Origin of the sequence: Gemmata obscuriglobus, from assembly GCF_008065095.1 — a bacterium.
In the GTDB taxonomy this organism is placed as follows: Bacteria; Planctomycetota; Planctomycetia; order Gemmatales; family Gemmataceae; genus Gemmata; species Gemmata obscuriglobus.
This window is the reverse complement of the sequence record NZ_CP042911.1, coordinates 8,853,998-8,969,340: the sequence shown is the minus strand read 5'-3', so window position 1 is coordinate 8,969,340 and position 115,343 is coordinate 8,853,998. Positions and strand designations below refer to the sequence as shown.

At 66.7% G+C, this 115,343-nt stretch carries 96 protein-coding genes, 1 tRNA gene and 4 pseudogenes (2 of these 101 running past the window's edge); 72 read left to right on the top strand and 29 right to left on the bottom strand.

What is annotated here, in order from left to right; all coding sequences use genetic code 11:
* Positions 1 to 493, top strand: the 3' portion of a protein-coding gene (locus tag GobsT_RS40330; RefSeq protein WP_010050031.1) for an FKBP-type peptidyl-prolyl cis-trans isomerase. It extends 410 nt beyond the left edge of the window; only the last 493 of its 903 coding nucleotides appear in the window; its start codon lies off the left edge, out of view; it ends in the stop codon at positions 491 to 493.
* Between the two features lie 60 nt (positions 494 to 553).
* On the opposite strand, the gene GobsT_RS37245 is transcribed toward GobsT_RS40330, so the two are convergent.
* On the bottom strand, positions 554 to 1,639 hold the full coding sequence (locus tag GobsT_RS37245) for a sugar kinase (RefSeq protein ID WP_010050030.1): 1,086 nt from the start codon (positions 1,637 to 1,639) through the stop codon (positions 554 to 556).
* A 353-nt stretch (positions 1,640 to 1,992) separates the two neighbouring features.
* On the opposite strand from GobsT_RS37245, the gene GobsT_RS37240 reads away from it, so the two are divergent.
* The 6 genes from GobsT_RS37240 to GobsT_RS37215 all read left to right on the top strand — a co-directional run bounded on the left by GobsT_RS37240 (position 1,993) and on the right by GobsT_RS37215 (position 5,830).
* A complete protein-coding gene (locus GobsT_RS37240; RefSeq protein ID WP_010050028.1) occupies positions 1,993 to 2,241 on the top strand; it encodes a hypothetical protein in 249 nt (82 codons plus the stop codon).
* The gene (locus GobsT_RS37235; RefSeq protein ID WP_010050026.1) at positions 2,238 to 2,498 is read left to right on the top strand and encodes a hypothetical protein; all 261 of its coding nucleotides are present in this window, start codon (positions 2,238 to 2,240) and stop codon (positions 2,496 to 2,498) included. Before GobsT_RS37240 ends, GobsT_RS37235 begins: the two co-directional genes overlap by 4 nt.
* Positions 2,499 to 2,575: 77 nt before the next feature.
* A complete protein-coding gene (gene rimO / locus GobsT_RS37230; RefSeq protein ID WP_010050024.1) occupies positions 2,576 to 3,979 on the top strand; it encodes a 30S ribosomal protein S12 methylthiotransferase RimO in 1,404 nt (467 codons plus the stop codon).
* A gap of 308 nt (positions 3,980 to 4,287) precedes the next feature.
* The gene (locus tag GobsT_RS37225) at positions 4,288 to 5,055 is read left to right on the top strand and encodes a hypothetical protein (protein ID WP_010044348.1); all 768 of its coding nucleotides are present in this window, start codon (positions 4,288 to 4,290) and stop codon (positions 5,053 to 5,055) included.
* Positions 5,052 to 5,480, top strand: coding sequence for a hypothetical protein (locus GobsT_RS37220; protein ID WP_010044349.1), 429 nt, complete (start codon positions 5,052 to 5,054; stop codon positions 5,478 to 5,480). Before GobsT_RS37225 ends, GobsT_RS37220 begins: the two co-directional genes overlap by 4 nt.
* A 2-nt stretch (positions 5,481 to 5,482) precedes the next feature.
* Entirely contained in the window at positions 5,483 to 5,830 is a 348-nt protein-coding gene (locus tag GobsT_RS37215; protein ID WP_033198966.1) for a DUF6915 family protein, read from the top strand.
* A 22-nt stretch (positions 5,831 to 5,852) separates the two neighbouring features.
* On the opposite strand, the gene GobsT_RS37210 is transcribed toward GobsT_RS37215, so the two are convergent.
* A complete protein-coding gene (locus tag GobsT_RS37210) occupies positions 5,853 to 7,160 on the bottom strand; it encodes a tetratricopeptide repeat protein (protein ID WP_010044352.1) in 1,308 nt (435 codons plus the stop codon).
* Positions 7,161 to 7,215: 55 nt separating this feature from the next.
* On the opposite strand from GobsT_RS37210, the gene GobsT_RS37205 reads away from it, so the two are divergent.
* The 3 genes from GobsT_RS37205 (at position 7,216) to GobsT_RS37195 (ending at position 11,145) form a co-directional block, all read left to right on the top strand.
* The gene (locus GobsT_RS37205) at positions 7,216 to 8,226 is read left to right on the top strand and encodes an NAD-dependent epimerase/dehydratase family protein (RefSeq protein ID WP_029601079.1); all 1,011 of its coding nucleotides are present in this window, start codon (positions 7,216 to 7,218) and stop codon (positions 8,224 to 8,226) included.
* A gap of 473 nt (positions 8,227 to 8,699) precedes the next feature.
* On the top strand, positions 8,700 to 10,280 hold the full coding sequence (locus GobsT_RS37200; RefSeq protein ID WP_010044357.1) for a MutS-related protein: 1,581 nt from the start codon (positions 8,700 to 8,702) through the stop codon (positions 10,278 to 10,280).
* Positions 10,281 to 10,368: 88 nt separating this feature from the next.
* Entirely contained in the window at positions 10,369 to 11,145 is a 777-nt protein-coding gene (locus GobsT_RS37195; RefSeq protein WP_010044359.1) for a MerR family transcriptional regulator, read from the top strand.
* Positions 11,146 to 11,286: 141 nt separating this feature from the next.
* Here the strand turns inward: GobsT_RS37195 and GobsT_RS41415 are convergent.
* The 4 genes and pseudogenes from GobsT_RS41415 to GobsT_RS37180 form a co-directional block, all read right to left on the bottom strand.
* A pseudogene (locus tag GobsT_RS41415) lies at positions 11,287 to 11,508 on the bottom strand (DUF5615 family PIN-like protein); the annotation flags it as partial.
* Positions 11,509 to 11,520: 12 nt separating this feature from the next.
* Positions 11,521 to 11,655: a DUF5615 family PIN-like protein gene (locus GobsT_RS41410; protein WP_010044360.1), complete on the bottom strand. Its 135-nt coding sequence runs from the start codon at positions 11,653 to 11,655 to the stop codon at positions 11,521 to 11,523.
* Positions 11,656 to 11,847: 192 nt separating this feature from the next.
* Positions 11,848 to 12,117 (bottom strand): DUF433 domain-containing protein, encoded by a 270-nt coding sequence (locus tag GobsT_RS37185; RefSeq protein WP_010044363.1) that lies wholly within the window; start codon positions 12,115 to 12,117, stop codon positions 11,848 to 11,850.
* A gap of 90 nt (positions 12,118 to 12,207) precedes the next feature.
* Positions 12,208 to 13,497 carry a DUF1501 domain-containing protein gene (locus GobsT_RS37180; RefSeq protein ID WP_010044364.1) on the bottom strand — a complete coding sequence of 430 codons (1,290 nt, stop codon included), beginning with the start codon at positions 13,495 to 13,497 and terminating at the stop codon, positions 12,208 to 12,210.
* A 591-nt stretch (positions 13,498 to 14,088) separates the two neighbouring features.
* On the opposite strand from GobsT_RS37180, the gene GobsT_RS37175 reads away from it, so the two are divergent.
* From GobsT_RS37175 to GobsT_RS37155, 3 genes are all read left to right on the top strand, one after another.
* The gene (locus GobsT_RS37175) at positions 14,089 to 21,765 is read left to right on the top strand and encodes an Ig-like domain repeat protein (protein WP_010044366.1); all 7,677 of its coding nucleotides are present in this window, start codon (positions 14,089 to 14,091) and stop codon (positions 21,763 to 21,765) included.
* Positions 21,766 to 22,452: 687 nt separating this feature from the next.
* On the top strand, positions 22,453 to 22,935 hold the full coding sequence (locus tag GobsT_RS40880; RefSeq protein WP_238323577.1) for an FAD-dependent oxidoreductase: 483 nt from the start codon (positions 22,453 to 22,455) through the stop codon (positions 22,933 to 22,935).
* A gap of 108 nt (positions 22,936 to 23,043) precedes the next feature.
* Positions 23,044 to 24,282 (top strand): BaiN/RdsA family NAD(P)/FAD-dependent oxidoreductase, encoded by a 1,239-nt coding sequence (locus GobsT_RS37155; RefSeq protein ID WP_109571371.1) that lies wholly within the window; start codon positions 23,044 to 23,046, stop codon positions 24,280 to 24,282.
* Between the two features lie 131 nt (positions 24,283 to 24,413).
* On the opposite strand, the gene GobsT_RS37150 is transcribed toward GobsT_RS37155, so the two are convergent.
* Positions 24,414 to 25,532 carry a cysteine desulfurase family protein gene (locus GobsT_RS37150; RefSeq protein ID WP_010047723.1) on the bottom strand — a complete coding sequence of 373 codons (1,119 nt, stop codon included), beginning with the start codon at positions 25,530 to 25,532 and terminating at the stop codon, positions 24,414 to 24,416.
* 23 nt (positions 25,533 to 25,555) lie between these two features.
* Complete coding sequence (locus GobsT_RS37145) at positions 25,556 to 26,479, bottom strand: alpha/beta hydrolase (RefSeq protein WP_063744633.1); 924 nt, start codon at positions 26,477 to 26,479, stop codon at positions 25,556 to 25,558.
* Between the two features lie 36 nt (positions 26,480 to 26,515).
* Between GobsT_RS37145 and GobsT_RS37140 the strand changes: the two genes are divergently transcribed.
* Positions 26,516 to 26,899 (top strand): HTTM domain-containing protein, encoded by a 384-nt coding sequence (locus tag GobsT_RS37140; RefSeq protein WP_010047727.1) that lies wholly within the window; start codon positions 26,516 to 26,518, stop codon positions 26,897 to 26,899.
* On the opposite strand, the gene selA is transcribed toward GobsT_RS37140, so the two are convergent.
* From selA to GobsT_RS37125, 3 genes are all read right to left on the bottom strand, one after another.
* Positions 26,865 to 28,262 (bottom strand): L-seryl-tRNA(Sec) selenium transferase, encoded by a 1,398-nt coding sequence (selA, locus tag GobsT_RS37135; protein WP_010047728.1) that lies wholly within the window; start codon positions 28,260 to 28,262, stop codon positions 26,865 to 26,867. The two genes, GobsT_RS37140 and selA, sit on opposite strands and share 35 nt — an antisense overlap.
* Before the next feature lie 96 nt (positions 28,263 to 28,358).
* Positions 28,359 to 29,210 (bottom strand): DUF1559 family PulG-like putative transporter, encoded by an 852-nt coding sequence (locus GobsT_RS37130; RefSeq protein WP_010047729.1) that lies wholly within the window; start codon positions 29,208 to 29,210, stop codon positions 28,359 to 28,361.
* 281 nt (positions 29,211 to 29,491) lie between these two features.
* A complete protein-coding gene (locus GobsT_RS37125; protein ID WP_010047731.1) occupies positions 29,492 to 29,719 on the bottom strand; it encodes a hypothetical protein in 228 nt (75 codons plus the stop codon).
* A 167-nt stretch (positions 29,720 to 29,886) separates the two neighbouring features.
* On the opposite strand from GobsT_RS37125, the gene GobsT_RS37120 reads away from it, so the two are divergent.
* The gene (locus tag GobsT_RS37120; RefSeq protein WP_010047734.1) at positions 29,887 to 30,762 is read left to right on the top strand and encodes a LysR family transcriptional regulator; all 876 of its coding nucleotides are present in this window, start codon (positions 29,887 to 29,889) and stop codon (positions 30,760 to 30,762) included.
* Positions 30,763 to 30,975: 213 nt separating this feature from the next.
* Here the strand turns inward: GobsT_RS37120 and GobsT_RS37115 are convergent, their stop codons facing one another.
* A complete protein-coding gene (locus tag GobsT_RS37115) occupies positions 30,976 to 31,869 on the bottom strand; it encodes a glycosyltransferase family 2 protein (RefSeq protein ID WP_010047735.1) in 894 nt (297 codons plus the stop codon).
* Positions 31,870 to 32,003: 134 nt separating this feature from the next.
* Here GobsT_RS37115 and GobsT_RS37110 point away from each other — a divergent pair, with 134 nt between their 5' ends.
* Positions 32,004 to 33,176: a DegT/DnrJ/EryC1/StrS family aminotransferase gene (locus tag GobsT_RS37110; protein WP_010047740.1), complete on the top strand. Its 1,173-nt coding sequence runs from the start codon at positions 32,004 to 32,006 to the stop codon at positions 33,174 to 33,176.
* A gap of 812 nt (positions 33,177 to 33,988) precedes the next feature.
* Here the strand turns inward: GobsT_RS37110 and GobsT_RS37105 are convergent.
* The gene (locus tag GobsT_RS37105; RefSeq protein WP_010051472.1) at positions 33,989 to 34,327 is read right to left on the bottom strand and encodes a PEP-CTERM sorting domain-containing protein; all 339 of its coding nucleotides are present in this window, start codon (positions 34,325 to 34,327) and stop codon (positions 33,989 to 33,991) included.
* 694 nt (positions 34,328 to 35,021) lie between these two features.
* Here GobsT_RS37105 and GobsT_RS37100 point away from each other — a divergent pair.
* Positions 35,022 to 36,455, top strand: coding sequence for a BBP7 family outer membrane beta-barrel protein (locus tag GobsT_RS37100; RefSeq protein ID WP_157507101.1), 1,434 nt, complete (start codon positions 35,022 to 35,024; stop codon positions 36,453 to 36,455).
* 150 nt (positions 36,456 to 36,605) lie between these two features.
* On the opposite strand, the gene GobsT_RS37095 is transcribed toward GobsT_RS37100, so the two are convergent.
* Complete coding sequence (locus GobsT_RS37095; protein ID WP_029600604.1) at positions 36,606 to 38,048, bottom strand: IS66-like element ISGob4 family transposase; 1,443 nt, start codon at positions 38,046 to 38,048, stop codon at positions 36,606 to 36,608.
* 260 nt (positions 38,049 to 38,308) lie between these two features.
* Between GobsT_RS37095 and GobsT_RS37085 the strand changes: the two genes are divergently transcribed.
* Positions 38,309 to 40,756, top strand: coding sequence for a YXWGXW repeat-containing protein (locus tag GobsT_RS37085; RefSeq protein WP_010049463.1), 2,448 nt, complete (start codon positions 38,309 to 38,311; stop codon positions 40,754 to 40,756).
* A gap of 77 nt (positions 40,757 to 40,833) precedes the next feature.
* Here GobsT_RS37085 and GobsT_RS37080 read toward each other — a convergent pair whose 3' ends face one another.
* Positions 40,834 to 42,900, bottom strand: coding sequence for a PPC domain-containing protein (locus GobsT_RS37080; protein ID WP_010049466.1), 2,067 nt, complete (start codon positions 42,898 to 42,900; stop codon positions 40,834 to 40,836).
* Positions 42,901 to 43,019: 119 nt separating this feature from the next.
* Between GobsT_RS37080 and GobsT_RS40775 the strand changes: the two genes are divergently transcribed.
* From GobsT_RS40775 to GobsT_RS37060, 5 genes are all read left to right on the top strand, one after another.
* Positions 43,020 to 43,148, top strand: a complete 129-nt coding sequence (locus GobsT_RS40775; RefSeq protein ID WP_010049468.1) for a hypothetical protein — start codon at positions 43,020 to 43,022, stop codon at positions 43,146 to 43,148.
* Positions 43,149 to 43,352, top strand: coding sequence for a hypothetical protein (locus GobsT_RS37075; RefSeq protein ID WP_010049469.1), 204 nt, complete (start codon positions 43,149 to 43,151; stop codon positions 43,350 to 43,352).
* A gap of 205 nt (positions 43,353 to 43,557) precedes the next feature.
* The gene (locus GobsT_RS37070; RefSeq protein ID WP_109571373.1) at positions 43,558 to 44,532 is read left to right on the top strand and encodes a CPBP family intramembrane glutamic endopeptidase; all 975 of its coding nucleotides are present in this window, start codon (positions 43,558 to 43,560) and stop codon (positions 44,530 to 44,532) included.
* A gap of 145 nt (positions 44,533 to 44,677) precedes the next feature.
* Positions 44,678 to 47,194: a U32 family peptidase gene (locus GobsT_RS37065; protein ID WP_029601236.1), complete on the top strand. Its 2,517-nt coding sequence runs from the start codon at positions 44,678 to 44,680 to the stop codon at positions 47,192 to 47,194.
* Positions 47,195 to 47,653: 459 nt separating this feature from the next.
* Complete coding sequence (locus tag GobsT_RS37060) at positions 47,654 to 47,941, top strand: hypothetical protein (protein WP_081471938.1); 288 nt, start codon at positions 47,654 to 47,656, stop codon at positions 47,939 to 47,941.
* A gap of 226 nt (positions 47,942 to 48,167) precedes the next feature.
* On the opposite strand, the gene GobsT_RS40320 is transcribed toward GobsT_RS37060, so the two are convergent.
* Together GobsT_RS40320 and GobsT_RS37050 are read right to left on the bottom strand one after the other, a co-directional pair.
* Positions 48,168 to 49,919: a methyl-accepting chemotaxis protein gene (locus GobsT_RS40320; RefSeq protein ID WP_010048396.1), complete on the bottom strand. Its 1,752-nt coding sequence runs from the start codon at positions 49,917 to 49,919 to the stop codon at positions 48,168 to 48,170.
* A 21-nt stretch (positions 49,920 to 49,940) separates the two neighbouring features.
* Positions 49,941 to 50,480, bottom strand: a complete 540-nt coding sequence (locus GobsT_RS37050; protein WP_071529345.1) for a thioredoxin domain-containing protein — start codon at positions 50,478 to 50,480, stop codon at positions 49,941 to 49,943.
* A 285-nt stretch (positions 50,481 to 50,765) separates the two neighbouring features.
* Between GobsT_RS37050 and GobsT_RS37045 the strand changes: the two genes are divergently transcribed.
* On the top strand, positions 50,766 to 53,954 hold the full coding sequence (locus GobsT_RS37045; RefSeq protein ID WP_010048400.1) for a YCF48-related protein: 3,189 nt from the start codon (positions 50,766 to 50,768) through the stop codon (positions 53,952 to 53,954).
* 168 nt (positions 53,955 to 54,122) lie between these two features.
* On the opposite strand, the gene GobsT_RS37040 is transcribed toward GobsT_RS37045, so the two are convergent.
* Positions 54,123 to 54,599 carry a DinB family protein gene (locus GobsT_RS37040; protein ID WP_010045641.1) on the bottom strand — a complete coding sequence of 159 codons (477 nt, stop codon included), beginning with the start codon at positions 54,597 to 54,599 and terminating at the stop codon, positions 54,123 to 54,125.
* 90 nt (positions 54,600 to 54,689) lie between these two features.
* On the opposite strand from GobsT_RS37040, the pseudogene GobsT_RS41405 reads away from it, so the two are divergent.
* The 4 genes and pseudogenes from GobsT_RS41405 (at position 54,690) to GobsT_RS37020 (ending at position 58,439) form a co-directional block, all read left to right on the top strand.
* A pseudogene (locus GobsT_RS41405) lies at positions 54,690 to 55,934 on the top strand (polysaccharide pyruvyl transferase family protein).
* A 63-nt stretch (positions 55,935 to 55,997) separates the two neighbouring features.
* Positions 55,998 to 56,765 carry a PPC domain-containing protein gene (locus GobsT_RS37030; RefSeq protein ID WP_148088003.1) on the top strand — a complete coding sequence of 256 codons (768 nt, stop codon included), beginning with the start codon at positions 55,998 to 56,000 and terminating at the stop codon, positions 56,763 to 56,765.
* A 135-nt stretch (positions 56,766 to 56,900) separates the two neighbouring features.
* Positions 56,901 to 57,332, top strand: coding sequence for a TPR end-of-group domain-containing protein (locus GobsT_RS37025; protein ID WP_010045651.1), 432 nt, complete (start codon positions 56,901 to 56,903; stop codon positions 57,330 to 57,332).
* 120 nt (positions 57,333 to 57,452) lie between these two features.
* Positions 57,453 to 58,439 (top strand): CoA transferase subunit A, encoded by a 987-nt coding sequence (locus tag GobsT_RS37020; RefSeq protein WP_010045654.1) that lies wholly within the window; start codon positions 57,453 to 57,455, stop codon positions 58,437 to 58,439.
* A 26-nt stretch (positions 58,440 to 58,465) separates the two neighbouring features.
* On the opposite strand, the gene GobsT_RS37015 is transcribed toward GobsT_RS37020, so the two are convergent.
* The 6 genes from GobsT_RS37015 to GobsT_RS36990 all read right to left on the bottom strand — a co-directional run bounded on the left by GobsT_RS37015 (position 58,466) and on the right by GobsT_RS36990 (position 64,420).
* On the bottom strand, positions 58,466 to 59,707 hold the full coding sequence (locus tag GobsT_RS37015) for an esterase-like activity of phytase family protein (RefSeq protein ID WP_010045657.1): 1,242 nt from the start codon (positions 59,705 to 59,707) through the stop codon (positions 58,466 to 58,468).
* A 71-nt stretch (positions 59,708 to 59,778) separates the two neighbouring features.
* A complete protein-coding gene (locus tag GobsT_RS37010; protein WP_010045658.1) occupies positions 59,779 to 60,687 on the bottom strand; it encodes a DUF1559 domain-containing protein in 909 nt (302 codons plus the stop codon).
* Between the two features lie 309 nt (positions 60,688 to 60,996).
* Entirely contained in the window at positions 60,997 to 61,593 is a 597-nt protein-coding gene (locus tag GobsT_RS37005) for a peroxiredoxin (RefSeq protein ID WP_010045659.1), read from the bottom strand.
* A gap of 194 nt (positions 61,594 to 61,787) precedes the next feature.
* Positions 61,788 to 62,591 (bottom strand): PEP-CTERM sorting domain-containing protein, encoded by an 804-nt coding sequence (locus tag GobsT_RS39190; RefSeq protein WP_010045663.1) that lies wholly within the window; start codon positions 62,589 to 62,591, stop codon positions 61,788 to 61,790.
* 166 nt (positions 62,592 to 62,757) lie between these two features.
* Positions 62,758 to 62,994 carry a hypothetical protein gene (locus GobsT_RS36995; RefSeq protein ID WP_081471828.1) on the bottom strand — a complete coding sequence of 79 codons (237 nt, stop codon included), beginning with the start codon at positions 62,992 to 62,994 and terminating at the stop codon, positions 62,758 to 62,760.
* 25 nt (positions 62,995 to 63,019) lie between these two features.
* Positions 63,020 to 64,420 (bottom strand): serine/threonine protein kinase, encoded by a 1,401-nt coding sequence (locus GobsT_RS36990; protein WP_010045666.1) that lies wholly within the window; start codon positions 64,418 to 64,420, stop codon positions 63,020 to 63,022.
* A gap of 385 nt (positions 64,421 to 64,805) precedes the next feature.
* Between GobsT_RS36990 and GobsT_RS36985 the strand changes: the two genes are divergently transcribed.
* The 4 genes from GobsT_RS36985 (at position 64,806) to GobsT_RS36970 (ending at position 68,299) form a co-directional block, all read left to right on the top strand.
* Positions 64,806 to 66,047, top strand: a complete 1,242-nt coding sequence (locus GobsT_RS36985) for a hypothetical protein (RefSeq protein WP_010045669.1) — start codon at positions 64,806 to 64,808, stop codon at positions 66,045 to 66,047.
* 108 nt (positions 66,048 to 66,155) lie between these two features.
* Positions 66,156 to 66,926, top strand: a complete 771-nt coding sequence (locus GobsT_RS36980; protein ID WP_010045671.1) for a hypothetical protein — start codon at positions 66,156 to 66,158, stop codon at positions 66,924 to 66,926.
* 142 nt (positions 66,927 to 67,068) lie between these two features.
* Complete coding sequence (locus GobsT_RS36975) at positions 67,069 to 67,980, top strand: hypothetical protein (RefSeq protein WP_010045673.1); 912 nt, start codon at positions 67,069 to 67,071, stop codon at positions 67,978 to 67,980.
* A 34-nt stretch (positions 67,981 to 68,014) separates the two neighbouring features.
* On the top strand, positions 68,015 to 68,299 hold the full coding sequence (locus GobsT_RS36970; RefSeq protein WP_010045675.1) for a hypothetical protein: 285 nt from the start codon (positions 68,015 to 68,017) through the stop codon (positions 68,297 to 68,299).
* 74 nt (positions 68,300 to 68,373) lie between these two features.
* On the opposite strand, the gene GobsT_RS36965 is transcribed toward GobsT_RS36970, so the two are convergent.
* Positions 68,374 to 68,856, bottom strand: a complete 483-nt coding sequence (locus tag GobsT_RS36965) for a GNAT family N-acetyltransferase (protein ID WP_010045677.1) — start codon at positions 68,854 to 68,856, stop codon at positions 68,374 to 68,376.
* 170 nt (positions 68,857 to 69,026) lie between these two features.
* Here GobsT_RS36965 and GobsT_RS36960 point away from each other — a divergent pair, with 170 nt between their 5' ends.
* Positions 69,027 to 69,917 (top strand): sugar phosphate isomerase/epimerase family protein, encoded by an 891-nt coding sequence (locus tag GobsT_RS36960; RefSeq protein WP_010045679.1) that lies wholly within the window; start codon positions 69,027 to 69,029, stop codon positions 69,915 to 69,917.
* Between the two features lie 183 nt (positions 69,918 to 70,100).
* Here the strand turns inward: GobsT_RS36960 and GobsT_RS36955 are convergent, their stop codons facing one another.
* Positions 70,101 to 71,480: an alkaline phosphatase family protein gene (locus GobsT_RS36955; RefSeq protein ID WP_010049954.1), complete on the bottom strand. Its 1,380-nt coding sequence runs from the start codon at positions 71,478 to 71,480 to the stop codon at positions 70,101 to 70,103.
* A 78-nt stretch (positions 71,481 to 71,558) separates the two neighbouring features.
* Here GobsT_RS36955 and GobsT_RS36950 point away from each other — a divergent pair, with 78 nt between their 5' ends.
* The 5 genes from GobsT_RS36950 to GobsT_RS36930 are packed head-to-tail and all read left to right on the top strand — an operon-like array spanning position 71,559 to position 75,891.
* Positions 71,559 to 72,521, top strand: coding sequence for an aldo/keto reductase (locus GobsT_RS36950; RefSeq protein ID WP_010049953.1), 963 nt, complete (start codon positions 71,559 to 71,561; stop codon positions 72,519 to 72,521).
* Between the two features lie 15 nt (positions 72,522 to 72,536).
* Entirely contained in the window at positions 72,537 to 72,815 is a 279-nt protein-coding gene (locus GobsT_RS36945; protein ID WP_010049952.1) for a type II toxin-antitoxin system Phd/YefM family antitoxin, read from the top strand.
* Entirely contained in the window at positions 72,812 to 73,264 is a 453-nt protein-coding gene (locus GobsT_RS36940; RefSeq protein ID WP_010049950.1) for a PIN domain-containing protein, read from the top strand. The genes GobsT_RS36945 and GobsT_RS36940 overlap by 4 nt, the downstream gene beginning before the upstream one ends.
* Positions 73,265 to 73,282: 18 nt before the next feature.
* Positions 73,283 to 75,184 (top strand): CocE/NonD family hydrolase, encoded by a 1,902-nt coding sequence (locus GobsT_RS36935; protein ID WP_010049948.1) that lies wholly within the window; start codon positions 73,283 to 73,285, stop codon positions 75,182 to 75,184.
* A 41-nt stretch (positions 75,185 to 75,225) separates the two neighbouring features.
* Positions 75,226 to 75,891 carry a hypothetical protein gene (locus tag GobsT_RS36930; protein ID WP_010049947.1) on the top strand — a complete coding sequence of 222 codons (666 nt, stop codon included), beginning with the start codon at positions 75,226 to 75,228 and terminating at the stop codon, positions 75,889 to 75,891.
* A gap of 192 nt (positions 75,892 to 76,083) precedes the next feature.
* Here GobsT_RS36930 and GobsT_RS36925 read toward each other — a convergent pair whose 3' ends face one another.
* The 3 genes from GobsT_RS36925 to GobsT_RS36915 form a co-directional block, all read right to left on the bottom strand.
* On the bottom strand, positions 76,084 to 77,469 hold the full coding sequence (locus GobsT_RS36925; protein WP_109571375.1) for a DUF1501 domain-containing protein: 1,386 nt from the start codon (positions 77,467 to 77,469) through the stop codon (positions 76,084 to 76,086).
* A gap of 78 nt (positions 77,470 to 77,547) precedes the next feature.
* The gene (locus GobsT_RS36920; RefSeq protein WP_010043977.1) at positions 77,548 to 80,520 is read right to left on the bottom strand and encodes a DUF1553 domain-containing protein; all 2,973 of its coding nucleotides are present in this window, start codon (positions 80,518 to 80,520) and stop codon (positions 77,548 to 77,550) included.
* 52 nt (positions 80,521 to 80,572) lie between these two features.
* Positions 80,573 to 81,442 carry a hypothetical protein gene (locus GobsT_RS36915; RefSeq protein WP_010043975.1) on the bottom strand — a complete coding sequence of 290 codons (870 nt, stop codon included), beginning with the start codon at positions 81,440 to 81,442 and terminating at the stop codon, positions 80,573 to 80,575.
* 323 nt (positions 81,443 to 81,765) lie between these two features.
* On the opposite strand from GobsT_RS36915, the gene GobsT_RS36910 reads away from it, so the two are divergent.
* The 34 genes and pseudogenes from GobsT_RS36910 to GobsT_RS36745 form a co-directional block, all read left to right on the top strand.
* Complete coding sequence (locus GobsT_RS36910) at positions 81,766 to 84,261, top strand: zinc-dependent metalloprotease (RefSeq protein WP_010043973.1); 2,496 nt, start codon at positions 81,766 to 81,768, stop codon at positions 84,259 to 84,261.
* Between the two features lie 223 nt (positions 84,262 to 84,484).
* Entirely contained in the window at positions 84,485 to 84,817 is a 333-nt protein-coding gene (rpsJ, locus tag GobsT_RS36905; RefSeq protein WP_010043970.1) for a 30S ribosomal protein S10, read from the top strand.
* Between the two features lie 230 nt (positions 84,818 to 85,047).
* Positions 85,048 to 85,815 (top strand): 50S ribosomal protein L4, encoded by a 768-nt coding sequence (gene rplD / locus GobsT_RS36900; protein ID WP_081471775.1) that lies wholly within the window; start codon positions 85,048 to 85,050, stop codon positions 85,813 to 85,815.
* Between the two features lie 73 nt (positions 85,816 to 85,888).
* Positions 85,889 to 86,254 (top strand): 50S ribosomal protein L23, encoded by a 366-nt coding sequence (gene rplW / locus GobsT_RS36895; RefSeq protein ID WP_010043966.1) that lies wholly within the window; start codon positions 85,889 to 85,891, stop codon positions 86,252 to 86,254.
* A 101-nt stretch (positions 86,255 to 86,355) separates the two neighbouring features.
* Positions 86,356 to 87,234, top strand: coding sequence for a 50S ribosomal protein L2 (rplB, locus tag GobsT_RS36890; protein ID WP_010043965.1), 879 nt, complete (start codon positions 86,356 to 86,358; stop codon positions 87,232 to 87,234).
* Between the two features lie 159 nt (positions 87,235 to 87,393).
* Positions 87,394 to 87,666, top strand: coding sequence for a 30S ribosomal protein S19 (gene rpsS / locus GobsT_RS36885; RefSeq protein ID WP_010043963.1), 273 nt, complete (start codon positions 87,394 to 87,396; stop codon positions 87,664 to 87,666).
* An 80-nt stretch (positions 87,667 to 87,746) separates the two neighbouring features.
* Entirely contained in the window at positions 87,747 to 88,193 is a 447-nt protein-coding gene (gene rplV / locus GobsT_RS36880) for a 50S ribosomal protein L22 (protein WP_238323571.1), read from the top strand.
* Between the two features lie 108 nt (positions 88,194 to 88,301).
* On the top strand, positions 88,302 to 89,075 hold the full coding sequence (gene rpsC, locus GobsT_RS36875; RefSeq protein ID WP_010043958.1) for a 30S ribosomal protein S3: 774 nt from the start codon (positions 88,302 to 88,304) through the stop codon (positions 89,073 to 89,075).
* Between the two features lie 146 nt (positions 89,076 to 89,221).
* The gene (gene rplP, locus GobsT_RS36870) at positions 89,222 to 89,680 is read left to right on the top strand and encodes a 50S ribosomal protein L16 (RefSeq protein ID WP_010043955.1); all 459 of its coding nucleotides are present in this window, start codon (positions 89,222 to 89,224) and stop codon (positions 89,678 to 89,680) included.
* A 110-nt stretch (positions 89,681 to 89,790) separates the two neighbouring features.
* Positions 89,791 to 90,258 carry a 50S ribosomal protein L29 gene (gene rpmC, locus GobsT_RS36865; RefSeq protein WP_010043953.1) on the top strand — a complete coding sequence of 156 codons (468 nt, stop codon included), beginning with the start codon at positions 89,791 to 89,793 and terminating at the stop codon, positions 90,256 to 90,258.
* On the top strand, positions 90,258 to 90,629 hold the full coding sequence (rpsQ, locus tag GobsT_RS36860) for a 30S ribosomal protein S17 (protein ID WP_010043951.1): 372 nt from the start codon (positions 90,258 to 90,260) through the stop codon (positions 90,627 to 90,629). The genes rpmC and rpsQ overlap by 1 nt, the downstream gene beginning before the upstream one ends.
* 93 nt (positions 90,630 to 90,722) lie before the next feature.
* The gene (rplN, locus tag GobsT_RS36855) at positions 90,723 to 91,088 is read left to right on the top strand and encodes a 50S ribosomal protein L14 (protein WP_010043947.1); all 366 of its coding nucleotides are present in this window, start codon (positions 90,723 to 90,725) and stop codon (positions 91,086 to 91,088) included.
* Between the two features lie 106 nt (positions 91,089 to 91,194).
* On the top strand, positions 91,195 to 91,542 hold the full coding sequence (rplX, locus tag GobsT_RS36850; protein ID WP_010043945.1) for a 50S ribosomal protein L24: 348 nt from the start codon (positions 91,195 to 91,197) through the stop codon (positions 91,540 to 91,542).
* Between the two features lie 147 nt (positions 91,543 to 91,689).
* Positions 91,690 to 92,265, top strand: a complete 576-nt coding sequence (gene rplE, locus GobsT_RS36845; protein WP_033198904.1) for a 50S ribosomal protein L5 — start codon at positions 91,690 to 91,692, stop codon at positions 92,263 to 92,265.
* A 297-nt stretch (positions 92,266 to 92,562) separates the two neighbouring features.
* Positions 92,563 to 92,688: pseudogene (locus GobsT_RS41400) on the top strand (30S ribosomal protein S14); the annotation flags it as partial.
* A 24-nt stretch (positions 92,689 to 92,712) separates the two neighbouring features.
* Positions 92,713 to 93,171: a 30S ribosomal protein S8 gene (gene rpsH / locus GobsT_RS36835; protein WP_010043939.1), complete on the top strand. Its 459-nt coding sequence runs from the start codon at positions 92,713 to 92,715 to the stop codon at positions 93,169 to 93,171.
* Between the two features lie 144 nt (positions 93,172 to 93,315).
* Positions 93,316 to 93,861 (top strand): 50S ribosomal protein L6, encoded by a 546-nt coding sequence (gene rplF / locus GobsT_RS36830; protein WP_010043937.1) that lies wholly within the window; start codon positions 93,316 to 93,318, stop codon positions 93,859 to 93,861.
* A 110-nt stretch (positions 93,862 to 93,971) separates the two neighbouring features.
* Positions 93,972 to 94,325 (top strand): annotated as a pseudogene (gene rplR / locus GobsT_RS36825) (50S ribosomal protein L18); the annotation flags it as partial.
* A 279-nt stretch (positions 94,326 to 94,604) separates the two neighbouring features.
* Positions 94,605 to 95,120 (top strand): 30S ribosomal protein S5, encoded by a 516-nt coding sequence (rpsE, locus tag GobsT_RS36820; protein WP_010043935.1) that lies wholly within the window; start codon positions 94,605 to 94,607, stop codon positions 95,118 to 95,120.
* Entirely contained in the window at positions 95,120 to 95,662 is a 543-nt protein-coding gene (gene rplO, locus GobsT_RS36815; protein WP_010043934.1) for a 50S ribosomal protein L15, read from the top strand. The genes rpsE and rplO overlap by 1 nt, the downstream gene beginning before the upstream one ends.
* 258 nt (positions 95,663 to 95,920) lie before the next feature.
* Positions 95,921 to 97,324: a preprotein translocase subunit SecY gene (gene secY, locus GobsT_RS36810; RefSeq protein WP_029601281.1), complete on the top strand. Its 1,404-nt coding sequence runs from the start codon at positions 95,921 to 95,923 to the stop codon at positions 97,322 to 97,324.
* Between the two features lie 1,033 nt (positions 97,325 to 98,357).
* Positions 98,358 to 99,062 (top strand): adenylate kinase family protein, encoded by a 705-nt coding sequence (locus GobsT_RS36805; protein ID WP_010049770.1) that lies wholly within the window; start codon positions 98,358 to 98,360, stop codon positions 99,060 to 99,062.
* 33 nt (positions 99,063 to 99,095) lie between these two features.
* Positions 99,096 to 99,167, top strand: a tRNA-Ile gene (locus tag GobsT_RS36800).
* Positions 99,168 to 99,268: 101 nt separating this feature from the next.
* Positions 99,269 to 100,114 carry a type I methionyl aminopeptidase gene (map, locus tag GobsT_RS36795; protein ID WP_010049773.1) on the top strand — a complete coding sequence of 282 codons (846 nt, stop codon included), beginning with the start codon at positions 99,269 to 99,271 and terminating at the stop codon, positions 100,112 to 100,114.
* A gap of 136 nt (positions 100,115 to 100,250) precedes the next feature.
* Positions 100,251 to 100,364, top strand: coding sequence for a 50S ribosomal protein L36 (gene rpmJ, locus GobsT_RS36790; protein WP_010049776.1), 114 nt, complete (start codon positions 100,251 to 100,253; stop codon positions 100,362 to 100,364).
* 97 nt (positions 100,365 to 100,461) lie between these two features.
* Complete coding sequence (gene rpsM, locus GobsT_RS36785; RefSeq protein ID WP_010049778.1) at positions 100,462 to 100,845, top strand: 30S ribosomal protein S13; 384 nt, start codon at positions 100,462 to 100,464, stop codon at positions 100,843 to 100,845.
* 115 nt (positions 100,846 to 100,960) lie between these two features.
* Entirely contained in the window at positions 100,961 to 101,341 is a 381-nt protein-coding gene (rpsK, locus tag GobsT_RS36780; RefSeq protein ID WP_010049780.1) for a 30S ribosomal protein S11, read from the top strand.
* Between the two features lie 208 nt (positions 101,342 to 101,549).
* Positions 101,550 to 102,188, top strand: a complete 639-nt coding sequence (gene rpsD / locus GobsT_RS36775; RefSeq protein ID WP_029601282.1) for a 30S ribosomal protein S4 — start codon at positions 101,550 to 101,552, stop codon at positions 102,186 to 102,188.
* A 221-nt stretch (positions 102,189 to 102,409) separates the two neighbouring features.
* Complete coding sequence (locus GobsT_RS36770; protein ID WP_010041904.1) at positions 102,410 to 103,420, top strand: DNA-directed RNA polymerase subunit alpha; 1,011 nt, start codon at positions 102,410 to 102,412, stop codon at positions 103,418 to 103,420.
* Positions 103,421 to 103,578: 158 nt separating this feature from the next.
* On the top strand, positions 103,579 to 104,145 hold the full coding sequence (rplQ, locus tag GobsT_RS36765) for a 50S ribosomal protein L17 (RefSeq protein ID WP_010041906.1): 567 nt from the start codon (positions 103,579 to 103,581) through the stop codon (positions 104,143 to 104,145).
* Between the two features lie 192 nt (positions 104,146 to 104,337).
* Complete coding sequence (locus tag GobsT_RS36760) at positions 104,338 to 106,689, top strand: tetratricopeptide repeat protein (protein WP_010041907.1); 2,352 nt, start codon at positions 104,338 to 104,340, stop codon at positions 106,687 to 106,689.
* Positions 106,686 to 107,525 (top strand): TIGR02996 domain-containing protein, encoded by an 840-nt coding sequence (locus GobsT_RS36755; protein ID WP_010041908.1) that lies wholly within the window; start codon positions 106,686 to 106,688, stop codon positions 107,523 to 107,525. The genes GobsT_RS36760 and GobsT_RS36755 overlap by 4 nt, the downstream gene beginning before the upstream one ends.
* Positions 107,526 to 107,799: 274 nt before the next feature.
* Positions 107,800 to 109,458 (top strand): PfaD family polyunsaturated fatty acid/polyketide biosynthesis protein, encoded by a 1,659-nt coding sequence (locus GobsT_RS36750; RefSeq protein WP_010041909.1) that lies wholly within the window; start codon positions 107,800 to 107,802, stop codon positions 109,456 to 109,458.
* A gap of 78 nt (positions 109,459 to 109,536) precedes the next feature.
* Positions 109,537 to 115,343, top strand: partial view of a type I polyketide synthase gene (locus tag GobsT_RS36745; RefSeq protein WP_010041911.1) — the 5' portion only. 910 nt of this gene lie beyond the right edge of the window; only the first 5,807 of its 6,717 coding nucleotides appear in the window; it begins with the start codon at positions 109,537 to 109,539; its stop codon lies beyond the right edge, outside the window.

Sequence of the window (115,343 nt, the reverse complement as noted above, 5' to 3'; positions counted from 1 at the left end):
GATCGCGCCCGACAAGGGTTACGGGTCGACGAGCAAGGGCAAGATCCCGGCCAACAGTACCCTCATCTTCGAGGTCGAGCTGATCGAGGTGATGTCGCAAAAGAACGTGACCACCGGTCCCGGGAAGCCGATGTCGGACGGGTCGAACGGCGGCACCGACGATCCCGGCCTGAAGGACATCGGCGAGGGGCTGAAGGTCCGCGACCTGAAGGAAGGCACCGGCGAACCGGCCGCGCCGGGCGCGACGGTCACGATCCACTACACCGGGTGGCTGGTGGACGGGACGCAGTTCGACAGCAACAAGGGCAAGGCGCCGAACACGTGGCCGCTGACCAGTCTGGTGCAGGGCTGGCAGAAGGGCATTCCGGGCATGAAACCCGGCGGCATCCGCAAACTGGTTGTGCCCTCTGATCTGGGGTACGGCGAGCGCGGCAGCGAGCCGAGCATCCCGGGCGGCGCCACCCTGATCTTCGAGGTGGAGTTGGTCAAGTAGCGACTGAGCGGTCGGGCCGCCTCCGGTCCCCTGACACGGGTCCGGGGCGGCCGATCTGACTTACCGTTGCACCCGCGCCCCGGTGCCGGCGGCGAACGCATCGACCTCGGCGAGCGTCGCCATCGTGGTGTCGCCGTGGTAGGTGGTGAGCAGCGCGCCGTGCGCCCAGCCCAGGTTCAGCGCCTCCTGCGGCTGGCGCCCGGCGAGCAGGCCGTAAATGGTGCCCGCGGCGAACCCGTCGCCGCCGCCGATGCGGTCTATCACGTCGAGCTGGGCGGTCGGGCTGATGTACCGCTGCCCGTCCATCCACAGCACCGCGGCCCAGTCGTGCCGGTTCGCCGAGTGCGTCTCGCGCAGCGTGGTGGCGACCAGTTTGATGTTCGGGAACTCCTTCACGGTGTTCTCGATCATCCCGAAGAACACGTCGGGGTTCAGCTTCGACTCTTCCTTCTTGGTCACCTCGGGGCCTTTCACGCCGAGCCCCTTCTGCATGTCCTCTTCGTTGCCGATGAGGCAGTCCACGTTGGCCACGATCTTGCGCAGCACCTCAACGGCCCGCTTGTCGCCGCCGACCGTCTTCCACAGCTTGCCGCGGTAGTTCAGGTCGAACGACACGACCGCGCCTTGCGCCTTCGCGGCCTTCATCCCGTCGATGATGAGGTCCGGGTTGGCTTCGGAGAGCGACGCGAAGATGCCGCCGGAGTGGAACCACCGGCACCCGCCGGTCATGATCGCCTTCCAGTCGAAGTCGCCGACCTTCAGGAGCGCAGCGGCCTCGTTGGCCCGGTTGTAGAACACGACCGGGGCGCGCACGCCCTGGCCGCGGTCGCTGTACACCGTGGCGATGTTCGGCCCGCGCACGCCGTCGTGCTCGAAGTGCTTGTAGAACGCGGCCACGCCCATCTCGCGGACGCGCGCCTGGACGAGGTCGCCCACCGGGTTGTTCACCATCGCGGTGGCGACGCCGGTCTTCAGCCCGAAGCAGTCGGACAGGTTCGCGGCGACGTTGTACTCGCCGCCGGACACGTGGATGTCGAAGTTACGGGCCTTGCGGAACGGGACGACGCCCGGGTCGAGCCGGTGGACCAGCGCGCCGAGGGAAAGGAAGTCGAGGGCGCAGGCGTCGGTGCGGATGGCGAGAGGCATCGGAAGGAAGCTCCGTACAGCGGGACGAGTCACCCGCTGTTGTACGGAGGACGGGACGCGCGAGGAGCGGAGCGCGGTGAAGCCGCGGCGGCGGTAAACCCGGTACTGTTTTCTTGCGCCAAGGGAACGGCAGGCGGTGCTGTTCAAGCCGACGACGGGCGTGACTTGGTTCGCGCTCGGTGCCCGCGGTCCACTCCTTCGGCTCAAAGAAGTCGAGCCGGCGCCTTTTGCCCGGGCGCCCTTCCTGACGACGAACCGCGCCCCATCGACAGCCCTTGCTGTGCCGCTTTCGCGCGTTGTTGAGCGCCGGGCAGACGTGTTACAATACAGACTGATCTCATCGGAGGCGTGTGATGGTTACGCTGCACATCGGCGGTCGGGCCGTGAGCTGGGCCGACGCCGAAAAGCTGTTCGTCGAAGCCGCCCGCACCCAGCGCATCGAGTTCCGCGACCCGGCGGGCGTGCTCCTCGCGGCGACCGACCCCGCGGGCGCGATCGAGCCCGACTGGGTCCGGGGGATCACTCCCGAGGAGACCGCCCGCCGGCTTACCGAGCCGGGATTCACCTTCGAAGAAATGAAACAACGGCTGGGCTGGCAATGACGTTCACTGTCACGTGGCGGTTGACTGCCACGCTTGAGGTGTCCCGCATTGAAGCGGCCGCCGATGACCCGGCGGCCGTACGTGCGGCCGCAGCTCGCATCGACTGGGTCCTACGGCGTACCCCGCGCGACATGGGCGAGTCCCGCGATCAAGGGTACCGGCTGTGGTACGAGGATGTCCTCGGCGTCTACTATCGCGTTGACGATAACAACCTTCGGGTCGAGGTGCTGTACGCGGGGCCGAGCCGCCGGCGCTGAGCCCCGCTTGTTACCCTACAATAAGCGCCCTACAATACCGGTTCGACCTTCGCCACACACCGCCGGGCCGCAATCGAATGTCCGTCAAGAGTCTCCCGCTCAGCGCTGATAAGTCGCCCGCCGCGGGCGCCGCGACCAAAGGGAACTACGCCTTCATCTCGCTGGGCTGCCCCAAGAACACCGTGGACAGCGAGCGGATGCTGGGCAAACTCGCCCAGGACGGGTACTCGCTCCAGCCCGACGCCGCCGGCGCCGACGTGGTCATCGTGAACACCTGCGGGTTCATCGAGCCGGCGCGGCAGGAGTCGCTCGCGGTCATCCGCGAGATGCTCGAACTGAAGAAGGCCGGCAAGGTCGGGTCCGTCGTCGTCGCCGGGTGCATGGCCGAGCGGCAGAAAGACGTGCTGCTCGAGCAGGTGCCCGAAGTCGATCAGATTGTCGGCGTGTTCGGCCGCGAGGAGATCGCTGCCGTCGTGGACCGTGCGGTGTCGCAGCGCGACGAGCAGCGGTCGCTGTTCCGGCCGGCGCCGGTGCGGGCGCTCGAGGACACGGCCCGCCTCCGAATCACCCCGCGGCACTTCGCGTACCTGAAGGTCAGCGAGGGCTGCGACCGGCTCTGCACCTACTGCGCGATTCCCAAGATGCGCGGGAAGCACGTCACGAAGCCGATCGAGGAAGTCATTCGCGAGGCCCGCGAGCTGGCCGCCGACGGCGTCCGCGAACTCATCATCGTCGCGCAGGACACGACCTATTACGGGATGGATCTGTACGGCCGCACCCGGCTCGCCGAACTGCTGCGCGAACTCGACAAGGTCGAGAACATCGAGTGGATTCGCACTCTGTATGCCTACCCGGAACACATCTCGGACGAGCTGATCGAGACGTTCGCGGGCTCGAAGAAGATCATCCCGTACCTGGATATGCCGCTCCAGCACATCAGCGACCGCGTGCTGAAGCGGATGATCCGCCGGGTCGATCGCGCCGCGACCGAGAAGCTGCTGTACCGGCTCCGCGAGAAGTGGCCGGACCTCGCGATCCGCACCACGTTCATCACCGGGTTCCCCGGCGAAACCGACGCCGAGTTCGAGGAACTGCGCGACTTCGTTGCGCAGTTCAAGTTCGAGCGGGTGGGGGTGTTCCCGTACTCGCTCGAACCGGGCACGCCTGCCGAGAAGCTCGACGGGCACCTGCCTGAGGACGTGAAGCAGGCCCGCGTGAACGCGATCATGGAAGTGCAACAGGGCGTTGCGTTCGGCTGGGCCGAGGCGCAAGTCGGCCGGGAGCATCCCGTTGTGATCGACGGGCCGGACCCCGAGTTCGCCAACCACTTCCGGGGCCGCACTTACGCCGACGCACCCGAGATCGATTGCGCGGTGCGGGTGAAGGGGAAGAACCTGCGCCCGGGCGATTTCGTCCGGGCGAAGATCACGGCGTCCGACGGGTACGACCTCGTGGCCCGGGCGATTGGCCAGCCGTGGTGATCGTTCCTAAAATGCCGCTTTCGCACGAACGCTAACCGAGGGACGTCGAAATGGGCATTCAACACGCGCCGAAGAGCCAGCGGAACGCCTCGAAGAAGCGCCGCAAGGCCCGCAAGCATAAGCTCCGCAGCAGCAAGAAGTACAAGGGCGGCGTGCGCTAAGGCTTAACGCACCGTTCGGTTTCACCGGCGGGCCGGGTACCTCGCGATCAACTGCGAGGTGCCCGGCCCGCCGGTGCTTTTTTGTTGCGCACCTCGACCACATTTCCCGCACGCGTTATGCTGCTTTCGGTTTCTCCGGAGGCAGTCATGGCGAAGCCCGCAACGCGGTTCGTACTCAAACGGCTCAACTGGGCCGAGTCCTACGACGGCACAATGGAGCGGCAACCGGGGGCGCGGAACGTGGCGTCGTTCGACACGTTCGATGCCGCGGACGCCGAGCGCGTTACGCGCGAGAACGCGTGCCGCGAGGTGGTGAACCCGTTCGCCTGCGGTGCCGGCGTGTACTTCTGGACGCACCTCGACGAGCCGCGGCTCCGCGACTGGCTCATGGATCACGGCGTCGATCCGCCGAATCCGAAGAAGGGCGGTGCCACCGACTGGGCCGGGTGGTGGAAGAAGGGGCACGCAAAGCTGTCCGCGGAGAAGCGGCACGCGGTATGGGAAGCGCTCGACAAGGTGCGGTTTTACGCGGTCGTCGAGGAACCGGTACGCCCGGTCGGCTACGCGGTGGTCCACATCAACTGGCAGTACAACGACGAAACCTACGACGCACACCCGGACCAGAGCGAGGTGATGCAGGTGTTCCGCACCCGCGAGCGCGCCGAGAAGGAGTGCGCGGACAGTAACGACATCGCTCGCGATCTGTGGGCTGACATCGTTGACGAGTCCGACGAGTTCGCGGGGGATTACGAGACCGAGGACGAGTACGCCATGTTCGACATGCGGGACCGCGTCCGGCGGCAGCGCGGACTGCTCGGCAGCCAGAAGCTGAATAAGGGCGAAGGCGTTTTTCGGCTGGTGAAGGACACCCCGTTCTACGAGGTCATTGAGGTCCCGCTGGAGGGGCTGGAATGAGCCGCAAGCCGGCCGCGAAGAAGGCCAAGCGACCCCGAAAGGCGAAACCGCTCAAGGCGTACATCGTGGTGCGCGAGGTGTCGGCGGTGAACACGAGTTACACCGAACCGGACCTTGTATTCGCGTCGAAGAAGGCGGCGCAGGAGCACGCGGAGCGCCTCAACCGCGAGCTGCGTGCGGTCACGAACCCGTTTGCGCACGACACCGACCCGGGCTTCCTGATGTCCGACGAGGACGAGCTTTTCAAGCTCCTCAAGACGTTCGGCGTTCCTGAACCCAAGGCGCCGAAGGTGGGGTACGTGCAGTGGGACCAATGGTGGGCGCGGGTGGTGGGCGAGTTGACCGAGGGGCAGCGGGACGCGGTGTGGGCTGCGTTCGACGAGTTCGAATGGTACGAGGTGCGCGAAACCACGTTGGAGGATTGACCGTGTCGAAGGCCTGGGTTCACGCGCAATCGTCCGCGAAGCGCTGGGGCGGTAAGCCCGAGGACTACATCGACATCCACGAGCGCATGGACAGCACCAAGAGCGCCCACGCCGAGGTGACGCACCGGTGCGTGTTTCACTCCGCGTTCGGGATCTACATCATCGAAGAGATCTTTGGCCGGTTCGTGACCAATTCGGACGGCCGGGAGGTGTTCGTGCGCGACATCGCCGAACAGCACGTTCTCGAAGATCTCGGCTTCATTCCCAGCCTGAGTGACTGGCTCAAGGAAATGCCGGCCCAACCGTGGATGGCCGGGCAGCGCAAACTACCGGTGAAAATCGTCGATTGATCCAGTGTGAAACGCGCCGGGATCAGTCCACTTCGCCGACGCGGGCGTCCTTCAGTGAGAACAGGTAACTCTCCGGGTCCGTTCGGTTCAGTACCAGCGTTCCCGTTACCTTGATGAGCCCCTTGCGCAGCTCCGCGGTTTTACCGGCCTTGAGTTCCACGTTGAGCATCGCGGTCGGGTCGGGCACTTCGCAGAACCAGCAGCCCACCGGGTATTCGAGGAGCAGAAAGCCCGTCACGGCAAGCTCGTCTTTGACGGGCTGCATGAAGCCGGTGAGCGTGACCGTTTTGCCGTCGAGCTTTTCGAGGTGTTTCGCGAACGACGGTTTCCCCTTCGCGGTAATCGTGGTCGCTCCCAGAACGGGCCACGGGAGCACGTTCACTCCCGCATCGTCGATCGCGGACAGCAGGGCCTCATCGAACGCCTTGATGAGTGGGCGCGTTGACTTCACCTTGATGGGGCTGCGGTGCGGGTCGTGGCCGGGCTTTTTCGCCAGTTCGTCGGCCGCGGCGCGGTACAGCAGTCGGCGCTTGCGGAGGTCCGGGGCCGCGAGCGCGAACTCGGTTACGCACCCGTCGAGGGCCGCGGCCGCGGCGCGTGGGTCGCCGAGCGCGTTACAGACTTCGCCGATCTGCCAGAGCAACCGGCCGTCGGCCGGGAGCCACAGCGCCAGTTGCTGGACGGTGACCAGAGCGTCGGCGGGGAGCTTCTTGCGCTCGGCTTCGGCCAGCACGCCCGGCTCCGGGGCTCCCGACGGTCCGATGTACTTGACCCCGAACAGGTCATCGACGGCGCTGGGGCTGGCGGCGGCTTTTCCTTCCTTCCGCCGGAGCGTAACGAGTTTGAGATGCGCGTGTTCGAACGGCTTGAGCTTCGCAGGAGCAAGCCTCACGGCCTCTTCGAGTTGCGCGGCGGCGCGTTCTAGATTGCCGGTCAGTTGGAACGCGGTGCCGAGGTTCGCGGCGATGCGGAAATGGTCGGGAAACTTGCGCACCGCGGGAGCGAGAACGTTGAGCGCCTGGTCGGGCTTACCGAGCCGGAGGTGGACGGCGCCGAGGTCGGCGATTTCGTCGGCGGTCAGCGCGCGGATCTTGTTCAGCTTTTCCAGGCGGTCGGCGGCGGCGCGGTAATCGTCGCGCAGGGGCGACGGGAGGCCGTCCGGGCGCTCGTAGCCTGCGGCGCGGAGCGCGCGGTGGTCCGTCAGGAACCCGGACGGGCGACTCGGCAGCTCCGCGAACTGCTCGCCCGAGTAGTGCAGCCCGGCACGCGCCAGGGCTGGCAGAGCGAGCGCCACCAGAACGCTTGCGAGCACGCGGAGGGGTGTCGCCACGGTCGGCCCTTGTGAGGAGTCTTGCCGTTTGGACGCTGTTCCCGACAACAGCGCGATGCCACACACGATTCTACTCACCGGGGCCACCGGGTTCGTCGGCTCGCACGTCGCCGAGGCGCTCGTTCGCGCCGGGCACACGGTCCGCGCGCTCGCCCGGTCGGGTAGCGACACCGCGTTCCTGACCGCCCTCGGGGTCACCCTCGTTCCGGGCGACGTGACCGACGCCGACGCCCTCAAGCGGGCCGCCGCGGGGTGCGACGCCGTGGTGAACAGCGCAGCGAAGGTCGGCGACTGGGGCCACGTGGACGGTTACCGCGCGGTGAACGTCGAGGGGCTGCGCAACCTGTTCGATGCGACCCTCGGGCAACCGCTGCACCGGTTCGTCCACATTAGCTCGCTGGGCGTGTACGAGGCCCGGCACCATTACGGCACTGATGAGACCGAGCCGCTCCCGAACGACCACATCGACGGCTACACGCAGTCGAAGGTGGAGGCGGAGCGGATCGCGCTCCAGTACCACCGCAAGCAGAAGGTCCCGGTCGTAATTCTGCGCCCCGGGTTCGTGTACGGCCCGCGCGACCGGACGGTTTTGCCGCGCCTGGCAGAGCGGCTCCGCGAGCGGAGCGTGATCTACATCGCCCGCGGCCGGTACGCGCTCAACACGACCTATGTGGGCAACATCGCGGACGCGGTGCTGCTCGCGCTCGGGGCGCCGGCGGAAGGCGTCGTGGGCGAGGTGTTCAACATCACCGACGGCGAGTTCGTGAGCAAGCGCCGGTTCTTCGAGACGGTGGCCGACGGGTTGGGGCTGAAGCGGCCGCGGGGCTTCCCCCCCGTGCCGGTGTGGCTGGCGCGGGCGATGGCGAACTGGCGCGAGAGCACGTTCCGCAAACTGAACAAGCCGCACCCGCCGCGGATCACGCAGGCGCAGCTCAAATTCGCCGGGCTGAACCTCGACTTTTCCATCGCGAAGGCGCGCACGAAGCTGGGCTACACCCCGCGCGTTCTGTTCGACGAGGGCATGGGGCGCGCGCTGGCCTGGCACAAGGGCGAGCGGGGGGCGTGACTTTCCTGGCGCACGGTCCAGTTGCGGGTGTCCGTTTTGGGTTTACGTCTTTGTGGTACAGACATTCCTGTCTGTGCGGGGCCTGGAGGTCGCACAGACAGGAATGTCTGTGCCACAAGAAACGGGCACAATCAGCCGAATCGTGAGTGATCTATTGTCGCCGAACTGATTCGCTGTGCCGGCGCTATTGCGTTTTGTCTTTATTTCGGTTACTCGGGAGGCTCGCGCCTCCGTTCTTCAGATCTACTTGAGGCCGCACTCCCCTGTCACCGCACACACCCTCGGCCGTTTACACCGACCGCCTGGCGGCACGAACGGCCTCCGTCGCCGAACTTACGGCGCGCCTCGATGCGCTCAGCTACGCCCGGCTCGGGGCCTTCGCTGTCGTCCTGCTCGCTGCGGCCCTGAGCTTCGGCGCGGGGCTTTTTTCGGCGTGGTTCACGCTGGTCCCGCTGCTGGGGTTCGTGTTCCTTGTGGCGAAGTTCGAGGCGGCCCGCGGGCGCAAGGCGTGGGCCGAGCGCGCCGCCCGGTTCTATTCGGGCGGGCTCGAACGGCTCGCCGGGCGGCCGTCCGGTAACGGCGACGGAACACGCTTTGCCGACGACGCGCACCCCTACTCGGACGACCTCGACCTGTTCGGCCCCGGGTCGCTGTTCGAGTTGCTCACCGTGTGCCGCACGCGGACCGGTGAGGACACCCTCGCGGCGTGGCTGCTCGCGCCCGCCGGTCCCGGGGAGGTGAAGGCCCGCCAGGAGGCCGTTGCGGATCTGGCGCCCCGCCTCGATTTGCGCGAGGCGGTCGCGGTGGCCGGGGCGGAAGCGCCCGCCGCCGATTACCGGCCGCTGGTGCAATGGGGCGCTGCGCCGGCGGACGCGCCGCCGGCGTGGAAGTGGTGGGCCGTCGAGGTATTGGGCTGGCTGAACGTGTTCGCCTGGGCCGGGTGGCTCTTCGCGGAGACGACCGCGCTGCCCGTTCTGGCGTTCGGGCTGCTGTCGCTCGGGCTCGCGGCGCCGCTGATGTCGTGGGCCGGCCGGGTGCTGAAGCCGCTCGACCGCGCGGCCGAGAACCTGTCCCTCTTTGAAGCCGTCTTGATCCGGCTCGAGCGCGAGCCGTTCAGCGCCCCGCGCCTGAAGGAACTTCAGGGTTCCATGCGCGCCGGCGGGCTGTTGCCGTCGGAACAGATCCGGCAGCTCCGACTGCTTCTCGACGGTTACAACGCCCGGCGCAACGCGTTCTTCATTCCGGTGGCCGTGCTGCGGATGTGGCCCGTGCGGTTCGCGTTCAAGCTCGAAGCGTGGCGGACGCGGTCCGGTTTGGCGGTCGGGCGGTGGCTGCGGGCCGTCGGCGAATTTGAAGCGCTGTCGTCGCTCGCCGGGCACGCCTACGAGAACCCCGCGGACGTGGTTCCGACGGTCGAGCCCGGCCCCGTGCGGCTCGCGGCGGTCGGCGTGGGGCACCCGCTGATTCCGGCCGCGAAGTGCGTTCGTAACGACGTGGCGCTTGGCGACGGCGCGAACCGCGTGCTGATCGTGAGCGGCTCGAACATGTCCGGTAAGAGCACCCTTCTTCGCGCGGTGGGTGTGAACGCGGTGCTGGCGCTGGCGGGCGGGGTGGTGCGGGCAAAGAGCTTCGCCCTGACGCCCGTTTCGGTCGGGGCAACGATGCGCGTGCAGGACTCGCTCCAGGCCGGGCGGTCGCGGTTCTTTGCGGAAGTCACGAAGGTGCGCCTGCTGCTCGACATCGCGGGTCGCGCGGACGGGCCGCCCCTGCTCTTCTTGCTCGACGAACTGTTCGCCGGCACCAACTCGGCGGACCGCGTTGCGGGTGCGGAAGGGGTCACACGTGCGCTCGTGGCGCTGGGCGCGGTCGGGTTCGTTACGACGCACGATTTGAGCCTGACCGCGGTGACGGACAGCATTCCGGGCGCGGCGAACCATCACTTCTGCGACGGGCTGGCGGGCGGCGAACTGCACTTCGATTACACCATGCACCCCGGCGTGGTGCCGCACGGCAACGGACTGGCACTCATGCGGGCCGTCGGCCTGAAGGTGTGAACCGGCGGGATTCGCCAGAATTGTGCTTGAACCTCACGTTACGTCAGGCCGTACCATGCCCGCGTCGATCAACCGGGAGGGCGGCCCCATGTCGGAACGGCAGCGGTGGAAGGTCGGTGAGCTGGCCGCGCGGACGGCGCTCACCGTGCGCACGTTACACCACTACGACGCGATCGGGCTGCTCGTGCCATCGGATCGTAGTGGGTCCGCGCACGGCTCCGGGCACCGGCTGTACACCGCCGCCGACGTTACGAGGCTGCACCAGATCCTGTGCCTGAAGCAACTCGGGTTCAGCCTCGAACAGGTGCGCGAGTACATGACCGGCGATGCCTACGACCCCCGCGAGGTCGTGCGGCTGCACCTCGCGAACGTGCGCCGGCGGGCCGCGGAACTGGACCGCCTCGGCGACCGGTTGCAGTCCCTGTCGGAAATGCTCGACGCGGCGGACGCGCCGTCCGCCGACACGTTCCTCGAAACGATTGAGGTGATGAGCATGATCGAGAAGTACTACACCCCCGAGCAACTGAAACAGATCGAGGACCGCCGCAACTCCGCCGGCCCCGAGCTGCAAGCGGCCATCGCGACGGGACCGCAAATGTGGGCCGACCTGTTCGCGGACGTTCGGGCGGCGATGGAAGCGGGCGTTGGACCCGGTGACGAGAAGGCGCGCCCGCTGGGGGAACGGTGGCTCGCGCTCGTGACGGGCTTCACCGGCGGCGACCCGGGGCTGTTCGCCTCGCTTCGCGCGATGTACCAGAACGAGGACAACGTGCGGGGGATGGATGTGAAGGCCATGCGCCCGCTCAACGAGTACCTCGAAAAGGTGCGCGCCGCCCACGGCGTCCGGCACCCCGGCGAGTTGTAGGTTGGGGTGAGCGCGGGGCGTGGGTTCAGGTCGGCGAGTGGCTCCTGACGTGTGGCGCTGTAACTGGGGTTACAGTGCGGCAATGGAAGACAGGGCCTTAACCTTGTGTTTGGAGAGCGGGAAGTGAGGCGTTGCCGGGAATCAAATTGGCAAAATTCGCACACGCGCTCGCCGCACATCGACGCTGAGAAGGGCGCCGGCAGCCAGTTCCGTGCTGTGCTGCTGGAAGGCCGCAAGAACCTGGGCGCCGATCGATGTCGGGCTCGGATCAGAATCTCGGATAATGACAACACTCGGCCGCGAGGCTCGCGTCTGTGCCAGAATTGTTCCGAAGTCAAGGTCGTGGGTCAGAATGATATGATCATGGTCTCGTGCCTACTCCACAAGTTCCGAGTCGAGAGCGTGCGGATCGCCCACCGCTGACCAGTGGACTGCGGCGTGCCCGTCCGCGTTCAACACCGGCACCCAATCCGGTGACAGGTTCAGGTCGATGAGGATCGAGAAGTTCATAATCCCTCAGTTGGGGTGGGAAGACTGGTATTCGTGCCAGCTTTTCCCTTTGCTGCACTTCATTTTAAGCACTTGTGATAGCGTCGAAAGGTGGGCTGCTATTGTGGCAGCTAATGCACATGATTGATCCGAAGTGTTCTTCAGGTAGACAGTTGCGACTACTGCCATCCTGTGGAAAACTTGCGCTGGCTGTTAGTCCATTGCGCGGATGGAAGCTTGTTTGGAGACGGGCAAAGTGGCTCCCAGCGGCTGTTCGCGCTCCTCAAGCCTCCAGGCGGCGTAGGCGAGTGCCTGTGTGATGTCTTCTCCTTCGAGGTAGGGGTACGCTTTCAGAATTTCTTCATGAGAACGACCCGCGGCAAGCATTCCGACGATTAGCCCGACAGTGATCCGCATCCCGCGGATGCACGGCCGCCCGCCCATTTGGAGGGGGTTGTGTGTGATGCGGTCGAACGCTTCCATCGTGAACCTCCGGTGCATGTTCTGATTGTACCAAATGCCAACGGGGAGCCGTCTGGCTCCCCGCTATCACGATGTTGCTCTCGGGCTCGATCAGAGCAACTCCTCGACCGTGTTGCGGTCGTCGAGGATGTACATCGGGCGGCCGGCGCCGTTCGGGAACGTGTACGCCGGGTCGATGCCCATCGCCCGATACAGCGTCGCGAGCAGGTGCGGCACCTTGTATGGGCGCTCCTTCGGGTACTCGCCCTTCGCGGACGTGCTCCCGACCGCCTGGCCCATCTTCAGCCCGCCGCCGGCCACCAGGGCGCTCATGACGGGCGACCAGTGGTCGCGGCCGGCGTCCGAGCTGTTGATCTTCGGGGTGCGGCCGAACTCGCCCCACACCACCGTCACCACGTCGTCCTGCATCCCGCGGTCGTGCAGGTCCTGGATCAGGTTCGCGACCCCGCGGTCGAGCTGCGGGAGCTGCCGCTTCAGCTCCTTGAAGTTGCCGGTGTGCGTGTCCCAGCCGCCGTAGCTGAGGGTCACGCAGCCCACGCCGGCCTCGACCAGCCGCCGGGCGGTGAGGAACTGTTCGACGCCCTTGTACCGGTCGCGGGTCTTCGGGTCCTCGTGCTTCAGGTCGAGCGCCTTGCGGACCACCCCGGACGCGATCATGTCGAACGCGCGGCCGGCGTAGGCGTCCATTCCCTTCATCGTGCCGCTGGCGTCGATCTCGCGGCGGGCGGTGTCGAACTTGCCGAGGAGGTCCTTGCGGTCGCCCAGCCGGTCGCCGGTGACTCCGCCGGCGAGCCTCAGGTTCTCCACCCCGGCGCCGCTCGGGGTGAACGGGCGGTGGGCCGGCCCGAGGTAGCCCGGTTCGGTGCCCGGGCTGCCGCCGCCGCGAAGGCTCACGAAGGGGGGCACGTCGTTGCCGCCGTCCGCACGCAGCTTGGCCACCACCGAGCCGAACGCCGGGTGCGCCGCGACGCGGTTCACCTGCTCGCTGAACCCGGTGCTCACCAGCGAGTCGGAATGTTCATCGACCGATACGAGCGAGCGGACGACCGCCAGCTTGTCCCACATCCGCGCCTGGAGCGGCATGTGCTCGCAGATCGAGACGCCGCTGACGTTCGTTTTGATCGGTTTGAACTCGCCGCGGAACTCGGCCGGTGCGTCGGGTTTAAGGTCATACATGTCCAGGTGCGACGGACCGCCCGGCAGGTAGATCATGATGGCCGCTTTTTGCGACGTGCCGGCCCGCGCGGCCGGATTCTGGGCGGCCCGCGCCCGGAGTACGTCCGCCAGCGTCAGCCCGGCCCCGAACGCCCCGAGTTGTAAGAAATTCCGGCGGCTCACGTTGTCGCAGTACCGTTGGGCGGCGCCCCAGAAGGTCAGCATCGGATGTGCTCCACTTTTTGGAGAAAGGTCGGTGGGGAAGCGGACATCTGGCTGGTAGGCAAAAGTACAACTGGGCGGTGTGGACGGGTGGCGCCGCGCAGTCGCAAACACTTACTGAGACTAGCTTGAACGCCCCTGGGTCGCAATTGGAAAGTGCCGAATCTTTTCGGGCCGCGAAACCGTCAGTTGAGTAGGCGCGAATTCCGACGGACCCGGGCTGGCACAACTTGCGTTTATTTGCTCAGAATCGGCGCGAACCGGTGGTCCCGTGCCGCACATGCCCCACTTGCCACAGACCTGACGGATTGCGCACGCGGTGCGCAACGCCGAGATCTGTTTTTTGCGGCGGTTTACATGGGGTTAATTCGCCCGCGTAGGATGCATTCCCGTTGCTCGTTTGCGGTTTTCAGACATGCTGGATCAAGGACGTTGTTTTCTGCCCCGGCATTGATGAGAGCTGCCCCGCGGCGGTTCGGCCCGGACCAGAACTCGCGGGTCCGCGGAATGGTGTTGTTCGGAGCGGTTTGCTTTTACGTTTTTGATTGACCGACACGGAACTAGTAGTCCCTCCCACCACGCAGGTATTCATCGATGTTGCCTTCTTGGCTCCGCCAACTGTTCCGCAATAAGTTCACGGGCCACGGCACGGTCGCCCCGTTCCAAAACGCGCTCACGCTTGAGGCGCTAGAAAACCGCGCCATGCCGGCCATCATCACGTGGACCGGCGGCGCGGTGCCGGACTTCGACTTCAACGGGAGCGGGACCACCAACGTCGGCCCTGTGGACGCAAACGGTGCGCCCGTCAACCCCAACGACGTCGGCGAGAGCGGTGATCTTAGCTGGTCGAACCCGCTCAACTGGGACCTCGGCGTCCCCACGAGCGGGGACGACGTGGTGTTCGAGACCGCGGCGTTCTATGGCGGTACTCTGCCGCGCAGTGCGAACTATTTCAAATATTATACGACTGACAGGTTTGTACCCACTCCCAACTCGGTGATGGACCTCACCCAAACGGTCCGCTCCATTACCATCAAGGACGCGGGCTGGCTCATCGTCGATCAGGTCGTGGATGAGCCACTTTTCCCCCAGGGCAACGCTCCCACGAACCTCGGGACGCTGACCGTCACGGACGGGATCACGTACTTGGGTGCCGGCAGTAGTACGCTCTACTTCCGGATGCAACTGAGCAACGAGGCGCAGAACTTCACGGCCACCAACGCGGCCGGGACGCTGAACATCATCGGCAACATCGGCACCTCACCGGCCGCCGCGAACCCGTCACAGGTGGGCTTTATCAAACTCGGTGACGGAACGATCTCGCTCGGCGGGAGGAACCCGGTAACGGGGGCCGCCGGCGGGAACAACACGTTCGCCGGCCTCGTCGAGGTGCAACAAGGCGTCCTCCTCGCCAACAGCAACAACGCCCTCGGCCTGACCGCCGTCGGCACGAACGTGCTGAACGGGGCGACGCTCAGGGTGAACGTGTCGAACTTCCGCGAGTCGCTCACGATTCAGGGGACCGGCGTCGGGGGCCAGGGCGCTCTTTTCGGCGGCGACGGCGTCGACCCGCTCACCGGCGGTACGGTTTTGAACGGGGTGACCCTGAACCCGTCGGCGACGGTCGGCGGCCGGCTGACGATCAGCGGGGTGGTCTCTGGGTCTGGAAACCTGACGACTATAGGCACGATCACGCTGACGACGGCGAACACCTACGGCGGTGTCACGTTCGTTAACGCCGGGTCCCTCGCGATCAGCAACGACGACGCCCTGTCGCCGGGCTCCTACACGGTGGTCAGCAGCGGCGCGACGCTCGCGCTGTTGAGCAACCCGGTGTCGGGCGCCCGCGTGATCGACGACGAACTGCTCATCCTGAACGGCACCGGGCTCGCGGACACGGGCAACAACAATCAGCCGCTCGGCGCCCTGTTCGCGCAAGGGGCCAACCGCACGACGCCCGCGGAGTGGCGGAGCGCGATCTTCTTGGAGGGCAACGCCACCATCGGGGTGTTTGACGGTGGGGCCTTGTTGGTCAGCGGTCACCTCGCCAACCTGCCGGCGAGCGCGGCGGCCACGGCCCTCCTGACGCCGACCGAGGCCCTCTCCCTCCAGGCGTACCGGGCGCTCAACCGGCCGGTCGTCGCGAACGCCAGCCTGTCGAAATGGGGCAAGGGCACGGTGATCTTCCCGAACCCGAACCTCGAGTTCAGCGGCAACACGTTCGTCAACAACGGCGTCCTCGTCATGCAGGGGCCGAACGTGCTCGGCCCCGCGACCCGCACCACCGCCCCGCGTGGTGGCGCGATCACCGTGAACTCCGACATCACGAACCAGTCGTTCGGCACCCTCGAGCTTCAGGGCCAGTACACGCTGCAGAAGAACCTCACCCTCAACGGGCCGGGGTACACCGGGGGCGCGCTGTCGATCACCGACAACGCGGCCACCCCGGCGGTCCACACCGTGATCGATGTGGCCGGGACCGTGACGATCGCCTCGACAACGACGATCTCGAACGACCCGAACACCGACCTGACCATCAGCGGGGTCATCGGCGGCGCGGCCGGGCAGAACCTGACGAAGGTCGGAACCGGCACGGTCAGCATCACCAACACCAACACCTTCCTCGGGGCGCTGACGCTGCGCAACGGCGTCACGACGGTCACGAGGGGCGGCGGGTTCGGCGGCACCGGCGGCGCCGGCACCACGGTCGCCTCCGGCGCCGCCCTGGTGCTCGCGAGCGGCATCACCGTCCAGAACGAGGCGCTCACCCTCACCAGCGCGGCCGGCTCCTCCGCGGCGCTCCAGGTGAGTTCCGGCACCAACGTGTGGACCGGGACCGTGAGCGTGATCGGGAACAACCAGATCGGCCCCGGCGACGAGGCCATCATCAACGTCACCGGCGCGACCGGGTCGCTCGAGTTCAGCAACGTCGTCAGCGGTGACGCCAAGATCCGGAAGCTCGGCGCCGGTGAGCTGAAGCTCACCGGCACCGCCTCCAACACCTTCGTCGATACGCTCCAGATCGAACAGGGTACGGTGTCGCTCAAGAAGATCGCCCCCGTCGGCACCACGGTCAACGCCGTCGCCGGGGCGATCATCGTCGGCGACGGGCAGGGCGGCAACAACGCGGACGTGTTGCGCCTGGACGCCCCGAACCAGATCCCCGACACCAGGGCCATTACGGTCAACTCGTCCGGGCTGTTCGACCTGAACGGCTCCAACGAAACGGTCGGGCCGCTGGCGCTCCAGGGCGGCGAGGTGACAACGGGTGCGGGCTCGCTGATCCTCACGACCAACGTAGCGACCTTCGGCTCGTCCGAGATGTCGAGGATCACCGGGAACGTGTTCCTCGGGTCCACCACGCGGACCTTCACCTTCCTCCCGGGGGCGGCCACCACGTTCTCGGCGAACCGGAACCCGGCCCAGGCCGGCGGGACCGTGACGCTCACCTTCACGGTGACCGGGAACCCCGGGGACCCCGTGCCGACCGGGACGGTGTCGTTCTTCGACGGCAACATTTTCCTCGGCACGGCGACCGTGCTCGCCGGCACGGCGACCTTCACGGTGCAGGCGAACGTGTTGACGGTCGGCGCGCACACCATCACCGCCGTGTACACCGGCGACGCGAACTACGCCCCCTCGACCGTGCCCCTGGATCAGAGCCTGGTGATCGTGAACCCGAGCGAGCGGGCCGTGCTCACGTCGAGCGCCTCGCCGGCGCTGGCCGGGCAGGTCATCACGTTCACGTTCAACCTGCCGCCCCGGGCGGGTGAAGCGGTGCCGACCGGGACCGTGCAGTTCTTCGACGGGCCGAACCCCATCGGCGCGCCGGTGGCGCTGTCGGCCCTCGGAACGGCGACGTACATGACGACCCTGCCGGTCGGGTCGCACCAGATCACGGCCGCGTACAGCGGCGACGGCACCTACTCCCCGGTTCAGGTGACCCTCGCGAACCAGCAGGTGGGTACGCCGGCCCAGCTCGTGCTCCGGTCGAGCGGCAACCCGGTCGCGCCGGGCAGCCCCGTGACGTTCACGTTCATCGCCAGCGGGGACTCGTCCGCCCCGACGCCGGGCGGGAGCGTTCAGTTCTTCGACAACGGCGTCGCGATCGGGGCACCGGTCGCGCTCGACGCCAACGGGGTGGCGACGCTGACCACCAGCGCGCTGACGGTCGGCACGCACACCATCACCGCGGCGTACACCGGCGATGCGAACGTGTACCTGCCCGGGGTCGTGCCGCTCGCCCCGACCCTGGTCGTGGGCGGCACCCCCCTCCTCACGGTGATTTCTGGCGCGAACCAGGCCATTGCCGCCAGCGCTGTGCCGCTCACATTCATCGCCACGGGGCGGGCGGGCGACCCGGTGCCGACTGGGACCGTGCAGTTCTTCGACAACGGCGTCGGGATCGGCGCCCCGGTGGCACTCGTCAACGGGCAGGCGACGATCTCGCCGACCACGCTCGGAGTCGGCTCGCGCACCATTACCGCCGTCTACTCCGGAGACAACTTCTATGCGGGCGGGACGGGGCGGCTGACGGCAAATCAGACCATCATTGCCGCTCCAACGCCTGCTGCGGGCACCATTGCGGGGATCGTCTCCTCGAGTTCCAACTCGGTGACGAGCAACGGGAACGTGACGTTCACGTTCACCGCGATCCCGCCGTCGGGCGGCGTGATTCCGAACGGGACGGTGCAGTTCTTCGACGGCACCACCCCCATCGGCGCGCCGGTCGCGCTGAACACCGTGGGCAACAACGGGGTCGCGTCGGTGACGACGAGTGGCCTGACCCCGGGCACGCACACGATTCGCGCCCAGTATTTCGGCGGCAACTACACGGCCAATACTTACACCCTGACGCCGGCTCAGGTTGTTGTAAATCCGTATATTATCCAGGTTTCGTCGAGCAACAACCCGGCGGGCGTGACCGAGAACGTGACGTTCACGGCCAACTTTATTACCCTCCCCGGCGCGCCGGCGCTGACCGGGACCGTCAGCTTCTATGATAACGGCGTCCAGATCGGCACTATTCAGAACGTCGTCGGCGGTTCGGCGTCGGTGACGACACCGAACCTGACACCCGGTACGCACACGATTACTGTCAGGTACTTTGGGAGCGGTGGGCTCACCCCGACTTACGCCCCGACGGTGACTGATGTTCCGCTTGCGCCAAGTCAGGTGGTGGGTGTCCCCCCCATCATGCTGCTCACATCGAACCTCAACCCGGCCCCTCCCGGAAGCCTCGTCACGTTGACGTTCGTGGCAAGCGGTAAGGCGGGCGACCCGGTGCCGGCCGGGAGCGTCCAGTTCTTCGACAACGGCGTTCCAATCGGTGGCACTGTGCCGCTCAACGCCGGTAGCGCAACCCGGGACGTGAGCTTTACACCCGGCACGCACACGATCACGGCCCAGTTCATACCCGAGAACGGGAACACCAACTACACCAGCGGGGTCGCGACGCTGGTGCCCAGCCAGGTGGTGACGACCCCGGCGGCGATCCAACTCACCGCCGACAACAACCCGACCGCCACCGGCGCCAACGTGACGTTCACGTACCGCCTGACCCCCGGAACCAACGACCCGGTGCCGACCGGGACGGTGCAGTTCTTCGACGGCGCGACCCCGATCAGCGGCCAGGTGATCCTGGTCAACGGCGTGGCGACGCTGACCACGAACACGCTGACGATCGGCACGCACACGATCACCGCTGTGTTCACCTCTGGGGACTCCAATTACCAGTCCAACCAGGCGACGTTCAACAACCTGGTGGTGAGCAACCCGCCGCTGCCCCCGCTGGCCCCCCCGCCCACGATCGTCGGTGCGGCCCAGCCCACGCTCCAAATGAACGCCGTGATGAGCGGCGCCGCCGGGGCCGGGGTCATCAAGACCGGTTCGGGCCAACTGGTCCTGAACGCCGTCAACACCTACACGGGCACGACCACGGTCAACGGGCTCAACGGGGCGATCGTGGTGGGGGTGAACAACGCCCTGCCCGACACCGGGGTGGTCGTGACGACGGGCACTCTGACGGTGAACCCCGGGGTCAGCGACCAGGTCGCGTCGCTGACCGGGGCCGGCACGCTGGACCTGGGCGCCGGCGGCAACCTCGCAACTGGGGTGAGTAACGGCAACGACACGTTCGCCGGGCCGATCACCGGGAGCGGCACCCTCACGAAAGTGGGCGCCGGTACGTTGACCCTGACCGGTAACAGTCCTGCTTACACCGGTAGCAGTGTCGTGGCCGGGGGCACGTTGCTGGTCACGGCCAACCAGAGCAGCGCGAGCGTCGTGGTGCAGGGCGGCGCTACGCTCGGCGGCACCGGTACGGTCGGCGCCGTTACGGTCAACCCGGGTGGCGTCCTGGCACCCGGTACGAGCCCGGGCATTCTGAACAGCACCGGCAACTTGACGTTTAGCGCCGGCTCGACCTTCTTGGTCGAGGTGAACGGTACGACGGTGGGCACGCAGTACGACCGGTACGTGACTACCGGGACTGCGAACCTCAACGGCGCTACTTTGGGCTTCAACCTCGGTTTCACTCCGACGCTCGGTGACTCGTTCACCATCCTGACCGCGGCGGGCGGGGTGAGCGGGGCGTTCAACGGTCTGCCCGACCAGGGCACGTTCACGCTCAACAACCGGGTGTACCAGGTTAGCTACCTGGCCACCAGTGTCGTCGTCACTCAGGTGGCGAACGCCACGACCACCTCGCTCGTTTCAAACAACAACCCGTCGCTGCCGGGCTCGGCGGTCACGTTCACCTTCACGATCACCCCGACCGCTGGCGCCGACCCGATGCCGCTGGGCACGGTCCAGTTCCAGGACAACGGGGTCAACATCGGCGCACCGGTTACGCTGACGGCCGGGTCCGGGAATTCGGCGGTGGCGGTGCTGACGACTTCGGCCCTCGTGAACGGGTCGCACACGATCACCGCCGTGTACACTCCGCAGACGGTTCCAACAGCGTCTCCGTACCTGACTGCTACCGCCGCAATAGTTCAGGCCGTTACCGTTCCTTCGACCACGACCCTGACGGCTCTGCAAGGGCCGGTGGTGTTTGGGAGCGTCACGTCGTTCCTGGCCGGCGTGGGGGAGCAGTCGGGGCTGCAGACGCCGACCGGGACGTTCACGTTCACCAACTCCGCGACCGGAGCGGTGCTCGGGGTCGTGGCCCTGGACGCCACGGGCCGGGCGGTGTTCAGCACCGCGGCCCTGCCCCCGGGTACGGCGACGGTGACCGTGACGTACTCGGGCGACAGCTTCTACCGTGCGAGCACGGCGACCGTGACGCAAGTGGTGGACCGGCAGAACCGGGTGGTGGTCGGGTCGGACGCGGGCCCGGTGGCAACGGTGCAGGTGTTCGATTCGACTACCGGGGCACTGGTCGGCACGTTCCAGCCGTTCGACCAGTACACCGGCGGTGTGAAGGTGGCGACCGGCGACGTGAACAACGACGGGGTTGCCGACATCGTGGTGTCCGCCGGGGCGGGCGCGCCGGGCGGCCACGTGAAGGTGTACGACGGCGTGTCGTTCGGGCTGCTGTCGAGCTTCTTCACGTTCCTCGGGTACAACGGCGGCGTCAACGTCGCGGTCGGCGACGTGGACGGCGACGGGTTCGGTGACGTGGTGATCGGCACCGCCGCCAGTAACGACCACGTGAAGGCGTTCTCCGGCCGGTCGCTGCTGAACGGCGGCATCGCCGCGAACGGCACGGCCGACCCGAGCACCATCCTGAGCTTCTTCGCCTACGGCGGGGGTAACCCGGTCGGGGTGACGGTGGCCGCGGGCGACGTGGACGGGGACGGCCGGGCCGACGTGATCACCGGGTCGGCCACGTTCGCCGGCCACGTGAAGGCGTTCTCGGCGAGCGGGCAGCAGATCGGCAGCTACTTCGCATACGGCGCGGGGTACCTGGGTGGGATCTACGTGGCCGCCGGCGACCTGGACGGGGACGGGCGGGCGGAGATCGTGACCGGGGCCACCAACGCCCCGCACGTGAAGGCGCTGCGGCTGGACGGGTCCGAGGTGGCGAGCTTCTTCGCGTACACCAACGGGAACGGCTCGCCGGCCCCGTTCGGGGTGCGGGTCGCGGTCGCGGACCGCAACGGGGACCGGCTCGCCGACATCCTCACCGGTTCGGCCGGTGGCGCCCCGCACGTGAAGGCGTTCAGCGGGCTCGACCCGTCGCTGCTGCTCGACAGCTTCATCGCCATCCCGCCGGGCCAGGCCCCGTCCACGAGCGGCGTGTTCGTGGGCGGCAGTGCCCCGAAGTAGTTCCGAACGCGAGCTCAACGTGAGTTCGGGCGCGGCCCCGGTCCTTCGCAAGAAAGGACCGGGGCCGTTGCTTTAGAGCAGGGATTTTCCGCGAGTAGCATGAGCCTGAACCACGGTACTAATGACCGTGATCCACGCTGCCGAGCAAGGGCGTCGGGTGTTGCTGCTGGAGAAAGGGAAGAAGCCCGGCGTCAAGATACTGATGAGCGGCGGGACGCGATGCGACGGAATTTTGCATCGAACCCGGCTCGGGGAATAACTCATGACACCAACGCCGCCGGAAGGCTTTGCTTGGCCTGCCAACTGGGCACCAATCCCCGCCGGTGACACTTGGCTTGGATACCCCCGTATCATGGCCGAGACGTTTGGTGGGGAACCTCCATCCGACTCCCTTGCCGATGAACTTCAGCGAGAGGTCAGCCCTGCCCACCAACTATTTCAAGTGCCGTGCTCTCCTATTGCCCGGAACGGTGGTGACCCGAACGAGTTTCTTTTCTTCACCGCCCATCCTGAGATGCCACTCGCGTTTGTTCACCTGACCTGGACCAAGGAGACAGGGGCGAAGTTCCCTTGGGTCAAGGGCTACAAATCCTGGGAGGAGCTTCAACTCGCATGGGCCGAACCATCCAGTGAGACATAAGCATATTCGTCTTTTGCTTGACGGCAGATTCGGAGTCCCCTGTGACCATGATCAGCTTCGATTACGACGCGATTATCGCCGGTGCCGGAGCCGCCGGGCTTATGGCTGCGATCCACGCCGCCGAGCGGGGGCGCCGGGTGTTGCTTCTGGAAAATGGGAAGAAGCCCGGCGTCAAGATCCTCATGAGCGGCGGGACGCGGTGCGGGGAAATTTTACGTAACGAACTCCGTCACGATCGTGATGACGAGTTCGCAGACCGCTGGGCCAAAGTCGTTGAGAACTGTTCGCGGACTTTTGGAGCCCCGTCGTGCCAGTCCTCGAAGAAGCCGGGGCATCCCCAAGCCGGTGGGTACGCGTACCTGACACCATCCTCCACCACCGACACCCAATCTTCCGGTTCTGTCGGATCGATCATCTCGAAGCAAGCCGGGTCGTACAGTACCGGCTCCCCCCGGTCGTTGAGAAGCCGTAACCAGTCGGCCTCAATTCCGAGGACTTCGTACTCTGCTCCCGGAGTGAGCCAGAGGTAACGTGTGCCGCCAGTGGTGTCGGGTGCTATCAGTCGGACGTTCATGCCTTCAAATTCTCCTGAACGGCGCGCCGAATCAAGTATAGCGGCCGGGTAACTTGGTGTTTCCATGACGACGTTCGACTACGACGCAATCATCGCCGGGGCTGGTGCAGCGGGGTTGATGGCCGCAATTCATGCTGCCGAGCGAGGGCGTCGGGTTCTGCTTCTGGAGAAGGGGAAGAAGCCCGGCGTCAAAATCCTGATGAGCGGCGGGACGCGGTGCAACATCACCCACGACTGCGACGCCCGGGGCATTGTTGAGGCGTTCGGGCCGAACGGGAAGTTCCTCCACTCCGCGCTCGCGGCGCTCGGGCCGCGCGAAACAGTCGCGTTCTTTAACGGCGAAGGCGTGGCAACAAAAGTCGAGGATACCGGTAAGGTGTTCCCGGTCAGCGACCGTGCGGTCGATGTCCTCGACGCGCTCCTGAAGCGGCTCGCGCGGAGCGGGGCCGTGCTCGCGCTGAACGAGCCGGTAAAAGACGTGGAGCCGCGCCCCGACGGCGGGTTCCGGGTGCTCACACCCGCGCGCACGTTAACCGCCGAGCGGGTGCTGCTCACCACCGGCGGCCGGTCGTACCCCGGGTGCGGCACCACCGGCGACGGGTACGCCCTGGCGGCCAAGTTCGGGCACACGATCGTGGGCCAGAGCCCGGCCCTCGTGCCGCTCACGGTCCAGCCCGAATGGGTCGGCGAGCTGCGCGGCATCACCCTGCCCGACGTGAACCTGAAGGTGCTTCCCCCGCAGGGTAAGGCGCTCACGCAGCGCCGGGGCTCGATGCTGTTCGCGCACTTCGGCCTCACCGGGCCGGCGCCGCTGGACGTGAGCCGGGCGGTGAGCGGGCACGCCGAGCCGCGGTCACTGACCCTCGAAGCCGATTTTCTCCCGACCGAGCCGGAGCAGGCGTTCAACGATTTCTTGCAAGCCGAGTCGCTGGCGTCGGGCAAGAAGCAACTCGCGGTGGTGCTCGCGGACAAGCTCCCGCGCCGGCTTGCCGACCAGCTCCTGGCGCTGTGCGGCATGGCGGCGGACCGTAAGGCCGCGGCGCTGGCCAAGGCCGACCGCCTCGCCCTGGTGGGCGCGACGAAGCGACTCCGGATGCCGCTGCGCGGGACACTCGGGTTCGAGAAGGCCGAGGTCACCGCCGGCGGGGTGAGCCTGGACGAGGTCGATTCGCGCACGATGCAGAGCAAGCGCGCGGCGGGCTTGTACTTCGCGGGCGAACTGCTCGACCTCGACGGCTGGATCGGCGGGTACAACTTCCAGTCCGCGTGGAGCACGGGACGGCTCGCGGGCCGCCAGCTCTGATTCATGGTCCGGGTAGTTGTGTTTGTTTCTTGTGGCACAGACATTCCTGTGTGTGCGGCGCGAGCATACGACCAGCTTGAAACGACTGGGTCCGGTTTGCGGCACCTCCGGACGAACTCAAAGATTTCACGTTACCCGTTGCGCGTCATCCGCACGCAGCGGGCGATGCGAGCTGCCGCTTCGTCGATCTCGGCGCTCGTTTGTGCCGGCGAGAAGCTGAACCGGAGTGCCGACTTCAGTACCTCGTCCGGTACGCCCATCGCCCGCAGTACGGGGCTGGGTAACAGGCTCCCGCTCGAACACGCGGACCCGGTCGAGCACGCGACCCGGGCCAGGTCGAGGGACATGAGGAGTAGGTCCGCCCGGCACCCCGGGAACGACACGTTCAGCGCGGCCGGTGCCACGTCCGCGGCCCCGATCTCGGGACCGTTCAGCACAACGGGCGCGCACTCGCGCCGCAGGGCGTCCCAGAGCCGCGCCCGGTGCGCGGCGAGCGCCGCCCGGTTCGCAGCGAGGTCGCGGGTCGCGATCTCTAGCGCCGCGGCCATCCCGACGGCGAGCGCGACCGGTTCCGTACCCGGGCGCCGGCCGCCCTGCTGGTGCCCGCCAAAGGTGTGCGGCTTCAGGTCCGTGCCGCGCCTCGTGAGCAGCAGCCCGACCCCCTTCGGCCCGCCGAACTTGTGCGCGCTGGCAGTGAGGGTGGTCGCGCCGAGTTCGTGAAAATCGACCCCGATCTTCCCCACGGCCTGAACGGCGTCGCAGTGGAGCTTCGTGCCTTTCGGGAGCGTGGCCGCGATCGCGCGGACCGGCTGAACCGCTCCGGTCTCGTGGTTGGCGAGCATCACGCAGACCAGATCGGCGTCGGCGGCGGGCTCGCGCCAGGCGATCACCCCGCGCTCGTCCGCCGGGAGCCACTCGACCGCCGCGCCGCCCGCTTCCAGTCGCCGGAGCGGTTCCACGACGCACGGGTGTTCGATGGGGGAGGCGACCGCGCGCGCCGGCCGCAGCCCGAAGATCGCGAGGTTGTTCGCCTCGGTCGCCCCGCTGGTGAACGTCAGCTCGTCGGGGTGTGCCCCCAGGAGCGCGCTCGCCTTCTCGCGCGCGTCTTCGAGTGCCTGACGGGCCTTCCGCCCGAACGCGTGCGCCGACGACGGGTTCCCGAACGTCTCCAGCATCAGCGGCCGCATCCGCTCCCACACTTCGGGCCGGAGCGGCGTGGTCGCGTTGTGGTCGAGGTACACCGGTTCCATTGCGGTATTCTACCGGACCCGGCTCACTTCTCGACCGGCGCACACCGCTCCAAAAAGCCGGTCACCGCCTTCCGGTACCGTTCCGGTTCAGCCGCGGCGAGGTGAAGGTGATCGCCACCTTCGATGACGACCAACTCCGCCCGTTCCCCGATCGCGTCGGCGATGGCTGCCGCCTCGGTCGGTCGCGCGCGACGATCGGCGCTTCCGGCCAGAACCAGCACCCGAGCCGACGCCGGAATTCGTGCGGCGGCGGTCAGCGGAGAAATGTCGTTGATGTTCGACAGGAGCATCGGCGCGACGACGGAGAAGCCCGTGTACGCGACGAACTCGAGCCCGGGCGGCAGGTACATACGGGTCCGGTTCCGGGTCGCGGTCCGGAGGTCCTGATAGGGGCATTCCAGGATGTAGCCGGCTACCCGGTTCCCTAACTCCTCTGCGGCGAATACCGCCGCCGCCGATCCCAGCGACTGCCCCCAAACGACCACCGGGCGCCCGGGGTGTCGCGCCCGGAGCCACTCGACTGCCGCGATCACGTCGTGCCGTCCGCTGTACCCGAAGTCGTTCACGTCACCGGTCGAGTCCCCGTGCGCGCGGAACGAAATCATCAGGACCGCGCTCCCGGTACTCGCGATGAGTTCCGCCTCCTTGAGGCACGCGGACCGGCGCCCGCCGTTACCGTGGAGGAACAGAACGAGCGGCCGATCGGGGCGCCCATCAACGAACCACGCGCCGAGTTCCTGGCCGTCGGCGGTGGCCAGGCGAAACGGCTCGATGCGGCCCCACGCGAGTGTGGGCGCCGGCTCCGGCTGCTGGGGACCGGCCCGGTGCGTGAGCCGGTACGCGGCCGCGTAGGAGCCCAGCAGCCAAAATGTGGCGCCAAGAGCGCCAAGGGCGAGCAGCCACACCCTCCACCTCCTCCGGGCGCTCTTCCGACCGGGAACCGGCATGTCAACCTCCGAGTCGCGCGACGGCTGGTTCAGTTCGTGTGCCTGTACGTGTTCAGCGCGGTTTACAAGCTGGTGTCCCCGGGGTGGCAGACGGGGTACGTGATGTACTTCGTGAACCACGATCTGGAGTGGTCGCTGACGCCGAACCTGAGCCCGTACTTGCCGCCGTTCGCGCACCGGTTGAGTTCGTGGGTCACGATCGGCTGGGAGCTGGCGTTCCCGGTGCTGCTCGCGTTTCGGCGGACCCGCGTGCTGTGCCTGGTGATGGGCGTGGCGTTTCACATCATCACATTCCTGACGCTCGAAGTGGGGCACTTCGCGCTGTACTCGCTGACGTTTTACGTGCTGTTCGTGCCGTGGGAGCGCTGGGCGCGGCCTCGGAGTGTTACGAAGGTGAGTGCTCCGCACACGCAATTGTGAGCGCGCCGAGCAGTTCTGCTTCCTGTCGCTCCAGCACGCACCGCAGGTCCAGGAGGACGCGGCCGTCCTGAACGCGGGCCATCACCGCGGGCGTTCCTGTGCGGAGACGCGCCGCGAGTTCGGATTCGCTCAGGCCCGCCGCACTCAACCCCAGCACCACCGTCGGAACGCTCACATCCGGCAGCGAGCCGCCGCCGACGAACGCCTCGTCCTCCCACACGCCGAGCGTCACCCCGGGGATCTCGCGCACCCACTCGGCGAAGGACTCGGTCCGCCGCTTCAGCTCGGCGAGCGGGGTTGTGAGCATCCGGAGCGTGGGAACGTCGCGAACCGCCTTCTTCGCGTCGCGGTGGAGTAACAGCGTCGCTTCGAGGGCGGCGAGGGTCATTTTGTCGAGCCGGAACGCGCGCATCAGCGGGTCCTTCTCGATGCGCTGAATCAGGTCGGCCTTTCCGACGATGAGCCCGCACTGCGGGCCGCCGAGGAGCTTGTCGCCGCTGAAGAGCACCAGGTCCGCGCCGGCGGACACGCTCGCGGAAATGAGCGGCTCGCCGGGCAGTCCGAAGGGGGTGAGGTCGGCGACCTGGCCGCTCCCCGCGTCGTCGATCACGAGGAGGTTGTGCTTGCGCCCGAGCGCGACGAGGTCTTCGAGTTCGACCGACTTCGTGTACCCGCGCACGCGGTAGTTGCTGCAATGCACCCGCATGAGCGCCGCCGTGTTGGGCGTGATCGCGCGCTCGTAATCGCTCAGGCGGGTGATGTTGGTGGTGCCCACCTCGCGCAGCGCGGCGCCGCTGACCGCCATCACATCGGGGATGCGAAAGCTCCCGCCGATCTCGACCAACTGCCCGCGCGACACGACCACTTCTTTACCGGCCGCGATCGCCCGGAGCGCGATCACGGTTGCCGCGGCGCAGTTGTTCACGGCCGTCGCGCCCTCGGCTCCGGTGACGGCCTTCAGGCCCGCGCGGACGGGGCTTTGGCGCGAGGAGCGCTTACCGGTCGCGAGGTCGAGTTCGAGGTTGAGGTACCCGCGGGCGGCCTCGTAAGCGGCGCGGGCGGCCTCTTCGTGGAGCGGCGAGCGCCCGAGGTTGGTGTGCAGGACGATGCCGGTCGCGTTGATGACCGATCGCAAGAGGGGGCGGCTTTGGGCGTCGAGCGCGCTCATGGCTTCGCGGGCGATCGTATCGACATCGGCGGACAGCGGTTCACCGGCTTTCAGCCGGTCGCGCAGCCGGTCGAGGGCGGCGCGCACCTGGGCGGTGACCGCCGCGGCCGGGTGGCTCTCGTGTGCGGGCGCGAGCGCGGGACTGGCCAGCACCTTGGCGACGGACGGGAGGGCGCGGAACGGGTTGTCGCTCATGCGGGTAGTGTACGCGCCGTCACCGCGCGTCGCCCGCGGACGCGCTCAACACCCCGACGATCTCGTCGGCCCGGTACCCGCGCCCGACTCTGCGACTCAGTCGAGTGGGACCACTTCGCCAGCATCCGGGGTGACGGCGGACCAGAAGGCCGCCGGTGCCACGCCGCGGCTGACCACCCGCACACTGCCGTCGGCCATGGCGCAGGGCAGCCCCTTGGGGTCGCCGGTGCTTAACTGCCTCGGGTCGCACTCGCCCGCCAACGGCCGGACTTGAAAGGTGACCGAACGGTCAGAAGCAACGCTCACGGGCGGGACGCCACTCGTGATCGGGTAATAATCCCCGCGTGCGAATTCCGCGAACGTTGGCCGCTGGGAACTGGCCGAACCGTATGGGTAGGAGATCGGGCTGTGGAACTGGAACGCCTCGCCGGCACAAACGGCGTAGCGCTCGGCAAACAAAATGGTCCCGGTGGTGCCGTCGGTAATCCCCTCGATCCGGCGAAAGGGTGAGATCACGTGCGGGTTGTAAGCGTAACTCGTCAGACTTGATTTGTAGGCCCAGTCGGTGTCATCGAACGGCGAACGGAACACCTTGACGTAGGAGTCCGTCACCGGCGTGCCCTGTCGAAAGTAGGCCCGGTAAAGGTTCTCCTGCTCGACGTACGGGAGAAGTTGCATGTGAACTGTGCTGGGTACAATGCTGCCCGGAACCTGCTCGTAAGGAAATGTCGGCAGCCGACCGCCGCGCGCAGACGCGTACTGATGAACGGCCAACCCGAGTTGCTTCAAATTGTTCAGGTTCTGCATCCGCTTGGCCGTGACCCGCACCGATTGCACCGCGGGTAGCAGAAGGCCAATCATCACAGCGATGATGGCGAGCACAACGAGGAGTTCGATGAGCGTGAAGCCGATACGCCGCCGCGGGTAAGCGCGTGTTAAGAACGACACGAGGAATCTCCGTGCAAGTAGCAGCAGAAGGTCGGCATCCCTGTTTGACCTTTTTTTGCACGCGGAAGGTCGCCGGCCGGGCCGGAGAGATCTACCGCGCCAAGTCGGGAGTAGTCACCCGAGTACCGACACCGCCCCCAGGGCGACCGCACTCCAGGTAGTTTGATTTCTTGTAGGACTTGTAGGTTGTAGCCCTCATCCCACCCGCCCTTGAGCCGTTTCGTACTCCCTTTGCCCGGCGCTCGCCGGAGCAGGGACGCGGCTTTCAGCCGGTCGCGGCGTCACCGCGCGTCGCCCGCGGACGCGTTCAACACCCGGACGATCTCGTCGGCCCGGTACCCGCGCTCGATCATCGTCTGCTTGAGCCGTGCGTTCCGCTCGGCGACGCGGACCTTGCGCCAGGCGTCGGCGACGGTGGCAACGATGAGCCACAGCGCCAGACCGCCGAACAGGAACGTGACGAACAGCACCCCGACCAGGTCTTTGGCAACCGCTTCCTCGATCGACATGTGGCCCCCTGGTGCGTGCCCGAGCAACAGTGCCTTACCGCTCCGTTACCTCACGATTGTCCCGCCGCGCCGCCCGGTCCGCAACCGCCGGGCGCACTTTCCCACGTTCTGAACATCTGCTAAAAAGGATATGACGATTCAAATCGTGGAATTGATCGGAGGCGACTATGGAGCTTCATCAGCTCCGGTATTTCGTTGCGGTGGCCGAAACGGGCAGCTTTACCCGCGCCGCGGAGCGCGAGGACGTGACCCAGCCGACGCTCAGCGAGCAGATCATGCGGCTCGAGAGCAAGCCGCACGGGGTGGGCCGGCGGCTGTTCGACCGGCTCGGGCGGAAGGTGGTCCTCACCGACGCCGGGCGGGAGCTGCTGGGACACGCCCAGGGGATTCTGGCCGCGGTCAAAGAGGCCGAGCGCGCGGTCCGCGACTCCGCGGAGGGCGGGTCGTTGCGCGTCGGGGCGATTCCGACCATCGCACCCTTTCTGCTGCCGGGCACGGTGACGCGGTTCCGCAAGGACCACCCGAACGTGCAGTTGCAACTGAAGGAGGACCTCACCGAGCGGCTGCTGGCCGACCTGTTGGCCGGTGAACTCGACGTGGCGCTGATGGCGATGCCGGTCCGCGACGACCGGTTGCACGTCGAGAAACTGTTCGCGGAACCGCTGGTGATGGCACTACCGGCGAAACACGAACTCGCGTCCAAGACCGAGGTGAAGCTGGCCGACGTGCTGGAGGAGCCGTTCATCCTGCTGGACGACATGCACTGCTTCGGCGACCAGGTGCTGAGCCTGTGTCACCGGGGCGGGCTCGAACCGAGGGTGGTGTGCCGGGGCGAGCAGATCGTGACACTGCTGGCGATGGTCGCGGCGGGCCAGGGCGTGTCGATCGTTCCCGAGATGGCCGCGACCGCCGACACGAGCAAGCAGTGCGCGTACCGGCCGCTGGGCAAGCCGACGCCCGTGCGCACGTTGTGTGCGGTGTGGCACAAGCAGCGGTTCCGCCCGCCGTCGCTGCGGGCGCTCGTGGACATGGCCAAGCGGTAACTGGGACCGCCAGCGGGTGCTCCGCCCGACGAACCGGAGCCGCCCGCGTGATGTTCGTGATTCACGGTCCGGGTGGTGGTGGCTGTTTATTGTGGCACAGACAGGAATGTCCGCGCCACAAAGACATCAGTCCAAAACGGATATCCGCCCCGGACGGCTAATAAGGTGCTGGCACGAGCCCGAAGCCCGTGGCTCAGGCGGCCGGGCGCGTGTTCAGTCGGCGAGCCAGTACCGGAAGATGCAGTAGAGGGCCTGGAACCCGTCCTTCATGCCGATCTTCTTGCCCTCTTCGTAGGTGCGGCCGCTGTAGCTGATGGGCACCTCGAACACGCGCCACCGGGGCTTACCGGCGCGCTTGCGGGCGATCTTGGCGGTCACCTCGGGCTCGAACCCGAACCGGTTGCTCTTCAGGTTCATGCCCTGAATCACCTCCCGGCGGAACACCTTGTAACAGGTCTCCATGTCGGTCAAGTTCAGGTTGGTACACCAGTTCGAGAGGGTGGTGAGCACCTTGTTCCCGACCGAGTGCCAGTAGTAGAGCACGCGGTGGCTCTCGCCGATGAACCGCGACCCGATGACCACGTCGGCCTTGTCGTCGAGGATGGGCTGGATGAGCTTCGGGTACTCGGCCGGGTTGTACTCCCAGTCCGCGTCCTGCACGATCACCAGGTCGCCGGTGCAGTGCTTGAACCCCTCGCGCAGGGCCGCGCCCTTGCCCATGTTCCGGGGCTGGTGGAATACGCGGACGTTGTCGTACTGCTTCTCGAGCTGCGCCAGGATCTCGGGCGTGCGGTCCTTGGAGAAGTCGTTCACCAGGATCAGTTCTTTGGGGATCTCGACCGCTTGCACCCGGCGCACCAACTCGGCCAGCCAGCGCTCCTCGTTGTACACGGGGATCACCACCGACAGCTTGAACCCGGGCGGGATCGGGTAGATGCCGATCTGCCGGCACGCGTTCACGCCGAGCAACTGTTCGAGCAGTGCGGCGCGCGTGTTCGGGTCCGCCGCCATGCGGTCCAACAGCGGTTTGAGTTCGGGGGCGAGGTCGGCGAGCGGGGCCGGAGCGGGGGCGGCGGTCGTGCCCGGAGTCGTCGGCGCTGGCGTCATTCGTGCAGTTCCTCAAGTCCCCGGCGGGCAAGCCGGCTTGACACGTTTACCCTCTGTAACGTAGGGATACCCTGCTTTCGTTAAACCCCGGTCCGCAATCGGCTCTGAGTTTCGCGGCGCAGGAGGCGTCTCACGTGAAACCGACATCTACCGCACCTACCCCCTCTGCGCCGGTCCCGCTGTGCGACATTCAGGCCCAGTACCGCGGGCTGAAGGACGAAATCGACACGGCCGTGCTCCGCGTTCTCGGGTCGGGCCAGGCCATTCTCGGCCCCGAGGTCGCGGCGTTCGAGCAGGAGGCCGCGGCGTTCTGCGGCGCGCGGTACGGGATCGGGTGCGGGTCCGGCACCGACGCGCTGGTGCTCGCCCTCCGCGCGCTCGGCATCGGGCCGGGCGACGAGGTGATCGTTCCGCCGTTCACGTTCTTCGCGTCCGCCAGTGCCGTCGCCCGCATCGGCGCGAAGCCGGTGTTCGTGGACGTCGACCCGCTCACGTTCAACATCGACCCGAACCAGATCGAGGCGAAGATCACCCCGCACACGCGGGCGATCATGCCGGTTCACCTGTTCGGCCAGTGCTGCGACATGGACGCGATCGGCGAGATCGCGTCCGACCACCGCCTGTACATGGTGGAGGACGCGGCGCAGTCGTTCGGCAGCGAGTACAAGGGCAAGCGGTGCGGCACGTTGGGCGCGGTCGCGTGCATGAGCTTCTACCCGACCAAGAACCTCGGCGCGCTGGGCGACGCCGGTCTGGTCACCACGGACGACCCGGACCTTGACAAGCGGCTGCGTGCGCTGCGGGTCCACGGGTCGGAGGTGAAGTACTACCACAAGTACGTCGGGTACAACATGCGGCTCGACGCGGTTCACGCGGCGGTGCTCCGCGTGAAGCTGCCCCACGTGGCGGGCTGGCTGGTGGCGCGCGAAGAGGCCGCGAAGCGGTACGACGCGCTGATCGAGGGGGCGAACCTGCACGGGTTCATGCGGCGCCCGGTCGCGATGCCGGACCGCCGGCACACGTTCAACCAGTACGTGGTGCGGGTGCCGGCGCACCACCGCGACCCGCTCGTCAAGCACCTGAAGGACAACAGCGTCGGTGTCGAGGTGTATTACCCGCTCAGCCTGCACCAGCAGGAGTGCTTCAAGTACCTGGGGTACCGCACCGGCGACTTCCCGACTAGCGAGCAGTCCACCGGCGAAGTGGTGGCGCTGCCGATCTTCCCGGAGATCACCGAGGCGCAGCAGCAGCGGGTGGTCGAGGTGTGTAGCGCGTACCTGCGCCAGGCCGTCCGCCGCGCGGCTTGAGGTGCCAGTAACACAGGCAGGTTCGCCCGCTGATAACGTCGCAGTTCATTCGAGCGGCAGACGTTACCAGCGGGGCGTGCATCGAATCGCCGGTTGAAAAACGCGACCGATTCTCAAAGCCGGTCGGCTTCAAAACTGCGCAAAGGGCACCGCGGGCGTGGTCGCAGAAGGCGGGAGCGAGGTGAGTTCAAACCACCTTCCCCGTGCCTTCTGCTGTGACCGCGCCCGCGGTGCCGTTTCGACACCACCCACCCCAATTCGGCAGTTGCAATCAAATCGCGTCCGGCGGCGGCCCGGTGCCGCAGCACGTCCGCTGCCATCAGCCGGTTGATGCACCAGATGTCCCCACCGATCGCCGGCTCTACCTGCGGACCGCGTCCGAGAATTACCCGAACGGCTAACCGCTTCTTGCTGAACCGGCAACGCAACGGGGCTCCTGCCTCACACCTGGGTGTCGCGCTGGGGTGCCGACGAGACATTCACTGGCGGCAAACCGGCCGCGGACTACCCGGTCGCTACCCACGAATCCACCGCTTCAACCCCCCGGATACGATGGCCGGACGAGCGGAGTGGCGCCCCGGTTGTGCTCTTTAGAGCGACGCAACATGCTGATGCGAGATATTTTGCGACGATTTTGATGCGCGCGCGTGACTGCACCTCCCGGACGAGAGCCGCAGTCCCGGCCGCCCTAAAGGGCGTGCCTCGGACTTCGAGAAGTGCAGCATCTGAGAAAGGCGGTGGAACAATGCCCGATAAGCGGAACATCCGACCGACGGCCCCAACAAACGGTAGGGCGTTATCCCGCTCCAGATTTAGCGCTTCTTCCACCACTTGCGCGCCGCGACCGCACCCAGACCGATCAGGCCGATCAGACCCGTTGACGGTTCGGGGGTGTGCTCCGGCGGACCGATCGGCGGTTTGTCGACCGGGACCGGCGGGCCGCTCGGCGGGTTGGGGATGGTGGGCTCGCGCGGCGTGTCCGGCGTTAGCAGCGATGTCGGGTTTAAGAGCGTCGGCTCACGCGGCACGCGGCTCCCGGGCCAGTCGTACCAGTAGAAGGCCTGAGCCGGTGCGCTCCCGGCGAGAAGTACAGCCAGCGCGCCCCACATGCGCCGGTCCCCGTATTTCGCTCGTGTTCGCGCCGTCGTCATGGTTTCGGCCCTCCTCCGCCGACTTACAAATCGGCACATTCCAAATTGCCCGGTTAGTGTCAACCCGATCTCGGGGCCGGGCCGAGTGGCGATCGAGGCAAGCCTGTGAGATTGGCGAAGAGGTGCCGGAAAATCTGTGCGCGACGATCCGAGAAAGTTTGTGGGTTGCACGTCCCGCGAGCCGAATCAAGGGGGTGAACCGTGATCGAGGGCGGCGGGCATGAAGCGCTTCCGGGTTAAAGCGATCGGGCTGGGACTCGCACTGACCGCCGGGTCGGCACTCTCGGCCGACGGTGATTGGCGCCCCGTCGGCGCTCCTCCCGCGCCGTCTGCCCCTCGGGCGGGCGAACCGGGGTTGCTTCCGGCCGCGCTGCGCACACCGCCTGCAACGGACTCGGGGGTCATTTGGCTCCCGGTGCGGGGCTCAACGCCTGGTGTCGTGCAAACCGCGGCGAAAGAGCCGCAGCCGACCTTTCGGGCCGCGCCTCCGGGACCGGTTCCGCTTTCGCAACCCGTACCGCCACCTTCCGAGTCTGCCGGGCCGCGCGGGGAGTCCCTCGGGCCGCTCCCGGCGATTCCGGAACTTCCCAATCCGGGAGTCGCGCCTGGCGTATCAGAACCGCCGGCCGCACGCCCGGATCTGGCTGTGGTCACGGAACCGCCGCGCGAGGCTTTTGAGCCGCAACCGGAGCCGGTGCGTCCGAAGTCCGACGACCCCGTGCGCCCGAAGTCGGCCGAACCGCCGATGATGAACCCGCCGCAACAGCCGGGCCTGTTTCCGGACTGGAAGGGCGTGAACCCGCTGCCGACTCCGCGTTCGGTGCCGCAGACGCAACCGCAGCCCGAGTTGGAGCCCGCGCCGGCAGAACTCATGTACCCGGCTGGCGCGTTTGATACTCCGAAGCAGGGCCGCGGGACGTTCGGCTCGCCGCCGGTGCGCCTGTCGCGGGACTACCCGCCGCTGCGCGAGGTGGTCGGGAACTCGCGCGATCTGAGTGTTGCGGACGAACTGGACGCCGGACTGTCAAACCGGTTCTTCGCACGCGCCGAGTACCTCCAATGGTGGCTTCCGGGGTTCGCCACGCCGGTGCTCGCGACCACCAACGCCAACACCGCGCTGAACGGCTACCTTGGTGAGCCCGGAACCACGGCGCTTGTTGGTCCGGGGGCGTTTCTTGACAGCACCCGGAGCGGGTTCCGGTTCCGGGCCGGAGCCTGGCTCGACGACGCGCAGTCGTGCGGGATCGACGCCGGGTTCTTCTTTCTGGGTAACCGGTCGGGTAGCACGACCATTAGTCCGGATCGGTTCCCACTCATCACGCGACCGATTTACGCTCCGAACCTAATTCCGGGGACGAACCAGCCCCTCGGCGAGAACGGCGAGGCCGTCGCGGTGCCCGACATCCTGCGCGGGGCGCTGACGGTCGAGGCCGACAGCCGGCTCTGGGGGGCGGACGTTAACGCCCGCTGGTGCTGGATTAAAGGTTGTGCGGCGCGGTCGGAGGTGTTCGCGGGTTACCGGCACCTGAACCTGCGCGAGAGCTTGACCATTCGCGAGAACATCACCGTAATCGGCTCCGGTGGGACGCGGCTTCTGATCCCGGACCCGATCGGAACGCAGATCGTGGTTCAGGACCGGTTCGCCACGCGGAACCAGTTCCACGGCGGTCAGGTCGGGATGGCGTATGAGCGGCGCTGGGGCCGGTGGGACCTGGACGCACGCGCCTCGGTGGCGCTCGGTGCGACCCATCAAGAGCTGGAAATCAGCGGGTCTCAGGTGCGCCAGCAACCGGGCGGCGCCCCGGTGGTGTTCAACAACGGCGGTCTGCTTGCCGCCGGACCGAACCTGGGCCGGTTTGAACGCGATAAGTTCAGTGTGGCGCCAGAGTTCACGCTCAATATTGGGTACTGGGTAACGCCGAACTTTCGTGTGTTCGGCGGGTACAACTTCCTCTACTGGTCGAACGTGATTCGACCCGGGGACCAGATCGACCACGTTGTAGACCTCACGTTCGTGCCGAACGGCCTGCCGGCGGGGTTCTCGGGCCAGTACCGGCCGCGTCCGCTGTTCAAACAGTCCGACCTCGCGATCAACGGCCTCCAGTTCGGGATGGAACTGCGATGGTAGTTTTTCGGTACGTTTCAAGTCCGGAAGGCGCACGTCGTGGCGGAAGACCTAAATTGTCAGGTCTTCCGCCACGACGTGCGCCTTCCGGACTTGAAACGTACCAATCTCACTTGTTTCCTGGTAAGCGTTCACGGGTGATGCGGCAGTGTATCAACAGTTGGCGAGTAGCGGATTCACAACGTTCTGTTGTTGAGCTTCAGCTGGAACGAGCGTCGGTGCCTTCGCGCCGGTCCGGTGTGCGGTGACGGCGTCGATGAGGAACGCCAAGACGTTGCGCTTCTGGCGGCGGCACGAGGCGATCACCGTGAGGATTCGTTCCACGAACCGGCTCCCGCGTTCGCTGTCGGTCCCGAAGCTGGTTTTGCGCCAGCACACGGCGTGACGCACCTCACGCTCGGCCGCGTTGTTGGTCGGTTCCACGCCGACGACACGCGCGAACGTCCACAACGACGCCTCGACCGACAACAGTTCCGCGCAGGTCGTGGCGGTCTTGGCGCAGCCGCACGCCGCCCCGTTCCGCAGGTGCGTGCCGACCTGACGACGCAACGCGGGGATGTAGGTCGAGCGACATGTGGACCGCGCGAGGGTTCCGTCCCGGACCCGATACCAGTTCTCGAACAGGGCGTCCGAACACGCCAACAGAGCCGCGCCGATCGCCTGTCCGGAACCGCCCCGGTCGATCATCGCCTGGAAATCGCGTCGCAGGTGCGCCCAGCAGAGTTGACGCTTGTACTTGTCGAGGTGCGTGTACACCGGATACCGGTCCGTCGTATGCACGGCCGTGGACCCGGCACGCAGGTCATCAAAGGCGGCCCGGCCCCGGGTCCGGCGGATCAGGAACGCCACCACGAACGTGGTCACGGCGGCCCACAGCCAGGCCCGCTGACGCCCCTGCTTCCAACCGGTCTCGTCCACGTTGGCCGGGTGCCCGCGGGTGTACACCAGGGCCTGTTCGGCCACCGGCTTCAGCGCCTCGGCGGTTCGGTGCTGGAGCTTGCACACCATGGCCGGGCTCAGGGGCAGGCCGAACAGATCGTCGAACAGTTGGCTCGTGCCCCGCTTGCCCAGACGGCACGAGCCGGTGAGAAGCGCGGCCACCGCCTGCGCCCGGGGGCCGTATCCGGTGCGCGCCTCCGACGGCACCGCGGGCACCGTGGTCGTGCCGCAGTGGGGGCACCGGAGCCGGTGGCACCGATACTCGGTCACGTGGGGTTTGATAACGGGCAACTCGTGGACCTGATGAATGGCCGGAGCCGGATCGTCCCCGGCCAGCGACCGCGAGCAGTCCCGGCACACGGACGGCTTGAGGGTCCGGATCTCATCGGGTGGCAGGAGCGTGCGCTCGGCTTTGGGATGCCCCGGTTGCCCGCCCCGACGCTTCCCCGAAGGGGCCTTGGGCGGGGCCAGTTTCACCTGCGGAGGATCGGACGAGGGCGGCTTCGACGAGTTGGTGGAGCTCTGGTTGAGTCGGGCCTTGAGTTCGGCGACCTCGGCCACCAGAGCAGTGATCGTGGCCTCCAAGGCGCGAATATACGCCACCACCGCCGGTGGTAAGTTATCGGGCAGTTCCGGCGGTTGAGGAACAGGCGTCATGACGTCTGCTCGATTACGGAACATGCCCGCTTGTGGCAACCGCGTATCCAAACGGGCTAAAATGACGGGCAAAAGCGGGTGGCGCACCCCCATGAACGCTTACGTTTCCTGAGTCTCCTTCGCGTTACACCTCTCTCATAAATTGGTATTCTGTTTGCACGAATACCGGTTGAGGCTCGCGGCACGCGCAAGTTCACTCCCTTGCCGCGTTTGTCATACGCCCACGCGATTCGCACCGCTGCTTCTTGAGGTATCTCCCAATGACCGAACGAGTGCTGAAGGTGCTGCCCCTCGGCGTGTTCGGCTCGCTTATGGTGGCGCTGGCCGTCATCAATACCGTTCCGGCTCAGGAGCCGATCCCGCTGCGCCCGCCCGGCACACCGCAACCCGATCCCGTCCCGTTACCGCTCCCGGCTCCGGGGCAACCCGCGCAAGCCGGCCAGGGCGACGGGATGGAAGTGCTCGCCAAGGGGCCGGTTCACGAAGCGTTCGCATCAACGGCCGAAGCCCCGACGGCGGCGCCGGTTGTGGCAAAGCAGCCGCCGGAACCGATTGAGGAGCTGCCGCCGGACCAGAAGCCCGAGGGCGACAACGTCCAGTGGATTCCGGGGTACTGGAACTGGGACGAGGAGAACGGCCAGTTCATCTGGGTCAGCGGGTTCTGGCGCCAGCCCCCGCCGGGGCGCGTCTGGGTGCCCGGATCGTGGCGCGAGGCCAAGGGCGGTTGGCAGTACGTTCCCGGGTTCTGGCAGGAGGTGGCGCCCGCGCAGCCGCAGCAGCCCGCGCAACCACAAGCACAGCCGGAAATCGAATACCTGCCGCAACCGCCGCAGTCGCTCGAAATCGGGCCGACCGTTGTCGCGCCGAGCGCCACCAGCGTTTACGTGCCGGGGTCGTGGGTGTGGCGCAACCGTTACGTCTGGCGCCCGGGCGTGTGGGTCGAGCACCGGCGCGACTGGCTATGGGTGCCGGCCCGTTATCACTGGAGCCCGGCCGGCTACGTGTTCGTGGACGGCTACTGGGATTACCCGCTGGCGACCCGCGGCGTGCTGTTCGCCCCGGTCGTGTTCACCCGGCCGGTGTACGCGCGGCCGGCGTTCGTGTACACGCCCATGTACGTCGTGAGTGAGCCGTGTATGACCGGCGCGCTGTTCGTGCGTCGCGGGTACACGAACTACTACTTCGGCGACTACTTCGACGGGCGGTACGTTGACCGCGGGTACTCGGCGTGGTGCGGGGTTGCTACCCCGCGCGGCGGGTTCAGCATCGGGTTCGGCGTGGGCCGGAGTTGGGGTTACGACCCGCTGTGGAGCTACTACTCGGTTCAGCACCGCCACAGCCCGCGGTGGAACGCCGGCGTGGCCGACATTTACGCGGGCCGCTACCGCGGTGACGTGGTGCGCCCGCCGACCACGCTGGTCCAGCAGAACACGGTGATCAACAAGATCACGCAGACGAACATCAACAACGTGACGAACAACATCACGGTGGTGAACGGGGCGCCGACGGTCGGGAACCAGAACGTCGCGAACGTGGCTATGGTCGCGCCGCTGAAGGTCGCGCCCGACCTCCAGCGAACGAAGTTCCAGGCGGTGGCGGCCGAGCAGCGCCGCGAGGAGGCGACCGCGGCGCGGCAGTTCCGTGATGTGGCCGCGCAGCGCACGAAGCTCGAAACGGCCGTCGCGTCGAAGCCCCAACCGGTGGTTACACCCGGGGCCGTTGGGGCCGCGCCACCGGTTGCGCGGCCGCAGTCGATCAAGCTCGACGTGCCGAAAGCCGCGGTCGCCCGGGCGCGGGTGGCGAGCGATGACAAGGCGCCGCCCCCCAACCCGCTCCGCGCGAACGGCAGCGGTACCCCCGGCGCGGGGACGCGGATCGATCCGAAACCGGCCGCTGGTGGCGGGCCGGTGAACCCGGCGATGAACCCGCAACCGCGGCCCCCGGTTGGCCCTAACCCCGTTATAAATCCGGCGACGCCTCCGCAACCGAAGGTTGAGCCGAAGCAACCGGCGGCTTCCACGGGACGGCCGCAACCGAAGGTCGATCCGGGCCAGCCGACGAACCCCGTAACCCGTCCGCAACCGGTGGTGCCGAAGGTCGAGCCGAAACCGACTCCCGCGACGAACCCGGCACCGCGTGTCGAGCCGAAGCCATCAACCGAGCCGGTCATGCCCGCACGGCCCAAGATCAACCCGACTCCGACGCCCGCGCCGGCGAGTCCGCAGCCGAAGACGGAACCGAGGCCGGCGGCACCCACACCGGTTAGCCCGGCGCCGAAAGTGAATCCGCCGACCTCGCCGGCGCCGCGGACGAACCCACAACCGACGCCCATACCTGCCGCTCCGACGCAGCCGCGCCTGAACCCGGTGGCACCGGCTTCGAAGCCGCTCGCTCCTTCGCCCGCGGCGCCTTCGGCCGCGCCGAGGGTGAATCCTCCGGCTTCAGTGCCCACACCGGCGGTTCAACCAACGCCGAAAGCGTCGGTCGCGCCACCGGTCCCACAGCCGACGCCGAGACAGCCGGTTCAGCCGCGCCCACAGCCGGCCCCAGCCCCGGCCGCGCCGCCATCATCGCGACCCGTGACCGCTCAGTCGCCTTCCGTGTCGCCCCGACCGACTGTTGCGCCCCCGGCAACTCCGTCGCGCCCGAGCGCGCCGCCGAGATCACCGTCGGCCGGCGAGAAGCGGGGCAAGAAGTCAGATGAGTAACTCGTGACGTAGCGAAGACATGCGGTAGCGCCGACACTTGCTGGCTTTCCCGCACGTCGTCGCTGTTAAGGCCACGGCTATTTCTTCTTTGGGACACCTTCGATTGTCACGGTAAGCGGCGTCACCGCGAAGTTCGGGAGCGGGCGCGGGGCACTGTTGTTGCCCTTCGGGTTCGGCGCTCCGCTCTGACTGCGCAGCACGAGCGTATGTGTCCCCGATGGCAGGTTCGCGGGTACATCGATGTTCAACTTGATATCGGTACTATTGGGTTGCGCAGTACCGACTACCGGGAACGGTTGGTTCCCCTGCGGGCGCGGCCCGAATCCCGGGGTGGCAACGTAAATCGCGACCGGTTCCTTGAAGCTGGTGTCGCGCGTGATTTTCAGCGTGACATCGACCTTACCGCCGCCCTTCACCTTAAACGCCGTTTCGGTTGGCGTAAGAACGAACGGCGCTGTTCCGCGGATCGCGAGGGCCAATCCGGGGCCGCGGTCCATGCGGGTCAGTACCGGGCTGTTCGGCGGCGGCTGGTTCGCCTGTTGTCCCTGCACGGGCCACGTCACACTGAAGGGCCGCGCCGTTTGCTTCAAACTGCCTGCGGTTCCGGTGATCGTGACGAATCCGTCGAAGTCCGCTGCGGGCTTCTCGCAGGTGAGTACCAGCACGCCGCGCGTTTGTCCCGGGCCGATGACCTGTTTCGGGCACTTTACTTCTCGGGGCAGTTGCTCGGCACCGAGTTCGATCGCGCCGTCGAAGCCGTCGAACCGAAATGCGTACACCACGAGCGCGACTGCCCTGCCCGCGGTGAGTGTGCCGGCATCCGGGACGTGTGGCGTCAGTGGCATTACCGCCAGGCGGAAGTCCGGTTTCTCCTTTGCGATCCGCAACACGTACTGGTCCCGCGGGCCGAACTGTACGGCCGCCTCGCGCGTGGACACCATCACCTTGTAAGTGCCGTCCGCCGGTACCGCAAACCGGTACCGGCCGGGGTCGTCGGACTTGGTGTAGAACTGGTTCGGGCTCAGTGTGTCCGCACCGTCGTCCTGTTCGACGATCACCTTGCCCTTTTCGTCCGTGAGAATGAAGTACGCATCGACGGGGGAGCCGATGCGCTCCGCGAACACTTCGAGCGTCCACACGTCGCCCTTCTTCGCGGCGAAACTGTACCAGTGTCGCTCGCCTTTCTTGGCGATGCGCCCGGCGATGTCACACGGCCCCTTGACGAGCTGTGCTTCGGCCGCAGTGAGGTTCGTACCGGCGTCAGCTACGATCGGGTTCGCTGCCATCAGCCGTGGCGTTCCACCACGCGAAGGCGGTTCGAACAGATCGACCATCGCGGCCGAAGGGGCGAGGGGCCACGACGCCAAACCGGCGCCTTCTTCGGCAACTGGCGGGAAGGTCGCGGACGCCCGCGGTGCGGTTGTGATCGTGAGCCGGTAGAAGTGGTCCGGGCCGCCGGTCGTGTACGCGAATTGGGACACGCGCACGGTGTAGTCGCCGTCTTTCAGAGCTTTGAAGTCGAGTACCGCGTCGCCGCCCCTGTAGTTGCGGTTCGAGGCGAGTTGGCGGCTCTCGGAGTCGCTCACCATCAAGTCGGCTTGCATCCGGCTGTCGATGCTCGTCGTGAGGCAGTACACCGCGACGTTCTGACCGGCCTTCGCCTTGAAGGTCACGAAGTCCACGTCCGTTGGCGCCGACACGACGCCGTTGATCGTCGTGTCGAGTTCGACTTTTTGAGCCTGCGGTACGTCGTTGTTGGGTTCGACCTCGTTCACCTCCGTGTCGCTGCCGACGGCGAACGCGCGCGGGTTGCTCAGGCCGCTCTTGCTTACCACACGGACATCGCACGTCCCAGCGAATCCCCTCGGCGCGGTGACTTTGAACTTCACGCTCGCGGCAGGTGCGCCTTTCGGCGCCTTGGGATCGGCAGTCGCTACGCCGACGCGCTCGGCGGTAAAGCCCTTCGCACTGAACAGCAACTTCTCGTCGCCATCGAAACCAACGCCCGCGAACGTCACTTCTACGGCGCCGCCCGCCTTTGCCCCGGGCGGGAACACGGTCAACAATTGCGGACCGGGTTGGGCGCTCGCCGATCCCGCGGCGAGCAGCAGAGCGAGAGTAGCAGCGAGGCGGCGCGCGAACATGGGGGCGGCTCCTACGGGCGTATTTGCAGCGTAATCCCTTCAGGGACTGCAAACAAGTTTGTGCCCCGCGGCGCGGGCGCGTCTAAACTACTTCGAGTTTATCTCTCGGAGGCGATTTCATGCGTGCAGGTGCGATGGTTCTTGTTCTCGCGTTGGCCGGGTGTGCGCCGGCGCCGCGCGGGTCGGACGAGCCGATGCCGACCGACGCGCCGAACCAGGTGGTGCTCAAAGTGCCCGACATGACGTGAGTGACGTGCCCGCAAGCCGTCAAAGAGCGGCTCGCGACTCTACCGTGGGTAGAGCCCGACACGATCACGACCAACGGCAAGACCCGGCAAGCGAAGTTTACTCTGAAGAGGGGGGCGAAGTTCGACCTCGAAGAGGTGACGCAGGTGCTGGCGCCGCGCTACTCCGGTGACATCACGGTGCTGACCGCGCCGGCGGAAAAGTGAGCCGGCTCTCTGTGCGGCGCGCCGATGGCGTGGAAGCCGGTTCGGCGCGCCCGGCACCTTCTGGACTCCCAGGAGCGGCCTGGGCGGCTTTGAGAAAAGTGCCGCAATCGCGGGATAACTGTTGCCAGTGCCCTTGATTGGTTTGCTACAATTTGGTGCCTCTCGGTTCCCACTGCGCGAGCAAGCTCTGACCGTCGGAACATTCATGCCGCCCGACGACACCGACCGTTTTGCCGAGCCGGTCCCGTCTCTGCTCGGGAGCGGTGCCTCCGGCGCCAAACGTGATTCGGCGACCAGCAACGAGGCGGACGGTGTGCCGATCGTTTATCCGATACAGCGGCTGCTGTGCCGTCGGTGCGGGGAGACGGCCGAACCGGTCGCTGGGCAGTGCCCGTGGTGCGGCAACCAACTCGGTGCCGCGCCCCGTGGTCGTCCGCGGCGCCCGCCCCGCGCCCGGCCGGTCCGCGCGCCCGGCGACGAGTACGAAGGCCGGCGCCCGCCCCGCCCCGAGTACGCGATCCCGGTGCGGCGCCCGTACCTGATTCCGCCGCTGGTCGTCGTACCGGTGGCGTACTTCGGGCTCCTCGCGTCGCTGGTCGGGTGTGCGGTGCTCGTGGCACTCGGCGGAATGACCGAGGGCGACGACCTCATCGCCGGGCAGGCGTTCGCCGAGGTCGTGACCACGGGGCTCACGCTGCTCGCTCTGGGCCTCGTTTGGAAGGCGGCGCGGCAAAAGGTGCCGGAGGGTACGGCGGCCCTCACCTGGGCCGCATCGTTCCCGCTCCTGTGCCTCCTGTTGGTCCTGAACCTGGCGTTCTTCACACTTCTGCGCGAACTGCTCAAGCCGCTCGGCGCGCCCGAGCCGGAGCGGATGAAGCTGACCCTCATTACGGTGCTGCTGATCTGTGTCCAGCCGGGCATTGTGGAGGAGCTGTTTTTCCGCCAAATGACGCTCGGCGTGCTGCGAAAATCGTTGAACGTTCACTTGGCGATCTGGCTCACCGCCGTGGCGTTCGCCGGTGCGCACCTCGGGAACATCCTCGGAATGCCGTACCTGTTCCTGGTTGGCGGGTTCCTTGGATACGCCCGCGTGTACGGCGGACTGCCGCTGGCCGTACTCCTGCACTTCTTGCACAACCTTGCGGTCGTCGCCTACGACGCGTACCGACCGTTCGGTTGAGAAGCCGGAACTGATCCGCCCCGTCAGCCGACGCGGGCGGACACCGATTTCGGAGACGGAAGGGTGCTTCTGTTTCCGAAATCGGTGTCCGCCCGCGTCGGCCGGCGGATAATATTGCTTTTCGCCTTTCTGCTACAATCCTGGCATGTCTGCTCCAAACACAAAGCCCGAGCTTTTGGCCCCCGCGGGTGACTGGGACGCGATGCGCGCCGCGGTCGCGAACGGGGCCGACGCGGTCTACTTCGGGCTGTCCAACTTTAACGCGCGCGCACGCGCTGCCAACTTCGCACCGGACGAACTGTCTGACGTGATGCGGTTCCTCCACGGGCGGAACGTGAAAGGGTTCGTGACCCTCAATACGCTCATTTTCTCGGACGAACTCGAAGCGGTCGCGGAGTTTGTGAAGCGGATCGCCGGTGCCGGGGTTGACGCGGTTATCGTGCAGGATTTGGGGCTGGTGCGACTCATCAAGCGCCTCGCCCCGACGCTGCCGGTCCACGGCAGCACGCAGATGACGCTGACGGAGCCGCGCGGCATCGCGTTCGTCACAGAACTCGGTGTCGAGCGGGTCGTACTCGCGCGCGAACTGTCCCTGGCGGACATTCAGAAAGTGACCGCGAACACCGTCACCCCGGTCGAGGTGTTCGTTCACGGCGCGCTGTGCGTGGCGTACAGCGGGCAGTGCCTGACGAGCGAGGCGCTGGGCGGGCGCAGCGCGAACCGCGGGCAGTGCGCGCAGGCGTGTCGGCTCCCTTACGAGATGATCGTCGACGGGCAGGCGCGCGACCTCGGCGACCGCGCGTACCTGCTCAGCCCTCAAGACTTGGCCGCGTTCGACCTCATCGGCGATTTGGTGGACGCCGGGGTGATCTCGTTCAAGATCGAGGGCCGACTGAAGGGCGGCCCGTATGTCGCCGCGACCACGCAGACATATCGCAAGGCGCTCGACACGAAGCTCGCGGATCGCGCATTCACGCTGCCGCGGCGCGAGCAACTGGACCTGGCGCAAACGTTCAGCCGCGGGCTGACGCCGGGGTTTCTGGAAGGCGTGAACCACCAGATGCTCGTTCGCGGGCGGTTCCCCAAAAGCCGCGGGGTGCGCCTCGGGCGCGTGTCCGGGTTCGTGCGCGGGGGCGCGCGGGTGGAACTGGCCGAGGCGTTCGACGATCTCGTCAAGCCCGGCGACGGTGTCCTGTTCGACTTGGGGCGGCCGGACACGCAAGAGCCGGGCGGTCGTGTGTGGAGCGTCCGTCGTGCGGCGCCCGCGCAGGTGGAACTGTACTTCGCCGACGGTGCGGTCGACCTCGCATCGGTGGCGGTCGGGTGCGACGTGTACAAGACGGACGATCCCGCGCTGCGCAAGCGGTTGGAGCAAAGCTATTCGCAGGATAAACCCGCCCGTCGGGTGCCGGTCCGGGCGCGCCTGGAGGGTGCGATTGGTGGCACTCTCACGTTGACCCTGATCGATGGTGCGAGCGAATCCTCTGCGGCGTGGGCCGGACCACTCGAGTTAGCCCGCAAACAGCCGACTTCGGCCGGAGAGGTGCGGGAGCAACTGTCGCGGCTCGGGGATACGCCGTTTGAACTGGACGAAGTATCGCTCGACCTGCCCGCGGGCGTGATGCTGCCGCGGAGCGTGCTGAACGACTTGCGCCGACAAGGCGCGACCGCACTCGCGGAAGCGCGGAGCGCCGGGCGTAAACACGCGATCAACAACCCCAACGCGCTGGAGGAACTGCGACGGGAGTTCTCGCTCCTGCCGAGCAGAAGCATGCGGGTGGATGATCGCGAGGGCGGCGCTTCGCTCACCGTTCTCGTGCGCAATTTGGATCAACTCGACGCCGTACTCGCGTGGGCGCCGCCCGACGGTCTTCCCAAACTGGCTGCGGTGTACTGCGACTTCGAGGACCTGCGCCGGTACAAGGACGCGGTCCCGCGGGCACGTGCCGCGGGCGTGCCGGTCGGGCTGGCGCCGGTGCGGGTGTGGAAGCCGGGGGAAGACGGGTTTCAGTCGCTTGTCGCGCGGGCCGAGCCCGACATCGTTCTGGTGCGCAACCTCGCATCGATCAGCTATTTCCGGGAGCAGTTGCCGCACGCGCGACTGGTCGGTGATTTCAGCCTCAACGTCGCGAACGAACTGACGGCAAGTGTGCTTCTGGAAGCCGGCCTGGAACGGTTGGTGCCGAGTTACGATCTGAACTGGGATCAACTTGTGTCAATGGTGCGGCGATCGCGGCCGGAATGGTTCGAGCCGGTGATTCACCAACATATGCCCATGTTCCACATGGAGCACTGTGTGTTCGCGGCGTTCCTGAGTACCGGCAAGGATCACCGCGATTGCGGGCGCCCCTGCGAGGTGCACAAGGTCGAGTTACGGGACCGGGTTGGCGCTCCGTTCCCGGTGCTGCCGGACACGGGCTGCCGAAACACTGTGTTCAACAGCGCCGCACAGAGTGCCGCGGAGTACGTGAGCCGGATGCGCGAGCTGGGGTTAGCACGGTTCCGCGTGGACCTGCTGCGTGAGGCGCCGGCGCAGGTGGGGCCGCTGCTGACGCGGTACGCACGGGTGGTTGCGGGCGTGGACGATGGCCGCGAAACGTGGCGACAGCTTCGGGCGCTGAACCAGTTAGGGGTAACGAGGGGAACGCTGAACTTGTTGTGAGGCCAACCGATGACCGAAGCGGAATGGCTCGCGTGCGATGAACCTTGGACGATGGCACCGCACGTTGACCTCGCGGGGGCGCGGAAGGCCCGCCTGTTGGCCGTCGCTTGCTGCCGCCGCGTGTGGACTTTGCTCGACAAGGACTCGCGGTCCGGGGTCGAGGTGGCCGAGCTGTACGCAGACAATGCCGCTCACGCGCGTGAGCTGGAAAAGGCACACCGGACGGCCCGCCAGCGCGCGAACAACTTTCAACGGCTCTTCGGGTTAAGGCTCCGACAGGACGGCTCCCAATCCGCCGACTCTGAGGCGCTGTGCCGAGACTGTCAGCGGGCTTCCTTAGCCGCTTACACGTTGCAACGGGACGGAGGATTGGTGAGCGCGTTAGCTCAATCGGTACAACTCAATCTGCGTCTCCGCCTCGGCCCCCAAGCTTACCTTGGGCGCCCTTCACAGGATGAGGTGCAAAAACTCACCGGACCCGACGAAGCCGAACTGGCGAACCTTGTACGCTGCGTCCTTGGGAACCCCTTCCGACCTGCCGCCTTCGCCCCGGAGTGGCGCACCGACACGGTTCGCGCCCTCGCGGCGCGGATGTACGAGTCCCGCGACTTCTCCGCGATGCCGATTCTCGCCGACGCCCTTCAGGACGCCGGGTGCGACTCTGACGACATCCTGAACCACTGCCGCGGACTCGGACCACACGTTCGCGGGTGCTGGGTCGTGGATTTGGTGTTGGGAAAAGGATGAGTGCCGATCGGCCTGCTATCGTCGGCGCGATGGGCGAAGAGGACCACCACGATAAAGTGTGCTTGCGGTGTTGGTGCAGGTGAAATCTCTGACTCAAAATCGCGAGCGGGCATCGGCGCCGAATTGTGTACCGGCCTTCAGCGATCGGTAAACCCGTTGCCGACATCGCCCGTCCGTTTCGTGTCCGTGACCGTTCTGGCGCGCTGGTGCGTTGATCCGTTGGCGCTTAGTGGCTCCGGTTTCGGGAGCCGTGAGGTGCGGCTCGGCCTTTCTTTGTAGCCTTAAGTGCCCGTGATGCGGTGACCGGCGTGTTGCCGAGCTTGAACCGTGAGACGAGCTCTCGGAGCTGCGCGGCTTGGTCCGTGAGGGTCTGGGCGGTGGCGCTCATCTCTTCGGTTTGCGAGGCGTTCCGCTGGGTCACCGTGTCCATCTGGCTGACGGCCTTGTTCACCTGCTCGATGCCGGCGGACTGCTCCCGGCTGGCCGCCGCCATCTCGGTCACGATGTCGGTTACCCGCTTCACGCTGGTCACGATCTCGGCCAGCGTGTCCCCCGACTTATTTACCAGTTCCGTGCCCGCGTCCACTTTCTTCACCGAGTCCTGGATCAGGGCTTTGATTTCTTTGGCGGCGGTGGCGGACCGCTGGGCGAGGTTTCGGACCTCGGTGGCGACGACGGCGAACCCGCGCCCCTGCTCGCCGGCCCGGGCCGCCTCGACCGCCGCGTTGAGGGCCAGCAGGTTGGTCTGGAACGCGATCTCGTCGATCGTCGTGATGATGTCCGCGATCCTCTTCGACGACCCGTTGATCTCGCCCATCGCACTCACCGCGTCGCTGACCACGCTCCCGCCCCTTTGCGCCACCTCCGTGGAGCCGTTGGCAAGTTGGCGGGCCTGCTGGGCGCTGTCCGCGCTGCGGCGCACGGTCGCGGTGATCTCGTGCAGCGTGCTGGCCGTTTCCTCCAGGCTGCTCGCTTGTTCCTGTGCGCCCGTGGAGATTTCTTCGCTGGCCGCGGCCAGTTGCGACGAGGCGTCGGCCAGTTGCTCGGACACCTCGCGCATGCCCTCCAGTGCCGCGCGCACGCTACCCACCGCGGTGTTGAGGGCGACCGCCATTTGGCCCAAATCGTCGGAGCCCAGGGCCGGCACTGATACCGTGAAGTCGCCCGCGGCCAGCGCGTTCATTCCCGACAGGATGACGCTCACCTTTTGTTTCAGTTCTTCTGCGTGCGCGCGCTCCGCGTGGCGAGCTCGCTCCGCCGCGGCTTCGCGCTCGGTGCGGATCGCGTTTTCTCGCTCCGTGCGCTCGCGGATCTCCTGGGCCTTGGCCGCGAGTTCCTGCATGTTGGCCGCGGTTGCCCGTTCGGCTTCGGCGAGAGCGGCCTCGCGTGCGGCCTGGGTCCGCATTTCGTTCTGGCTGAGGACGCACATCCAGGCCAGCACGGGCATTGAAAATAGCGCCCAGGCGGCGTGCTCGAGCCAGAGCCAGTTGCTGTACGCGCTCGACCCGTACACCGACTGCCACCACAGGAACCCGCGGGCGATGTGATCGACGGCCGCGACGGCCACACCCAGCACAAGGACGCGCCACTCCCGGTACACGGCGAGCATGCCGATGGAGGCGAACACGTGGAAGTGCGACTCGATGCGCCCGGCGGTCAGGTGCATCACGAGTATCCCCATCACCATCTGCGCGACAGCGACCACGTACCCGTTTATCTCTTCGCCCGGTTGATTGACCGCGAGGTATACCGGAGCGGCCGCGCACGCCGCCCCGAGCAGAACGGCCACCCAGACGTGGAAGTGAACGCTCGATTCCGAACCGGCCCAGGCGCGCGGGCTGACGACCAGTGCCAGCACGATCAGCAACCCCCACTGGGCGACCATGAGGCCGGCGAGCAACCGGTCGGCGCGGCCCCGGTTGTTCGCAACCGCGGTCCGGTAGAGTTCTTCGGCGTGTGCTCCGGTGTGAGGCGCCAAGGTTCGGCTCCGAAATTGAGGTCAGTCTTGCAACGTGCAACCGAACACCGGGAACGACACGGGCGTACCTTCGGTGCCGGACAGCCGGGCGCTTGCCGCCCAGAGTCCCGGATTCTCGCCTTCGTGGCCGCGCCCATCGGTTATGCCCCCCTCGAACACCAACTGGCCGTTGGGGGAGTACAGAAACACGTGGCCAGATGTCATCGCGCCGAATCGTTTCGCGACGCTTCCGTCCGGATCGGGGCGACACTCGGCCTTGGGCACGTTGGCGGCAGCACGACCGTTGGGCGTACCATCGCTGGCGCCCGCGACGACGTAAATTACGGCCTCACAACGCTCTCTAGCCACAAGCGCGGCGAAATTGCGCAGGGAGGTTGGGGTACAGGGGCAGTGAGGGTGGACGAACATCACCGCCCGGGGGATGGTGCTGTGCGCCGGTTCGGGCCACTGACGCGATACGGTTCCGCTTGGCCCGGGAGTGAACTGATGGGCAGCAAGAAGGTAGAGGCCGCCTACTAACACGGCGAGCCAGGACCCGAGCGCAGCAACGCGGTAACTCACAACACGCCCTCCGCGGTAAGTGAGCTGATGGTTGTGCGGCTCTGTCGCTCGCACCCCCGGATGATGGCTGCGAGGGTTGACGAGCGGCGCGTGGGCCAATGTCGCATCCCTCCCGCTTGCGTTACCAGGGGATGCTACATCATTTATCGTGTATTCGTTCGTGATTTTTGCCGAGCCCGCCGTCGTGCCCCTCAAACTCATCTAGCATCCTTTTCCGCTCTTGCCTATTACCCCACCCCCCACGCCTCTCGGTGCGGTTGAGAGGTGCCCCCGGTGGAGCGGAGCATGAATCGGGTTCGGCTATTTCTCGCGCTCGCGGTTCTGGTCGCGGCGGCGGTCCCCGCTGCCGCCCAGCCGGCGGTCGCGTTCGACGACGCGGGACTGCACGCGGTCCAGTTCGTGGACGCGAGCGAGGGCTGGGCGTGCGGCGACGACGGGGCCGTGTGGCACACCGTCGACGGCGGGAAGCAGTGGGAGCGGCAGAAGACCGGCACCCGGGCCAGCCTCCGCGGGCTGCATTTCGTTAACCCGTATACCGGTTGGGCTGTCGGCCGCGTTGATACGCCTTCCGGTTCCGTGGGCGTGCTGCTGAAAACCACCGACGGCGGCCTGGGGTGGGCCGAGGTGGGCACGAACGTGATGCCCGGGCTGAACGCGATCCGCTTCGTCGACGAGAAACTCGGGATGGTGTGTGGGGACGGCTCAGATGCGTTCCCCACCGGCGTGTTCGTCACGACCGACGGTGGCGCCACCTGGGACTCCATTAAGGGCCCTCGCCTGCCGTCGTGTCGCGCGGCCGCGGTGTGCGAACGGAGCGGCATACTCGTCGCGGGTGCGTGGGGAAAGCTCGGGGAAGTGCTGCTCCCGCGTTCGGGCGTGGCGGTCGCGTACCACGACGCCGAACTCGACCCGCTCGCCGGGCGCGGCGTCCACGGGGTCGCGTACGCGCCCAACCACGGCGTGAAGGGGTGGGGGTGTGCGTTCGCCGCGTGCGACGGCGGCGCGGTGCTGACCAGCTCCGACGGCGGGCGGAAGTGGGGTTACGTGGATCTCGGGCTGCCGGCTCAGGCGCTGGCGTCCTGCGATTTTAAGTGCGTGGCCGCCTACGGGACGCACGTGTGGGTCGCGGGTCGCCCGGGCGGGTTCGTGCTGCACAGCGCGGACCTGGGTAAGACCTGGGAGGTCCAGAAGACGGAGTTGACCGTGCCTGCGAACGGGATCCACTTCGTCAGCGAGAAGGAAGGCTGGATCGTCGGCGATCTGGGGTGCGTCCTGGGTACGATCGACGGCGGTAAGACGTGGAAAACGCAGCGCCTCGGCGGCCAGCGGGCCGCGACACTCTTCCTCCACGCCAGCGGGAAGAGTACCCCGCTCGACGTGGTCGCCGCCATCGGCGCGGCCGACGGCTACCTCTGCGCCGCCACCGCCCTCACGAATGCCGACCCCGCGACCGCGGATCCGAAGCGGGCGAGCGACGGGCTTCGTGCTCGGTACGCGATGCGGCTCGCGGGCGGCGCGGTCGGTGAGAGCGGGTGGGCGTTTCCCCTCGCGGCTCACGCCGCCGGGCTGCCCGCGCGTGAACTGCTCGGCACCTGGGACCGGGCGCACGGGGGCCAGGCCAACGGGCAGCTTTTGCGCCAAGCGGTCCTCGCGATCCGCGTGTGGCAGCCGGAAGTGATCGTGTGCGACCTGTTCGCGAACGACACCACTCCGGCCGACGCGCTCGTGCTGAACGCCGCTAAGGAGGCGTTCAAGCAGGCCGCCGATCCGACCTGCTTCCCCGAACAGATCGCAACGCTGGGCCTGAAGCCGTGGGGCGCGAAAAAGCTGTACGCGCTCGCGGGCGATCCGAAGACCGCTCCCATCAAACTGGACCAGAGCGTGTTCAGTAACCGCCTTAACGATTCGCCGCGGGACTTCGCCGAGGCTGCTACGCGCGTACTGGCGGGCGATGCGGCCGTCACCGACCGGCGGTGCTTCGTACTCGTTGCGCACCGGCTCCAGGGTGCGGACGCGCACACGTCCCTGATGGAGGGCATCTCGCTGGCCCCGGGCGGCGTGGCCCGGCGCTCCGCTGTTGCCTCCTTCGACCCGACCGCCGCGACCGAGAAGCAGAAGGCCGTGCAGGCGCGACGCCGCCTCGAAACGCTGGCCGGGGTGGTGGACGCCGAAATGGGCGGCGCGGACAAGCTGCTCGGGGCGCTCAACACGGAGCTCAAGAAGCTCCCCGACGACGTGGCGGCGCGGACTGCGTTCGCGGTCGGCACGCGGCTGGCGCGCGAGGGCAAGTGGGTCGAGGCCCGCGAGGTGTTCGGTGTGCTTACCGCGAACTACACCGGGCACCCGCTGTCGGTTGAGGCGTTCCGCTGGCTCACCCGGTACCACGCGAGCACCGAGGCCCGCCGGCGCACAGAGATCCAGCAGAAGATGTTGCTTCAGTCGACAACGTTCGAAGCGAATGGCGTCCGGGTCAACTCGAATGGCGTCGGTGAGGTCAAGTTGACCCCCGCTTCCGGCGTCGCGGCCAGTGTCGGGAGCGCGAATACGACCGAAGACGTGTACCGGTTCTACAGCCCGAACATGATCCTGAAGTGGCACCAGACGTGCCTGGACCTGGAGCCGAAGCTGTCCGCATTCGGGCCGGCGTACGCGCGGGACCCGGCTGCGTGGCTGTGCTTCCTCGCCGCCCACCGCCAGGTCGGCAACCACGATAAGGCGACCGCGTTCATCAACGACTACTTCAAACACACGCCGCAGGCGCTCGCGCTGGCCCCGGGCGTGGACCCGTGGCGTGACTGTCTCGCGGCGGAGTTGTGGCTCGCGAACCCGACCGGCGGTCCCGCGCCGTCCAAGCCGGTCGGCTACTGCCGGCTCACCGACACCCGCCCGCTCCTCGACGGGAAGCTCGACGACGCGTGCTGGACGCGCAGCGCGAAGGTCATGCCCCTGAAGGTAACTGCGTCGGCGGGCGACAAGCCCGACGAGGCGAAGGCGTTCGGCGAGAGCTACAAGACCGAAAGCTGGTTCAGCTACGACGAGCGCTACCTGTACATCGCGGTGAAGTGCGACCACCCGGCGGGTAAGAAGGCCGAGCCCGTGGCGAAGCGCGTTCGCGACGCCGACCTGAGCGGGCGCGACCGCGTGGACATTCTGCTCGACATGGACCGCGACTACCAAACGTACTACCGGTTCCAGATCGACCACCGCGGCTGCCTGGCCGAGGACTGCTGGGGCGACCGGAGCTGGAACCCGAAGTACCACGTCGCGTTCAACTCGACCGATACCGGCTGGACGGCGGAACTCGCGATCCCGCTGGTCGAGCTGACCGGCGAGCGGCCCGCGCACGGGAAAACGTGGGCGGTGAACGTGTCGCGGTTCGTGCCCGGCGCCGGGGTTCAGTCGTGGAGCGGTCCGGCCGATCACGACCCGCGCCCGGAGGGCATGGGACTACTTCAGTTCCGCGCGGACAAGTAACAACGGGCAGATTGGCCGTTAAAGAAGCAGGAGATTGGCCACAAAAAAGCACAAAGGGCACAAAAGGAAACCACAGAAACAAGAGTCAGTTTAAAGCACTTCTCTTGTCTTCGTCTGTGGTTTCCTTTTGTGCCCTTTGTGCTTTTTTGTGGCCCGTCTGCCTTTCGACTACAGCCCGAGAGCTTTGCGCTTCTCCATCAAAAACGAGACGTGGTGCGGGATGTGGTTGGTCGCCATCCCGATGATCTTCTCGAGCGTCATCAGCCCGCGCTTGTTGTGGTTGCCCGTCAGTTGGAGCTGTTCCGGTGTCAGCCCGCCGATGATTCGGGCCATCTGTCGCCGGATCGATTCCACCACCGCGAGTTCCTCTTCCAGGTCGCGGGCATGGTAGCCCAGTCCCTTTACGAACAGGTCTTCGTCCGCGACGAGCAGCAGCGGCACCTCGGCCGCCATCGCGATGATGCGCTTCATCCGGTCCGCGAGGATCAGGTCAAAGTCACTGAGGTGGCACACCACCTCCATCGCGGACCAGCGCCCCGCGACCGGTCGGGCGAGGAGCTGTTCGCGGGTCATTCCGGCAACTGCGGCGCGTAACTGCGCGGCACCCGCGAGGTACTGGTCGGCGAGTTCCTGAGGCGTCGGCATCGGTTCCTCTTTTCGGTGCGTTGTGGTGCGTAGCGTCCGCGCGCACAATATACCGACCCGCTCGCGCGACCGTACACTGGAGGATTACGAATGGGCATCACGCGAAGGCAACTCCTCGCAGCCGGGGGCGCGTGCGCGGTCGGGGGATCGCTGTGGGCCGGAGCGAAACGCGCCCCGCGGGTGCTGCTGCGCTCCTCGTGGCAGACGGTGAACATCGGCGACATCGCTCACACGCCCGGCGTCCTCGCGCTGCTCGAAACGCACGTTCCCGGCGCCGAGGTGCGGCTGTGGCCGTCGAAGGTGGACGATGGCGTCGCGGAACTGCTGAAGAAGCGGTTCCCGAAGCTCGTGATCGTGCAAGGCGACGCCGCGCTGAAAGCGGCGTTCGCGGAATGCGACTTCTTTTTGCACGGGTCCGGGCCGTCGCTGGTCGCGGCCAAGGACCTGGCCCGCTGGCGGAAGGAAACGCAGAAGCCTTACGGCGTGTATGGCATCACGCTTCCCGTCCCTTCCGAACCGGCGCTCGACCTCATCAGCGGTGCGAAGTTCTGCTTCTTCCGCGACTCCGTGTCACTCAAACTCGCCAAGGACCGCGGCGCGAAGTGCCCGGTCATGGAATTCGGCCCCGACGGGGCGTTCGCGACGGACGTGCGGGACGACCGCGCCGCCGAGACATCTTTGAAGGTGAACGGGTTGGAGAGCGGCAAGTTCCTGTGCTGCATCCCGCGGTTGCGGTACACACCGTACTGGAAGATCCACGACCGCAAAATGACCGCCGAGGACGAGGCCAAGCACAAAACGAACGAGGCCAAAAAGGAGCAGGACCACGCGCCGCTGCGCGACGCCATCACTGCCGTGGTGAAGAAGACCGGGCTGAAGGTGTTGGTGTGACCGGAGGACCGGAGCCAAATGGCTGTGGGGAAAGAGCTGCTCGTAGACCCGCTGCCGGCGGACGTGAAAAAATCCGTCGTGTGGCGCGGGGACTACTGGCTCACCGACGAGGCGCTGAGCACCTACGTCCGCTCCGCGGGGCTGTTCGGCAACGAGATGCACTCGCCGATCATGTGCGTCGGCAACGGCGTGCCCGCGGTCGTGTGCCGGTGGGCGGAACAGACGTCGAAGGGGTTCATGTGGGCCGACATCGGGCTCAAAGACTGGCTGTTCAACATGGACGAGGATAAGGACCGCGGGCGGGTGGCCGAAACGGTACTCGCCCTGGCCGCCGACCCGAAGGCGGCGCAGGAGAAGGCCGCGAAGGCCCGCGAGTTCGTTCGCCAGCGCCAGAAGGAGACCATGAAGGTTCTGGCCGATGAACTCGCGAAGCTGGCTCAGTGACCGCAATCGTTGTGACTCCCGGACCCGGTGCGGATCTTTGCCTTTCGGTTTCTGGTGCCGCTCATGCGATCTCTCGTTTCGATCGTTTCGCTTCTCGCCGTTTGCGCCGCGACTTCTTCCCAGGAGAAGAAGGCCGAGCCCAAGAAGGAACCGCCGCCGAAGGTTCTGTACTCGATACCCTTGGTGGTGAAGCCGGGACAGAAACAGAAGCTCGCGCTCCGCGGGAGGCACCTTGCGTCCGTCAAGGACGTGAAGGTTGTCGGCGCCGACGGCGCGAAGGTCCGGGTGATCGGCGCGAAGGCTGTTGGGGTGCCGAACAACTATCCGGCGGACCGCGTCGGCGATTCCGAGGTGGAAATCGAGTTAGAACTGCCGAACGACGCGAAGCCCGGCGCCGTGAAACTGATCGCAGCGGGCGCGAGCGACTCGAACGAGTACCGCCTCCTCGTTCGCGATAACCTCCCGACGGCTGCGGAAAAGGAAGACAACGGCGCGTTCGGCTCCGCGCAACTGATCGCACTCCCGGTCGCAGTGGAAGGTACGATCAAGGGCGAACGCGACGTGGATGTGTTCAAGTTCGTGGGGAAGAAGGGGCAAAAAGTGCGGATCGAGGTGCAGGCGGCCCGCTTCGGCTCGCCGCTCGACGGGTTCCTTACCGTTTGCGACGCGAACCGTAATATCCTCGACACCGTCGATGACGCGGACGGCTCGGCCGATCCGGTTGTCACGCTCACGCTGCCCGGGGACGGCGCTTACTACGTCTCGCTCATCGACGCCCATGACCTGGGCGGACCGAATTTCGGCTACCGGCTGATCGTGAAGCCGGATTGAGGGGGCGTTACAACCCGACCGGGCAAACGCGTTCCCCGCGAGGTGTGCGTTTGCATAGGCTGCGGGACACGGGTATAATTTGGCAAGTGCCGCGAGTCCCTATTCTTGCCCGCGGCACATCCCGGGGGCTGTTTCATGCCGCACCCCAAGCGTCCGAGCCAGACCGGTGCCAGTTCGTTCCCACCGGGCTCGGTTCTTGGCCTGCTAGCCGAGAGAACCCAACTGGATTTCGAGCTCGAGTTTTACGGGAAACTGCTGGCGACCATACCGGACTTCGCAGACGTCCTCCGGGCGCAGGCGTGTAACCTGACGCTGAAGGGGCGAATGCAGGACGGGCTCGCCGTGGACCGGCAGCTCGTGACGGTGCGCCCACACGACCCGACGGCCCACTACAACCTCGCGTGCCGGTACGCGCTCCTCAAACAGCGCGACAAGGCCATTTCGACGCTCCGCAGGGCGGTCGAACTGGGGTACCGCGACTTCGCGTTCATGCTCGAAGACCACGACCTCGATTCGATCCGCAAGGACCCACGGTTTCGTAAGTTGGTTAAAGAGTACCACGACTGATCGCGCGGAAATTTGCCATCTGGTCGGTGCGGACGGGCGGAAATTTCAAAGACAAAGAGCCGTTCTTTTGCCTTTAAAATCTCTGCCCGCTCGTGCCGACCGGAGGGTAAATTCTTCTGCATGACTACCCTCTTCACCTCTCCCGCGTCCGACGAGGCGAGGGCCGCGTTTGCGGCCAAGCCGCGCGGCCTTGTCGACAAAATAATGTCCGTGAGCGAAGCCGTTTCGCGCTTCGTGCGCGACGGCGATTACTTCGCCACCGGCGGGTTCGGGGCGAACCGCATCCCGACGGCGGTGTGCCACGAGATCGTCCGCCAGAGGCGGCAGAACCTCGGGTTTTCGGGTCATACGACCACCCACGACTTCCAGATCCTCTGCGCCGGCAACCTGACGGGCCGCGGGCAGTTGCTCAATCGCGTCGACGCGGCTTACGTCGTCGGTCTGGAGGCGCGGGGGCTGTCGGCCCACGCCCGGCGTGTAATGGAGTCAGGGGCGCTGGACGTGGCGGAGTGGTCGAACTACACACTCGCGCTGCGGTACACCGCGGCCGCGATGGGTGTGCCGTTCGTTCCGGCCCGCTCGCTGCTCGGGACCGACACGCTCGCACACGGCCCGGCGAAGGAAATTCAGTGCCCGTTTACCGGCGAGAAACTGGTCGCGGTGCCGGCCCTGTATCCCGATGTGGCGGCGATCCACGTTCACGAGGCCGACCGGTACGGCAACTGTCGCTTCAGCGGCACCTCGGTCGCCGACGTGGACCTCGCGCGAGCGGCGAAGAAGGTCATTATCACCTGCGAGCGGTTGGTGCCGCACGACGAGATGCGCCGCGACCCGCACCGGACACAGATCCCGTTCCTGTGCGTGGACGCGGTGTGCGAGGTGCCCTACGGGTCGTACCCCGGGAACATGCCGGGTGAGTACTTCTCGGACGAGGAACACCTCAAACTCTGGATGGAAGTCGAGAAGGACCCTGCCGCTCACGCGCAGTTCCTGGACGATCACCTTTTCGGCGTGAGTGACTTCACAGAGTACCTGGAGCGGTGCGGCGGGCTGAAGCGGCTCCAGGCGTTACGGCAGCGTGAATTGTTGTTGCACCTCGGCCGCTGAGCGTATGTACGGGGCACGGCCGGCGGCTAACGCTTCTTGAGTGGCTGCGGATCGAACTGCTGCGGCCGGAAGCCCGGCAATTCGCCCCGATCCACCGCGAACGCATACACCCGGAACGGCTTGTTCGCGAGAAAGTCGTTGTCTGCGGTCACGAGTAGCAGTCGGCGCCCGTCGGGCAGGTCGGGGCCGAACGCCAACCCCTCGAACTTTTCGGGGCATTCCGGCCCCGCGATTCCGTACTTCTTCGCGAGCAGGTCCAGGAACGGCTTTTTCTTCACAGACTTTACGGCTCCGGGCAAGCCCTTCGCAGGTAGCGCGGCCACTGCGCTCACGTCAGTCGCGTCCGTCAGATCGATCAGATAGAGCCGCTTGAACTCGGCTTCGTTACCGCCTTTGCCGTCTCGCTCCAGCACGAGGAACTCGTGATCGTTGACCGCCAGGATCTCATTCACGCCGTACCCGGCGTTTTCGAGCGGGTACACGAACTCGCGAGATTTCTGGGTCGTGAGGTCGAGTTCGAGGATGCGGCAGTTGAGGCCCGTGCGGTTGTTTTTGTCGTCGAGTGCGCCGTCCTGGATGAGCGGGCTTTGCATGATCCCGAACAGCTTTTTGCCGTCCGGGGAAATTGCGAGCCCTTCCATGCCGCGATTCGGTTGCCGGCCCGATGCGCTCTTCGGCGGTAATTCGTCAGCCGGCATCTTCCCGGGTTTCGGCGCCAAGAAGTGAGCCGGCATTGGCAAACTCGCGACCCGCGTACCGCTTTGGTTGAACGCGTACAGCCCCGGACCGTACTCGTCTGAGAGGTGCACGGTTCCGTCGCGCCCGACCCGTGCGCCTTCAGGGTCCAAACGCAGGTTTTTCGCCGGGGCCGTGTGCTCGAACGCGTCGAGCGAGCCGACGAACCGCTTGCCGCTCTCGTTGGTCAGCAGCGTGGTCGCAGTGAGTTTAAGCGTGACGGGCGTTTTCGCGCCCGGAGCAACGCCGACTTCCATTTGGTGCCAGCGGCACACGAAGTCCGTCGCACCGTCCTTCGGTCCGCGATCGGACACGAGGAGGTATTCATTCCCCTGGCCGGTGTACGCGATGGCGGACCCCATTCCGCCGAGCCGGTTGTGCGGCGTGCCGTCGCTGGTTTTGCCTTTGAGCCCCGAGAGGTCGGCCGCGTCGCCGGGGATCGTGCCTACCCCGATGAGGGCAACATCCGCTTGTGCCGCGGAGGCACACGCGGCGAGTAGCAAGCAAGCGGTAAACGTGCGCGGTCGCAACATGGATGAGATCTGAGGGGGGAAATAAAAACGCCGCCCGAACTTCGGGCGGCGTGGTCAGCATGCGTGGTGGTTTAGAAGTCGCCCGGGATATCACCGGCGCTGGCGGTGACCAGAGCCGCGAACGTAGCGGCCGAGATCCCTTCGCGGATGAATCGCACACTTCCGTCGCCCATCAGGACGTTGGTGCCGCCGGAGTGGAACGCGTAGACTTCGCTGTCGTTGGTGCAGTTAATGAAGCAGGTGCCTCCGGTGGTGACCAGGTTGGCCTGGACGCCGTCGAGGCTGATGCCGACGCCGTCCGGGTCCGCCCAGCCGTGCCCGTCTGCGGTGTTGGTGCCGAGGTCCTTGCCCTTTTGGAACAGGTTCGGGCGCCCGGCGTCCTCAGCCAGGAGGATGGTGTTGGACGTGCCGTCGGTAACGCCGACGATCGGCGTGTCGGTGACCTTGGCCATCGCCCCGTTGGCCTCGTCGCCGGCGGCGGTGCCGGCCACCGGGAAGTTCGGGATGCTGTTGGCCGTGTAGAACCGGCGCCGCACCGCGTTCATGGTGCCGTAGTCGCCCAGACCCAGCGCGCCGTACGTCCCTTGCCGCCGCGAGTCCGGGGCAGACGGACACTTGAACAGCTTGAAGGAGGTCTGGGACACGGGCAGGTTCGTACCCTGGTTCCACTTGACCGTGAAGTTCCACTGCTTGGCGACGTTGTCCTGCTCGACGTACGGTAGGGCGAGTGGGGTCCAGGCGCGGAACTTAGCGTCCCCGCCGACCGTCACCCGCGTGGCCGGGAACTTGTTGTCATTTGTGTTCGCGTAGTTGTGAATTGCTAGGCCGAACTGCTTGAGGTTGTTCTGGCAGCTCATCCGGGCAGCGGCTTCGCGTACTTTCTGAACGGCCGGCAGGAGGAGCCCGATCAGGATCGCAATGATCGCGATCACCACCAACAACTCGATCAGCGTAAACGCGCGACGCCGGAACTGGGACATATTAGCTCTCAAACGAAATAAGGACGACCACTGTGTCCGGAAGCAATTTCTTACTTTCACTAGCGTGAAAGTCACATCAGGATTTCGAGAGGGTTTTGTGTGCAAATTGTGAAGGCGGCGGGCCAGGACGCATGAGAGGTGCGGGCAGAACTCACCCGTCAGTACAACGGGACACGAGCACCGGATCAGAGGCGGCGTAAGACGCGAAGGTGTGAGTAGTTGCTTCGAGTATTGCGTGGGCTGAAGTCGGCGCCGGGTGTGCGAATTGAGTACCCGGCGCCGCGGTTTGCGGCGCCGGATCGCTTGTACTTACTTCTGACCAGCCGCGGCCTTCTCGAAATATTCCTTTGCGTTGTTCGTGTTGATCGTCATCGCGCCGGGCTTCCAGTCGGCCGGGCACACTTCGCCGTTTTTCTCGAAGAACTGGAGCGCGTCCAGCACCCGGATCGCCTCATCGACGCTGCGGCCCAGCGGCAGGTCGTTGATGGTGATGTGGCGGATGATGCCCTTCGTGTCAATCAGGAACAGCCCGCGGAGTGCCACCCCCGCGCCCTCGAGCAGCACGCCGTAGTCGGTGCTGATGGTTTTCGTCAGGTCGGCCACCAGCGGGTACTTGAGTTCGCCCAGGCCCCCCTTGGCGCGCGGGGTTTCGATCCACGCGAGGTGCGAGTACTGGCTGTCCACCGACACCCCGACCACCTGGCAGTTGCGCTTCTCGAACTCGGCGATCCGGTCGCTGAACGCGATGATCTCGGTCGGGCACACGAAGGTGAAGTCGAGCGGGTAGAAGAACAGGATGGTGTACTTGCCGCGGGTGCTGGACAGCTTGTACTCGTTAACGATCTGGCCGTTGACGACTGCCTTCGCGGTGAAGTCCGGGGCTTCCTTCGTGACCTGAGCCGGCATATGTGTCTCCGTTGGTGAACACAAAGTTGCGGGCCGCGCCGAAGCGGCCCTCGGAGACATCATTAGGGACCGGAAGGGGCGTTTCCAGCGGGGGCCGCGAAGGGAAGGCATCGGCCCGTCCGATGCGGGCCGGGAAAACAGGAAGCACGGCCCGAGGGCCGTGCTTCAAATGTGCTCCGTGTCGGGGAGGGGAATCAGTTGCCGCGTCGGCGCTTCACGAGCCTCCACCCGGCCGCGCCCAACCCGCCGATGCCCAGGAGCACCCCCGTTGCCGGTTCGGGCGTCGCGACCGGCCCGCCACCGCCGCCATTGTTCCCGCCACCGTCCCCACCGCCGCCATTGTTCCCACCACCACCGTTGCCACCGTCTCCACCGCCGCCATTGTTCCCACCACCGCCGTTGTCGCCACCGCCACCCGACTGTTCCTTTGTGCCCGGCCCGAGGCCGATGACCCACCAGCCGCCGTCGGGGACGGTCACGGTTCCGGTCCCGATCGGATTCGACGCAGCATCGGTGAGTGTGACGGTGAGGGCACGGGTGCCGTTGGTGTCCGGGTCGCCGAGGTTGGCGGTCAAGAGCGCCGCGTTCTCCGGGGGGGTGGTCGCGGTCGCGTCCGGGGCCGCGGTCGCGAGCCCTTGCCCGCCACTCGTTTGGCGCTTCAGAGCGTCGCTGAGGTCGCTGGGCTTGGCGCCGCCCGCGAGGTACGCGTAGCCGTCAGTGGTGGGCAGCACCACGGGAACCGCACCGCCGGTGAAAAAACTGCTCCCGCCGCCGGTAGTGGCTTCGACGTTTCCACCCGTCAATTGGGTCACCGCTATAGGCGGCGGTCCGTGCGGGGTCTCGAACCACAAGTCCTGGTACCCGGTCGCGGTGGACGACCCCGCCACGCCGGAGGCGATCGACACCCAGAACCCGTCGATCGTGTCGGCCGCGGCCGACGCCGGGGTCCCGAGACACGCGACGCCGACCACGACGATCCACGCCGTTGCTCGACGCATAAACCCACGCCCCTTCCTGAGAAGCCTTCTCTATCTCTCCCCGACGGCGCGGACATTAGCGACACCCCGTGGCGAAAAAAAGGTGAAGTTAGCCGCTCTGGATGACGGCCCCGGAAAGGGGGCATTGGGATTAATGCTTCAGCTTAAGGCAATTGGCGTTGGTTGTTCAGCTTGGAGGCGGGGGCACCGCCAGCACCGCTCCGATCGCCCAGCAGTGCGGGCCGTGGGCCGTGTCGTGCCGGCAGTGACGGAGCAACTCTTCGGCGTCGCAGCCGGCGTCCTGGAGCGCGTCCGCGAGGACCGGTAGTTGATCGAATGCGCTGCTGGGGCGGATTGCGTAAACGAGGTGCGTGACGGTCGTCGTGAGGGAGTGCGGTTCGACGGCAGGTGCAAAAGCGGGCAAGATGCCCGCGCTCCACAGAGAGTTGTCACTTCGCCAGGACCAGGTATCCGATGATCGCGGTGAGGACCAGAACGATGATCGCTAGCACCGGGGTCCAGTTGAACGGTTTCGGTTCTTCCCGAGGCGCGCGCGCTTCGACCCGCACCTTGTGCTCACGGCTACCCTTGGGTGGCGGGTACGCGCCCGAAGGGCTGTTGTAGCTGTAGGGCGGGGGCTTCGGGGCGGTGGAGGCTTTCGGGGCCGGGCGCCGGCCCAGGTTTCCGGAGGAAGTGGGGCCGGGGGCCGCTGCTTCGCGGTATTCGACCGTTTCGTCGGGGTTGGGGGTGCGGGCCGCCGGGACCGCGACCGGGGCGGGGGTGACCACGAGGTCGCGGAACTCCGGCACGCTCGCGAGCGGGGTGAACTGCCCGTGCTTTGTGCGGCTCACCAGCACTTCCGACGGATCGCCGAGCAGGCTGTCGCGCAGCGCGTTGCGGATCCCCTCCGTGCTGCCCTTTACCGTGTGCGGCTTTTCGTTCTCGTCGCGGTACACCAGATACCACACGTCGGCCCCAGGTGCGGGCTGGCCTTGCTGGTTCGGGTTTTGCTGGGACGGTCGGCTCTGGCCGGTCAGGTCCTCAAGGAACTCGCGGCAACTCGCCGGGCGCTGGGCCGGTTCCGCACTCATGGCGCGCCGGATCGCCCAGTCCACGCGGTCGGAAAGGGCCGGGTTCAGCTCTTTCGGGGTGCGGAACTCGTTGCGGATTTTGCGCATCCAGCAGTCGAGCGGGCTGGCGTTGTCGAACGGGACCACACCCGTCACCATCGCGTACAGGGTGGCGCCCAGGGAGTAGATGTCGCCGCGCACGTCGACCGTTTTGGCGTTCCGGAACTGCTCGGGGGCCATGTAGTGCGGTGTGCCCAACCCGCGCCCGGTGCGGGTCAGGTTCAAATCGCCCTCGACCTCCTTAACCAACCCCATGTCGGTGAGCTTCGCCACGCCCTCTTTGTCCACGAGGATGTTGTCGGGTTTGACGTCGCGGTGTACCAACCCTTGCTTGTGCGCCCGCTGGAGCCCGTCGCACACCTGTGCGACGAGCCGGACCGCCTCTTCCTCGGCGTACTTACCCTTCTGCTCAATGCACTGGCCGATCGACAGGCCGTCCACGAACTCCATGACCAGGAACGGGTGCGGCGGCGCGCCGCTGTAGTCGAGGGCCCGCACGACGTTCGGGTGGTCGAGCACCTTGGCCGCGAGGAACTCGCGCTCGAACCGTTGGAGCAGGATCGGGTTTTTGGCGGTGGCCGGCGCGATGACCTTTATGGCCACAACCTCGCCCGTGGCGCGGTTGCGGGCCTTATACACGGTGCCCATCCCGCCCTCGGCGATCTTCGACGTAATGTCGTAGTTGCCGAGTTGCTGCGGGACCGGCGGTTCGACTGCCATGTGAGCGCTCCGGCCGTAAGCGCCGGTAGGGATCGGCGCGCGGATTAGTTTACTTATAGCTCAAATGTGGCCGCCGTGCGCGGCCGTCGCGCACGACACGCCGCCGGTTCCCTCACTGTGACCCGAACCCGACACGTGGTCGCGCAGGCGCGTTCTGCCCGGGGTAGAATACCTGAAAGGTTCACCTCGGGCGCCACATAACCGGTAGGACCGCCACCGCCTTTCCAAGTTTCCGAACTCCCGCTGTTTGTGGACGTTCCGCGCTTGTCAAGGTCCGTGTTGTCCGGCAGAATCGCAGTCTGGAAGCGCGTTTGAGCGCCTTTCACAGAACTCAACCTTGGGCCGCCGGGGACTCGCGCCCGGCCCGTGCAGGGACACGAACGCCATGAGACTGTTCGGCATCCTGCTGGTGTTCTTGACCCTCGTCGCCGGGGTTGCGTACGTCTACTTCGGCGCGCAGGACTACAAGGGCCGCCAGCAGCTCAACGCGGCGGGGCTCCGCCACGTGCTGGTTTTGCGCGGCATGCCGCTCGACGGCGACCGGTTCGCCCCGGACAACGAGACCCCGTTCGTCGCGGCGATGGGCGGCGGCCAGCAGACCAGTACGGTCGGCAAGGCCCTGCTCGACAAGCACTTCGCCGACATGGCGAAGGCGCCGGCCAACGCCGGGGCCAAGGGCGGGCCGCCCTCCGGGCTCGCCTCGACCGAAGCGGTGGTGAGCCAGTCGGCCGAGGTCTTGCGGGTCCACGGCATCGTGAAGGCCGAGTTGGGCGCGGCCCCCGAGGCCGCCCAGCGTGTGGCTGCTGTGCTGAAGCGGCTGCTGCTCCAGGCGGAGACGATGGACGAGCGGCTGCTGTTTCAGTCGCTCGCCGCGCCGGCCGGTGCCGACGGCAAGCCGAAGACCGCGGAGCAATACGCCGCGGACGCGGAGCAGCTCGTTCACCTGTTGGACCGCAAGTTCTACCGCGTTGCGCCGAAGCTGTACGATTCCGAGTCCGGCGCACTGGCTCCCGCCAAATGGGGCGAACTCAAGAAGAAGATGGACGAGGCCGCCGGTAACCCCGACGCGCTCGCGGCGATCAAGCCGGCGGCGCCGACCGACGAGGGCGACCGACGCGACCGGATCGCTCAGCTCCTGGTTCACCTCGATCAGGACAGCGCGTGGCAGCAGCGGGTGGCGACAGTGGTCGGGCTCCGGCACTATGTGCGTGCGATCGCCAGCCAGGCCGTTCGCTTCCGGCTGATGCGCGAGCAAGTGGACCAGCCGATTATGGCGGACCAAGCGGTGTTTCAGCTCCGCAACGATGTGCTGCTGAACGAGACTCGGCACAGCCTGGACCGGGCGCGGACGGTTTCCCAAGAGCGGGCCAAGCTGGACGACGCGAAGGCCGCGGCGGACGACGCCGTCAGCCGCCGCCGGACGCAACTGAGGGACCTGGGCGCCCAACTGGAAAAGGTTCGGGCCGAGGTCGACCAGTCGCTGGTGCGCCAAAGTAACATCGAGAGGCAGTTGTACGAGATCCAGCGCGAGGTCGCGCTGACCCTCGACGAGGTGTACCGGCTCGAGGCCCTGCTGGTGGACGTCGAGCGCGAACGGTACGGGCAGCCGCCGTCCGCCCGGCCCTGATCGCGGGGCGGGTTGTTGGCTGGTGTTAGAGGTGTTTCGGGTGCGGCACGGGCTTTCGACTGTGCCGGGATCGATCGGGACGAGGCATTCACCGGGCCAGGTGCGACCATGACGGCAATCGGCAAGCTGTTGGCCTTCCTGCTCCTCGTCGTCGGGCTCACGATGATGACGTGGGCGGTGGGCGTGTACGCGCAGCGCCCGACGTGGTTCAACCCGGTCCCGGAAGGCGGGGCGGAGAAGGGCGAAGGGGCGGCCGGCTACGCCGAGCTGAAGGCCGAGATCGACTCGCTGGGCGAGGCCGCGAAGGCGGCCAGCGGGCTGTGGGGGGAGACCCTCAAGTCCCTGGAGGCGCACGAGCGGTTCCGCGCGAACCGGCGCAACGGGTACGCCCAACTCATCGAGTACGCGCACAAGGGGAACCCGAAGGACCTGATCGATCCCGCGAACCCGAAGAGCGGTAAGGGCTTTTATCTTCCGGTCGTGGACCCGAAGACCCGGCTGTACGATCTGAGCTTCGACGCCGCCGGTCGGCCCAAGGGGGAGGCGGTCCTGGGGAGCGAGGTGGGCGCCGACGGCAAGGCGCTGCCGCTGCCGGGGCTCGACGCGTTGACCAACTCGGTGTCGGCCGACACGCAGCGCATCGAGTTGCTGACGAAGGAGATCACCGACCAGCGCCGGCTGTACGACACCCTCAGTGCCGAGGTGCTCGCCACTGAGAAACGGCTGGTGGCCATGAATACGATCCGCGACAGCGTCCAGGCCGAACTGTTTTTCTTGGACACGTTCGAGGTGGATGTGTTCGAGACCCGGGAGACGGTGCAGCGGCGCGCAAGCCAGTTGCGCGGCCGGTTGAAACTGCTCGGCGTTTCGAACCCGTGAGAACAATGCGTTCCGGGCTCCGGGTTCCCAGGCTCGTGCCGCGCGTCGTGGGGCCGTAGTGCCTCCCGCGCGTCGGCGGCCCCGGGCCGGACCCGGTATCTGGAATTCAGCACTCGGGACTCACACCGCGGGAGGGCGTGCGATGAGTTGGCTCGGCAAGATCCTGACGTTCCTGGTTCTCATCGCCTCCGTCGCGTGGATGGCGCTGACGCTCAACGTGTACGTCACGCGGACCAACTGGAAGGCACGGGCCGATGCGGCCGAAAAGGCGCTCAAGGAGAGTGAGACGAACCGCCGCACCGAACTGAGCACCAGCGCCGCCGAAGTGGCGCGGATTGCGAACCTGTTGAGCGCCGAGCGGAGCCGCACCGCCGACCTGGACAAAACGATTGCGGATCAGTTGGCCAGCAGCAGCAAGAGCGACGAGGACTTTCGGAAGTGGACCACCAACCACGCCGCCGTCGAGCAGCGCGAGCGGCTCCTGGTGGCCCAGCAGAAGGCCACGCTGAGCGAACTCGAAGACACCCGCAAGCGCAACACGGTACTCGAGAACGACCGGGTTCAGTTGGTGCGGGACGCGGAGAACGCTAACCGCGAGCGGCTCCGCGCCGAGAACGACGCCAAACTCGCGCGGGCGATCTCCGACGAAAACGTGGCCCGGGCCGCGTCGCTCCAGGCCCAGCTCTCGGAGCTGAGGCAGTCCGGCGGCGGCGGCGGTGCGGCGACTGTACTTCGTTCCGTCGATAAGGCCCCACCACCGGTCCCGGAAAACGTCCGCGGCACGGTGGTGAGCGATCTCGCGGGTAGCTTCGTCGAAATCAGTGTCGGCCTTGATGCCGGCGTGACACCCGGGGCACGTCTGGACGTGTTCCGCGAGACTAATGGCGGCCGGTATTTGGGCACCCTGGTGGTAACGAAGTCGGCGTACCCGAAGAACGCCGTGGCCGAGTTCCGCCCGGCCCGCCAAGTGCCCGTTTCACAACTAAAGCCTGAGGAGCTGCCCCGCAAGGGCGACCAGGTGAGCATCGTTGGTGACCCGCGCCCGAACCGCTGACCGCGCACCCTAACGCATTACGGAGGCCGCACCAATGGCCCGAAAAAAGGATCGCGACCGTGACCGTGATGATGACCGCCCCCGACGGCCAGAGCCGGTGAAGCGAGACGGCCCGTACGTGGTGATGCTGTTCATCACCTTTATGGCCGTCACTATCGGCTGCGTGCTGCTGTACCTCGATTTCAGCGAGTACGGCGGCAAGTCGGCCCCCTCGACGCCGGTTCCGGCGGTGCTGAAGCTCGGCGAAGCGGCACCGCCTGCGACTGCGGGAGCGCCCGCGGCCGCGCCGAAGGGCAGCGACACTCCACCGGCTCCGTAATTCGGCACGCCGCCTTCGCTGTGCTGGTTATCGCCCTGCGGCTGCTCCCAGTCGGTCGCAGGGCGATAACACACTTACAGCGCGCGGAACATCACCAGCGCGTCGACGAATCCCAACTCTTTGTGCTTGAACGCGAGCGGCAGGCGCCCGACTGTTGCGAACCCACACCGCTCCCATGCGCGCACCGCAGCCGCGTTCGTACCCACCACGAAGTTGAACTGCATCGCAGTGAACCCGAGCCGTCGGGCCGTTTCCAGCGAGTGCTCGCACATCGCGACCGCCAGCCCGCGCCCGCGGGACTCGGGGGCGACCATATACCCCGCGTTCGCCACGTGGCCGCCGCGGCCCGGATAGTTCGGGCGGACGTAGTATGTCCCGGCAAACCGCGACTCATCTTCACAAACGACGCAAACGGCGGGCGGGTCGAGCCACAGCTTCCGGGCGACGGCTTCGGGTGTCGATTCGTCGTAAGCGAATGCGTCCCCGCTCGCTGTCACGCTCTGAAACAGGTGCCACACGGCAGGCCAGTCGGCTTCAGTCGCTTCACGTAGGATCATTGTTCGTCAGCGGCGATCGGTAAGGGGCGAAGACTTGCTCACGCCCTGCGACAAAAAGCCACCCTCCTTTGGAACGCTCACCTGCGGAAAAGGTACGGGCGAAACAGATGATACACCGCCTCGCGAGGCGGTGTAAACTGTCCCCCGCTGCCCTGTTACCCGGAGGTCCCATGCTCTCACGCCGCCAGTTCCTCGCGACCGCATTCGCGGCTGTCGGGGGACTCCGCCCCCAACTCGCCGGGGCCATCGACCCGATCAAGCGGCCCGGCGCTCAAACCGATCTCAAGCTCAGCCTCGCCGCGTACAGCTTTAACAAGTTGCTCGACCTGAAAAAGCCGTCGATGGACCTGTTCGAGTTCATCGACCTCGCCGCGGGGTTGCCGCTCGATGCGGTCGAAATCACCTCCTACTACTGGGCCGAAACGACCGACGCGTACGCCGAAAAGCTCAAAGCGCATGCGGAGAAGAAGAAACTCGCGATCTCGGGCGTGCCGGTCGGTAACAACTTCTGTGTGGCAGATGAAACGAAGTACCGGGCTGAGATTCAGAAGGTGAAAGACTGGACCGCACGGGCGGCGAAAGTGGGGGCGAAGACGGTCCGCATTTTCGCCGGGAACCTGGAGAAGGGCGACACGCTCGAAGCGGTCCAGAAGCGCGTGGTCGCTGCGATCGAGGAGTGCTGCGCGGTGGCAGAGAAGCACGGGGTCGTGCTCGCGATGGAGAATCACGGCGGCATCACCGCGACCCCGGACCAACTGCTCGCACTGGTGAAGCCGGTGAAGAGCGCGGCGTTGGGCGTGAACATCGACACCGGTAACTTCAAGACCGCGGACCCCTATGCGGACCTAACCAAGATCGCCCCCTATGGGGTGGTGTCACAGGTGAAGACCGAAGTGTTCCCCGGCGGTAAGCGCGAGGACGCCGACCTCGCAAGAGTGGTAAGGATCCTGAAGGACGCGAACTTCCACGGGTACGTCGCGCTTGAATACGAGGCGAAGGACGATCCGAAGGTCGCGGTGCCGAAGTATGCCAGAGAGTTGCGCAAACTCATCTCAGGCTGAGAAGTTCAAAAGGCAGAGGATTGGCCACAAACAAGCACAAAGGGCACAAAGGAAAACTGAAGACAAATAGAAGCGTTTCAAATTCACTTTTCTGTCTTCGTCTTTGGTTTTCTTTTGTGCCCTTTGTGCTTGTTTGTGGCCAATCCTCTGATGACTTCGCCCTTTGTGCTGCCAGCCCTGCCTTTATTGCAGTTCCAGCGCAGCGAGCAGCATGTCTTTCACCTGCGTCATCGGGACGCTGGCGGCGGGCATGGGGCCGTGGCCGATGAGGATGGGCCGGTCCAGCGGGTCGGCCGCAGCCAACCCGTGGCTGCCCCGCACGACGCCCGCGTCGAGCGGCACAACGTCGAACGTCGTGCGGAACCCCAGCTTCTTCTGGACCAGCTTTCGGGCCGCGTGCAGCTTGGGGAACCGGAACCTGGGGTCGAAAAATAGCTCGCACGGGTCGAACCCTGGTTTGTGGTGGATCGCCACGGCGCGGGCGTAGTCGGGGGCCTCGTCGTCGTCGAGCCAGAACGGGTACGCGAACCACGCGTCCGGCTCGGCGAGCAGCACCAGCGCTCCGCTCCGCTGGTGGTTCAGCCCGATCTCGGCGATCTCCTCGCCGGCGAGCAACTTGGCGACCCCGGGCACCTCGGCCAGCACCGCCCGGACGCGGGCCAGTTCCGCCGGGTTGCGGAGGTACACGTGCGCGACCTGGTGGTCCACCACCGCGAACGCCCGCGACCCGTACAGGTCGAGCTGTTCGCCGAACGGCCCGGGGCGCACCTCGAGTAGCTCGGCCTCGCGCAGGGCGCGGTTCAGGTACACCGGGCGCGACACATCACAGTGCCCGTACTCGCTCACAACCCAAATCTGCGCGCCCGCCTCCTTCGCGGCGTCGAAGATCGGCGCGCACGCGTCGTCGAGTTCCTTCACGCACGCCCGCATGTCGCACCCGCTCGGGCCGAACCGCTGCGGGTCGTAGTCGAGGTGCGGGAGGTACACGAGCGTGAGGTCGGGCTTCTCGAACTGGAGCACGTTGGCTGCCGCGCTGGCGATCCACTCGGTGGCCGGCAGGCCGGCCATCGGCCCCCAGAACGACGGGAACGGGAACGGGCCGAACACGCGCTCCAGCCCCTCGGCGACGCCGGGCGGCGTGCCGGCGATCCCGAACGCCTTATCGCCGTTGACCGCGTAGTGCGGCTTCGGGGTGACGGAGATGTCCACCGCGGCGCCCTGGTTGAACCACCAGAACAGCTTCGCGCTCTTGAACGGCACCCCGCGCTCCGCGGCCCGCCGCCGGGCCGTCTCGTACACCGGCTCGGCCTGCACCAGCCGGTTGCACTGCTGCCAGAACCGCACCTCGTTGGTGCTGTTGAACAGCCACCCGTTGGCGACGACGCCGTGCTTGTTCGGCAGTGTGCCCGTCAGCAGCGTGGCCTGCGCCGTGCAGGTGACCGCCGGGAGCACCTCCGGCATGTCCATGTACCAGCCGCCGTCCGCGAGCGCCTTCAGCCGCGGGGCGTGTTCCAGCAGCCGGGGCGTGAGGCCGACGGCGTTAATCAGTACGATGGGTGGCATCCGGTCACGCTATCAAGGCGGACCCCGGCCGCAAAGTGCGGGGCGGCTCTCATCAGTCGGCGAACAGAGATCACACGAATGCAACTGCGACAACTCGGCCACTCGGACCTGAGCATCACCCCCATCGGGTTCGGCGCGTGGGCCATCGGCGGCGGGGGGTGGGCGTTCGCCTGGGGCGCCCAGGACGACGCCGAGAGCGTCGCGACCATCCGCGAGGCGCTCGACCTGGGCGTCAACTGGATCGACACCGCGGCGGTGTACGGGCTCGGCCACTCGGAAGAGGTGGTCGCGAAGGCCCTGGCGGGCGTGCCGAAGCGGCCGTACGTGTTCACCAAGTGCGCCCGCGTGTGGGACGAGAGCCGGCAGATCGGGAAGCGTCTGACGGCCGACAGCATCCGCGCCGAGTGCGAGGCCAGCTTGAAGCGGCTGAAGGTGGACGTGATCGACCTGTACCAGATCCACTGGCCCGAGCCGCCGGAGGACATTGACGAGGGCTGGCAAACGCTCGTGAAGCTCAAGGAGGAGGGCAAGATCCGCTGGGCCGGCGTGTCCAACTTCAGCGCCGAGCAGATGGCCCAGGTGTCGAAGTTCGGGCCGATCACCTCGCTCCAGCCGCCGTACTCCATGATCCGGCCGGAGGTCGAGGAGAGCATCCTTCCGTACTGCCAGGCGCACAACATCGGGGTGATCGCCTACTCGCCGATGGCGAGCGGGCTGCTCACCGGGGCCATGACCCGCGAGCGGGTCGTGGCCATGCCCGCCGACGACTGGCGCAAGGAGAAGAACCGCCACTACCAGGAGCCGCTGCTGACGCGCAACCTGAACCTCGTGGACCTGCTGAAGACGATCGGCGCCCGGCACGGGCGCGCACCGGGCGCGGTGGCGATCGCGTGGGTGCTGCGGCACCCGGCCGTTACTGCGGCGATCGTGGGGGCGCGCCGGCCGGGCCAGTTGAAAGAACTGCTCGGCGCCGCCGACTGGCGGTTGACGCCCGCCGAGATTGGTGAGATAGATGTGTTCCTGAAAGCGAACCCGGCCTGACCCGCGGAGGCGAACATGACGGTCGTGACGATCGCGGAGGCCCGCGAGCACCTTCCCGATTTAATCCGGCGCGCCGCCGCGGGCGAGCAGATCGTGATCGCGGACAACGGCACGTGGCTCGCTTCGCTCGGCGCGGCTCCGCAGGTGGCGCCCGGAATGGACGAAACCGAGCGCCAGCGCGTCCTGGACGAGTTCGAACGCAACATCGCCCGATGGCACGCGGAAGACGGGCTGCCTTACCCCCCCGAATCGCTCCCGCAAGGGCGGCCGCTGCCGGAGTCGCCCGCCGCATGATTTTCCCGACGTCCGCTCCGGCGAGCGCTCCGCCGGCGTTTGTTCTCCACACGTCCGTCGCCGCGGACTGGGGCATCCCGGCGCGGTACACCATCTACTCCCACCGCGTTCGTTTTCGATTGGCCGCCGGGACGGCCGCGGTCGTTGCCACGGGCTGGCCGCTTGAATTAGCCGAGGAACTGCTGGCGGCGGTCCGTCGAAACGACACGAACTGGCTCCGGACGGACGGCGTTTTTGTGGCGCTGCCGGCCTACCGGATCTACCTCGACGAACGCGCCCCGCACCTGGCCTGGCCCGAAGTACTTGATCTCGCTCGCACCTACGGCCTTCCGGTTCACGAGGCGGCGAGCCTCGAACTTGCCTTGCGCACCGCTCTCCCGCTCGCGACAACCTCTCCCGCTCTCCTCTCCGCCGCGGCGTCGGCCGCGGTTCCGGTCTTCACCCCCTGACCCGTTCCCCGGTGCCTCATGCCCCGCTGGTTCGCACTCGCGCTCGCACTGGTCTTCGCCCCGCAACCGCTGTTCGCACAGCCCGCGGCCCCGCCGAAGCCTCTCGCGGGGGCGGAACTCAAGGACCACATCCGCGCCAACTACACGAAGTACGAGTACCAGATTCCGATGCGCGACGGGGTCAAGCTGTTCACCACCGTTTACGTTCCGAAGGACGACGCCAAAACGTACCCGATGATTCTCACCCGCACGCCGTACAGCGTGGCGCCCTACGGCCCGGACAAGTACCCCGACGCGCTCCGCCCCGGCGCGCTGTTCGTCCAGAGCGGCTACATCTTCGTGCAGCAGGACGTGCGCGGGCGGTGGATGTCCGAGGGCGAGTACGTGAACGTGCGCCCGCACAACCCCGCCAAGAAGGGCAAGGACATCGACGAGTCCAGCGACACCTATGACACCGTCGAGTGGCTCGTCAAGAACGTGAAGGGGCACAACGGGCGCGTGGGGATCACGGGCATCTCGTACCCCGGCTTCTACACCGTGTGCGGGATGATCGACGCCCACCCGGCGGTGAAGGCCGTCTCCCCACAGGCGCCGGTGAGCGAGTGGTTCATCGGTGACGACTTCCACCACAACGGCTGCCTGTTCCTGCCGCACTGCTTCAACTTCATGTCCGGGTTCGGCAAGGCGCGGCCGGAGCCGACCAAGAAGTTCAGCCGCGACCGGTTCGACCACGAGACCCCCGACGGGTACAAGTTCTTCCTCGATATGGGGCCGCTCAAGAACGCCGACGCCAAGTACTACAAAGGCGAGATCGCGTTCTGGAACGAGGTGATGGAGCACGGCACCTATGACGGGTTCTGGAAGGCCCGCAACATCCGCCAGCACGTCAAGAACATCCGCCCGGCGGTCTTGACGGTCGGGGGCTGGTTCGACGCCGAGAACCTGTTCGGGGCGCTGGAGGTCTACAAGCACGCGGAGGCCAACAGCCCGCCGCCGAACAACCACCTCGTCATGGGGCCGTGGGACCACGGCGGCTGGAGCCGCGGCACCGGCGACCACCTGGGCGACGTGCGGTTCAACTCCAACACGAGCGAGTTCTACCGCGAGAAGATCGAGTTCCCGTTCTTCGAGCAGCACCTGAAGGGCGACGGCAAGAGCACGCACCCGAAGGCGTGGGTGTTCGAGACCGGGACCAACGTGTGGCGCAAGTTCGATGCCTGGCCGCCGAAGGCCGCCGAGAAAACCGCTTATCAATTCTTCGGCAAGGGCGAATTGGGAACACCCGGGCACCTTCCTCACCCCCTGTCGGAACCGTTCGACGAGTTCGTCAGTGATCCGGCGAAGCCGGTGCCGTTCGTCAACAAGACCGATGTCGGCATGGTGCGCGAGTACATGACCGCCGACCAGCGGTTCGCGGCCACGCGGCCGGACGTGCTCGTGTACCAGACCGAGGCGCTGAAGTCCGATCTCACCCTCGCCGGGCCGGTCGAGGTGGAACTGTACGTCTCCACGACCGGCACCGACGCCGACTGGGTGGTCAAGGTGATCGACGTGTACCCGGACGATTTCCCCGATCTCGACCCGAACCCCACCGGCGTGAGAATGGGCGGCTACCAGCAGCTCATCCGGGGCGAGCCGTTCCGCGGCAAGTTCCGCAACAGCTTCGAGACGCCCGAGCCGTTCAAGCCCGGCGAGGTCACGAAGGTCAAGTTCACGATGCCCGACGTGTTCCACACCCTGCGCCCCGGGCACCGCCTCATGGTGCAGGTGCAGAGCACGTGGTTCCCGCTCGTGGACCGCAACCCGCAAACGTTCTGCGACATCTACAAGGCCGACGCGAAGGACTTCAAGAAGCAAACGCACCGCGTGTACCGCGACGCCGAACACCCTTCACGGGTCACCGTGGGCGTGATAAAGTGACCCGCGTTCCGCACAACCAAACCCGGGAGTGAAGTTCGCCCATGATTATCATTTTCGGTGAGAAGTCGTACGGGAAGGTCGATCGGGTGCCCGGGGTCTGTTACGTCGTCACCACCTTCGCGCACCTGAACTACCTTCCCCTGTTCCCGCTCCGCTCGTACATCGTGATCGAGGGCACGGAGAGCGGGGGCGAGTTCCGCGGGAAGCAGATCGGCGTCAGCCTGAAGTCGATGATCGCGGGCTACGCGCGGGTGTGGATCGGGGCGCTGACGATACTCGCCGGGATCGGCGCCGGTGCCGAATTGAACCGGGCGCTCCTGGCGCGACAAATGGACGGCGCGCTGCTGCTCGGGCTGATCGCCGCCGGTGTCCTCGGGCTGCTCTCGTTCTTCGTCAACGGAAAGGTCGGGGCCGGGTTCCAGGTGGCCGCGCACGTCGTTTCGGTGGTGATGTGGTTCGTACTCAGCGGCGGGGCCGCGAACCGCAAGGCCGCCGACGCGACAAACTTCGGACTGTTCTTGCTGTTCGTTGCGAACGTCGGCCTGCTCCTGTTCGGCCTGACGCGGCTCTTCGATCATGCTGGCGCTGAGCGGAAACGCGAACTGTTCAACCAGCTCGGCGTCGAGGTTCCGGACGATGAAGAAGAAGAGCCGCGCGAGAGTAGGTGGGAGGAGTGGGACGCGAGCGAGGATCGCCGGCGTCGTTAAGGCACACGTGCGGCTGCGCTGTGTGATGAAGGTCGTGTTTTGCGTGTGGTCCGCTCGCTCCGCGAGCGGTAGCCACATCGCGCAAGGGCCATTGGATGTGGTTAATTGCATGCGCGAAGCACCGCTCGCTCCGCGAGCGGACCACACTCAAAACACCGCACGACGCGAGGACCGTGTCCGTAACTTGTCGGCTCACGCCAGCACACCCTTTACCACCTCGCCGTGAACGTTGGTGAGCCGGCGGTTGATGCCGTTGTGGTAGAACGTCAGCTTCTCGTGATCGATGCCCAGCAGGTGCAGCACGGTGGCGTGGAAGTCGTGCCACGCCACCGGGTGCTCGCTCGCCTTCCAGCCGATGTCGTCGGTCGAGCCGAACGCGGTTCCGGGCTTGCACCCGGCGCCCGCGAGCCAGCAGGTGAAGCCGTACTTGTTGTGGTCGCGGCCGGTGCCCACCACGTTGCCGGCGCTCTGCGTGAACGGCGTGCGGCCGAACTCCGTGGTGAAGAGCACGAGCGTGTCCTTCAGCATGTCTTTCTGCTTCAGATCTTGGATCAGCGCCGCCACGGGCCGGTCGATGCGCGCCGCCTCGGCGCCGTGGTTCTCCAGCACGTTCTCGTGCGCGTCCCAGCTCGTTCGTGGCGTGCCTGCGATCGGCCCGCCGCTGTAAACCTGTACGAACCGCACGCCCTTTTCCAACAGCCGCCGGGCGAGCAGGCACCGCCGCCCGCAGTCAGCGGTTTTCGGGTCGTCGAGGCCGTACTGCGATTTCAACTTCGCCGACTCTTTCGAGAGGTCCGCGACCGCGGGCACCGCGAGTTGCATCTTGGCGGCCAGGGCGTAGCTCTGCATCCGCGCCGCGAGCGCGTCTTCGTTGCCGCTCCTCTGAAGGTGAAGCACGTTCAGAGCGTCGAGCGCGGCGCGTGAGGCGCTTTCTTCGCCCGCCGGTATTGGCTTTTCGGGGAAGAGGTCACGCACGGGCGCGTCGCCGCCGCGAAAAATGACGCCCTGGTGCTGGGCCGGCAGGAACCCGCTCGACCAGTTCGACGCGGCCCCGTTCGCGTCGCCGCGGCCGTCGGGCAGCACGACGAACGCGGGCAGGTCTTCGGCCTCGCTCCCGAGCCCGTAGGAGAGCCACGCGCCGAGCGCCGGGTAGCCATTGAACTGGAACCCGCTGTTGAGCACGAATAGCGCCGGAGTGTGGTTCGCGCTGTCCGCGGTCATCGAGTTGATGACCGTGAGTTCGTCGGCTACGCCGGCGAGGTGCGGGAACAGCTCGGACACCCACAGCCCGCTCTTCCCGCGCCGCTTAAACTCCCAGTCGGGCTTGCGCAGCAGCCCGACCTGTCCGAAGAACACGTCCGGTTTGGTGTCGCTCGCGAGCGCCTTCCCGTGCAGCCGCGTGAGATCGGGCTTATAGTCGAACGAGTCGAGATGGCTCAACCCGCCGACGAGTGAAATCTGGATCGCGCGCTTGGCCTTCGGCGCGTGGTGCGGTTTCGCACCCGCGAGTAGGTGAAGCGCCGCGGTTGCCCCAAGGGCCGACGCGGAGCAGAAGAAGTCGCGGCGGTTCGGAAGCATGGCTATTCTCGCTTCACAGTGAGGCGCACAGCGTTTCGCTTGGCGGGACTGACTGCTCCCGCAAGGGCACCAGGAGCGTCACTCAATGGTCACAAATTCGTTGCTGTTGAACAGCACACGGCACAGCGCCTTTAATCCGTGGTCGCCGACGAGCTTCGTGGCGAGCTTCAACTCTTCGGGGGTTGGGGCACGTTGGTAGGTTAGCGCCCACGCGCGGCGTGCCTGGCCCTCGGTTCCGTTCGCCTCTTTGGCCACACGATCCGCAAGCGCACCGGCGGCCCGGAGCGCGAACCCGTTGTTCCACAGTGCCAGCGCCTGGAGCGGGGTAGTTGTGGTCGCGCGGCGCGGCGCCGCTGCGGCCGGGTCAGGGCAATCGAACGTGTCGAGCAGCCCCAGGTTCGCACCGCGGGGGGTGAACCGGTAGACGCTGCGGCGGTGGAACTCCGGCCCCACCGGGTCGAACGGGTCGAAGTACGCAGTGCCGTTAAAGTCGCGCGTCTTGTAGTCGCTGAACCCCTTCCCGCCCACCGCCGGGTTCAGGAGCCCGCTGGTCGCGAGCATCGCGTCGCGCACCGCCTCGCCTTCCATTCGGTGCGGGCGATAGCGCCATAGCAAGCGGTTGTCCGCGTCCTTCGCGAGCGCGTCGTTGCGCGGCGCACTCGCCTGCCGGTACGTGGCCGATGTCACGATCAGTTTGTGCAGCGCCTTGAGGCTCCATGCGGCGCCGCTCTTGCGGTCGGGGTTCGCCAAATACGCCGCGAGCCAGTCGAGCAACTCCGGGTGCGACGGTCGGCCGCCGTTGAAACCGAAGTCGTTGGGTGTCTCGACGAGCCCCGTTCCGAAGTGGTAGTGCCAGATCCGGTTCGCGATGACCCGGGCGAACAGTGGGTTACTCGGGTGCGTGATCCACTCCGCGAGCTTCTTGCGGCGCTCGGCGTCGGGGGCGTCGGGAGCGAGACCGAAGTCGGCGCTGGGGCCGAGCGCGGGCAGCCCTCCGGGGGGCACGATCGCGCCGGGGCTCGCCACGTCGCCCCGGGCCAGGAACCGCGTCGTGCCCGGCGGTTGGGGCACGTTGGTGTACGCCTTCGCGTTCACCACCCGGGTCTTGAGTTGCGCGAGGTCCGTTGCGAGCCGGTCGCGCAACCGGGCCGCCTCGGCGCGGGCGGCCCGTTGTTCGGTTGTGAGCTTCGCTTCGATTTCGGCGGCTGTGGCGAACGCGGCCCCGGCGCCGAACGACGCGGCGACTTCTTCCGCCGACAGCGCCCGGTCGTAGAGCCGGGCCGCACTGACCGCGCCCGCCAGCATCCGGTTCCCGCCCGCCGGTTCGTGTCGGCACCCGAACACGATTATGGCCTTATCGGCCTTGAACGTGACCGGCTCTCGCGAGACGTAGCCTTTGCCGTACCGTTTCCCGTTGCGGTAGCCCGTGACGGTCCCGTCGGTGGCGAACGTGATGGCGACGTGAACCGGCTCTTTTGTGGCGTCGGTTTCTTCCGGGCCGCCGAACGACTTGTACCGCACGAACCCGTTGCTCCCGGCCATCCAGCGCCCGGGCTCGTTCTCGCCGAACACGATCGCGTCGAACTCCGCCCCGTCGGGCGTTTCAACGGTCATGATGCCTCCACCGCGCTGAGCGAGTGAGTCCAACCGCACCCAGGCTTCGATCGTTTTGGCGCGCAGCTCGAATGGGATCGGGGGCGTGCGCAGCAGCCCCGTCTTGCCGTCGAAGGCCGCGCCGGCGGGCGCGAGCGTTGTCCCGCCAACGGGTTTTGCGTGGAGCGTCCCGATGAGATCCACGCCGCCGCTTCGGAAGTCCCACGCCGCGACCGGCGCGGGAGCGGCCCGTCGCCCGGCTCCTTTCGCCGCTAGAGTGGCCGCACGGGCCGGTTCTTCGATGGCGGTCACTTTTGCAATGGCATCGTCGAGCTGCTGTTGGAGCCGGGCGATTGCCGCACGCCCCTTCGGATCGGGCAAGCCGCGCTCGCCGAACCCGACCCCGCCGAGCGCGGCCGCGAGCCGGTAGTAGTCCGCTTGTGCGACGGGGTCGAACTTGTGGTCGTGGCACCGCGCGCAGTTCGCCGTTAAGCCCAGGAACGTCTGCGCGACCCCGCCGACGATGTCCTCCAACTCGTCCTGCCGCGCGACTGCGCGCATCTGATCGTTGCCCAGAACGGTGTTGTGGACCCCGGCGACGAGGTAGCCCGTGGCGCGGGCCGCCTCCGGGTCGTCGGGGCGGAGTACGTCGCCGGCGAGTTGGAGCTTGGCGAACTGGTCGTAGGGTAGGTCGGTGTTCAGCGCGCGGATCAGCCAGTCGCGGTAGTGCCACGCGTTCGGGCGCGGGGTGTTGCGCTCGAACCCGTCGCTCTCGCCGTAGCGCACCACGTCGAGCCAGTGGCGCGCCCAGCGCTCGCCGTAATGCGGCGAGGCGAGCAGCCGGTCGATCACCTTCTCGTAAGCGTCGGGGGCCTTGTCGGCGACGAACACGCTCACCTCTTCGGGCGTCGGAGGTAACCCGATGAGGTCGAAGTACGCCCGGCGGATCAGCGTCCGGCGGTCGGCTTCCGGTGAGAGCGAGAGCCCCTTCTCGGCCAGCTTCGCAGTTACGAAGTGGTCGATGCCGTTTCCTGCGGCCGGGACAGAGCCGGTCCGGATCGGTTGCAGCGCCCACCAGTCGCGGCCGGCGCGGGACGAGGTGGTGAAGCGGAACGGGTCGATGGGGTCGGTGCCCCACTTCGCCCCGCCCTCGATCCACTCTTTGAGCAGCTTCTGTTCGGCTTCGGGTAACGGTTTCTTGGGCGGCATCTCGCCCGCGGCGACCCGTTCCCAGAGGGAACTGCCGGCGGGCTTACCGGGCACCACTGCCGGCGCCTCGCCGCCGAGCACCGTGCCCTTGCGGGACACGTCGAACCCGCCCTTGGGTTTGTCCCCGCTGTGGCAGCTCAAGCAGCGGGACGCCAGCACGGGCGCAACGTGGGTGTCGAAGTCGGGCGGGGCGCTGCGACCGGCGCGCGTCGCGCACAGCAGCAGGCACAGGGAGAGCAGGCAGCGCATGGCGCCTCCGGCAAAGGCGGGGGCGCCATTCTCCCCCACCCGCCGCCCGGAATCAACGCCCCGGCGCCCAACTGGTCCAACGGGCCGGCGGGTCCCACGCCGGGGCCAGCTTCAGATAGCGGTTCAGGTAGGGGTTCAGCGAGTGGTCCATGAACAGGTCGCGCGGGTACGTCGCCGACGGGCGCGCCGTGCGCGGGTCCAGCAGGCCCGCGTACACGCACGCCTCGGTCACCAACTCGCTACAGAAGTAGCTGTCGTGGCCGATGCCGTGGGGCTGACCCACGAAGAACGTGCGCACCGGGCCGCGGGTGCGGAACGGCGTGAGCTGTCGCGCCAGCCGCTTGATGGCGAACTCGCGCCCGTCCACGGCCAGCGCGAACTCGGTCAGCCGGGCCGACTGCTCGGGCGTGAGCGGGCACGCGCGGCGCCGCACCCACACGCGCCCCTCGTTCTCGTAGGAGAGCATGTGCGGGAGGGCCTCCAGCACGCGACACTTCAGCGTGTCGTGCGGCCCGCCCTCAATGATGCCCATTTTCCCGTCGGGCATCTGGAACACGATCATCGAGTGCGTCGGGTGGCTGGTGCCCGCGAGGTTGTGCATCGTCTTCCAGAACAGGGAGCCGTCGGCGCTCAGCACGATGTCGCCCGGCTGCGGAACGTACTCGCGCACCGGGGTGCGGAGGATGTGGTCCTCCTGAAACGCCGGCTGCCACAGGAACGATTGGGCCGGTGCGGGGCGCCCTGCACCGACGAACGCCAGTTGCGCGACCCGCTCGCGCATCCGCTTCTCGACCGGCTTCAGGTAGAACGGCACCCGCCGCGCCGCGACGTCGGGCGGGGTCAGGGGGGGGGCGCTCGGGTACGGGTATGGCGCCGGGTCGGCGCCGATCGCGCAGAGGGTGACCAGACAGAGCGGCGTCATACCGGAAGCTCCTGTGCGCGCAGCGCCAGAAGAGTATCGGGCACAGGTCGCGGCCGTTTCGCGCGGTTCCGCGCCGCGGGGCCTTCGAGACTCGCGGCCGGGCCTGATATTCCGGTTGTAGCGACATGGCCTCGCGCGCTTTTCGACATGTGGCCCCCGCATTCTTTACCCAGGCGGTAGGATATTCCTAGTTACCCCAACCTGAATCCGGCGACGCCGGGCCAACGGTTCTGCCGTGTTCCCCTGCGGACCAGGGGCGACGGCTGCCCGCGCGTCCGTTGGCCCGCGACGACCGGACCGGCCTATTCCGAGGTTCCCACCCGATGCGCACCCGCCTTGCGAGCGCCGGCTTCGTCGCCGCGCTCGCCCTCCTCACCTCCCGTGCCGACACGGCCGGCGCGAAGCAGCCGGCCCCGCCGCCCCGGAGCGTCTCCAAGCTCGGCGACCTCAAGAAGTACGACGACGTTATTACCAAGGACTTCACGACCTCACCGGGGGTGTTCGCGGTCCACCGACACGAGGACAAGTTGTATTTCGAGATCCCACAGGACAAGCAGGGCCGGCTGCTCCTCTGGCGCGCCGAGGTCGCGAAGGGGCCGGGCGGCGGCATGGGCGGGAGCTGGGGCGGCGCGGACCTCGGGCACACGGTGCTGAAGTTCGAGCGCCGCGGCAACAAGATGTACCTGTGGAAGGTCGGGTTCTCCAAGCGGTCCGACGGCAAGGCCGTGCAGGCGGCCATCGACGCCAGCGCCACCGACGCCATCGTCGCGGTGTTCAACGTGGAGTGCGAGGGCAAGGACCGGGCCGCGGTCGTCAACGTGTCGGACACGTTCATCCTGGGGCTGACGGACCTGCCCATTACCCGCGCGGCGGGGGTGAGCGGGGCGAGCGTGGACTCCTCGCGCTCGTACCTGTCGGAGGTGAAAGCGTTCCCCTCGAACATCGAGGCCCGCGCGACGATCACGTTCCGCGCCAGCGGCGGCGGCTCGCCGTTCGGCGCGCCGGGGCTGGGCGGCGGGGCGCGGAGCGTCACCGCGCTGGTCCACCACAGCCTCGTGCTGCTGCCCGAGGCGCCGATGCAGGGGCGGCTGTTCGACCCGCGCGTCGGGTACTTCACCGAGGAGTTCGCGGACTACGCGCACCCGAAGAACTGGGCCGTTTCCCGGGAGTACATCACCCGGTTCCGGCTCGAAAAGAAGAACCCGAACGACGCCGTCAGCGAGGTGGTGAAGCCGATCACCTTCTACCTGTCGAAGGAGATCCCGGAGAAGTGGCGGTCGTACATGAAGCAGGGCGTCGAGGACTGGGCGCCGGCGTTCGAGAAGGCCGGGTTCAAGAACGCGATCGTGTGCCGGGACGTGCCGACCCGCGCCGAGGACCCCAACTTCGACCCCGAGGACGCGCGACACTCGGTGATCCGCTGGGTGGCCGAGCCGGTGCAGAACGCGATGGGGCCGCACGTCCACGACCCGCGGTCCGGCGAGGTGATCTCGGCCCACATCATCTTCTGGCACGACATCGTGAAGACCTGCCAGACGTGGTACTTCGTGCAGTGCTCGGCGGTGGACCCGAAGGCCCGCAAGTTCCCGCTCCCCGACGAGACCACCGGGGCCATGATCCGGTACGTGTGCGCCCACGAGGTCGGGCACACGATCGGGCTGCGGCACAACCACCGCGCCAGCCAGGCGTACTCCGTGAGCCAGCTCCGCGACCCGAAGTTCTGCGCCGAGCACGGGAGCGTGGCGTCGATCATGTCCTACGGCCGGTGCAACTACGTCGCGCAGCCCGAGGACAAGGTGGACCCCAAGCACCTGCTGCCGAAGCTCGCGCCGTACGACTACTTCGCCATCGAGTGGGGGTACAAGCCGATCCCGTCCGCGAAGACCCCGGACGAGGAGCGCAAGACGCTCGACGAGTGGGCCGCGAAGCAGCTCACCAACCCGTTCCTGCGGTTCGGCGGCGAAGACGGCCCGTCGTCCGTGGACCCGACGGTGCTGACCGAGAACATCGGCAGCGACCCGGTCCAGGTGACCGCGCTGGGGCTGAAGAACCTCGACCGCGTCGCGGGGCACCTGCTCGCGGCGACCACGGAGAAGGGCGAGGACTACTCGCTGCTTGAGGAGGTGTACGGCGACATGCTCCAGGCCCGGCTGGGGTGGTTCGGCGCGGTGGCGAAACAGGTGGGCGGGGTGGTCGAGAGCCGGACGCTCGGCGGCCGCGGCGGGGAGGCGTTCTCGCGCGTGTCGAAGGAGAAGCAGAAGGAGGCAGTGAAGTTCCTGCTCGACCACGCGTTTACCACGCCGACCAAGCTGCTGGCCCCGGGGCTGGTGAACCAGTTCAAGTTCAGCGGGACCGGTTCGGACGTCTCGAACCAGCAGCGGCTGCTGCTGCGCAGCCTGCTCAGCCCCGTCCGGCTCGCACGCCTGACGGACGCGGAACTGCTCGCCCCCGAGAAGGCCTACACCGCGGCGGAACTGGTCGCCGACATTCAGGACGGGGTGTTCTCGGAACTGAAGGCCGATGCGCCCAAGATCGACCCGCTGCGGCGCCAGCTCCAGCGGGCCTACCTCGACACGCTGAAGGCGGAGTTCGCGCCCCCGGCTGCGGCGGCCACGCCATCGATTCCGGGACTCAGCACGGGGTCGGCCGGCCCGCGCCCGGCGAGCGAGCTGCGGGCCGTGGCTCGGCAGTCGCTGGCGAAACTCGGTGAGCAACTGGAAGCGGCCGAGGGCAAGGCACAGGACCCGCTGACGGTGGCGCACATCGCGGACCTGCGGAGCGAAATCGTCGCGCTGCTCGCCGCGGACAAGAAGAAGTGACTCACCGTTTTGACACGTGAGCCGACGCGGTAGCGGTGCGCAACAAACACACCGCCACCGCGTCGGCGGCTCAATGCGCGGCGGCAGAGATCGGCAACAGCGAACGCACAATTCGCAATGCCGCGTAGCGCTCAAGCCTTGACGCCCGAACGCACAACCCTTACGTTTACACTTTCCTGAATTTCCGCCCCGCCGCAGTGCGGGGATGATTCGAGGGGCAATCGTGGCCGGACCCGCAAGCGAACGCATCCGCATCCGTATGGAAGGTTACGACCACGAGGTGCTCGACCGGACGGCGGCCGAGATCGTGAAGACCGCTCGTGACAACGAGGCGACCGTGCACGGGCCGATCCCGCTGCCCACCCGCATCGAGCGGTACACGGTGCTGCGGTCCCCGCACATCGACCGCAAGAGCCGCGAGCAGTTCGAGATCCGCACCCACAAGCGGCTCATCGACATCCTGAAGCCGAACCAGAAGACGATCGAAGCGCTGAACAAGGGGCTCAACCTGCCCCCGGGCGTCGACATCAAGATTCGCGTGATCGCGGGCAGCTAAGCAAAACTTTCACGGATCGCTGTTGTCGCTTTCGGTACGAGTGCTACAAAGATTAACTCCCGCCCGCGGCGGACGCTTCAATCGAAGCACCATCGCGGGCGGCTTCATGCGAAGAACGCGACCACGCTTCACCGCCGAGCTTCATGCCGCCCGTTAAGGGCCGAGTTGCTCAACACCGCGGTTACGCCGGGCAAACCGGCGCAGGCGAGATGGTCAGGAGTGGCTGAACAATGGCGGAAAATACTGTGGCATCGGCCCCTGAAAACGGGGTTGCGGCTCCCGTTGCTCGTTTGATCGAGGTCACGGGCACCCTGAAGGTGCCGGTCGTGAACCGGTCCGGCGCGGAAGTCGGTACGGTTGACATCAACCCGTCCGAGTTCGGCGGGAAGATCAGCCGCCAGTTGATGCACGACGTGGTGCTGATGTACCTCGCTAACCAGCGGGCCGGTACCCACCACACGCTCCGCCGCGGTCAGGTCGCGGGCAGCACGAAGAAGCTGTTCCGGCAGAAGGGCACGGGTAACGCTCGTGCCGGTACCAAGCGGACCAACAAGCGTCGCGGTGGTGGCACGGCGAAGGGGCCGAAGCCCCGCGACTACGAGTACCACCTGCCGAAGAAGTCGGTGAAGGCGGCCACGCGGATGGCGATCCTGTCCAAGTTCCTGGACGGGCAAGTGGTCATTCTCGACGAGTTCGCGCTCGCGGCCCCGAAGACGAAAGAAGTCGTCGGCGTGCTGAAGGCGATCAAGATCGGCAAAAAGAAGAAAAAGACGGAACAGGGCGAGAAAGAGATCGAGCTGACGCTGGCGGACACGACGGTGCTGATCGGGACCGAGAAACTCGACCCGAACGTCTACAAGTCGGCCCGCAACATCGAAGGCGTGAAGGTTCTGCCGGCGGCCGAGTTCAACTGCTACACGGTGCTGAAGCAGAAGCGGCTCGTGTTGACGAAGGCTGCGTTCGAGGCGCTGCGGGCGGTGGGTGCCGCCAAGTCGTAACGCGTCGGGGACCGCTGGGCACACACACGAGGCAAGCTCCGGCCGGCAGGTCGGGCGGAGATGAGGGCGAGAGATGGCGACCACACGACCGCATCCGAAAAAGTACCGGCGCAAGCTGGCGCTGCGCCAGCCCTGCGTTCACGGCGAGAGCGGCATCGAGCTGCGGCCGTACCAGGTGGTGCTCCGCCCGCTCGTCACCGAGAAGGGCACTCACCAGAGCACCCGGTACAACGCCTACACGTTCCAGGTGAACCCGCTCGCCACCAAGACGCAGATCAAGGCGGCGATCGAGGAGCTGTTCAGCGTCCGCGTCGAGGCTGTCCGCACCCAGGTGCGCGAGGGCAAGAAGCGGCGGTTCCGGCAGTCGATCGGCCAGCTCCCGACCTGGAAGAAGGCCATCGTCACGTTGAACGCGGAAGACAAGATCGAGTTCTTCTAACAGTGGGTAGTGGTCAGTGGGCTGTGAGCAGTTGAGTGCAACTGGGCCGCCGGCTGACTTGGTTTCGACTGCACACTGAACACCGACCACTGAGAACTGCCATGGGCGTTAAACAATACAAACCGACTTCCGCGGGCCGCCGGGCCGGGATGGTGTCCGACTTCGCGGACTGCACCACCCCCCGCGCGAACAGCCCCGAGAAAAAGCTGCTCAAGCCCAAGAAGAAAAAGGGCGGGCGCAACAACCAGGGGATCGTGACGTCACGGTTCCGTGGGGGTGGTCACAAGCAGCGCTACCGCGTCATCGATTTCAAGCGGAAGCGTGACGATGTGGCCGCGACGGTCATCAGCGTCGAGTACGACCCGAACCGGACCAGTCGTATCGCCCTGATCGAGTACCCTCGCGACGAGAAGCACGATTTCTCCCGGGCGTACATCCTTGCGCCGAACGGCCTGAAGGCCGGCGACAAGGTGATCTCGGGCGAGGGCGACGCGGTCGAGCCGAAGCCGGGCAACTGCATGCCGCTGTGGAAGGTGCCCCTCGGCATGACGGTCCACAACGTCGAGTTGGTGCCGGGCAAGGGCGGCCAGATTTGCCGCTCGGCCGGGTGCGGTGCGGTGCTGACGGCACGCGAGAAGGAGTGGGCGCAGCTCACCATGCCGAGCGGCGAAATCCGCCGCGTGTCGAGCAAGTGCCGCGCGACGATCGGCGTGGTGTCGAACGCAGAGCACATGAACATCAGCATCGGCAAGGCCGGCCGTATGCGGTGGAAGGGGCGCAAGCCCCACAACCGCGGCACGACGATGAACCCGACCGACCACCCGATGGGCGGCGGCGAAGGGCGGACGGCCGGCGGTCGCAACCCGTGCTCGAAGACCGGCGTGCCCGCGAAGGGCGGCAAGACCCGCCACAAGCGGAAGCCCGGCGGCAAGGCGATCATTCGCCGCCGTCCGGCGGGTCGGTTCCAGAACACCGCCTGATCGCGTTCTGGTTCGGTAGCGAATTGTTTGCCGGGAAGGCCGGTTAGCTAAAAACAACTGGCCTCCCTCTCGAAGCGTTCATATAGTGATTCTTCCCGGTTTGAATGTGCCGGGTTTTTGCTTTGTCCGGGGCGCCGAGTTCACGAGGCGAAAGAAAGCATGAGCCGGTCGCTGAAGAAAGGTCCGCACGTCGACCTCCGTCTGCTGGCGAAGGTCGAGAAGCAGGGCCAAGGCAAGGAACCGATCAAGACGTGGTCGCGGGACTGCACGATCGTCCCCGAATTCATCGGCGCGACGTTCCTTGTCCACAACGGTAAGACCTTTTTCAAGGTCTACTGCACGGAAGACATGGTCGGGCACAAGCTCGGCGAGTTCTCCCCGACGCGGACCTTCAAGGGCCACTCGGGCGGGAAGAAGGCTGCGGCCAAGTAACGAAAAAGTGGGCAGTGGTTGGTGGGCAGTGGGCAGTGCCGACCGACCGAGACGTTGTCGCGTGGTGACAACGGCACCCGATGTCGCGAACAGCACTGCCGACGGCACACTGGCCACTGATTGCTATGGACTACAAAGCGATTCACCGGTTCGCCGACGTCGGCCCGCGTAAGATTCGGCTCTTCGCCGACCTGATCCGCGGTAAGAACGTGGACGAGGCGCTCCAACTGCTGACCTTCTACCACAACCGCGGAGCGAAGTTGCTCCTGGCCGTTGTGAAGAGCGCGTACGGCAACGCCGACGACCGCGAGTGTCCGGACCCGGACAGCCTGATCGTTTCGGAGTGCCGCGTCGACGGCGCGCCGACGTTCAAGCGGATCCAGCCCCGCGCTCGTGGCACCGCGTTCGGTATCCTGCGACGGATGTCGCACATTCACGTGACGCTGTCCGATCCGGCGGCAAGCGAGCCTGTTCCGGCTCCGTCCGCTGCGACGACGCCAGCCGAGACCGTTGCTCCGACGGCGTGAGCGGTGCAAAAAGCGTAGTGCTGGGGGCCGGCCGGTCCGGCCCCTCGCCTGTTACACTCCAGGCGTCGTGCGGTCGGCGAAAGATAGGAAGACACCGGGGTTTTTGATATGGGCCAGAAAGTTCGACCGACGGGGTTCCGGACCGGCATCATGCGGCCGTGGCGGAGTACGTGGTACGCGCCCAAGAACTCCCCGGCCGCCGACGGCAACTCGTTCGCGGACCTGCTGCTGGAAGACGTCGCCATCCGCGCGTTCATCCAGAAGTACCTGACGAACAAGAAGGACCGCAAAGAGCAGCGGCCCGCCATCGCCGACATCCGCATCGAGCGGACCCGGGAGCGGGTGACCGTCGTGGTCGCGTCCAGCCGGGTCGGTGCGATCATCGGCAAGAAGGGCGAGAAGATCGAGAAGCTGACCAAAGCGCTCGAGAAGCTCACCCGGCGGCACATCGAGGTGAAGACCGTCGAGGTGACCCGGCCGGAGATCGACGCCCAGCTCATCGCGGAAGACATCGCGGAGCAGCTCGAAAAGCGGGCGAGCTTCCGTCGCACGATGAAGCAGGCCATGCAGCGGGCGATGGAAGGCGGCGCGAAGGGCGTGAAGCTCCAACTGTCGGGCCGCCTCGGCGGCGCCGAAATGGCCCGCTGCGAGAAGGGGATGGAAGGCTCCATCCCGCTGTCGACGCTGCGGGTGAAGGTCGAGTACGGGTTCGCTGAGGCCGTCACGCCGCAGGGCAACATCGGTATCAAGGCCTGGGTGAACCAGGGCGACTACCTGACCGGTGACATTGCCGATACGACCGAAGCCGGTGCGGGCCAGCAGCAGCGGCGGCGGCCCCGTCGCGGTGGGCGGGGGGACGGTGGCGGCGGCGGTCCTCGCTAAAGGCTGCGGATTCCGATTGCAACTGCTGGAAGTCAGCGATCAGAGGCCTGAGGTCGGAAAGAGCGCTGTGGGCGGAGCGTGGCCGGGAACTTCTGGCCCTCTGCCTTCTGACCTCTGACCTCTCTTGTGTGTGAGGGAGAGCGGCGATGCCACAGATGCCCAAACGGGTCAAGTTCCGCAAGGCGCAGCGCGGCGTCGTCCGCGGGCGCACGACCCGCCGGAAGTACAACGGGCCGATCAAGGGCAACGCCCACCGCGGCAACTACGTTGCGTATGGCGATTTCGGCCTCCAGTCGCTCGAGGGCGGCTGGCTGTCGGCCGAGTGCATTGAAAGCGCCCGCGTGACCATGACGCGGTTCGTGTCGGGCGAAGGCCGTTACTACATGCGGGTGTTCCCGCACAAGCCGATCACCTCGATCCCGGCCGAAACCCGGATGGGTAAGGGCAAGGGCGAGCCCGAGTACTGGGCCGCGGTCGTCCGCTCCGGCCAGATCCTGTTCGAGTTGGGCGGCGTGGCCGAGAGCGTGGCGAAAGACTGCCTCGCCCGCGTGGCCTACAAGATGCCGTTTAAGTGCCGCTTCGTGACCCGGCGGCCCAACGTCTAAGGTCGAATGCGGGATGCGGATTTCGGAGCGCGAGACACCGAGCCGAACGCCCAGTGTTCCGCCGCCTTCCGTTCCGCGTTCCGAATTCCGCATTCCGAATTGGTGAGACGATGCCGAACCGCATGAAAGAGTTCCGGGGCATGAGCGACGACCAGTTGTCGCTCGCCCTGAAGGATACCGAAAAGCACCTGTTCCAGCTCCGCTTCCAGTCGGCCACGGACCGCCTGGAGACGCCGTCGGAGATCCGGAAGGCGCGGCGCGACATCGCCCGCATCCGCACCCTCCAGCGCGAGAAGGAGCTGGCGAAGCTCGGCGGCCTGCCGCCGGAGCAACTCGCGACCCGCATCGTTTCGCTCCAGAAGAAGGAAGCGGAAGGGCTGCCGGGCAAGCGCATCGCGCACCGCCAGGTCGCCCGGCTGAAGCGGTTCTATGTTGCGAAGGGCGGTACGCTGCCCGTCGCCCCGCCCGTGGCGCCGGCCCCTGCCCCCGTTGCGGCACCTGCTGTTGCCGCAAAGCCCGAGGGCAAGAAAGACAGCGCCCCGAACAAGAAGAACGCCCCGAAGGGGAGTGGTAAGTAATGGCCGAACCGAACACGCCCGCGACCGCTCCCGCCAAGACGACCGGTCGCCGGATTCTCGAAGGCGTTGTGACCCGGGACAAGACCGCCAAGACCCGCCGGGTCGAGGTCGAGCGCCTCGTGCGGCACCCGAAGTACGGCAAGTTCGTGAAGCGCCGCACCGTGTGCTACGTGCACGACGAGAACAACGATTCGCACCTGGGCGATACGATCGAGATCCAGGAGAGCCGCCCGCTGTCGAAGCTGAAGCGGTGGACCCTGGTAAAGGTCGTCAAGCGGGCGCCGAGCCGGACCCTCTCGAACCTCGAGGGTGCGGTCGCCGGGACCGACGCGGTGCCCACCGGGGCGAAGGGCAAAGACGAGAAGAAGTGAGTAATGCGGGGTGCGGAATTCGGAGCACGGTGTTGACGCCCCGCTTCGGTTTCGTTCCGCATTCCACGTTCCGCATTCCGCACTGGTGAGCCAATGATCCAGATGTATACCTACCTCGATGTTGCCGACAACACCGGGGCGAAAGAAGTGATGTGCATCCAGGTGCTCGGCGGCAGCAAGCGCCGCGTCGCGTACCTGGGCGACATCGTGCGTGCGAGCGTGAAGAAGGCCCTGCCGGGCGGCGACGTGAAGCAGGGCGACGTGATCAAGGGCGTCGTGGTCCGGACCCGCGTCGCGACCCGCCGCGAGGACGGCAGCTACGTCCGCTTCGACCGCAACGCGCTGGTGCTGTTGGACAACGACAACAACCCGCGCGGCACTCGCATCTTCGGGGCCGTGCCCCGCGAGCTGCGGGCCAAGTTCAACAAGATCCTCAGCCTCGCGGCTGAGGTCGTTTGAGGAGCGTGTTGAGTGTTTGGTGCCCTGTGCCCCGCTGGACGCAGTCGCAGCACGTGACACGAGACGCCGAACACAAGATACCAGGCACCAAACACGAAACACGGCTATGTACATCTGCAAGAACGACGTTGTTCAGGTGATCGCCGGCGACGACAAGGGCACCCGCGGCAAGGTGATCCGCGTGCTCCGCGCCGAGAACAAGGTGGTCGTCGAGGGCGTGAACCGCGTGTACCGGCACCTGAAGCCGTCGCGCAAGAACCCGCAGGGCGGCCGGCTCTCGAAGGAGATGCCGGTCAACGTCTCGAACGTCATGCTCATCGACCCGGTGCTGAACGTCCCGACCCGCGTCGGCGTTCGCTCGCTGCCGGACGGCACGAAAGAGCTGTACGCCAAAAAGAGCAAGACACGCCTCCGCGTGCTGAAGAAGCCGCGGGTCGCCGCCGCGAAGCCGTAATCGGCGACCGACGCGGTGCGTTGTCTGTGCGACGGTGTGGCTCCTCACGCCGGCCACCGGCCCTTTCGATTAACGACCATTACCACCGACCCGTACCGAGCCCGTTGGCATGGGCTCGCAATTAGGTCGCACGAGGTTTGATTCACGATGGCTACCGCGACTGCTGCCCCTGTGACCGCTCGCCTCCTTGAGAAGTACAACAAGGAGATCGTCCCGGTACTGTCGAAGAAGTTCGGCCGCGAGAACCGGTTGAGCCTCCCGAAGCTCTCGAAGATCGTCCTGAACATGGGCGTCGGTAAGGCGCTGCAGGACAAGGAAAAGATGAAGATCGCGGCCGAACAACTGGCCCTGATCGCGGGCCAACGCCCGCAGATCACGAAGGCCCGGATGGCGGTCAGCGGCTTCCGGCTCCGCGAGGGGTACGAGATCGGCTGTCGGGTCACGCTCCGCGGCAAGCGGATGTTCGAGTTCCTGGACCGCCTGATCAACCTCGCCCTGCCCCGTATCCGCGACTTCCGCGGGATCAACCCGAAGAGCTTCGACGGGAACGGCAACTACAGCATGGGGCTCACGGAACAGCTCGTGTTCCCCGAAATTGATCCGGACAAGGTGACGTTCACCCAGGGGATGGACATCACCTTCGTCACCACAACCAAGAACGACGACGAGGCCCGCGAATTGCTCCGCCAGTTCGGCATGCCGTTCCGTGACGAGAGCAAGTAAATCAAAAGTAAAAGGCGAACGTCGGGATCGGGTGGCACATTGTGTCACTTGGTGATTCGGCTTTCGCTTTCTACTTTACCTTAAAAGTATGTGGAACGGCCGACTCCCCGGGGTGTGTAACCCCGGTCCCGAGGCGGAACGCCGCACCGAGAAACCAACGCGATGTCAACCAACGCGAAAGAAGCGAAGCACCGCCGCCAATTGGTGGCGGTTGCGAAGCACAAGGCCGAGCTGAAAAAGCCGGAGGCCCAGCGCGACCTGAAGAAGGTTCTTCCCGGGCGCGTGCTCGTGAAGATCGTGCGCCGCTGCCAGCTCTGCGGCCGCTCCCGCGCGGTGTACCGCAAGTTCGGCTGCTGCCGCATTTGCTTCCGTAAGCTTGCCAGCGACGGGCTCATCCCCGGCGTGCGCAAGGCGTCCTGGTAACCACGAGAGGGGAGGAACACAGCCATGATGACCGACCCGATCGCGGACATGCTGACCCGCATCCGCAACGCCAACAGCATCGAGCGGCCGCTCGTCGAAATGCCGGCCACGAAGCTGAAGGTCGCGCTCGCCAAGGTGCTGCTCGAAGAGGGTTTCATCCTCGGGTACCGCACCGGCAAGCACGTCGACACCGAGACCGAAGACGGCGGGAAGCAGAAGGTCTTTCAGGACGTCGAGCAACTCGGCGAGCCGCACGTCGTGCTCCAGGTGTTCCTGAAGTACGGCCCGGACGGCGAAAAGGTGATCCGGCACATCGAGCGGTACTCGAAGCCGGGCCGCCGCGTGTACCAGGGCTACAAGGACGTGAAGCGCGTGCTCGACGGCCTCGGCATCGCGATCCTTTCGACCAGCCAGGGCGTGATGTCCGACCGCCAGGCCAAGCAGAAAAAGGTCGGCGGCGAGATCCTGTGCACGGTGTGGTGAGTTGTTGACGTTTGGTGTTGGCCACGTGCGCGCCGTTCGGATTGATCGGCACGCCGAACAGTTCAGCATCGGACACGAACTATCGTTGCGAATTCAAGGCCGCGATTCGGACCCCGCGTCCGGCGAAGCCAGGAGAAGTGAACAATGTCGCGTATTGGTAAGCAGCCGATCGCCCTCCCCGCCGGGGTGAAGGTGACGATCGCCGGGACGAGCGTCAAGGTCGAGGGGCCGAAGGGCAAACTCGAACTCACCGCGCACCAGAACATGAAGATCGAGTCGGACGGGAAGGCCATCACGGTCGCCCGCCCGAACGACGACCGGCAGAACCGGGCGCTGCACGGTCTCACCCGCGCGCTCATCAACAACATGGTCGTCGGCGTCACCAAGGGCTACGAGAAGAAGCTCAAGGTGGAAGGCGTCGGGTTCCAGGCTGCCGCAAAAGACAAAGGCGTGGAACTGACTGTCGGCTACGCCAACCGCATCGTCCACCTGCCGCCGGTGGGCATCACCGTCGCGGTCCCCGACCCCACCACGATTGTGGTGAGCGGCGCGGACAAGCAGATGGTCGGCCAGTTCGCCGCCGAGATCCGTGCGAGCCGCAAGCCGGAGCCGTACAAGGGTAAGGGCGTCCGTTACGAGAACGAAGTCGTCCGCCGTAAGGAAGGCAAGTCCTTCGCGGCCGGGAAGTAGTGTGAGTGCGAGTAGGGGCGCGGGCGGGACGACCGCTCACGCCCGCGCCGCGACGCTCCGACCGGTTGTTACTTACTCACACACGCACTCACACTCACACTGTTGCAGTCATGAACACTCAGAAACTCAAGCGGAAGCAGGCCGAGCGGCGCAAGTACCGCGTCCGCAAGGCGATCTACGGCACGCCCGCGAAGCCGCGGTTGAGCGTGAGCCGGAGCAACCTGCACATCTCGGCTCAGTTGATCGACGACCTGAACGGCGTCACGCTCGCCGCCGCCACCAGCCAGGGCAAAAACTCGGGGCTGAAGCACGGCGCGAACGTGTCCGCCGCGACGGAAGTCGGGCGCAAGCTCGCCGAGGCCGCCAAGGCCAAGGGCATCACCGTCGCCTCGTTCGACCGCGGACAGTTCCGGTTCCACGGGCGGATCGCGGCTCTGGCCGTGGCCGCGACCGAAGCCGGCCTGGTTTGCACGGACGTTGAGGCGGTGAAGGCGAAGGCCGCCGCGAAGCCCGCCGCGGCACCGGCGCCGGCGGCTGCGAAGCCCGCCAAGGCGAAGGGCGAAGGCAAACCGAAGGGCGAAGGCAAGCCCAAGAAGTAAAGCAGCGGTTGGCGGGTGAGGTTGAGCGGGCCGGACCGGTTCGCTCCGTTCGCCCCCGGACTTTTCGCCACCGAAACCGCGGTTCTGAATACAACAGGCGATATTTCCAGCGGGGGGCGTCCAGTCCCCCAACGAGGGACATATATGGCGCGCGAGCGACGAGACAGGGGCGAGACCGACTCGCGTGACAACGCGTTGGTCGATTTCGTCGTGAAGATCCGCCGGTCCGCCTGCGTGGTGAAGGGCGGGCGCCGGTTCAGCTTTAACGCGCTGGTGGTCGTCGGCGACCGGCGCGGGAAGGTCTCTTACGGTTACGGCAAGGCCAACGAAGTGCCGCCGGCCGTCGAGAAGGCCATCAAGGAAGGCGAAGGCAACGTCGGCCGGTCGAAGAAGGTGTCCGTTCGCGGCAGCACCATTCCGCACCGCGTGATCGGCAAGTACGGCGCGAGCCGCGTCATCCTGGTGCCCGCTGGCCCGGGCACCGGTGTGAAGGCCGGTCCGGGGGTTCGTGAGGTGCTGCAGGCGTGCGGCATCTCGAACATCCTCACCAAGGTTCACGGCAGCACCAACCCGCTGAACCTCGTGAAGGCCACCCTCAACGGGCTGGCCCAACTCCGGACGAAAGAAGACGTGGCGCGCCTGCGGGGGGTACAACTCTAATGGATCTCTCAACCGTTTGCTCCCCCGGTATCCAGAAGCGTCGCCTGAAGCGCCGCGTCGGCCGCGGGATCGGTTCCGGGCACGGCAAGACGTGCGGCCTCGGTCACAAGGGCCAGTACGCCAGCGCCGGCGCCCGGCTCCCGAGCGGGCTGTTCGAAGGCGGTCAGATGCCGCTGTACCGCCGGTTCCCGAAGCGCGGCTTCAGCCACGCGACCTGGGACAAGACCGCGGCGGTCGTCAACGTCGGTGACCTCGAAGCGTTTGACGCGAACAGCACCGTTGACGTGGCCGCGCTGAAGGGGCGGCGGCTCGTGGTCGGCACCTTCGACCACCTCCGCATCCTCGGCGAAGGGGCGGACAAGCTGACCAAGAAGCTGACCGTCCGGGCCGACCACTTCTCCGCCGCCGCCAAGGCCGCGATCGAGAAGGCGGGCGGTACCTGCGACCTGATCCCGGCGCCGAAGAAGCCGGTCCGCAACAAGATGGGGTCGAAGAAGAAGGCGCTGGAAGCGGCCAAGGCCGCGAAGAAGCCGAAGGCGTGAGGAACGACTTGGCGGGCGGGGGCGTGAGCCCCTTGTTAAACTCCAGCGCGTCGAGCCGCACGGACGTTTAACAGGGGGCTCACGCCCCCGCCCGCCTGAGTGAAAGGATTACCCATGAATTGGCGCTCCATCAGCCTCGTCGCCGGTGTCGGCACGCTCATCGGCGGGGTGGCCACGTTTTCGTACGGCGGGCCGACCCTGTCCTGGCTCGGGTGGACGCTGATCCTGTTCGGCGCCGCGGCCAGCGTCCTGGGCTTGGTGCCCGAACAGCTCCTCACGGTCTTCAAGATCCCGGAACTCCGGAAGAAGATCTTCATCACCCTCATCTTCTTGGCGGTCTACCGCATCGGGTACTACGTCCCGCTGCCCATGATCGACCAGGCGAAGATGGCCGAGAAGATGTCGCAGGCGCAGCGTGGCGCGCTGGGACAGGTGCTCGGGTTCGTGTCGCTGTTCTCCGGCGGTAACCTCTCGAACGCTTGCATCTTCTCGCTCGGCATCATGCCGTACATCTCGGCGTCGATCATCATCCAGCTCCTGTCGAGCGGGGTGGTGCCGTCGCTGGAGAAGCTCCGCAAGGAGGGCGAGAGCGGTCGCAAGAAGCTGAACGAACTGACCCGCTATCTCACGGTGCCCATTTGCATCGTGCAGGCGGTCATGGTCGTGCAGGCCGTCATGAAGCCCGAGGCCAGTGACGGTAGCGGGATGGGGCTCGCGCCCGACGGGTACAACGCCGGCTTTGACCTGTGGTGGTTCGGCTTCACGGCCGTTGTCACGCTGACCGTAGGTACCGTGTTCCTGATGTGGCTCGGCGAGCAGATCGACGAGTACGGCATCGGCAACGGCATCTCGCTCATCATCATGGCCGGGATCGTGTCCCGCATCCCGGACGCGGTCAACATGCTCCTGATCGACTCCTCCACGGGCAAGATCAAGGACTCGGTGTTCACACTCGGCGGGGCCGGGACCGACATCACGTTCGAGAAACTGATCGTTCTCGCGTTCCTGTTCGTCGTGGTGGTCGTCGGCGTGATCGCGATGACGAAGGCCCAGCGCCGCATCCCGACCCAGAGCGCGAAGCACGTCCGCGGCCGACGGGTGTACGGCGGCACGCGCCAGTTCCTGCCGATGAAGGTGAACGCGGCCGGTGTGATGCCCGTGATCTTCGCGAGCACCCTGCTCATCGTCCCGGGCCTGTTGTTCAACGCGATCTACAGCTTCTCCGACAGCTCGATCGGCTGGGCGGGCACGCTGTCGAGCGTGTTCAACAACCACAGCGGCTGGATGTACAACTTCGGCTACGTGGTGATGATCTACGTGTTCACGTACTTCTGGGTGGCGATCACCTTCAACCCGAAGGAGATCGCCGACAACCTGAAGGACCACGGCAGCTTCATCCCCGGTTACCGGCCGGGCAAGAAGACCGCGGACTACCTCGAACGGGTGCTGATGCGGGTGACGTTCGTGGGGGCGGCGTTCCTCGCGATCATCGCGATCATCCCCAACGTGATCTCGAACGAGATGGGCGTTCCGCTGGTGGTCGCGAGTTACTTCGGCGGTACGGGCCTGCTTATCGTGATCAGCGTGGCGCTCGACCTGGTGCAGAAGATCAACAGTCACCTCGTCATGCGGAACTACCCCGGGCTGACCGACGAATCGTGATTTCGCCGCAACGCCGGTAAAGTCGGAACTGCGACGGCAAAAGGCGAGAGCTTTTTGCCGTCGTGCCATTTCAAGATCGGTTCTGTGCTTCACCGTGCCACGGATTCGGATTCCAGTAGTTTCAAGTTCGTCAATCGTGTGCGCCACCCGCCTGCTGATGCGGGCGGGTGGCATCTCAGATCTCACAGCCGATTACCAAAGCCGCGCGAACTTGAAGCGGCTGGATTTAACTTGACCCGCTGACCCAAACCGTTCAATCGGTAATTCCGGCTCCGGTCGAAGCGTCTGCGTCAGCGGACGGCACTGAAATGGCCCGACGTGAAACACGGAACTGCTCGCGTGCCATTTGTGAGGGTAGCGGCAACTCGGAGTGTGAGTAGAGCCGTCGCTCATGAGACACTGGCTCATCTGGCTTGTTGTTTGGTGAGGCGTTCCCCTCTCTTTCGGGGGAGTCAACTGCTGGCCTCATTTGGGGCTGTGGCATCCTGGCCGCAGAGACAACTCGATCGCTGCTGGAACGTGAGCCGCGTATTGAGGCTGTGGGTCCCCAGCCGACTGAGACGCATGGGGTGGCGGCTGGACATTTGCTGGCGTCAGACTGGTCCGGAGCTGGGCGGTCGCTACCCACGCACCACCGGCATGAAACCGAATACGAGTTGCAGACGTCCGCTGGTATTGTGAACGCTCGCGGCAGTAGATTGGGGCGTAAAGTATTGTTTTGTCATCGTTTGGGGTTGTTGATGCTGGCGCGGCTCGTTTCGCTTCACGAACAGGAACTCTTTGCTGGTAGTTCCATTTGGTACGAAAGCGGAGAAAATCGAACTGCTGGAACTACCACAAGGTGTAAACACGGGAGTTGTGCAAGTAGTCGGCACGGGGGGGGATTTTCGCGATCCTCTTGCTGATGCCTGTGACGCAGACAACAATACAGTGGTTATGAAGGATTGGTGTCCGCCAAGCCCACCCGGTGAACTCGGTTCGCAGGTGTCGTCAGGCCCGCTCGGCGGCGGCGGACATTTGAAGGTGACGGTTCATGCGATTGGTGCTCGTCGGACCCCCGGGCAGCGGCAAGGGCACGCAGGCCGACCGGCTCGTCAAGCGGTTCGGACTGACCGTCATTGGCACCGGCGCAATGTTCCGCGACGCGATCAGACGGAACACCGAGACGGGCCGGATCGTCGGGCCGCTGATCAGACAGGGACTGTTGGCGCCGGACACGGTCGTGAACGAGGTGGTCGCCGAACTGTTCCGTGGTAAGAGCCGGCCCGAGCGGTTCGTGATGGACGGCTACCCGCGGACCTATTCCCAGGCGGTCGCCTTCGACGCGTTGCTGAGACAGGAGTTCCTGCGGGTCGATGCCGTTGTGAACCTGCGCATCGACGACGACGAGGTCGTTCGGCGGATCAGCGGGCGGCGGTGCTGCTCGAACGGGGCGTGCGGCGTGTGCTTTCACGTGACCGCGCAACCGCCAAAAGTCCCGGGCGTTTGTACCGTGTGCGGGGCGGAACTGGTTCTTCGCGACGACGACAAAGAAGAAACGGTCCGGCGGCGGCTCGGCGAGTTCCACAAAAACACGGACCTGTTGCTAGAACATTACCGGCGGCAAGGGCTGGTGGACGACATCGACGCGACGCAGGGTCCGGAGAAGATTTTCGCCGACGTGCTGGCGGCGCTGCTGGTACGCCGGCCGGACGAAACCGGGAACGCGGTTCTAACCGCAGAAGGGAGGGCGCCGTGATACGCGATGGCATATGTCGGAGCGGTTCACGCGCCTCCCGTAACTCAGCGGCAGAGTGCCGATCTTATAAATCGGCTGTCGCGGGTTCGACTCCCGCCGGGAGGACTCGGCCGTGACGCGGCCGCGGAACTCGGCTCCCGCAAGGAAATCGTTGTCGCCGTTGTTTTGAACCCGTGTTCCGAATTCCGCCACCCCCGCGCTACCCGATGATCCGACCCAACGCGAACCGGCCGCCGGAACTGAAATCCGCCCGCGAGATCGCGCTCATGCGCGAGGCCGGGAAACTCGTCGCCCGCGCGCTCCGCATTTGTCGCGAGATGGCGAAGCCCGGCGTCAAGACGATCGAAATGGATCAGGCGGTTGAGGCGTTTTACGCCAAACACAACGCGATCCCGCTGTTCAAGGGCTACCCCGGGAAAACGCCGTTCCCCGCGGTCACGTGCCTGAGCGTGAACGAGCAGGTGGTTCACGGCGTCCCCGGTCAGCGGGTGCTGAAAGAGGGCGACCTGCTGAAGGTCGATACCGCGTGCAAGCTGAACGGCTGGTGCGCGGACCGCGCGATCACCATTCCGATCGGGCCGGTGTCGGCCGAGAAGGCCCGGCTCCTGAAGGTCGGTGAGGAGACGCTCCAGATCGCGATCGACCTTCTGCCGAAGCGGAAGTGGTGGAGCCAGGTCGCGAGCGAGATGCAGCGGCACGTCGAGCAGGCCGGGTTCAGTGTCGTGACATCGTACGTGGGTCACGGCATCGGGCGGATCATGCACGAGAACCCGCAGGTGCCCAACTACGTTGACCGCGAGACCCGCAAATCCGACTTCAAACTCGAGCCGGGGCTGACACTGGCCGTTGAGCCGATGGTGAACATGCGGCGGGCGGAAGTGGACACGCTCGGCGACCAGTGGACCGTGGTGACACGGGACCGGTTGGCGAGCGTTCACGTGGAGCACACGCTCGCGCTCACGGCGAGCGGGGTGGTCGTCATCACCGCCGATGAAGGCGCGTTCGACGACGAACCGCAAACGGTTCCGGCCGCTCCGGCGCCGGCTCAATAATTTGGCGGTGCGGCCTTGTCGGTTTTTCAAGCCCGGGTAGATTGAAGGTTTACCCGGCGTGTGCGGGCTTTCGGAATTTGAAACGGCCGCGGCGCCAGTCGTTGTGGCAACAGGTCGTCTGGCGAATGGGTGCCCCATGAAGGTGCGTGCGAGCGTGCGGCGGATCTGCGACAAGTGCAAGATGATCAAGCGCAAGGGCGTCGTTCGCGTGATCTGCGAAGACCCCCGGCACAAGCAACGGCAAGGTTGACCACCAGAAGACAGACGCCAGAAGACAGAGGTCGGAACCGACTCTGGTCTTTGCTCGCTGTCCTCTGTCCTTTGTTCTCTGACCTCTGGTAGCTGATATGCCCCGTATTCAAGGCGTTGACATCCCGCCGGACAAGCCGACCCACATCTCACTGCGGTACATCCGCGGGCTCGGGCCGACCACGGCGCTGGAAGTGTGCGAGAAGCTCAACCTCGACCCGCAGCGGCGGGCCAAAGAGCTGAACGACAAGGAGATCGCCGAGATCGCGGTGCTCCTCGACAAGGAGTACCTCGTCGAAGGGCCGCTCCGCCGCGTGGAAGGCTCCAACATCGCGCGGCTGAAGGAAATCAAGTGCTACCGCGGCGAGCGGCACCGGAAGAACCTGCCGGTGCGCGGCCAGCGGTCGAAGACGAACGCCCGTACCCGCAAGGGCATTCGCAAGACGGTCGCCGGCAAGAAGGGCGTCAAGGACATGCGGTAACGTTAGTGTTTGGTGTTTCGTGTTGAGTTGAACACGGTTCGCGAACTGTGGCGAAACACCATGACCGAACGGGTCGGCACTAAACACTGAACACCAACCACCGAACACCACGAACATGGCGAAGAGCAAGAAGAAGAAGACACGGCGTAACGTAAGCCGCGGCGTCGCCCACGTGCAGAGCACGTTCAACAACACGATCGTCACCATCACCGACACGAACGGCGACACGCTGTGCCACTCGTCGGGCGGGGCGGTCGGGTTCAAGGGCAGCCGCAAGAGCACGCCGTTCGCGGCGCAGCGGGCGGCCGAAGAGTGCGCCTCCAAGGCGTCCAAGTTCGGCGTCAAGGAGGTCGAGGTGCGGGTGAAGGGGCCGGGCGCCGGCCGCGAATCCGCGATCACCGCCCTTCAGGCGTCGGGCCTCAACGTCAAGGCCATCGAAGACGTGACCCCGCTCCCGCACAACGGCTGCCGTCCGCCCAAGAAGCGCCGCGTCTAACCGTTCAAAACCGACAAGATGTGATCAGCCACCTGCGGTCAGTGGGGTGTTGCTCCGGCAACCCCCGCTGACCACACTGTTGTTAGCACGACGCCTGTTCCGACTCTGGGGTTCGCCGGGCGTGCGACTGACAGCCGAGGACGGTCACCGAAACCGGTCCCGCTTTGCGGGGCCACCTTGACCCCTGGTTCGAGCCCTCACAGGCGACATGGCACGTAACACCGATCCCGTCTGCAAGATGTGCAGGCGGGACCAGATGAAGCTGTACCTCAAAGGCGACCGGTGCTTCGGGCCGAAGTGCCCGATCGACAAGCAAAAGCCGCCGCCCGGTATGCACGGGCTGCGCCGCAGCAAGACCTCCGAGTACGGCATCCGGCTCCGCGAGAAGCAGAAGCTCAAGCGGTTCTACGGGGTGCTCGAGGCCCAGTTCCGCCGCTACTACGGCCTCGCGACGAAGGCCGTCGGGAACACCGGCGAGCAACTGCTGTCGATCCTGGAGCGCCGACTGGACAACGTTGTCCACCGGCTCGGCTTTGCCGTGAACCGCACCAGCGCGCGCCAGATGGTGTCCCACGGACACATTCTGGTGAACGGGGTGAAGTGCGACATCGCGAGCATGCTGGTCAAGCCCGGCGATGTCATCAAGGTGAAGACCCGGGACAGCAGCCTGAAAATGGCCCGCGACACCCTGGCGAAGGGGACCGTTCGCATCCCCGATTTTCTCGAACTGACCGGCACACAGGACCAGCCTGAAGGGCGCATGAACCGCACCCCGACCCGGCAGGACGTGGACGAGCGGATTACCGACATCCGCGAGCAGTTGATCATCGAAATCGCTACCCGATAGTGGCGGATACAGTATTCACCGCAGAGGGCGCGAGAGGACGCAGAGAGGAAACAAAAGTTCAGAACAGTGTTTTCTCTCTGCGCTCTCTCGTGCCCTCTGCGGTGAATACTCTTCAACTTTCCGGCCGCGATCGCCGGTCTTGTTCGACAGGTCGCCGTTTGGTTCGCTCCCCGCTCGGTCGCAGGTGGGGTAGCGGAAAGCCGACGGCAGGAGAATTGAGAATGCGCGTTCGCTGGCGTGGGCTGGAGTTGCCGAACCGGGTTCAGGCCGACCGCTCCAACCTTTCGGACACCTACGGCAAGTTCTACGCCGAGCCCTTCGAGAAGGGCTTCGGGATGACGATCGGCAACAGCCTCCGTCGCATCCTGCTGTCGTCGCTGGAAGGCAGCGCGATCACGCGGGTCAAGATCCAGGGCGTACAGCACGAGATCTCGACCATCACCGGCGTGGTTGAAGACGTCACGGACATCATCCTGAACGTCAAGAGTTTGGTCGTTAAGAACCTTTCTGACCAGCCGAAGACGATTCGCATCCAGAAGCACGAAGCCGGCGCCGTCCGCGGCGTGGACGTGCAGCACGACGAAACGATCCAGATCATCAACCCCGAGCACCACATCGCGACCCTCACGAGCGACGTGCCGTTCGTGATGGAAATGACGGTCGAAAACGGCCGCGGGTATCGCACGGCCGACGACAACGCCGGCAAGGACCGCGAGGTCGGGGTGATCCCGGTCGATTCGAGCTTCTCGCCGGTCGTGCGGGTGAAGTACGACATCGAAGAGACCCGCGTCGGTCAGAAGACGAACTACGACCGGCTCGTGATGGAGATCTGGACCAACGGCACGCTCGCTCCGCAAATGGCGATCGTCGAGGCGGCGAAGATCCTCCGCAAGCACCTGAACCCGTTCGTGCAGTACACGGAGCCGGGGCCGGAACTGCAACTGGACGACGGCCCCATCGAGATCGGGCCGAACGCGTCGGTGCGCGACCAACAGGACGCCGAGCTCGAGCGCAAGCTCAACATGAGCCTTGCGGAACTCGACCTGTCGGTGCGGGCGACCAACTGCCTCGAAACCGAAGGCATCCAGACCGTTCGCGATCTCGTGATTCGGACGTCCGAGGAGTTGCTCGAAGTACGGAACTTCGGCGAAACGACGCTCCGAGAAGTGAAGTCGAAGCTGGAAGAGCGGGGGCTGGCGCTCGGAATGCGTCTGCCGCCGCGCCGGTCGTAACCGCGGCTGATGCCGCACGTTTGATCCGAGAGGTCAGTGGACCGGAGGCCGGGAGCTAATGCCGGCCTCGGTTTCGTCACCTCCACCTTCCTTGGCACGGGGTGGGGTTCTTGCTTCTGACCTCTGTTTTCTAACCTCTTTTGATTTGAGGATGAGCCATGCGTCACCGTAAGCGCGGTCGTCACCTGAACCGCAACGCCGCCCACCGGCGCAGCCTGTTCCGCAACCTGACCCGCGCGCTGATCACGCACGAGCGGATCGTCACCACGCTGCCGAAGGCTAAAGAACTGCGGCCGTTCGTCGAGAAGATCGTCACCCTGGCCAAAAAGGCGAATGCCGCCATCGCCGCCGCGGCTGGCAAGGGCGAGGCCGAAGAGAAGACGGCTCGCATTAAGGCCCTGCACTACCGCCGGCAGGCGATGGCCCTGCTCGGCCCGACGCACGGCACCGAGATCTGGGACAAGAAGGACGAGAGCACCGGGGACACGGTGCTGAAGAAGCTGTTCCGCGAAATCGGGCCGCGGTTCTCCGATCGCTCGGGTGGGTACACCCGCATTCTGAAGCAGCACTACCGGCGGCTCGGCGACGGCGGCGCGACCGCGGTCATTGAGTTCCTGAAGTCCGGTGAGACGAAGGTTCAGAAGAAGGGGCCGGCCCCGGTCGCCCCGGCGCCTGCCCCGGTGGTTGCGGAGACGCCCGCTCCGACCGAAACACCCGCCAGCTAAACTGGTACACGAAACGAGCGAGCCTCGCGACCACGTGTCGCGAGGCTCGCTCGTTTTTGGCTCACGCCGAACCACAAGTTTCGCCAAAACGCCCATGTATAAATGTGCGTTAGCGGTTAGAATGGGCAGCCGCAGCGACCGTCGGCCCGTTCGCTCCGACCGGCCGGCCCGCGGGACCATAAGTGGCTTCTCATGAGCAATCGTGCCACCGCAGCGATCGTGTTCGGAGTGTTCTTCGTGTGCGTTCTGGCACTGACCGGCCTCGTTGTGACGGTGAAAGTGGTCGTGGAACGCCGCGGGGCGGCTGCCCGCTTGCGCGCCGAGCAAGCCCAGGCGAGCGAGCGCGAGGCCGGGCGAGCGGAGGCCGCGGCGGCGTTTGCCGACCCGAAGTCGCCCACCCCCGAAGAGGCCGCCGAGTTCGCGGCGCTGTTCGCCAACCTCACGAAGATCCTCGAAAAAGAGGACGGCCCCGCGCTGTTCCAGCAGTTCGACCCCGAACGGCTGTTCGAGGAACTAGTGCGAACCGGGCGGTTCGACCGGTTCGGCTTGAAACCCGGACGTGCCGATCGCGAGCGGTTCATTCGCGGGATGCAAAACGCCGGCGCGCGGGCCGTGTTCAATCCGTTATTCCGCTGGCAGAGCACCAACGTGCGCCGGGTACGGTGGTCGGCAGACCGCAACGAGGCGGTGGTGATCGCCAGCCACGTCAACGACTCTACGGCGCTCGGCCGGGTGAAACTCAAGGTGCGTTGGTGGCTGGTGCGGCGGCCCGGCGGGTGGCGGGTGTTCGATTTCGAGGACCTGGACCAAGGGCTGCGTGCGACGCACCTGATGGGGGCGTTGCTGACTCCAGACATGCTGGCTCGGCTGCCGGCACTGCAAAAGGCGCTGCTCGCGATCCGTGCCACGCAGGCCGCGATCGCCCGGCAAGACTACGCCAGCGCCGAGGCGGCGCTGGCCGGGTGCCGGCCGGCCGATCTGCCGGACCCGATCGCCGCGGTTGTGTATCTGCTCCGGGCCGGAATTCACCTCGCCCGGGGTGAGCCGAACGAGGCGCTTGCTTTCCTGGACCAAGTGGAACGGGTGGAGCCGGACGCGCCGCTGACGCACCTGATGCGTGCGAACTGTTACCTCCAGTCTGGCGAGCACGCCAAAGCGCTCGCGGCCGCGGACGCGTACATCGCCCAACTCGGCCCCGACGACGAGGCGGAACTGACCCGCGGGTCCGCACTTGAGGAGCTGAATCGGTTGGACGAAGCTCGGGCCGCGTACCGGCGGGCGAACGACCTGGACCCCGACGCACCCGACCCGCTGGTCGCGCTGGGCCGGGTGCTGGAGCCGAAGAACCGGTCGGAACTTGGTGACCGGCTGGGCCGTGCCGCGGACCCCGGCCGCCTGTACGACGCGGTGCGGCCCGAGATTGCTGACGACGATAACGGTCTCGCTGCCGACGCGTTGCTGGACGGGCTGCGCAAGGCGCGACCGGACGAGCCGCGGGGGCTGTCCGCGGACGTGCGCCGACAGGTGATCGCCGGTCGGTTTGATGCTGCTCGCGCGCTGCTCGAGCGCGGGCTGAAGATCGAGGCGGCTCGGCCCCAGGTGCTGGAGGCATACCTCCACGCAATGTGTCGGGCGAAGAAGGGGCGGGAGGCCTACGCCGTCGTGCCGGCCGAGTACGCCGCCCAGGCGTTCCGCATTCTTGCCAATGACCTCGACGACACGGTGTCGGACGCGGAGGAGCCCGAGGACGAACTGCCGGAACTGCGGGAGCTGATCGCGGCGCACCGCCGTCGTGTCCCGGCCGACCCGTGGCTGTTGTATTTTGAGGGCGCCGTGTTCCAACACGAGGAAGAATACGACCGAGCGGCTGCGGCGTTTGCGGCGGGAGCGGCCAAATTGCCTCCGGTAAATGCGGACCCGGAACGCGACGAGTTCGACGAACGAGCCGGGTTCCGCTGGCGCCAAGTGGAGTGCCTGTTCCGGGCGAAACGCGGTCTGGAGGCGCATGAAAAGGTCGAACCAATCGCGCCCGTGTTTCAGCAACTGGCCGGGCTGTACGACAGATGTGACGATCTCGACGGGCTGAAGAAACTGCTGGTGGCACACCGCAAGCGCGAGCCGAACGACATTCAGTGCGTGTACTGGCAGGCGCATCTCAAGTTCCGCGCCCGCGAGTACGCCGCCGCGGCGGTGCTGTTTAAAAAATTCTTGCGGGAGTCCGACGATAAGGCGGCAAACCGCTGGACGGCCCGTGACGAGTACCTGCGCGGGGTGCTCCGCTCCGAGCCGGAGGCCGCGGGCGCCGTGCTCGCGGAGTTCGGGGAGCAGCCGGTATCGAACCCCCTTCGCGCCGCGGTCGCGGCGACCGCCGGGAACCGGACCGAGCTGGAGCGGCTCATTGCGGAAGCGATACGGGGCGGCGCTAGCCTGTGGTTCTACTCGGACGAAGATTTCCGCACAGCCATTGGTCAGGAACAGTGGGCCGACCTGCGGGCCAAATACCCCGCTCCGAAGCTCCCGAAAGAGGCGCATGAGCGCCCATGAGCGACGAGGACGCACTGCTGGCCGCTATCGCAGCGCATCCGAGCGAGGACACCCCGCGCCTCGCCTACGCCGATTGGCTCGACGAACACGACCGGCCAATCCGGGCCGAGTTCATTCGCCTCCAGTGCGGGTGGGAGCAGACCGCCGAATTGCCCGGCGCGGATCGGCGGAAGCGCGCGGAACGAGTGCAGTTCTTGATCAAGAACCACCGGCGCGATTTGATTCCCGGCCCGTTGGGGCGCGACCTCACCGCCCCGGATATCACCTTCGACCGCGGCTTCCTGAGCAAACTCCAAGTCACGGCCCTTCAGTTCGTTCAGCAGCCCGGCGAGTTCGCGCGGTTGTGCCCGCGCCCCCAGGTCAGCATCCGGCACCTGACCGCCACTTGGTTCGCGCGGTTCATTGTGCGCCCCGAACTGGTCTGCGTGACTTCGATCGCCGTCAACTCGCCCGGAGTGAACGCCGCACGGGCGCTCGCGAGATGCCCGCACCTCGAACGGCTCGAAACGCTCGACTGGACGATGGGCGGGAACCGCATTGGTGATGCCGGGCTGGGTGCGCTCGCCGACTCCGATGCGCTGAGTAACCTCGCTCATCTTGAGGTTCCGGGCAACGAGATCAGCGACGCCGGGGTCGAGTGCCTCGTATCGTCCCCGCTCTGGCGGCGTTTGAAACGCCTGAACCTTGCGCACAACGACTTGACCGCGGCGAGCGCGGATCACCTCGTGAGCGCTCCGGCCGATCAGCTCGAAGCCCTCGTCTTGCACGGGATAAACTTCGGCTCCGCCGGTCTCCGGCGACTGGCGAGACGATTCGGTGCTCGCAGCCAGTTTTGATGAGCAATTGGGTTGAATGGGGCGAGTTTGACGCTGTCGCTGCAGGCAAGGGAAGAATACGCGGCGCGGGTCTATCGGTTACGGTGCTGGAAGCGGGTTGCTTGTACCTCAACATCTCGGCTGTTGGTCGTTCACGATAAAGATCGAGCGGAATGCACGTCCCGGTGAAATCCGGGGTTACAACCCCGGACACCGTTATGACTGTTCGCGGCGGGCGAAAACCCATATCCCATAAGCTGTACCGTTTGCCGCTACCACTGCACACTCGCACCCGATGACCCACTCGGCCGGTCCGACGAACCGCCCAACCGCAATCGGGTACTGGGCTCCCGATGGGACCCTCCCATCCGGCTCGTCCGAGGAGTTCCGGACCGCGCTCGGCGCGCTCCGCACGCCGGTTGTGGTGCTACGCGAACGCGACGAACTCCAGGTCGCGTCGGGTGGCGTAGTCTGCCTAGCTTCCCCCACCAACCAACCCCCGGCCGGTGCTCGGGAAGTGGTTGCGTACTTGCCCCCGCTGCCGCCGGAACAACTCGGCGATCCCACCTTCCTGCAAGAGCACGGGCTTAAGTACCCGTACATGACCGGGGCGATGGCCAACGGCATCGCCTCGTGCGAGATCGTCGAGGCGATCAGCAAGGCCGGAATGCTGGGGAGCTTCGGCGCCGCGGGCCAGTCGCTGGAGCGCATCAGTGCTGCGGTTGATCGGCTTAAGGCGAACCTGGGCGACGCCCCGTACTGCGTGAACCTGATTCACAGCCCGGGCGAACCGGCGCACGAAATGGCCACGGCGGAACTCCTTCTCAGCAAAGGCGTGACGCACGTCGAGGCGAGCGCATACCTGGACTTGACACCCGCGATCGTAAGATACCGCGTCGCCGGGTTCCGCGGCGGCGTGGGCGGGCTCGTGATCCCGCTGAACCGGATCGTAGCGAAGGTGTCCCGGGTCGAGGTGGCGACCAAATTCCTGTCCCCGCCGCCCGATAAAATGCTGCGTGAGCTGGTGGCCGCGGGACACGTCACCGAACGGCAGGCGGCGCTCGCGGCGAAATTCCCGGTTGCCGACGATGTCACGGTCGAGGCGGATTCCGGCGGGCACACGGACAACCGCCCGGCGATCACACTTTTGCCAACCATTCTCGCGCTGCGCGATCGGTTGCAGACTCAGTTCCGCTATGACGCCCCGCCGCGCGTAGGATTGGCAGGCGGGATCGCAACCCCCGCGAGCGCCGCGGGCGCGTTCGCGATGGGCGCGGCTTACATCGTTACCGGTAGTGTGAACCAAGCGTGCGTCGAGTCCGGCAGCTCGGACACCGTGCGAAAGATGCTCGCCGAAGCCGGCCAGGCGGACGTAATCATGGCCCCCGCCGCGGACATGTTCGAGTTGGGCGTGAAGCTCCAGGTGCTCAAACGCGGGACCATGTTCGCGATGCGCGCCCAGAAGCTCTACGAGCTGTACCGCACGTGCGCCAGTTGGGAAGCGATCCCGGAGGCGGAGCGCGTCCAGATCGAGAAGAACTTGTTCCGGTCGTCGTTCCAGAACATCTGGGATCTGACTCGCGAGTTCTGGGCCAAACGGGAGCCGGGGCAGCTCCAACGGGCCGAGGCCGACCCGCGGCACCGCATGGCGCTGGTGTTCCGCTGGTATCTGGGGCTCTCCAGCCGGTGGGCGAACGCGGGCGAGCCGGGCCGCCAGATCGATTACCAGGTGTGGTGCGGCCCCGCGATGGGGGCGTTCAACGAGTGGGCGAAGGGCTCGCACCTCGAAGCACCGCAAAACCGGACGGTCGTTGGGGTGGCCCTGAACCTCTTGTACGGCGCGTGCGTGGTGTCCCGGCGGGCGGCCCTGCGTCAGCAGGGCGTGAACCTGCCGGACGTGTGCTTCCCGCTCGCCCCGCTCGCAACGGACGAACTCGCCCAGCGGATGTCGTAAACTCGCGACGGCTCGGGCCAACCGAGCGGCGCCCGAACGCCCGGACCGGAACCGCCCGACCAACACGAACACGGTGTGATGCAGACTCCCGAATCGAACTCCCCGCTCGCGATCGTCGGCATCGGGTGCCTGTTCCCGAAGGCTTCCGGCCCCGGACTCTTCTGGGCGAACGTCAAGCACGGTGTGGACGGCATCACCGAGGTGCCGCCGACCCACTGGAGCCCGGACGATTATTTCTCGCCGGACCCCAAAGCCCCCGACATGACCTACGCCCGCCGCGGCGGGTTCCTGTCGGCGGTCGAGTTCAACCCCCTCGAGTTCGGCATCGCGCCGCGCGACATTGAGGCCACCGACACCACGCAACTGCTCGGGCTGGTGGCCGCCAAACAGGCGCTGGTGGATGCGGGCGTTCGGTTCGCCGACGCGAAGCAGCCGACCAACAGCACCAAGCCCTTTACCGACCGCAACCGCGTGTCGGTGATTCTGGGCGTGACCGGCACGCTGGAGCTGGTCATCCCTCTGGGCGCGCGGCTCGGGCACCCGAAGTGGAAACGCGCGATGCTGGACGCCGGCATCCCGCAGGAGCTGGCCGACGACGCGACCGCGCGGATCGCCGAGAGCTACGTGCCGTGGCAGGAGAACAGCTTCCCCGGCCTGCTCGGGAACGTGGTCGCCGGGCGCATCGCCAACAAGCTCGACCTGGGCGGCACGAACTGCGTCGTGGACGCCGCGTGCGCGAGTTCGCTCTCCGCGGTTCACCTCGCGGCGCTGGAACTGCAAACCGGCCGGTGCGACGTGGCCGTTACCGGCGGGTGCGACACGTTCAACGACATCTTCATGTACATGTGCTTCAGCAAGACCCCGGCGCTCTCGCCGTCGGGGGACGCGAAGCCGTTCAGCGAAGACGGCGACGGCACCATTCTCGGCGAGGGGCTGGGCGTCGTGGTGCTGAAGCGCCTGGCGGACGCCGAGCGCGACGGGGACACCGTGTACGCCGTCCTTAAGAGCGTCGCGTCGTCGAGCGACGGCAAGGGGAACGCGATCTACGCCCCCAGCGCGGCCGGGCAAAAGAAGGCCCTGCTCGGCGCCTACCGGCTGGCCGGCGTGACGCCTGACACGATCGAACTCGTGGAGGCGCACGGGACCGGCACGAAGGTCGGCGACACGGTCGAACTCACGGCCCTGACGGACGTGTACGGCCGCGCGTCGTCGAAGCCGCGCCCGTGGGCCGCGATCGGCTCGGTGAAGTCGCAGATCGGGCACACGAAGTCCGCCGCCGGCGCCGCGTCTCTCATCAAGGCCGCGCTGGCGGTTTACTTCAAGGTGCTGCCGCCGACACTGAAAGTGTCGCGCCCGGTGGAGCCGCTGCTCGCGCCGGACACGCCGTTCTACGTGAGCGGGGAGATGCGCCCGTGGCTCCCGCGCGCGGAGCACCCGCGGCGCGCGGCGCTGTCCGCGTTCGGGTTCGGTGGGAGCAACTTCCACGCGGTGCTCGAAGAGTACCGGGCGGAGAAACTCGAGCCCGACTGGGACGGCTCCACGGAAATCGTCGCGTTCGGCGCCGACACCCCGCAGGCGCTGGCCGCCGAACTCGCCAAGCTGCCGACCGAGTGGAACGCGTTCGCCCGCGCGGCGGAGGCGTCCCGGGCCGCGTTCACCCCGGCGGCGAAGTGCAGGCTGTGCTTCGCGGCGCACCGGACGTTGACGGACCTGCCGAAGCTGCTCGCGGGGGCGAAGGAGCGCCTCGGGGCGGAACCGGAGGCTGCGGGCTGGAGTACGCCGGAGGGCGTCCACTACGGACGCGGGGCGGCGCCGGGGCAACTCGCGGTGCTGTTCCCGGGGCAGGGCGCGCAGTCGGTCGGGATGCTTCGCGATCTCGCGTGCCTGTTCCCCGAAACGCTCGGCGCACTCGCCCTGGCGAACGAGGCGGTTGCGGCCCGGACGCCGGAACGTGACGCGCGCCGGCTGAGCGACTACATTTACCCGCCGACCACGTTCGACCCCGCCCGCAAAAAGGCCAACGACGCCGACCTGCGCGACACCCGGAACGCGCAGCCCGCGCTCGGCGCCGTGAGCTTCGGCGCCTGGCAGACCCTCGCGAACCGCTTCGGCGTGCGCGCGGACGCGTTCGCAGGGCACAGCTACGGCGAACTCGTGGCGCTGGCCGCGGCCGGCCGGTTGCAGCCGGCGGAACTGTTCGCGCTGTCTCGCGTTCGCGGGGACCTGATGGGTGCCCGGCGCGACGGCGACCCCGGGACGATGCTCGCGGTGCTCGCGCCGCTCCCGGAAATCGAGACCGTACTCACGCGCGAGCGGCTCAACGTCGTCGTCGCGAACCGGAACTCGCCGCGGCAGTTCGTACTGTCCGGCGCGACGGCCGAGATCGAGCGGGCCGCGAAGGCCCTGTCCGACGCGAAGCTGAAGGCGACCCGCATCCCCGTCGCGGCGGCGTTCCACTCGGAACTGGTCGCCGACGCCGCGGCCCCGTTCCGCGCCGCGCTCGAGCCCGCTGCGTTTGCGCCGCCCTCGGCCCGAGTTTTTGCGAACACGACCGCCGCCGAATACCCCTCGGCGCCTGGGGCGGCGAAAGACCTGCTCGCGAACCAGCTCGCTAAACCGGTGGCGTTCGTCGAGCAGATCCGCGCCATGTGCGCCGCCGGCGTGCGCACCTTCGTGGAAGTCGGCCCCGGGTCGGTGCTGACGCGGCTCGTCGAGGCGATCCTGGCGGACTCGCCGGTAACCGGTGCGGCCGCGCTCGCGCTGGACGCGTCCGGCGGCAAGCGGCCCGGCGTGCTCGACCTGGCACGCCTGCTCGCACGGCTCGCCGCGGCCGGACACGCCGTAACGCTGAGCGCGTGGGAGCGCGAGAGCCGGTGCCGCCCGTCGGCACCGCCGGCCGGCAAGCCGGGGCTGACGGTGAGCGTGTGCGGGGCCAACTGGGTGGCCCCGCGCGAGACGCGCCCCGCCCGCCCGCCGCAGCACCTGCACCTGGCGTCCAGCAACGGTAACGGTAAGTCACACTCTAGCGCCCCGGCACTCGCCGCCCCGGTACGGTCCAAGGGTTCCGCAATGTCTGACACGAACGCCCCGGGCTCGGGCGACCCGAACGCGCTGGCCCAGGCCCTGCAGATGACCCAGCAGAGCCTCGCCGCGCTCCAGCGCATGCAGGAGCAAACCGCGTCGCTGCACCGGCAGTTCCTCGAATCACAAGAGACCGCGCAGCGGACGCTGCAAACTCTGGTCGATCAGCAGCAGACGCTCCTTTTGACGGGGCTCGGCGCGGGCACGCCGTTGCCCGTTGCCCCGCGCCCGGTGCCGGTCCGCGCGCCGGCGGTGGCCGCCCCGGTTCTGCCGCCGGTCGTGGCGGCATCGGCACCGCCGGCACCTCCACCTACACCTGCCCCGCGCTACACGCCCCCGGCCACGACGATCCTGCCCGCTTCCGCGCTACCAAAGGAGGCGTTCATCCCGCCCGCGCCGAGGCTGGTGTCGCCGCCGCCTGCGCCACGAGCCGAGGCGGCGCCCGCGAACGACAAAATCGCCTCGGCGCTGCTGTCGGTGGTGAGCGAGAAGACGGGTTACCCGGCGGACAGCCTGGACCTGTCGATGTCGCTGGACGGCGACCTGGGTGTGGACTCGATCAAGCGGGTGGAGATCCTGTCGGCGCTGCAGGAGCGCTTGCCGGACGCTCCGGCGGTGAAGCCGGAGCACCTGGGCGCCTTGCACACGCTCAAGGACGTCGCCGAGTTCCTCGCCGGGCCACAGGGCAACGCCCGGGGGGCGGGTGCGGCCGACGCGGAAGCTGACGACGTGCTGATGCGCACGATGCAGGTGGACCAGCTTCACCTGCACCGTGGGGCGAACGGGGTGCCCCTGAACGGTGCGGCGCCCGCGGCCGGCGGGACGTTCCCGGAGGTGGCCTCGGCGCTGCTGTCGGTGGTGAGCGAGAAGACGGGTTACCCGGCGGACAGCCTGGACCTGTCGATGTCGCTGGACGGCGACCTGGGTGTGGACTCGATCAAGCGGGTGGAGATCCTGTCGGCGCTGCAGGAGCGCTTGCCGGACGCTCCGGCGGTGAAGCCGGAGCACCTGGGCGCCTTGCACACGCTCAAGGACGTCGCCGAGTTCCTCGCCGGGCCACAGGGGCCGGTCACCACGCGCATTTCTCTCAGCGAAGTGAACGAGAACTTGCTCACGAAGCCGGCCGCGCTGCCGGGGACCGAAGAGGCGACGAAGCCGGTTCCCGAAACCGAACAGCTTTCGCAAAAGGAGATCGGCCCCGCGGGGCGTTCCGCCGCCATCGCCCAACCGGCCCCCCGCGCCAACGAAACGCTCCGGCAACCGGTCGCACCGTTCGGCAGCGAGCGGGTCGACCGGAGCATCCCGCAAATCGTCGACCTCGACGTGAGCGCGCCGCGGGCCCGGCTGCCGCTGCCCGCGGGCAGCGAGTTCTGGCTGGTCGGGCCGGCCGATGCGCTCACCGCCGCGCTCGCGGACCGGCTCCGCGCGGCCGGCGTCGGCCCGCAAGTGTTGGGCTGGGACGACGTGCCGCCCGCCCCGCCCGCGAGGGGGCTGGCGGGCCTCATTTTGTTGGCGCCGGTGGCGCCCGGCCCCGATTCGGGGTTCAACCGCCGGGCGTTCAACTGGCTCAAAGCCGCGGCGCCGAAGCTCCGACAAACCGGGCGCGGCGGGGCCGCCGTGTTCGTCACGGTCGCCCGGCTGGACGGCGCGTTCGGGCTCGCCGAACTGTCCCCGGAGAGCGACCCCACGTCCGGCGGCCTCGCGGGCATGGCCAAGACCGCAAGGCACGAGTGGCCCGAGGTGAGCTGCCGCGCGCTGGACCTGTCGCCCGCGTTCACGGACCCGGCGGCCGCGGCCGCCGCGGTGGCCGACGAGGTGCTTTCGTCCGGGCCGCCGGAGGTGGGCATCGCCCCCACGCACCGGTGCACGATCGAACTGGCCCGCGCCACCCGGCGGCAGCACAGCCAGCTCATCAAGCTCGGCGCGCGGGACGTTGTGCTGGTCACCGGCGGCGCCCGCGGGGTGACCGCCGAAGTGTCCGTGGCGCTGGCGGAGACGTACCAGCCGACGCTCGTGCTGACGGGCCGCACCCCGCCGCCGGCGGCGGAGCCCGATTACCTCGCCGGGCTGAGCGGCGAGCCGGAGATGAAGCGGGCGATCGCCGACGCGCTCGGGGCCGAGGGCACGCCGCGGGCCGTCGGCGACCTGTACAAGAAGGTGGTCGCCCAGCGCGAGGTGCGGCAGACGCTGGACCGCGTCCGGCAGGCGGGGGCGAAGGTCGCGTACTTCCCGGTGGACATCACCGACGACCGCGCCGTGGCCGATGTGCTGCACCAGGTGCGGGTGAAGTTCGGCCCGGTGACCGCGCTGGTCCACGGCGCGGGCGTGCTGGCCGACAAGCGCATTGAGGACCTCACCGGCGAGGGCTTCGACTCGGTGTACTCCACGAAGGTGGACGGGCTGCGCACGCTGCTCGACCTGCTCGGCAACGAGGACCTGAAAGCGCTGGTGCTGTTCAGCTCCACGACCGCGCGGCTCGGGCGGGTGGGGCAACTGGCCTACGCCTGCTCCAACGAGGTGCTGAACAAGATCGCGCAGGTGGAGGCCCGCAAGCGCCCCGGGGCGCGGGTCAGCGCGATCAACTGGGGGCCGTGGGACGGGGGGATGGTGACGCCGGCGCTGCGGAAGCTGTTCGAGTCCGAGGGCGTCGGCACGATCCCGCTCGCGGACGGTGCAACGTTCCTGATCCAGGAGCTGAACGCGGCCGGGCGGGCGGTCGAGGTGGTCGCGCTGGCGAAGCCCCCGGGGCGGCCGGTCGGCGGGTCCGGGGTGACCCCGGTGCAGGCGACGGCGAGCCCCACCAC

Coding starts and splice junctions, on each gene's coding strand:
- GobsT_RS36915 (WP_010043975.1), bottom strand. CDS start 81,442: ATGACGCCGCTCTGTCTGGTCACCCTCTGCGCGATCGGCGCCGACCCG.
- rplV (WP_238323571.1), top strand. CDS start 87,747: ATGTCGCGAACAGCACTGCCGACGGCACACTGGCCACTGATTGCTATG.
- GobsT_RS41410 (WP_010044360.1), bottom strand. CDS start 11,655: ATGAACTTCTCGATCCTCATCGACCTGAACCTGTCACCGGATTGGGTG.
- GobsT_RS36980 (WP_010045671.1), top strand. CDS start 66,156: ATGACGGCAATCGGCAAGCTGTTGGCCTTCCTGCTCCTCGTCGTCGGG.
- GobsT_RS36940 (WP_010049950.1), top strand. CDS start 72,812: ATGATTTTCCCGACGTCCGCTCCGGCGAGCGCTCCGCCGGCGTTTGTT.
- GobsT_RS37085 (WP_010049463.1), top strand. CDS start 38,309: ATGACCGAACGAGTGCTGAAGGTGCTGCCCCTCGGCGTGTTCGGCTCG.
- rpsH (WP_010043939.1), top strand. CDS start 92,713: ATGATGACCGACCCGATCGCGGACATGCTGACCCGCATCCGCAACGCC.
- GobsT_RS37125 (WP_010047731.1), bottom strand. CDS start 29,719: ATGTCGATCGAGGAAGCGGTTGCCAAAGACCTGGTCGGGGTGCTGTTC.
- rplF (WP_010043937.1), top strand. CDS start 93,316: ATGTCGCGTATTGGTAAGCAGCCGATCGCCCTCCCCGCCGGGGTGAAG.
- GobsT_RS37080 (WP_010049466.1), bottom strand. CDS start 42,900: ATGTTCGCGCGCCGCCTCGCTGCTACTCTCGCTCTGCTGCTCGCCGCG.
- GobsT_RS36975 (WP_010045673.1), top strand. CDS start 67,069: ATGAGTTGGCTCGGCAAGATCCTGACGTTCCTGGTTCTCATCGCCTCC.
- GobsT_RS36770 (WP_010041904.1), top strand. CDS start 102,410: ATGCGCGTTCGCTGGCGTGGGCTGGAGTTGCCGAACCGGGTTCAGGCC.
- GobsT_RS36760 (WP_010041907.1), top strand. CDS start 104,338: ATGAGCAATCGTGCCACCGCAGCGATCGTGTTCGGAGTGTTCTTCGTG.
- GobsT_RS36930 (WP_010049947.1), top strand. CDS start 75,226: ATGATTATCATTTTCGGTGAGAAGTCGTACGGGAAGGTCGATCGGGTG.
- GobsT_RS37240 (WP_010050028.1), top strand. CDS start 1,993: ATGGTTACGCTGCACATCGGCGGTCGGGCCGTGAGCTGGGCCGACGCC.
- GobsT_RS37040 (WP_010045641.1), bottom strand. CDS start 54,599: ATGCCGACGCCTCAGGAACTCGCCGACCAGTACCTCGCGGGTGCCGCG.
- rpsD (WP_029601282.1), top strand. CDS start 101,550: ATGGCACGTAACACCGATCCCGTCTGCAAGATGTGCAGGCGGGACCAG.
- GobsT_RS37245 (WP_010050030.1), bottom strand. CDS start 1,639: ATGCCTCTCGCCATCCGCACCGACGCCTGCGCCCTCGACTTCCTTTCC.
- GobsT_RS37045 (WP_010048400.1), top strand. CDS start 50,766: ATGAATCGGGTTCGGCTATTTCTCGCGCTCGCGGTTCTGGTCGCGGCG.
- GobsT_RS37115 (WP_010047735.1), bottom strand. CDS start 31,869: ATGACGCCAGCGCCGACGACTCCGGGCACGACCGCCGCCCCCGCTCCG.
- GobsT_RS37120 (WP_010047734.1), top strand. CDS start 29,887: ATGGAGCTTCATCAGCTCCGGTATTTCGTTGCGGTGGCCGAAACGGGC.
- GobsT_RS37180 (WP_010044364.1), bottom strand. CDS start 13,497: ATGCTGACCTTCTGGGGCGCCGCCCAACGGTACTGCGACAACGTGAGC.
- GobsT_RS37225 (WP_010044348.1), top strand. CDS start 4,288: ATGGCGAAGCCCGCAACGCGGTTCGTACTCAAACGGCTCAACTGGGCC.
- GobsT_RS37070 (WP_109571373.1), top strand. CDS start 43,558: ATGCCGCCCGACGACACCGACCGTTTTGCCGAGCCGGTCCCGTCTCTG.
- GobsT_RS37220 (WP_010044349.1), top strand. CDS start 5,052: ATGAGCCGCAAGCCGGCCGCGAAGAAGGCCAAGCGACCCCGAAAGGCG.
- GobsT_RS36925 (WP_109571375.1), bottom strand. CDS start 77,469: ATGCTTCCGAACCGCCGCGACTTCTTCTGCTCCGCGTCGGCCCTTGGG.
- GobsT_RS36935 (WP_010049948.1), top strand. CDS start 73,283: ATGCCCCGCTGGTTCGCACTCGCGCTCGCACTGGTCTTCGCCCCGCAA.
- GobsT_RS37030 (WP_148088003.1), top strand. CDS start 55,998: ATGCGATCTCTCGTTTCGATCGTTTCGCTTCTCGCCGTTTGCGCCGCG.
- rplP (WP_010043955.1), top strand. CDS start 89,222: ATGCCACAGATGCCCAAACGGGTCAAGTTCCGCAAGGCGCAGCGCGGC.
- GobsT_RS37095 (WP_029600604.1), bottom strand. CDS start 38,048: ATGACGCCTGTTCCTCAACCGCCGGAACTGCCCGATAACTTACCACCG.
- GobsT_RS36945 (WP_010049952.1), top strand. CDS start 72,537: ATGACGGTCGTGACGATCGCGGAGGCCCGCGAGCACCTTCCCGATTTA.
- rimO (WP_010050024.1), top strand. CDS start 2,576: ATGTCCGTCAAGAGTCTCCCGCTCAGCGCTGATAAGTCGCCCGCCGCG.
- GobsT_RS36805 (WP_010049770.1), top strand. CDS start 98,358: ATGCGATTGGTGCTCGTCGGACCCCCGGGCAGCGGCAAGGGCACGCAG.
- rplQ (WP_010041906.1), top strand. CDS start 103,579: ATGCGTCACCGTAAGCGCGGTCGTCACCTGAACCGCAACGCCGCCCAC.
- rplB (WP_010043965.1), top strand. CDS start 86,356: ATGGGCGTTAAACAATACAAACCGACTTCCGCGGGCCGCCGGGCCGGG.
- rpmJ (WP_010049776.1), top strand. CDS start 100,251: ATGAAGGTGCGTGCGAGCGTGCGGCGGATCTGCGACAAGTGCAAGATG.
- GobsT_RS37025 (WP_010045651.1), top strand. CDS start 56,901: ATGCCGCACCCCAAGCGTCCGAGCCAGACCGGTGCCAGTTCGTTCCCA.
- rpmC (WP_010043953.1), top strand. CDS start 89,791: ATGCCGAACCGCATGAAAGAGTTCCGGGGCATGAGCGACGACCAGTTG.
- GobsT_RS36985 (WP_010045669.1), top strand. CDS start 64,806: ATGAGACTGTTCGGCATCCTGCTGGTGTTCTTGACCCTCGTCGCCGGG.
- GobsT_RS36910 (WP_010043973.1), top strand. CDS start 81,766: ATGCGCACCCGCCTTGCGAGCGCCGGCTTCGTCGCCGCGCTCGCCCTC.
- rpsM (WP_010049778.1), top strand. CDS start 100,462: ATGCCCCGTATTCAAGGCGTTGACATCCCGCCGGACAAGCCGACCCAC.
- rplO (WP_010043934.1), top strand. CDS start 95,120: ATGGATCTCTCAACCGTTTGCTCCCCCGGTATCCAGAAGCGTCGCCTG.
- GobsT_RS37155 (WP_109571371.1), top strand. CDS start 23,044: ATGACGACGTTCGACTACGACGCAATCATCGCCGGGGCTGGTGCAGCG.
- GobsT_RS37145 (WP_063744633.1), bottom strand. CDS start 26,479: ATGCCGGTTCCCGGTCGGAAGAGCGCCCGGAGGAGGTGGAGGGTGTGG.
- rplW (WP_010043966.1), top strand. CDS start 85,889: ATGGCGACCACACGACCGCATCCGAAAAAGTACCGGCGCAAGCTGGCG.
- GobsT_RS37175 (WP_010044366.1), top strand. CDS start 14,089: ATGTTGCCTTCTTGGCTCCGCCAACTGTTCCGCAATAAGTTCACGGGC.
- GobsT_RS37185 (WP_010044363.1), bottom strand. CDS start 12,117: ATGGAAGCGTTCGACCGCATCACACACAACCCCCTCCAAATGGGCGGG.
- GobsT_RS37015 (WP_010045657.1), bottom strand. CDS start 59,707: ATGTTGCGACCGCGCACGTTTACCGCTTGCTTGCTACTCGCCGCGTGT.
- GobsT_RS40775 (WP_010049468.1), top strand. CDS start 43,020: ATGCGTGCAGGTGCGATGGTTCTTGTTCTCGCGTTGGCCGGGTGTGCG.
- GobsT_RS36920 (WP_010043977.1), bottom strand. CDS start 80,520: ATGCGCTGCCTGCTCTCCCTGTGCCTGCTGCTGTGCGCGACGCGCGCC.
- rplD (WP_081471775.1), top strand. CDS start 85,048: ATGGCGGAAAATACTGTGGCATCGGCCCCTGAAAACGGGGTTGCGGCT.
- GobsT_RS37105 (WP_010051472.1), bottom strand. CDS start 34,327: ATGACGACGGCGCGAACACGAGCGAAATACGGGGACCGGCGCATGTGG.
- GobsT_RS37150 (WP_010047723.1), bottom strand. CDS start 25,532: ATGGAACCGGTGTACCTCGACCACAACGCGACCACGCCGCTCCGGCCC.
- rpsE (WP_010043935.1), top strand. CDS start 94,605: ATGGCGCGCGAGCGACGAGACAGGGGCGAGACCGACTCGCGTGACAAC.
- GobsT_RS37010 (WP_010045658.1), bottom strand. CDS start 60,687: ATGTCCCAGTTCCGGCGTCGCGCGTTTACGCTGATCGAGTTGTTGGTG.
- GobsT_RS36990 (WP_010045666.1), bottom strand. CDS start 64,420: ATGGCAGTCGAACCGCCGGTCCCGCAGCAACTCGGCAACTACGACATT.
- GobsT_RS37020 (WP_010045654.1), top strand. CDS start 57,453: ATGACTACCCTCTTCACCTCTCCCGCGTCCGACGAGGCGAGGGCCGCG.
- rpsQ (WP_010043951.1), top strand. CDS start 90,258: ATGGCCGAACCGAACACGCCCGCGACCGCTCCCGCCAAGACGACCGGT.
- GobsT_RS37065 (WP_029601236.1), top strand. CDS start 44,678: ATGTCTGCTCCAAACACAAAGCCCGAGCTTTTGGCCCCCGCGGGTGAC.
- selA (WP_010047728.1), bottom strand. CDS start 28,262: ATGAGCGACAACCCGTTCCGCGCCCTCCCGTCCGTCGCCAAGGTGCTG.
- GobsT_RS37205 (WP_029601079.1), top strand. CDS start 7,216: ATGCCACACACGATTCTACTCACCGGGGCCACCGGGTTCGTCGGCTCG.
- GobsT_RS40880 (WP_238323577.1), top strand. CDS start 22,453: ATGATCAGCTTCGATTACGACGCGATTATCGCCGGTGCCGGAGCCGCC.
- GobsT_RS37195 (WP_010044359.1), top strand. CDS start 10,369: ATGTCGGAACGGCAGCGGTGGAAGGTCGGTGAGCTGGCCGCGCGGACG.
- GobsT_RS36970 (WP_010045675.1), top strand. CDS start 68,015: ATGGCCCGAAAAAAGGATCGCGACCGTGACCGTGATGATGACCGCCCC.
- GobsT_RS37235 (WP_010050026.1), top strand. CDS start 2,238: ATGACGTTCACTGTCACGTGGCGGTTGACTGCCACGCTTGAGGTGTCC.
- GobsT_RS36950 (WP_010049953.1), top strand. CDS start 71,559: ATGCAACTGCGACAACTCGGCCACTCGGACCTGAGCATCACCCCCATC.
- map (WP_010049773.1), top strand. CDS start 99,269: ATGATCCGACCCAACGCGAACCGGCCGCCGGAACTGAAATCCGCCCGC.
- rplE (WP_033198904.1), top strand. CDS start 91,690: ATGGCTACCGCGACTGCTGCCCCTGTGACCGCTCGCCTCCTTGAGAAG.
- rpsC (WP_010043958.1), top strand. CDS start 88,302: ATGGGCCAGAAAGTTCGACCGACGGGGTTCCGGACCGGCATCATGCGG.
- GobsT_RS36755 (WP_010041908.1), top strand. CDS start 106,686: ATGAGCGACGAGGACGCACTGCTGGCCGCTATCGCAGCGCATCCGAGC.
- GobsT_RS36960 (WP_010045679.1), top strand. CDS start 69,027: ATGCTCTCACGCCGCCAGTTCCTCGCGACCGCATTCGCGGCTGTCGGG.
- GobsT_RS39190 (WP_010045663.1), bottom strand. CDS start 62,591: ATGCGTCGAGCAACGGCGTGGATCGTCGTGGTCGGCGTCGCGTGTCTC.
- GobsT_RS36965 (WP_010045677.1), bottom strand. CDS start 68,856: ATGATCCTACGTGAAGCGACTGAAGCCGACTGGCCTGCCGTGTGGCAC.
- GobsT_RS37005 (WP_010045659.1), bottom strand. CDS start 61,593: ATGCCGGCTCAGGTCACGAAGGAAGCCCCGGACTTCACCGCGAAGGCA.
- rplX (WP_010043945.1), top strand. CDS start 91,195: ATGTACATCTGCAAGAACGACGTTGTTCAGGTGATCGCCGGCGACGAC.
- rpsK (WP_010049780.1), top strand. CDS start 100,961: ATGGCGAAGAGCAAGAAGAAGAAGACACGGCGTAACGTAAGCCGCGGC.
- rplN (WP_010043947.1), top strand. CDS start 90,723: ATGATCCAGATGTATACCTACCTCGATGTTGCCGACAACACCGGGGCG.
- GobsT_RS36955 (WP_010049954.1), bottom strand. CDS start 71,480: ATGCCACCCATCGTACTGATTAACGCCGTCGGCCTCACGCCCCGGCTG.
- GobsT_RS36750 (WP_010041909.1), top strand. CDS start 107,800: ATGACCCACTCGGCCGGTCCGACGAACCGCCCAACCGCAATCGGGTAC.
- rpsS (WP_010043963.1), top strand. CDS start 87,394: ATGAGCCGGTCGCTGAAGAAAGGTCCGCACGTCGACCTCCGTCTGCTG.